This window comes from Embleya sp. NBC_00896 (genome assembly GCF_045207785.1).
Lineage (GTDB): Bacteria > Actinomycetota > Actinomycetes > Streptomycetales > Streptomycetaceae > Embleya.
Window position 1 is genome coordinate 5,613,140 of sequence record NZ_CP108776.1, and the last position, 115,343, is coordinate 5,728,482.

Consider the following 115,343-nt stretch of genomic DNA (forward strand, 5'->3'; position numbering starts at 1 on the left):
ATCGTCGCCTACCTGGTGTGGCAGCAGGTGCGAGTCTGGGGCTGGCCGTTGTGGGCCGCCGTGCTGCTGGACGTGGGCGTGGTCGCGCCGGCACTCGGGTTGCTCCTGGAACGGTTCGTCTTTCGCGGGCTGCATCGCGAAGGGGCCGGGCCGGCCCGGATGTTGGTCGCGTCGCTGGGCGTGTTCGTGCTGTTGGTGGGGATCGCGACCCTCACGTGGGGGACCCAGGCCCGACTCGACCCGCCGTCGATCGTGCCGGCCGGGACGGTCGGGCTGCCGGGCGACACGTCGGTGCCGACCGGCACCCTCGTCGAGCTGGGCGTGGTGATCGCGGTCGCGGTCCTGGTCGCGGTGGTCACCCGGTACACGCGGTTCGGGGTACGCCTGCGGGCGGTCGTGGACCGGCGCCCACTGGCCGAGTTGGCGGGCGTACCGGCGGATCGGGTCTCGGCGGTGGGCTGGGCGTTCGGGTCGATGCTGGCCGGGCTCACCGGCGTGTTGCTCGCGCCGCACCTGCGGCTCGATCCGTACGGGCTCACGCTGCTGGTGCTGGAGACGATCGGGGTCGTGGTGGTGGCCAGGCTGGCGAGTCTGCCGGTGGCGATCCTCGCGGCGCTCGCGATCGGGGTGGGGCAGAGCGAGCTGACCCGGCTCGAACTCGACTCGTGGGGGCTCGTGCAGGCCCTCCAGGCGAATCTGTTCGTGGTCGTGATGCTGGTCGCGCTGCTGGCGCTGCCCCGGATGGTCGAGGTGGGCGGTACGGACTTCGCGCGGGCGTCGGCGGTCCGGATGGGGACGGGCCGCGGGGAGAGCACGCCGGCCGGGTGGTGGCTGCCGTTCGCCGTGGTCGCGGTGGCGCCGCTCGCGTTCGGGGCCGAGCATCTGCGGGTCGCGCAGCAGGTGCCGGCGCTGGCGATCGTGTTCGTGTCACTGGTGATGCTGACCGGGTACGCCGGGCAGATCTCGCTCGGCCAGGCCGCGTTCGCGGGCCTCGGCGCGCTCTTCGCGGCGCAGTTGATGAGCCGTCAGGTCCCGGGCCTGGTCGCGCTGTTCCTGGCCGCGGCGCTGGTGGTGCCGGTCGGCCTGCTGACCGGGTGGCCGGCGATCCGGCGGCGCGGGTTGACGCTCGCGCTGACCACGTTCGCGGTGGCCGCGGTGGTGAGCCGGTTCGTGTTCGCGCAACCGCGCTTCACCACCGACCTGACGCTCGACCACCCGTGGCCGTTCGAGGACGAACGCGCCTTCTACGCACTGGAGTTGGTCTGCCTGGGGCTGGCCCTCCTGGTGGTCCGCCGGCTGCGCGTGAGCCGGCTCGGGCGGATGCTGGTCGCGGTCCGCGACAACGAGGACGGCGCGGCGGCGGCCGGCGTGGACGTGTCCTCGGCCAAGGTCTTCGTCTTCGCGGTCGGCGCGGGCGTCGCGGCCCTGGGCGGCGCGCTGCTGGGCATGGGCGGCCGGGCGTTCGACGCGGCGGCGTTCGACCCGGTGCTCGGCCTGGTGTGGTTCGCCGCGGTGGTCGTCTTCGGCGTCGACAGCGCGGCGGGCGCGGTGCTGGCGGCGGGCCTGGTGGTCGCCCTGGACGCGGCGACCACGGCGGGCATGTCGACGCTCGTGATCGGCGGCCTGGCGGTGCTGCTGTCCCGGATGCCGGGCGGCGTGCCGGCGACGGTGCTGCGCCTGGTGGCGGGTCGGCCCGCGGCCTCGCCGGTGCCCGAGGCGGTCCGGCTGACGCCGTGGGGGCGGGCATTGCGCGAACGGGTGCGGCCTTGAGACGGGCGGGGCGAGGTGTGGACGGATGAGCGCGTTGCGGGCCCAGGGGCTGGTGCGGCGGTTCGGCGGGCTGCGCGCCGTGGACGGGGTGGACCTGGTGGTGCCGGCGGGTGCGGTGACGGCGGTGATCGGGCCGAACGGGGCCGGGAAGAGCACCCTGTTCGACTGCCTCGCGGGCGGGCGGGTCGACGCCGGGCGGGTGTACCTGGGTGCCCGCGACGTCACGCGGTTGCCGGCGCACCGGCGGGCGCGGCTCGGGCTGGCCCGGACGTTCCAGGTGGTGTCGGTGTTCCCCAGCCTGACCGTGCTGGACAACCTCCGGGTGGGCGCGGAGAACCGGTCGGGATCGTCGGCCCTCGCGCGGCTGCTGGGCCTGCCGGAGCCGTCGCACGGGCGGACCGGGTTCGCGGTCGAGGCCGCGCTGCGCGGGCTCGCGCTGACCGAGCACGCGCACACGCCGGCGGGCGAACTCCCGGCCGGGATCCTGCGGATGGTCGAACTGGCCCGCGCCCTGGCCGCGTCCCCGTCCGTGCTCCTGCTGGACGAGCCGGCCAGCGGCCTCGACGACGCGCAGACCGACCGGCTGCGCCACGAACTGCGCGCGCTGGCCGCCGACGGCCTGGCGATCCTGCTGGTCGAACACGACATGGACCTGGTCTTCGGCGTCGCCGACACGGTGCACGTGATGGCGGCGGGCCGGATCGTCGCGTCGGGCACCCCCACCGAGATCCGACGCGACCCCCAGGCCAGGCAGGTGTACCTCTGATGCCCATCGCCCTCGCGGTCAAGGGACTCCGCGTCCGGCACGGCCCGATCGAGGCCCTGCACGGCGTCGACCTGGACTTCCCCGCCGGCGCCGTCACCGCCCTGGTCGGCCGCAACGGCTCGGGCCGCACCACGCTGCTCGACACGCTGGCGGGCCTGGTCCGCCCGACGGCCGGCCTGGTCACCTGGAACGGCGCCGACATGACCACGTGGCCGGCGGACCGGCGGGCCCGAGCCGGCCTGACGCTGATCCCGGAACGCGGCGGCGTCTTCGCGGGCCTGACGGTGGCCGACAACCTGCACCTGTTCGCCGACGGCGGGGACTTCGCGGCCGCCCTGACGGCCTTCCCGATCCTGGGATCGCGGCTCGGGCAACGGGCCGGCACCCTCTCCGGCGGCGAACAGCAGATGCTCGCCGTCAGCCGCGCCCTGCTGACCCCCTCGAAGCTGCTCCTCCTCGACGAGCTCAGCCAGGGCCTGGCCCCACGGGTCGTCGCCCAGTTGTACGAGGTCGTCACGAGCCTGGCCGGCACCGACCGCACGGTCGTCCTGGTCGAACAGCACACCGGCGAGGCCCTGCGCCGCGCCGAGGTCGTCTACGCCCTGAGCCGCGGCACGGTCACCTTCCGAGGCGACCCGACGGAGTTCCTCGCCCACCCGGACACGTCCCACCGCGGCTGACGCCGGAGGTCGGCTCGGGCGGGCGGGCGCTCGGGTGTCACGCCGCGCTCCCGGCGGGGGCGGGAACCGGCAGCGGGCCCGCGTCGTGACCACCCCCGATGGCGAACACGATCGCCGCCGCCCAGTCTCGGGGCCGGCCGTCCCCGAGGGCCGAGGACAGCCGGGCCATCCGGGCGCGTCGTTCCCCGGGCTTCATGGCCAGCGCGCGCCGCAGGGTGTCCGCGAGGTTCGCGGGCGACCTCGGATCGGTGAGCAGCGCGTCCGCGCCGAGTTCCACGGCGGCCCCGGTGTACCGGGACAGCACCAGGACCCCCGAGCGGCCGGCCGCGGACTGTACCGCGACGAACTCCTTCGCGGTCAGGTTCATCCCGTCCTGCAACGACGTCACCCAGAACACGTCCGCGGCGAGGTAGTGGTCCAGCACGTCGGCGAACGACAGGTTGTGCGGGAAGTAGTCGACGGGCTGCCAAGTCGCCGTGCCGAAGCGCCTGTTCACGTCGTCGATACGGCGTTCGAGGGCGGCGCGGGTCGAGTCGTAGGCGGTGATGCCCGGTTCCGGCGGCGGGCACACCAGTCGGAACCGGAGACGACCGCGCAGTTCCGGGCCGGCGGCGAGGAGGGCGGCGATGGTGTCCACCTTGCGGACGGGGGCCTTCGCGTAGTCCAGACGCTCGACGGACAGGACCAGGGGGCCGCCCGTGGAGGGCGGGTGGAGCTCGCGTGCCCGGGTCATCCGTTCGATCGCCTCGCGGTCGACGCCCAGCGGGTGCACGCCGACGCTCGGCCGTCCGCTCTCGCCCAGCGTCGCCCGGAAGTTCGCGGCGAATTCCTCGGTCTGGAAGCCGGCCCAGTCCAACGCGGCCAAGGAGGTGCGTACTTCGGCCGCCACCGGAAGGGCCTCGAACACCTCGGCGGGGGGAAACGGCGTGTGGTGGAACAACCCCACCCGCAGGTCGGGCCGTGCGGCCCGGAGCAGCCCCGGGACGAGCCACAGGTTGTAATCGTGGAGCCAGACCGTCGCCCGCAAGGCGGCGCGGTCGGCGATGTGTTCGGCGAACCTGCGGTTCACCGTCCGGTACTGAGCCCAGGCCGCCGTATCGAAGCGCATGCGTTCGGGCTCCGACATCAGCGCCGGCCACAGCGTCTCCTTGCAGGCGCGATGGAAGTACCCCGACCATTCGCCGGGACTGAACCGCTCCAGGGACAGGGGCAGTCCGGTCTCCTGCCCGCGCATCTCCGAGGACGCCACGTCCTCGTCGAACACCGCCCCCGCGACCCACAGCGCGGCCGCGTCGGTGCCGCCGACCGCCTGGCCGGCGCCGAACAGACCGCGCAGCGTCGGCAGGATCCCGTTCGGGCTTGTCGGAGCACGCCATCCCGCCGGCGTCCATACCGTCGGCGCGCGGTGATATCCCACGACGAACGCGTACTCCGACTCGACCCAGCCCAGCTTCTGCAGCGCCGCCAGGATCCCCGCCGCGCCGGCGCCTCCGGGCCGGTGCACCTTCTCGTCCGCGGCCACCGCGCGGAGCAGCGCGGGCTCGGCGTCGCCCACGACGACGCCATGCGCACCGATCCCGTACATCGACAGGTCGTTCAGCGAGTCGCCGGCCACCAACAGATCCGACGGCGCCCAGCCCTGGGCGCGGGCCAGGGCTTCCACCGCGGCGCCCTTGCTCGCCGACGGTGGCAGGACATCGAAGTACCGCCCGGCCGAGTACGACCAAGAGCACCCCAGCGCGGCGACCGCGGCGGTGAGTTCCTCGGTCAGGTCCCCCGGGCGCAGGTGAAAGGAACACCTCCCGTCCTGCGCCACACCGTCCTGATACGTCAGCGCGGGGAACCGCGACAGCGCCCGACGCACCCTGGTCGCCCCGGGCCAGCCGTCGCGCAGGCACGCCTGTAGATCCGCGACGGGGCTCAGGTCCGTTCCGTCGGCGACGGTCGCCCCCACGTCGGCGACGATCCACCGCGGCCTGGGCACCAGTGGGTCGCGGAGCACTTGACGCACGGAAGGCAGCCCCCGACCCGTCGAGAACACCACGGTGATCTCCGGATGGCGTGCCAGAACCCGGCGGAGCCGCCGGCGTTCGGCGTCCGTACCGCCCAGCAGAGTCCCATCCAAGTCGGTGACCAAGACCTTCACTGCCCGCCCCCGTCCGACCGCGCGGCGCGGACGCCAAGGGCGCCGTCGCGCCCGTGTCCCCCCGCGGTCAGCACATGAAAATGCCCTCCGCCCGGCGAGCAGGAGAGCATGATCGACCAAACGACACGGAACGCTAGCACGCGGGAATCACTGTAAGAAGTGCGACGGCAACCAATGGTGACGGTGCGAGCTCACGTCGAGGACGCGGGCGGCGGAACCCTCGCGAGCCAGGCGGACAACCCGGAGGCGCCCAACGCCGCGGTGGACCCGGGCGCCGTGGTCGCCGCCGCGCCGCAGGCCACAGCCGCCGCCAGGCATCCGGCCACGTCCCAACCGGCGAGAACGCCGTGCACGAATCCGGCGTTGAAGCAGTCGCCGGCGCCCGTGGTGTCCACGACGCGCACGGGCACCGCGGGCGCGACGAACCGCGTCCCGTCCCGGACGGCGAGCGCGCCGTCGCCACCACGCTTGACCAGGACCGTGCCCACCAGCCCGCCCAACACCGCCACGGCGCCGTCCAGTGTGGACGCACCCGTCAGCCGCAGCGCCTCGGCGGCGTTGGGCGCGAAGACGTCCACGTGCGCGAGGACCTCGCGCACGGTCGGCGTATCCAGCGTGACCGGCACGTCCTGGCAGTCCATGAACACCAGCGCACCCAGCTCCCGAACGGCGCGCAGCACCTCCGCCACCCCCGGTCCGTACCGCAGTTCCGGCAGCACCAGTACACGCGGCCGGTGCGCGCGCACCAGATCGTCCAACGGGCAGGGTTCCACCGGGTCCTGGAAACTGACCATCGCCCGGTCGGCGGGATACGACAGCGCGACGGTGACGCTGCGCACGGCCCTGGCGTGGTGGCGGAAGCCGGATTCGTCCAACCCCTCCGCGCGGGCGCCGGCCAAGACCTGCCGGCTGAACGCGTCGTCGCCGAAGTCGGTGGCCCACACCACGTCGTGCCCGAGCCGGTGCAGCGCCATCGCCGGGTTGAAGGCACCGCCGGGCATCATCTCGAACCCGCCGGCGAACGTCTCGCTTCCCGCGGACACCCGACGGGGCAGGTCGTGGAAGATCAGATCGGCGAAGTACGCCCCGGCGACCAGGACTTCCCGACCACCCGGCATGCCCACCGTCCGCACCGTCACCAATTCTTCTCCGCAGGGATCCCGGCCCGGGTCGCCGCGCCGCCCGGCAGAGATGGTCTGCCGGGCGGCGCGTCCACCAGCGGTCGCTCGGGTCAGGTCACATGGCCTGGCTCTGGGACGACATGTTGAAGTCCGCGATCCGCAGCGGCGGCATGGCCGCGCGGGTGAACCAGTCGCCCCACTCGCGCGGGTAGGTGCGTTCGGTGCGGCCCGCCTCGATCGCGCGGCCCAGGACGTCCACGGGCGACTCGTTGAAGCGGTAGTTGTTCACCGCGCCGACCACCTCGCCGCCCTCGACCAGGTACACGCCGTCCCGGGTCAGGCCGGTGAGCAGCAGCGTCTGCGGGTCCACCTCGCGGATGTACCACAGGCAGGTCAGCAGCAGGCCGCGCTCGGTCGAGGCGACCATGTCCCGCAGGCTCGGACCGTCGTCCGGCGCGGCCATGATCAGGTTGTCGATCTCCGGCGCGACCGGGAGCCCGGTCAGCTCGGCGGTGTGCCGGTTCGTCATCAGGGACGTGAGCACGCCGTCGGTGATCCAGTTCGTGCGCTTCAGCGGGAGCCCGTTGTCGAACACCGAGGACGCGTCGCTGGAGGCGTGCGCGATGGTGAACGGCGCGCTCTCCAGGCCCGCGTAGCCCGGGTCGCCGTACAGGGTCAACGGCAGGTCGGTGAGCCGCTCGCCGACCCGGGTGCCGCCGCCGTGCTTGCTGAAGACCGTGCGGCCCTCGTGCGCGTCCCGGGCGCCGCCCTGCCAGTACATGTAGACCATCAGGTCCGCGACTGCCGTGGGCGGCAGCAGGGTCTCGTAGCGGCCCGCCGGGAGGTCGATCGTGCGGGACGCCCAGGACAGCCGCTGTCCGAGGTCGGCGTCGACCGCGGCCAGGTCCACGTCGCGGAAGTCGCGGGTGGGCATGCCGGCCCACGCGGAGCGGGTCAGGTCGGTCGACTTCGCGTTCAACTCGACGTGCCCGGTGGGCTGGTCGTGCCGCAGGCGGAGGCCCGCGGACGTGCCCAGGTAGGTCGAGGTGAGCTCGTGCGAGGCGAACCCGTACAGCAGCCGGTCGCCCTCGCGGGCCCGCCCGAACGCGGCGCCGAGCGCGGGCGCGAAGTCCTCGAACACGCCGATCGAGGTCTGCGCCGGCACGTCCTCGAACCCGCCGTCGGGGCCGCCGGAGGGCCCGATCAGCGGCCGCGCGTCCTCGGCCGGACCGGCGTCGCGCGCGGCCGCCTCGGCGGCCCGTACCAGGCCCTCCAGCTGATCCACGGTCACGCCGGTGCGCGAGATCGTCCCCGACGCGGTGCCCTCGGTGCCCGCGACGGTCGCCACCACCGTGACCCGGCGCCCGCGCGTCTCGCCGTTGGTGGTCAGCGCGTTGCCGGCCCAGCGCAGGTTCGCGGCCGAGGTCTCCTCGGCGATCACCACGCAGCCGTCGGCCTTAGACAGCGCGAGCGCCCGCTCGACCGTCTCGTTCGGCCGCGTCACCACGGTCTGCCCGCTCATCGACCCGCCTCCTGAACCGTGTTGAGGACCTTCACGCCGCGGAACAGCGCCGACGGGCAGCCGTGGCTGACCGCCGCGACCTGCCCCGGCTGCGCCTTGCCGCAGTTGAAGGCGCCGCCCAGGACGTAGGTGCCCGGGCCGCCGACCGCCTCCATCGACCCCCAGAAGTCGGTCGTGGTGGCCTGGTAGGCGAAGTCCTTGACCTGGCCGACGATCCGACCGTCCTCGATCAGGTACGCGCGCTGGCCGGTGAACTGGAAGTTGTACCGCTGCATGTCGATCGACCACGACTTGTCGCCGACGATGTACAGGCCCCGGTGCACCCGGCCGATCAGCTCGGCCGTGGACAGGTCGTCGCCGCCCGGTTGCAGCGAGACGTTGGCCATCCGCTGCACCGGCACGTGCCCGGGGGAGTCCGCGTGCGCGCAGCCGTTGGACCGGCCCAGGCCCTGCATGAGCGCCATCCGCCGGTCCAGCTGGTAGCCCGTCAGGACGCCGTCCGTGACCAGGTCCCAGCTCTGCGTCGCGACACCCTCGTCGTCGAAGCCGATCGTGGCGAGCCCGTGCCGCACGGTGCGGTCGCCGGTGACGTGCATCACGGGCGAGCCGTACTGGAGCTTGTTCAGCTTGTCGAACGTCGCGAACGAGGTGCCCGCGTAGGCGGCCTCGTAGCCGAGCGCGCGGTCCAGCTCGGTCGCGTGCCCGATCGACTCGTGGATGGTCAGCCACAGGTTGCTCGGGTCGATCACCAGGTCGTACTCGCCGGGCTCGACGCTCGGCGCGGCCAGCCGCTCGCGGAGCAGCTCCGGCAGCGAGGCCAGCTCCGCGTCCCAGTCCCAGCCCTCGCCCTTGACGTACTCCCAGCCGCGGCCGACCGGCGGCGCTATGGTGCGCATCGTCTCGTACGCGCCGGACTCGCGGTCCACCGCCGTCACGGTCAGTGCCGGGTGGATGCGCACGCGCTGCTGCGTGGTGGTGGTGCCCGCGGAGTCCGCGTAGAACTTGTTCTCCTGGACCACCATGCAGGTCGCGTCCACGTGGTCGACGCCGTCGGCGGCGAGCAGCTCGCGGCTCCAGCGGGTCAGCAGGCCGATCCGCTCGGCCTCGGGGACGTCGAACGGGTTGATCTTGTACGCCGAGATCCACGTCTCGTCGGCGTGCACCGGCTCGTCGGCCAGTGCGACGGTCTCGCCCGCGCCGGCGGCCTCGCTCACCGAGCGGGACACCCGGGCGACCGCGACGGCCTGCTCGGCGACGTACGCGGCGGCCTCGGGGGTCAGGTCGACGCCGGCCGCGAATCCCCACGCGCCCTCGTGCACGACGCGGACCGCGAAGCCCACGTCGGTGGTGTCGACGGACGAATCGGTGCGCCCGTCGCGCAGCCGGAAGGACGCGTCTCGGACGCGCTCGAAGCGGAAGTCCGCGTGTTCGGCGCCCAATTCCCCGGCTCGGGACAGGGCCGCGGCGGCCAACTCCCGAAGCGGGTAGGCGAGGAACGTCGGATCGATCTCGTTGGGCACCCATTCCTCCATACGTTCGGCCTGTCGGCTCGCGGCGTTCAGTCAACCAGAGGCATGCCGACGGCATTCCGATCGGACGGGTCTTGCGCGCGGGCGGGCGGGCCGAAACCTGCGCCGAGGAGGCCGGCCGGTTTTCGTGGGTGGGCGGCGCGACGGGATCTCGACGCCGGCCCTTCGGGCGGTCTTGTCGGGTTCCCACAACGATCGATCCACGGACGCTGTCCCGGACCGGATTCCCCTTACCCCGGGGTAGCCCGATAGCGTCATCGTGACGCGAGCCGACGGCACGCACGGCATGCGCGAGCGCATCCGAGGACAACGAGGACACGAGGACAGAGGAGTGATCCGTTGAGCCGGTCCGTACTGGTCACGGGAGGAAACCGGGGCATCGGCCTGGCCATCGCGCGGGCCTTCGCCGCCGACGGCGACAAGGTCGCGATCACGTACCGCTCGGGTGAGCCCCCGGAGGGGCTGCTCGGAGTGCGGTGCGACATCACCGACGGCGAGCAGGTCGAGCAGGCGTTCAAGGAGGTCGAGGCCGCGCACGGCCCGGTCGAGGTGCTGATCGCCAACGCCGGCATCACCCGCGACACGCTCCTGCTGCGGATGAGCGAAGAGGACTTCACCAGCGTCCTCGACACCAACCTCACGGGCACGTTCCGGGTGGTCAAGCGCGCGAGCAAGGGCATGCTGCGGGCCCGCAAGGGTCGTATCGTGCTGATCTCGTCGGTGGTGGGGCTGCTCGGCTCGGCGGGCCAGGCCAACTACGCGGCCTCCAAGGCCGGCCTGGTCGGCTTCGCCCGCTCGATCGCGCGTGAGCTCGGCTCGCGCAACATCACCACGAACGTGGTCGCGCCCGGCTTCGTCGACACCGCGATGACCGAGGTGCTCGGCGAGGAGCGCAAGGCGCAGATCCTCAAGGAGATCCCGCTGGCTCGCTACGCGGACGTGGACGAGGTCGCCGGGGTCGTCAAGTTCCTGACCTCGGACGCCGCGTCGTACATCACCGGAGCCGTCATCCCTGTCGACGGCGGACTTGGAATGGGGCACTGAACTCATGGGCGACCTGCTTGCGGGCAAGCGCATTCTCGTCACCGGCGTCATCACCGACGCCTCGATCGGCTTCCACGTCGCGAAGCGGGCCCAGGAGGAGGGCGCCGAGGTCGTACTGACCGGATTCGGCCGGCTCTCCCTGGTCAACCGGATCGCGAACCGGCTGCCGAAGCCGGCCCCGGTGATCGAGCTCGACGTGCAGAACCCCGAACACCTCGCGTCGCTCGCCGGCAACGTGCTCAATCACGTCCCGGCGCTGGACGGCGTCGTGCACTCGATCGCGTTCGGCCCCAAGGACGCGCTCGGCGGCAACTTCCTGAACACCGAATGGGACGACGTGGCCACGGCCGTGCACGTCTCCGCCTACTCGCTGAAGTCGCTGACCATGGCGTGCCTGCCGATCATCGAGGAGTCCGGCGGCTCGGTCGTCGGCCTCGACTTCGACGCGCAGGTGGCGTGGCCGGGCTACGACTGGATGGGTGTCGCGAAGGGCGCCCTGGAGTCGACCTCGCGCTACCTGGCCAAGTACCTGGGCGAGAAGAACATCAGGGTCAACCTGATCTCCTCGGGCCCGGTCAAGACGATCGCCGCGAACAGCATCCCGGGCTTCGAGAAGTTCGAGGGCGTCTGGAACGAGAAGGCCCCCCTGGGCTGGGACCTCCGCGACGCCGACCCCGCCGCCCGCGGTGTCTGCGCGCTCCTGTCCGACTGGTTCCCCAAGACCACGGGCGAGGTCATCCACGTGGACGGCGGCCTGCACGCGATCGGCGCATAGCACCCCCACTCGCGCGCGCGGGCCTGCCCGCCCCGCGCCGTCGACGGCGTGGCCACCCGATTCCGGGTGGCCACGCCGTCGTTTTCGGGGCCGTGTCGGTGCCGAGCCGGTGCCGAGCCAGTGCCGTGTCGGGCCGTGTCGAGGCCCTGTCCACGGCCGGCCGAGGGTCTGCGAGACTCGTTGGCATGGCCGGTACATCAAGCGAGACCTCCAAGGAGCGGTACGAGCGGGCCAGGGCCGCTCGCAGGGCCCGGGAGGAGCGCACGCACGCGGAGGAAGTCGCGCGATCGAACGCGCGCAACGAGATCCTGGCCCGAAAGGCCGCCGAGTCGGGGGGCGCCGACGACGTGATCCGGCAGGCCGTGCTCGCGCCGCCGGATCCGACCAAGTCCTCCGCCAGGCAGCTCGGCAGGATCCTCGGCCTCATGCTGCTGATCACCGTCGTGATCGGCATCATCGCGACGATCGCGGCCGCCACGGGCTAGGGCTAGGCCCTCGGGGCAGGCCGGCCCCGAGGACACGCCCCGCCCCTCCCGGCTCCGCTTGCCCTCCCGCGCCCGACCGGCATCCTTTTCCGCCCCGGGCGCCCGTAGCCGGCCTCGGTGTTCGGCCGGACACGAGCGCCCGGGACATTTCGTGCGCACCGGGAACGTCCTTGCCGCGGTCGGTCGTTGGGCCGGTGTACGGAAACGCTTCGCGACCCACAGTGCACAGTCGGCCGCCCCGGCGCCTCCCCCGAGCGATCGAATCCACGTCGGCGCAGGTCAGCCCGAGGTGGCAGCAAGGTTCCCCTTACACGTATTCCGTCATGCCCTGACCCGAGTTCGTCGATCTCCTACGCAGGGGTGGGGCCAGCCCTACTACGCAGGGGTGCCTGCCCCCCTCAGAACACACCAGTTCGCAGGATGTGACCCCCCGCTGCCCGCGAATACCTTCGTGTCTGTCGAAGAAACACCTTCGATACGCGGAGAACATAGGAGCGGGGACCAATGGCATCCAGGCGTAATCTCGCCGCCTCGATCGGTGGCTGGAGTGCACAGCATCGCAAGACGGCGGTATTCGGGTGGCTGCTGTTCGTCGTCCTTGCCGTCGTCATCGGCAGCATGACCGGATCGAAAGAGATCAGCGACGGCGAGCGTGGTGTCGGGGAGTCCGGTCGCGCCGCGAAGATCATCGAGGACGCGGGCATCAAGGAACCCGCCGGCGAGATGGTGCTCGTGCGCAGCGACAAGCTCGTCTCGACGGACGCGAAGTTCCGGGCCGCGGTGGACGACGTGATCGCTCGGGTCAACGCCGCACAACTCAAGGGCGGCAAGGGCCCGGCGGCCACCAACATGCGCTCGCCGTACGCGGTCGAGGGCCAGGGCATCTCGTCGGACAAGCACTCGGCGCTGATCCAGTTCGACGTCGTCGGTGAAGAGGACGACGTCGTCGACAATGTCGAGCCCGTTCTCGACGCGGTCGGCGCGGCACGCAAGGCCAACCCCGACGTGGCCGTCGAGCAATTCGGCGACGCCAGCGGCGACAAGTGGTTCAACGACACGATCGCCAAGGACTTCGTGCGGGCCGAGTGGACCGCGGTCCCGCTGGCCCTCGGCATCCTGCTCGTCGCGTTCGGCGCCGTGGTCGCCGCGCTGCTCCCGGTGGCGCTGGCCATGACCGCGTTCATCGCCGCGGGCGGTCTGCTCGCGTTGAGCAGCCACCTGATGCCGGTCGGCGAAAACTCGCAGTCGATCATGCTGCTCATCGGCCTCGCCGTGGGCGTCGACTACTGCATGTTCTACCTGCGCCGCGAGCGTGAGGAGCGGGCCAAGGGACGCGACCCCGAGACGGCGCTGCGGATCGCCGCCGCCACGTCCGGCCGGTCCGTCCTGATCTCCGGCATCACCGTCATCGTCGCCATGGCAGGCATGCTCCTGTCCGGGCTCAGCGAGTTCAAGTCGATGGCGTCCGCGACCATCCTGGTCGTGCTGACCGCCGTCCTGGGGTCGCTCACCGTCCTGCCCGCGATCTTGTCGATGCTGGGCGACCGGGTGGACTTCGGCAAGATTCCGGGTCTGGCCAAGATGCGCCGGCCCACCGAGGGCAGCCGGGCCTGGGGCAAGATCCTGGGCGTCGTGCTGAACCGGCCCCGGGCCGCGGCGGTGCTCTCCGGTGGTCTGCTGATCGCGCTGACCATCCCCGCGCTCGGCATGAAGACCTCCGAGCTGCCGATCGACAAGGAACTGCCGACCGACCTGTCGATCGTGCAGACCTACCAGCACATCGAGAAGGCGTTCCCCGGTGGCCCGGCGCCCGCCGAGATCGTGGTGAAGGCGAAGAACCCCGACGACCCGAAGCTCACCGCGGCCTTCGATCAGCTGCGCAAGGACGCGATCGCCAGCGGCCGGATGCACGAACCCATCGAGGTCGAGCGGCAAGGCACCACCAACGTCTTCAAGATCGCGGTCCCGCTGGCCGGCAGCGGCAACGACAAGACCAGCGAGAAGGCGCTGAGCACGCTTCGGAACGACATCATCCCGAACACGCTCGGCAAGCTCGACGGGGTCGACGCCCCCGTCACCGGCAACACCGCCGGATCGAAGGACTTCAACGACAAGCTCGCCGACACCCGGCTGCCGATCTTCGCCTTCGTCCTCGGCTTCGCGTTCCTGCTCATGCTGGTGTCGTTCCGGTCGATCGCCATCGCGATCACCGCGATCCTGCTCAACCTGCTGTCGGTCGGCGCCGCATACGGCGTGATGACGCTGATCTTCCAGCACGGCTTCGGCGACGCGCTGGTGGGCACCGAGGCGCCGGGGGCGATCGTCTCCTGGATCCCGATGTTCCTGTTCGTGATCCTGTTCGGCCTCTCGATGGACTACCACGTGTTCGTGGTCTCGCGAATCCGTGAGGCGTACGACAAGGGCATGGACACCAAGTCGGCCGTGTCGCACGGCATCCGCACCACCGCCGGTGTGGTCACCAGCGCGGCGACGATCATGGTCGCGGTGTTCGCGGTCTTCGGCACCCTGTCGATGCAGTCGATGAAGCAGTTCGGTGTCGGCCTGGCCGTCGCGGTCCTGATCGACGCGACGATCATCCGCGGCCTGCTGCTGCCGGCCGTGATGAGCCTGCTCGGCGACCGCAACTGGTACCTGCCCCGCTGGCTCGGGTGGCTGCCGCAGATGGACCACGGCGACGAGGCGGCCCTCGCCCCGGTCGCGGAGCCGGTCCCGGCGTACGCCTCGGCGAACGGCTACCAGGACTCGGCGTACGAGCCGGCCCACTCCGGGACGGGCTACGGCGAGAACGGATACGGCGAGAGCGGATACGGCGAGAACGTGTCCGGTTCGCGCCGGATCCCGCGCCCGCCGGTCGGCTGACCCGACCGTAGGGCGACCGCACCACCGATGAACGAGCACCTCCGATAAAAGAGCGGGTCGGGACCGGATACTCGGTCCCGACCCGCCGTGCGTGTCGGCCGACCGCGCCCGATTCGGCCGGCGCGGGAAACCCACGACGCCGACCCGCAGTGCACAACGGCCGATGTCTGAGAGGCTGAACCCATGGCATCCCACCGACAGCGCAATCTCGTGGTGATGAGGCACGCGAAGGCCGAATGGCCCGACGGGCCGGACCACGAGCGACCCCTCGCCGAACGCGGACGCAAGGACGCCGCCGAATCCGGGCACCGGCTGCTCGATCAGGGCATCACCCCCGATCTGGTGGTGTGCTCACCGGCGGTACGCACCCGCGAGACCTGGCGCCTGGTAGGCAAGGTCTTCGACCACAAGCCGCACACGATCTACGACGAGCGGGTGTACGAGGCGAGTGCGCAGGCGCTCCTGTACCTCGTCCAGGAGACCCCCGACGAGGTCGACACACTGCTGCTCATCGGGCACAACCCGGGGGTGGCCACGCTCGTGAACGCGTTGGCGGGCAGCGGCGAGGACGGCACGCTGGTGCGGTTGCGGGAGAAGTACCCGACCTCGGCGGTGTCGGTGCTGAGTCTGCATACCGCGTGGGGGGAGCTGCGGGAGCGGTCGGCGCATTTGACCCGGTTCGACACGCCGGCCGGGTGAGAGCGGTCGCGAGGCCCGACGGGCCCACCCGTTGCCTGTGGCGCCGCGGCCATCGAGGCGAACGCAACGGGTGGAGCGGGTGGCCGCCCTCCCGCGCCGCGGGCGCTACGCGTCCCCGGCGTCCGCGCCTTCGATCTCGTCTCGGGTGATGCCGAGGAGGAAGAGCACGGTGTCCAGGAAGGGGACGTTGACCGCGGTGTCGGCGGCCTCGCGGACCACCGGCTTGGCGTTGAAGGCCACGCCCAGACCCGCGGCGTTGAGCATGTCCAGGTCGTTGGCGCCGTCGCCGATGGCGACCGTGGCGGTCAGCGGGACGCCCGCGTCCCGGGCGAAGCCGCGGAGCAGTCGGGCCTTGCCGGCCCGGTCCACGATCTCGCCGACCACGCGACCGGTGAGCTTGCCGTCGACGACCTCGAGGGTGTTGGCCGCGCTGTAGTCGAGCCCCAGGAGTTCCACGAGCGAGTCGGTGACCTGGGTGAAGCCGCCGGAGACGATGCCGACCTTGTAGCCGAGCCGCTTGAGGGTGCGCACCAGGGTGCGTGCCCCCGGGGTCAGCGCGACCTGCTCGCGGACCTTGTCGATCGCGTCCTCGTCGAGGCCCTCCAGCAGCGCCACGCGGGCCCGCAGCGACTCGGCGAAGTCCAGCTCGCCGCGCATCGCGGCCGCGGTGACCTCGGCCACCTCGTCGAGGCAGCCCGCGTGCTCGGCGAGCAGCTCGATCACCTCGCCCTGGATCAGGGTCGAGTCGACGTCCATCACGATCAGCCGCTTGGCACGGCGGCGCAGGCCGGACGGCTGGACCGCGACGTCCACGCGCCGCTCGGCGGCCTCGACGGCCAGCTCCAGGCGCAGCTTGTCCGTCTCCACACCGGAGACCTGGAGCTCGATCGCGGTCACGGGGTACTTGGCGAGGCGGAAGATCCGGTCGATGTTGGCGCCGGTGGCCGCGATCCGGTGCGCTATCCCCGCGAACGCCGCGGCGTCCAGCGGGTGGCCCAGGACCGTCACGTGCGAGCGGCCCTCGCCGCGCGGGCGGTTGTCGCCGACGCCGGAGAGGATCTCGGCCTCCAGGCGCTCGCCGTCCGCCCAGCGGTGTACGTCGGCCCGCAGGGGCCCGTCGTGGACGGGCGAGGTGATCAGGACGCACAGCGTGAGCCGGCCCCGGGTGACGGTCTGCTCGACGTCCACGACCTCGACGGAGTGGCCGGCCAGGATCGCGAAGAGGCTCGACGTCACCCCCGGCCGGTCCTTGCCGAAGATCTTGACGAGAAGAGTGCGCGGCGCATTCATGATGTGCCACGGTACCGGCCGTTCGAGTCCGTACGCGTCACCGGTCCACGGTACGAACACGGGACGAATCGGCGCGCGCGACCGATCTACCCAGGCCAGGGGCCTGCCTGGGTCGGGCCCCGCGGGTCGTGCGGCGGTGGCGGGCGGTGGGTGGGCCCCGGCCTGTTCGAGTGCGGAGGTGGGGCAGGTGGGCCGGGCGGGGCGGGTGGTGCCGGACGCGCGGGCGGGGCGTACGGCGCGTGCCGGGTCGGCGGGGGCGACGGTGGCGATGGTGGCGACGAGGTCATGTGGGTCGGGCGTGGCGGGCCGGCGCCGGCGGGGGTCGGCGGCAGGGCGCCGGTCTTGCGGTAGCGCACCCAGTCGGCGACGGCACCGCCGATGAAGCCCGCGCACGCGCCCCACAGCAGGCCGAGCAGCACGGTCCACAGGTAGTCCGCGTGCAGCGACAGGGACGCGCCCGGCGACATCACGCCGCCCAGCACGGTCACCGCGACCTTGAGCTGGAGCTGCATCAGATAGGCGACCACGAGCAGGCCGCCCGCGAGGGTGACCGCGAACCGCCACGCGTGTTGGTGCGGGCGCACCGACGGCGGCGCGCGCAGTGCCATCACGGTCGCGCCGAGCAGCAGGAGCAGGGCCGAGAACAGCGGGACGAACCACGCCCGCGAGTCGAGGTCGGCCAGCTTGTCGATCCGGATCGGCAGGCCCCGGCCACCCGACGCCTTGATCAGCTCGCCCAGCGGACCCGGCAGACCGAACGAGAAGTCGCCCCCTCCGGTGGTCTTCCACGGGATGCCCAGGCCCAGCGACGCGAGCAGCCACACCGCGTTCGGCAGCGCGAACAGCATGCCGCCGATCATCCGCTTGGGGGCGGGCGCGGAGGCGGCCACGAACGGCGTGCCCACCACCCCCACGACCACGGCCGCGATCAGCACCGCGAGCAGGCCCGCGACCGGCGCCCGCAGCACGGCGCGATGCCGCAGCCAGGCGAGCGGGAGCGGCCCGCGCGCCGACACCGCCACGGCGGCGACCAGCGTGATCAGCAGCCACAGCGCGCCGAACACCAACGTGCCGGTCACGTCGGTCTCGAACCTGGCCGCCGCGCCCAGGTTGAAGATGCCCATCAGGTCCTGCGCGCCGCCGATGTCCTTCACGAACCGCTCGATCGGCAGCGAGTGCTTGCCCATCGACACCACCACGCCGAGCGCGGCCATCGTGAACACCAGGACCCGCACCCCGTGCACGACCAGGTCGAGCGCGCCGATCACGACCCGGTGCCGCAGCGGGCGCAGGAACAGCCAGCCCAGGATCAGCGCGCCGATCAGGCCGATCCCGAGCAGCATGACGTCGACCTTGCCGCTGCCCTCGGCGAGCGAGATGTCGCCGGTGATCGCGCTCAGGATGTCGTTGTTCGCGCCGCCCTGTTCGGCGCCCTCGAGGTCGACCGTGCCGCCGACGGCGAGCGCGACCACGGCCGCCACGAGCGCGGGCATCGTGCCGCCGCCGAGGTCGTCCGCACCCAGCAGCCACAGCGCGACCCACGCGGCGACGGCCATCGCGACGAACGCGGCGAGGACCGCGCCGAGCGCGTGCAGCCATGGCGCCGCGCCGCCCCACGGGGCGGGTCCGGCCGGTGGTCGGGCTGCGGGCGGATCGTGTTGCGGTGTGTGGTGTTGCGGTTGGTTCCAGGACACGACCGCTCCTGTCACGTGCGACCCGGCTGACGGTTGTGCGGGACAAACTCGACTATCGAGTGCGCCGGCTCGCGCGTCAACGGATTCGGACCCGCTGCCACCCTTGTGAGGGGCGGAAGTTCGGGCGCGGGTGGGCGGCGTGCGGGCTGACGGTTCGTCATGATCCAAGCGGATATCCGGATCGACGCTATGAAAGCAAAGATCCGATCGACGGATGATCAGAGAGGATCGGGGAGGATCACGCATGATACGGACGATTCGGAGAAGTTGATGTCGTAATCGCCCTTCGGAGTGGTTCACGGCGCTTCCGTACGAGAAAAGCTGCCGGTGGGGCCCCCGCGTCCCTACACTCTCGAAGAGTGGGGGACAGCTATACGCCAGAAGGACCGGCAGTGCCGCACCTGACGGTCGGCACCAGCACCGGTGCGCCCGTGATCCTGGATCCCGGGCGCGATCACATCGTCGGTCGCGACCCGTCCTGTGCGATCGTCCTCGACGATCGTCGCGTGTCACGCCGGCACGCCGTCCTGCGCGTCGGTCCCGACGGCTGGGAATACGTCGACACCGACAGCGTCAACGGCTCGTGGGTGCGCGGCAATCGCGTGCACCGCGTGGTCGTCGGGCGCGGCTGCGAGGTGTTGCTCGGCGACCCGGACGACGGCGATCCGCTCAGGCTCGCGCCCGAGCTCACGGTCACCGAGGTGGTACCGCCGCGAGTGGCGCGCCACGACCACGTGCAGATCCCCGAGCCGCCGCGTCGGAGCGAGCCGCCGCCGCGCCGGGCGGAACCGCCACCCGGCCGCGCCGAGCCGCCACCGGGCCGCGCCGAGCCGCCGTACGTGCCCGAGCCGCCCCGCCAAGTCCCGGAGCCGGCCCGCCCGTTGGGCCGCGCGCACATCGGCGCCGGCCCGCCCGCCGACCCGCGCCCGAGCGTCGACCGGCAACCGAGCATGGTCATCCCGCTCCCGGTTCGGACCCTGCGGATCGGCCGCGCGCTCGACAACGACCTGGTGCTGACCGACCTGATGGTCTCGCGCCACCACGCCGAGCTGCGCACCACGCCCGGCGGCCGGCGCGAGATCGTCGACCTCGGCAGCCACAACGGCACGTTCCTCAACGGCCGGCCGATCGACCGCGCGATGCTCGGCGAGGACGACCTCGTCGGCATCGGGCACGCCACGTTCCGGCTCGACGGGCAGGAACTGCGCGAGTTCATCGACACCGGCGAGGTGTCCCTGGAGGTGCAGAACCTCACCGTCACGGCCGGCAAGCGGGTCCTGCTCGACAACGTGTCCTTCCCGCTCGCCGAGCGCAACCTGCTCGCCATCGTCGGTGGTTCCGGCGCGGGCAAGTCCACCCTGCTCGGCGCGCTCACCGGCAGCCGCCGCGCCGCCAGCGGCAAGATCCTGTACGACGGCCGCGACCTGTACGCGAACAACGCCGAACTGCGGCAACGGATCGGCCTGGTGCCGCAGGACGACATCCTGCACGCCCAGCTCACCGCGCGCACGGCGCTGCGCTACGCCGCGCAGCTGCGCTTCCCGGAGGACACCGAGGCGGCCGAGCGCGAGCGGCGCGTCGAGGAGGTCATCGGCGAGCTGAGCCTGGACAAGATGCCGCGCGGGGCCACCGCGCCGTACGCCGACACCAAGGTCAGCAGCCTCTCCGGCGGCCAGCGCAAACGCGTGAGCGTGGCGGTCGAGCTGTTGACCAAGCCGTCCGTGCTGTTCCTGGACGAGCCGACCTCGGGCCTGGACGAGGGCCTGGAACGCTCGGTGATGGAGAAGCTGCGCGAGCTGGCCGACGACGGCCGTACGGTCATCGTGGTCACCCACAGCACCCGCAGCCTCAACGTGTGCGACCGCGTCCTGGTGCTCGCCCCCGGCGGCCGGATCGCGTTCTTCGGGCCGCCCGACGAGGCGCTGCCGTTCTTCGGCAAGGGCGACTGGCCCGAAGTCTTCAAGATGTTCGACGACGAGCCCGACCGCGACTACGAGGGCCCGTTCCGGCGATCCGAGCTGTACGGCAGGTACATCGAGGTCGGCCGCGACCGCGCGCACGCCGTGCAGGGCGAGCGGCCGCGCGCGAAGCCGCCCAAGAGCCAGGGCTGGTTCGCGCAGCTGGCCACGCTGTCCCGCCGCTATCTCGCGGTGATCGCCTCCGACCGCAAATACCTGGCGCTGCTCGCGATAGCGCCGTTGTTCCTGGGGGTGCTGTGCCGGGTGATCCCCGGTCAGCTGGTGATGCCGGCCGGCGCGCAGCCGGGGTCGAACCCGGAGGCGTCCACCAAGCTGCTCGTGCTGTTCGTGATCAGCGGCCTGATGGGCACCGCCACCGCCGTCAACGAGCTGATCAAGGAACGCGCGATCTACCGCCGCGAGCGCAGCGCCGGGCTCTCGGCGTCCGCCTACCTGGGCTCGAAGATCATCGTGCTCGGGCTGATCTGCTGCGTCCAGGGCGTCGTGCTGACCGCGGTCGCCCTGGTCGGCCAGAAGCTGCCCGCCAAGGGCGTCGTGCTCGGTCCGCCGATCGTCGAGATCGGCATCGCGGTGGTGCTGTCCGCGATAGCGGCCATGGCGGTGGGCCTGGTGGTGTCCGCGTCGATCGGCAGCGCGGAACTGGCGATGCCGCTGCTCGTGGTGATCGCGATCGTCCAAGTCGTGCTCTGCGGCGGCCTGTTCCCGCTCAACGGCAAGGCCGGCATCGAGCAGGTCGCGTGGCTGGCCCCGGCCCGCTGGGCCTTCGCCGCGTCGGCGAGCACGATCGACCTGGCCACCCAACTACCGCGCAAGGAAGGCGAGTCCCCGGACCCGCTGTGGAAGCACGACCCGGCGACCTGGTACCGCAACATCGGCATCCTGATCGGCCAGATCGCGGTGTACGGCACGATCGCGTTGATCATGCTCCGCCGCCTCGACCCGAAGACGAAGCGGCGGCGGGGAGAGGGCTGACGGGTCCCGAGGCCCGGCTCCCGGGGCCGGGGCCCGCGGCGCCCCGGCCCGGTGCCCTCACGCCCGATCCGGCTCCAGGGCCGCGCTGTACGCCGCCACCATCGCCCGCCGGCAGGCCCGCTCCAACGGCGCCAGCGCGCTCAGCCGGGCCGAGATCTCGGCCGCGCTGACCGCCGCCCCGTCCTCGCCGGTCGCGACCGTCAGCACGGCGTGGATCCGCCGCGCCTGATCCAGCACCCGTCCGGCCCGCCCCGGGTGGCCCGGCGCGACCCGGGTGTCGGAGTCCTTGCGGTACAGACCGGCCAGGGCCCGCTGCGCGCCCGGCCCGCTGCCCGCGACGTCGAGCCGGGTCAGGTCGTCGATCGCGTCGCGCATCGCCTCGGCCAGCTCGCGCTCCGCCTCGGCCAGGAACGGCCCGGGGGCGGGCCGGTCCACCACCTCGGTCATCGTCCACGCGACCCGCACCGTCGCGTCCCCGGCGGGGCCGTGCGTGGTCACCGCGGGCACCAGGCCGTAGGCCGTCCCCGGTGCCCCGACGGTGATCACCGCCTCGCCCGCGACGAGCGCGAGGTCGTTGAAGGTCGGCGGTCCGGGCAGCGCGAGCGGATCGCCCGCGACCGGCAGCGCCAGCCGCAGGCCGGTCACGCCCAGTGCCCGCAGCCGACCGAGCGCGAGCGAGAGGCCGACGGGGATGCTCTCCCCGGGCACGCCGGTCACCCGGTGCGGCTCGTCCGCGCCGACGATCTCGGAGACCGCGTCGTCCGGCGGAACGCGTCCGGCCAACAGGGCATTGCCCCATGCGACGAGAAGTCCGGAGCGGGGTTCGACATGCATGCGGACAAGCGTAAGGGGCGTCACAGCGCTCCCGGACACGACCGATGGCCGCTCGGTGTCATAGGTTTCTCCCGGACCGGGTGCAACAACGCGGACCACTGAGCGAGGCGGCGATCCCACACAAAGGGGTGCCGCCCGGCGGCGTAGCGCACGATGGGGAGCTGGCAGGCGATGAGCGACGTACTCGAACTGGTTGACGTATCGGTGGTGCGAGACGGACGCGCCCTGGTGGACCAGGTCACCTGGTCCGTCGCGGAAGGCGAGCGCTGGATCGTCGTCGGACCCAACGGCGCGGGCAAGACCACCATGCTCCAACTGGCGTCGACGTACATGTTCCCCACGACCGGCGCGGTCGCCGTGCTCGGCGAGAAGCTCGGCACGGTGGACGTGTTCGAGCTGCGCCCGCGGGTGGGGATGGCCTCGGCCGCGCTGACCGACAAGCTGCCGCGCCGTGAGCGGGTCCTGGACATCGTGCTCACCGCCGCGTACGGCATGACCGCCAAGTGGCACGAGCGCTACGACACCGAGGACGAGGGCCGCGCCCGCCGACTGCTCGACCAGCTCGGCATGGCCGAATACATCGACCGCCGCTTCGGCACGCTGTCCGAGGGCGAGCGCAAGCGCGTCCAGATCGCCCGCGCCCTGATGACCGACCCCGAGCTGCTGCTGCTCGACGAGCCGGCCGCCGGGCTCGACCTGGGTGGGCGCGAGGACCTGGTGCGCCGGCTCGGCACGCTGGCCGCCGACCCGTACGCGCCGTCGATGATCCTGGTGAGCCACCACGTCGAGGAGATCCCGCCGGGCTTCACGCACATCCTGATGATCCGTCAGGGCCGGGTGCTCGCGGCGGGTCCGATCGCGGACACGCTCAACTCGCGCAACCTCTCCAAGTGCTTCGGCCTGCCGCTCATCGTCGAGCAGCAGTACGGCCGTTGGTCCGCGCGCGGGCTGCCGATGCCCGACACGCACGACACGCAGGACTGAGCCGAGGCCCGATCTCGGGCTGATCATTCGTCCGAGAACACCCTCCTGATCCGTGCGTCCACGATCTACGATGAGCACGTGGACGCATGGATGTGGTGGCTCATCGCGCTCGGGGCGTTCGGCATCTTCGGAGTGCTCACCTCCTTCGTGGAGATGGGCATGTTCGCGGTGGGCGCCGCGGCGGCCGCCGGCGCCGCCGGATTCGGCGGCAATTTCCTGATCCAGTGCATCGTCTTCGCGGTCGTGTCGATCGCGCTGCTCGTGTTCGTCCGGCCGATCGTCGTACGGCACGACAACTCGCCCGGAACGCGCACCGGCATCGAGGCCCTCAAGGGTTCGAGCGCGGTGGTCCTGGAGCGCGTCGACGAGCACGGCGGCCGGATCAAGCTGGCCGGCGAGGTGTGGTCGGCCCGCAGCCTCGACGTCACGGCCGTGTTCGAGCCCGGCCAGCGCGTGGACGTCGCCGACATCGTGGGTGCCACCGCGGTCGTGATGTGACGATCCGTTCGTTGACCCAACCGTGTTGACGTCCCACCCGGGGCCGCGAACCTCTAGTGTCGGAGAAGCCCTGGTTTTCAGAGGCAGCCTCAGGCAAGCAGGACCTCGGGAGAGATCGTGATGGACGCCGCCGTCATCGTCCTGGTCGTACTCGTACTGCTGGTGGTCGTCGCCCTGGTCAAGACGGTCAAGGTGATCCCCCAGGCGAGTGCCGCCATCGTCGAGCGTTTCGGGCGCTACACCCGCACACTGCACGCGGGACTCAACATCCTCGTGCCGTTCATCGACCGCATCCGGCAGATGATCGACCTGCGGGAACAGGTCGTCCCGTTCCCGCCGCAACCGGTCATCACGGAGGACAACCTCGTCGTCCAGATCGACACGGTCATCTACTTCCAGGTCACCGACCCGCGCGCGGCCACCTACGAGATCGCCAACTACATCCAGGCGATCGAGCAGCTGACCATCACCACGCTGCGCAACATCATCGGCGGGATGGACCTCGAACAGACGCTGACCTCGCGCGAGGAGATCAACGCGGGGCTGCGCGGCGTGCTCGACGAGGCCACCGGCCGCTGGGGCATCCGCGTCAACCGGGTCGAGCTCAAGGCGATCGAGCCGCCGCCCTCCATCCAGGACTCGATGGAGAAGCAGATGCGCGCCGAGCGGGACAAGCGCGCGGCGATCCTGACCGCCGAGGGCCACCAGCGCTCGCAGGTGCTCACCGCCGAAGGCGACAAGGAAGCCGCGGTGCTGCGCGCCGAGGGTGAGCGGCAGGCAGCGGTGATCCGCGCCGAGGGTGAGGCGCGCGCGATCGCGACCGTCTTCGAGGCGATCCACGCGGGCGAGGTCGACAACAAGCTGCTCGCCTACCAATACCTGCAGATGCTGCCGAAGATCGCCGAGGGCAGCTCGAACAAGCTGTGGATCCTGCCGAGCGAGGTCACCCGGGCCCTGGAGGGCATCGGCGACGCGGTCGGCAACCTGTCCCCGAACGGCCCCGGCCCCGCTCAGCGGGTACCGCGGGTGCCGATCGAGGAGGAGCCGGCCTGGCCCGGTTCGGGCACCACGCCGCCGCCCGCCCGCCGGTCGCCGGCCGGAAACGGTGTCTCGACGCCGACACGCCCGCCCCTGTCGCCCGGCGAGCCGCCGGTGGTCCCCGTGCCGCCGCCGGCCGCGCCCAGCGATCCCCCGCGCCGCGGCGCCCCGCCGGCCGGCGACGTCGAGCCCCCGCACGTCGAGCGCGGGCACCGACCACAGCGTTGATCGGTTCCGCCCTGCTGCGATGATCTTGCGGTCGCGGGCGCCTCCGGCGTCCGGGGCTCCGGGATCATCGCGGCGAAGCGGGTGGGCATGGGCTGGTTGGAAGCTTTGGCGATCTTCGCCGCGGGGATCGCGGCCGGCGGCATCAACGCCGTGGTCGGGTCCGGCACGCTGATCACGTTCCCGGTCCTGCTCGCCTTCGGATACTCACCGGTGACCGCGAACGTGTCGAACACGATCGGCCTGGTCCCGGGATCGATCAGCGGCGCGATCGGATATCGCCGCGAACTCGTGGGCCAGAAGGACCGGTTGCTGCGCCTGGGCCTGGCATCGCTGCTCGGCGGCATCACCGGCGCGATCCTGCTGCTCACCCTCCCGGCCGGCGCCTTCAACGCGATCGTGCCGGTGCTGATCGTGATCGCGCTCGTACTCGTGGTGCTCCAGCCGCGGTTGGCCCGGACGCTCGCGGCCCGCCGGGCCGAGAGCGGCTCGGTCGAGGGCGGCCCGCGCCACGGCGGCCCGCTGTTGTGGGTCGCGGTGTTCGGGACCGGTATCTACGGCGGCTACTTCGGCGCGGCCCAAGGCGTCCTGCTGCTCGCCCTGTTCGGCGTGTTCATCGCCGAAAACCTCCAGCGGATGAACGCGGTCAAGAACGTGCTCGCGGCGATCGTCAACGGCGTCGCGGCGATCCTGTTCATGATCGTGGCCGACGTCGCGTGGTGGGTCGTCCTGCTGATCGCCGTCGGCTCGGTGATCGGCGGCCAGATCGGCGCCAAGGTCGGCCGCAAGCTCTCGCCCACGGTCCTGCGCGCGGTGATCGTCGTGGTGGGCCTGATCGCTGTCGTTCGCCTGCTGCTGTGAGCGCGAATCCGGTTACGCTGATCTTCCCGATCGGCACTACCGGGGAGGTGGCCTGATGGCCCTGGAGATGCGCGAGCAGTGCGAACGCTGCGAGGTGGCGCTGAGCGCCCGGGGCCCGGCCCGGATCTGCTCGTACGAGTGCACCTTCTGCGAGCCGTGCAGCGCGACGATGGACGACACCTGCCCCAACTGCGGCGGCGAACTGGTGCCCAGGCCCAGGCGGGCGGAACCGGCGCTGGGCTGAGGACACGCCCCGGCGCGGGTCCTTCGAACCGCCGCAGGGGGTGCCGGGGGGCTGTGAAACGATGCCGGGGACCCCGACCGTCGGCTCCGGCAGGAGAATCGTGGCTGCGCGTACCACCGCCCTCGGCATGGCCGCCGGGGTAGCTCTCGACGCCGTGTTCGGGGACCCCCGCAGGGGCCACCCCGTGGCCGGGTTCGGCCGTGCCGCCGGCCGGCTGGAACAGGCGATGTACGCCGACGGCAGAGGGCGCGGCATCGCCTACACCGCGCTGTGCGTGGGGGCCACGACCGCGCTCGGTGTCGGCATCCGCCGGGCGGTCGCCGATCGGCCGACGGCCGACTTCGCGGCGACGGCCGTCTGTACCTGGGCCGTCCTCGGCGGCACCACGCTGCGCCGCGAGGCCCGCGCGATCGCCGCGCCGCTGGTCGCCGGCGACCTGGCCGCGGCGCGCACGGCCCTTCCGCGCCTGGTCGGACGCGACCCCTCCCGCCTCGACGACAAGGGCATCGCGCGCGCCGTCGTCGAATCGGTCGCCGAGAACACCTCCGACGCGGTCGTGGCCCCGCTGTTCTGGGGCGCGGTGGCCGGTATCCCGGGCCTGCTCGGCTACCGCGCGATCAACACCCTCGACGCGATGGTGGGCCACCACAACCCGCGCCACGAGAACTTCGGCTGGGCCTCCGCCCGGCTCGACGACGCCGCCAACTGGATCCCGGCCCGGCTCACCGGCCTGCTCACGGTCGCCGCGGCCCCGGTCGTCGGCGGCGACCCGGCCCGCGCCCTGGCCATCCTGCGCCGCGACGGGGCCAGTCATCCCAGCCCGAACGCCGGCCGCTGCGAGGCCTCCGCCGCCGGCGCCCTGGACATCACCCTCGGCGGCCGCAACAACTACGCCGGCCGCACCGAGGACCGCCCCCGGCTCGGCGACGGCCCACCGCCGGGCCCGAGCGACATCGAACGCGCGAACCGGCTCTCCAAGACCGTCGGCCTGGCCGCGGCGGCCCTCGCCGTCGCGGCGGTCGCCACCCGAGCCGCCCGAGCCACCGGAGCCGCCCGGCCCGCCGACTCGTCCCGCGCCTCCCGTACCGCCCGGCCCGCGCGCCGCAACCGAAGGGCATCTCGATGAACGGCGCCATCCTCGTCGCCGGCACCACCTCCGACGCCGGCAAGAGCGTCGTGGTCGCCGGACTGTGCCGCCGGCTCGCGCGCGACGGTGTCAAGGTGGCGCCGTTCAAGGCGCAGAACATGTCGCTCAACTCGATGGTGACCAACGACGGCGCCGAGATCGGCCGTGCGCAGGCCATGCAGGCCGCCGCCGCGCGGATCGAGCCCGAGGCCGTGATGAACCCCGTGCTGCTCAAGCCCGGGGGCCTGATGAGCAGTCAGGTCGTGCTGCTCGGCAAGCCGATCGCCGAGGTCGGCGCGCTGAACTACCGCGACCTCAAGCCGCGCCTGTTCGAGGCCGTCCTGGACTCGCTCGCCGACCTGCGCTCGCGCTACGACGTCGTGGTGTGCGAGGGAGCCGGCAGCCCGACCGAGATCAACCTGCGCGACCGCGACATCACCAACATGGGCCTGGCCCGCGCGGCGAACCTGCCCGTCCTGGTCGTCGGCGACATCGACCGCGGCGGCATCTTCGCGTCCTTCTTCGGCACCCTCGCCCTGCTCTCGCGCGCGGACCAGGAACTGGTCTGCGGCTTCGTGATCAACAAGTTCCGCGGCGACGCGCGCCTGCTCGACCCGGCGCTGACCCGGATGCGCGAACTCACCGGCCGCCCCGTCATGGGCGTGCTGCCGTTCCTCGGCGGCCTGTGGCTGGACGTCGAGGACTCGCTCGCGCTCGACGCCGACCGCGGCACCCCCGAACCGCCGCTGGGCGCGGACATCCTGCGGGTCGCGGTGGTCCGGTTGCCGAGGATCAGCAACTTCACCGACATCGACGCCCTGTCCGTCGAACCCGGCGTGGTGCTGCGCTTCGTGAGCACGCCCGGCGAGATCGCCGACGCCGACCTGGTGGTGCTGCCCGGTACCCGGGCGACCGTCGCCGACCTCGCGTGGTTGCGCGAACGCGGCCTGGACACCGCGCTCGCCAGGCGCGCCGCCGAGGGCCGGCCCGTACTCGGCATCTGCGGCGGCTACCAGATGCTCGGACACGAGATCCACGACGACGTGGAGAGCCGCGAGGGCACCGTGCCGGGTCTGGGCCTGCTCCCGATCCGGATACGCTTCGCCGCCGACAAGACGCTCGCCCGCCCCCGAGGCTGGGCCGGCGGCGAGCCGGTCGGCGCCTACGAGATCCACCACGGCGTCGTCGACGTCGAGGCCGGCGAGCCGATGTTCACCGCCGCGGACGGCAGCGCGCTCGACGGCTGCCGGGTGGGCGCGGTGGCGGGCACGCTGTGGCACGGCGCGCTGGAGAACGACGGCTTCCGGCGCGCGTTCCTGGCCCGTACCGCCGAACTGACGGGTCGTCGATTCGTCGTCTCGCCCGACACCTCCTTCGAGGCGGCCCGCCAGCGCCGGCTCGACGCGCTGGGCGATCTGGTCGCCGACCACCTCGACAACGAGGCCGTCGACCGGCTCATCACACGGGGCGCGCCCCCCGGCATGCCGTTCGTGCCCCCGGGCGCCTGAAGTCCTGGGGAAATACCCCAACCCGCGAACCCCGCGATCGCGGATGATGGGTCCGGGGGCGTACGCGAACGCGAACGACGGGGTACAGGGGCGGGGGCTCACGATGCGGATCCTGCTGGCCGGAGACACACACGGGAACACCGGACACGTCCGACGACTGCTGGACGCCGCCGCCGCGGCGGACGTCGATGCGATCTTCCAACTCGGCGACTTCGGCTACTGGGAGCACGAGGCCTCGGGCATCCGCTATCTGGACGCGGTCAACCGCTCCGCCCGCTCGCGCGGCGTCGACGTGTACTTCCTGGACGGGAACCACGACAAGACCTCGCTGCTGACCGAGTGCTACGGCGACAGCCGCGACGAACAGGGCTTCCTGATCGTGCGACCCCGCGTGCGGTACGCGCCGCGCGGGCACCGCTGGTCGTGGCGCGGCATCCGCTTCCTCGCGTTCGGCGGCGCGCTGTCGCTCGACCGCGACCAGCGGCTGGCCGAGGAGCGCCGGCGCTACGAGAAGGCGCTGCGCAAGGAGGGCTTCCGGCTCGGCGCGGGGCGTCCGCCCGGCGAGGTGCCGGACTTCGCGGGGAGCTTGTGGTTCCCCGAGGAGCAGGCCGACGACGCCGACGTGGACGCGATCCTGACCGATCGGGCGCCGGTCGACGTGTTGCTCACGCACGACAAGCCGCTGCGCACCGCGCCCGCGTTCAACCGCAAGGGCGACCCGCGCTGCCTGCCGAACCAGGAGCGTGTGCAGCGCCTCGTGGACGCCTACCGCCCGACCCTGGCCGCGCACGGGCACCTGCATTTTCGCTACACCGAGGAACTCGCCCACCCGGACGGCTCGTCGACGCGCGTCGAGGGCCTGGCCGCCGACCCGATGGCGTCGTACGACGTGCCCGGCTACCACGTGCCCGAATCCTGGCTCGTGGTCGACCTCGCGGACCTCGTACCGGCTCTCGGTGCGGGGCCGGTCGAGGCGGAGACCGGTTCCTGACGAACTGTCAGGACGATCGGCGGCCTCTGTATCCCACCCGGCGCGTCCGGACCGAACCCGGCGGCTGACCAGCGGCCGGTACGGGGCGTAACGCTCGTGACACCCCCGTGCCGGCGGCCTTCGGGCACGTGGATAACCTCGGCGAACACATGATCGGATCGTCGATCCGGGGCCGGGGGCGGAATCACCGGATCGGTGGTCCAGGGGAGGGATGGCATGTCCGACATGCCCACTGCCGCCGACGGCGCCACAGCGCCCGACGGCGCATCGACCACCGGGCCGGCGAAGCCCGAAACCGAGCAACGGGCCGAGGCCGACCGGCGATCCGAGGGCGAGTCGACGGAGGCAGCCGAGCCGGCCTCCGCGCCCCTCGTGAAGCCCGAGCCGGCCGGGCCGGTCGAGCCGGCCGAGCCCGAGCCGGTTACGAGCGCCGCCGCGACCGACACCGACACGACGCCGCCCGCTGCGCCTGCGGAGCCCGCCGCGCCCGCTGCGCCTGCCGAGCCCACCGAGTCGGCGGAGTCCCCGGAACCCGCCGAGCCCGCCGATCACCCGGAACTCGGCCCCGAGGCCCCCGACTTGCCCCGGACGCCGGAGATGCCCGCGACCCCACCGTGGTTCCCGCCGCCGCCCACCGCCGCGATACCCACAGGGGTCGGCGCGTACGGCCCCCTTCCGTACTTCCCCTCGCCCGACGGGCAGCGCCGCGCCGAGCGCCGCCGGATCCGGGCCGTGGTCGGCGGCATCATCGCGATCGTCGCGCTGCTGGCCGCCCTCGGCGGCGCCGGCGTCTTCGACGGATCCTCCGCCCGAGATCTGGCCGGCTCGGAGGCCGGCCGGGACGAACCGGACCCCGGCGAGAAGACCGCGGACAAGCCGCCGGTCACCCGGATCGCGGTGGCCGACGTGGCCTTCATGACGGACAACCGCACCCAGGCCCTCAAGTCCGGCGACGCCGACGCGTTCGTCGCCGGGATCGATCCGGCGGCCGAGGAACTCGTCGCCGCGCAGCGCCGCCTGTTCGCGAACCTGCGGCTCTTCCCGTTCACCAGCGCCGAGTTCCGGCCCCCGACCACGTTCATCGACCCCGCCGAGGACGGCGGCCCGCTCACCCGCGACGTGAACGTCGTCTTCGCGCACCAGGTGGCCGGCGTCGACAGCGAACCGGTCTCCGAGCGGTACACGTGGACCCTCTCCCGCGCGTCCGTCGACGCCCCGCTGCTGATCACCAAGATCGTCGGCGGCTCGACCCGCGGCGGCGGCAACGCCTACCCCGCCTCCTGGGACGAGGGCGAACTGGCCCTGATCGAGCGCCCGCACGTACTCCTGGCCGTCCCGGTCAAGAACAAGGCCAAGGCCGCCGCGTGGGCCGACCGCGCCGAGTCCGCGCTCAAGAAGAACCTCGCGGTCTGGAAGGGCCCGGCCATCACGCCACAGCGCTACGTCATCTATGTGACGCCCGACCGCGAGACGTTCACGCGCGCGCTGTCCGGCAGCGACCTGCCCAACGTCACCGGCGTCTGCCGCACACTGCCGCCCGCCCGACCGAGCGGCCCCGACCAGCCGATGGCCGGCAGCCGGATCACCCTGGACGGCTCGGACACCATGTTCACCCGGGGCGACAGCGAGCAGCAGACGCACCTGATCCGGCACGAACTCGGCCACGCCATGGTCGCCGAGTTCGAGCGCGGCAACGACGGCGCGCCACTGTGGGTCTCGGAGGGCTTCGCCGAATACCTCGCGTGGACCGACTTCTCGCTGGCCCAGTGGTACCAGCCCGACGCCCGCAAGCAGGTCAACGCCGGCAAGTTCGGCGGCAAGCTGCCCACCGACGCGGACATCAACTCCGCCGACGGCAAGACATCGAGCATCAACTACCACTACAGCATGCTGACGATCCGCTACATCGCGGAGAAGTACAGCGTCGCCAAGGCCGACAACTTCGTGGTCGCGGTGTACAAGGACTCCAGCCCCACCGCGGTCGACGCGGCCATCAAGGAGGCGACCGGCCTGGACCGGGACACCTTCGAGGCGAACTGGGCCAAGTACGTCAAGGCCAAGGTGGGCGGCTGAGGTGCGCGCCGACGACCCGTACGGCCTGTGGCCGGACGCCGTCGAGCCCGCGAACGGCCCGGCGCGCGCGGTCCTGGTGTCGATCCTGTCCGGACTGCTCGCGCTCGCGCTCCTGGTGGCCGGGCTCGCCGCCACGAACGGGTTCGGGGGCGGGGCCACGGCCGACCGGTTGCTCGGCGACCGCACCCCCATCGGGGGCGCCGGAACCGACCGCGACCCGGCCGCGAGGCCGGGACCGAACACCTCGCCCGAGGGCCTGCCCGGGGGATCGACCGACCCGCGATCGATTCGGAACACCGTCTTCGCGCGGGTGAACGCGATCCTCCCGACCCAGACCGCCGCCCTGGAACAGAACGACGAGGCGGCCTTCGCCCGCCGGTTCGAGCACAGCGACACAACCCTCGTCGACGAGCACCGCCGACTCTTTCGGAACCTGCGCAGGATCCCCTTCGACGTCGCCCGCTGGAGCTACTCGGGCAACCTCGAGGTCGTCACCGCGGACGGCTCCAGCCCCGACCGGGCCGGCACCGCCGCGTCGTGGCCGGTGACCGTGTCCATGGACGTCGCATTCGAGCACGCGATCAAGGGCATAGACGTGGACACCGTCCTCGAGAAGTACACGTGGAAGGCCCGCTGTGCCGACCCCGTCGACCCGTGCGCGATCACCGCCGTGAGCGGCGCGGCCGACAAGGACACCGAGTTGGGGATGGCCGGCTATCCCGCCGCGTGGGACCTGTGGGAGCTGCACGTCGAACGGCGCCCGCACGTCGTCCTGATGGGACCCGAACGGGACGCGGCGCTGATCCGCGCCCAGGCGGACACCGCCGAGCGGGCCGCCGAGTACACGATCGGCACCTGGAAGGGCGGCCCCGGTACGTCACCCGGGTTCGCGCTGGTGCTGACCTCCTCGCGGACGTCCTTCGGCAAGCTGTACCGGAGCGAGTCCGTCCAGGAATGGGTGGCGGGCTACGCGCTCGCCCTGGCGGGCCGGGACCGGCCGGTCGGCGGTGTGCGGATGGTCGTGGACAACGACGAACTGGTTGCCGACCCCACCTTCGCGCCGATCCTGCTCCGGCACGAGATGACCCACGCGCTGGTCGCCCCGCTGTACACGTACGGCTTCGGCCTGGAGGTGCCGACTTGGTTCCACGAGGGGTTCGCCGACTGGCAGGCCGGCGCCGACGCCCGGATCGCGCCCGAGGTCGCGGGCAACATCCGGGCGTTGATCACCGCCCGGCGGTTCACCGGCGAGCTGCCCGCGGACGCCGACTTCGACACCGCCGACGAGGCCCGCGTCGAGCACGCCTACAACCTGGCCCACCTGGTGTTCCGCTACCTCGGCGAGACCTACGGCACGGAGCGGGTCTGCGCGTTCTACGCGAACACCTACGCCGGGAAGTACCGCACCATGGACGCCGCCCTGAGGGCCGACTTCGGCGTCGGCCTCGACGAGGTGCGGACCGGCTGGGCCGCCTGGGTCCGCAAGGCCGTCTGACCGACCGCACCTGCCCGACCCGGCACGAAGCCGCCGGGGGATCGCATCCCCCGGCGGCTTCGCCGGTGCCGTCGTACATCTCGGCGCACCTGTGACGGCCCGTCAGGCCCCGATCGCGAGCTCCTGCGACCGCACCTGCGGCCGGAGCGGCTCGGCGAGCCACTGCGCACCCTCGACGCCCGCCACGCCGAACGCGAGCACGAGCGCCCGGGTCGCCGACGGCTCGTACGGCTGGAACAGCAACCGCATCCCGGCCTCCGCGGGCGTCCGCGCCGCCTTGCGCTGGTTGTCGCTCCCACACGCCGCGACCGTGTTCAGCCACGAGTCCGCACCACCGCGCGAACGCGGCAGCACGTGGTCCACCGTGGTCGCCCGCCCACCGCAGTAGGCACAGCGCCGATTGTCCCGGAGCAGTACGCCTCGGCGCGACCAAGCCGCCTGTTGTCGGAACGGCACCCGGACGAACTTGAGCAACCGGATCACCCTCGGCAGCGGAAACTCCAGCGTCGCCGCCCGCACCACTCGGCCGGGATCGACGTGCTCGACGACCGCCTTCTCCTGCAACACCAACACGAGCGCGCGCTTGAACGACACCGTCGCCAGCGGCTGATACGTCGCGTTCAGCACCAACGTCTCCCGCATGCGACCTCCCCTCACCTGGTCGACGAGGGGACGAGCGAGCACCCGGACGCGCACCGACCCGACCGGGCGCGTGTCACGCGCTCAGCTGTGCGGCGGTACTGCGACGCTCATGCGCACCCTTCGACTCGACGATCCGTCAGTACGGACAACCCGACCACTGTGCCTTCGGATCGATCACCGGGACAACGCAATTACCGGCCGGGAATCAGCCGCGCGCCGGCCGATTGTGATCATCGCGCGGCCGAGCGTCGGTGCCCACCACGCGCGCGAGGCCGCTCAGCGCGCGTACGACGACACCACGACCGCGCGCGCGAGCGTGTGGAAGAACAGGTTGAACCCGACATACGCCGGCGTCGCGGTGTCGTCCACGCCGAGCTTCTCGACGTCCAGCGCGTGCACGGTGAACGTGTACCGGTGCGGGTAGTGCCCCTCCGGCGGCGCCGCGCCCACGTAGCCCGGGCCACCGGTGTCGTTGCGGACGTGGAACGCGCCCGCCGGCAGCCCCTTGCCGTCGGTCGCGCCCGCACCGCTCGCGAGCTCCGTCACATCCGCCGGGATGTCGACCACGAGCCAGTGCCAGAAACCGCTGTGCGTGGGCGCGTCCGGGTCGAAGCAGGTCACCACGAAACTCTTGGTCCCGGCCGGGAACCCGGACCACGACAGCTGCGGTGAGAGGTCCTCGCCGCCCGCGCCCATGACTCCGCTGACCTGGGCGGTGGGCAGCGTCCCACCATCCGTCAGATCCCGGCTGGTGACCGTGAAGGAGGGCTTCTCGGGCAGGTAGTCGTACGGCATCGAGGGCTTGTTGGGCTCGGTCACGCGACGCTCCGATCGTGCTCGCGGGCATCCGGCCGCGTGCCGGGCGCCTCCGTCCGACGAGCCTATTCTCACCGTCCCCCGAACCGGCGAAGATCACGTAGGTATCCTCGCGCCAACAAGGGGGAGGCATCCGGGGTGACCGAGCCGACACACGATCCGGGCGATGCCGACGGCGACGCCTCGTCCGGCATACCCGGCGAGCTCGCCGCCGGGGACGACGCCGGCGCCGCGATACCCGAGGAGATCCCGTCGGCGGCACGACCGGGGTCCACCGTCCGTCGACTCGCCGCGCCCGTCGCGGCGCTGCTCCTGGCCCTCGCCGCGCTGATCGCCTTCGGCGTCACGCTCAGCGGCCCCGGCAGCGCCAAGCCCCGGACCCCCGAGAGCGCGTTCGGCGGACCGTACCCCGGCACCGCGACCCCCGTGCCCCCCGCGCACGGCCCGGCCATCACCAACGCCGACCTCCAGGCACTGGCCGACCGGCGCACGCTCGCCCTCACCGCGCGCGACGTGCAGGGGTTCACCGCCGACCTGGATCCCGACTCCCACGACCTGATCGCGGGACAGCTCAGGCTGTTCCGCAACCTCATGCTCGTACCGTTCGACCAGGTCGACTACCGGGTCGAGACGATCCAGACGATGCCCACGGCCGACGACCGGATCACCGCCTACGTGGACGTGTCCTTCGACCACCGGATCACCGGCGCCGACACCGCGACGGTCGGCGAGGGCTATCGCTGGACGGTGGTCCGCGCCGGGCCCGGCGCACCGCTCGTGGTCACCGCCGTCGACGGCACCCCCTACGACGGCGCCGGCTACGCGTACGCCCGCGACTATCCCGCGCCGTGGGACCACGCCGACCTGACCGTCGTCCGCCGCGACCACGTCGTCGTGCTCGCCGACCCGAGCACCGCCGCCGGCGCCGAGCGGCTCGCCGACGCCGCCGAGGACGCGGCCATCGCCGACATCGAGACCTGGGCCGACGGCGGCCCGTCCGGCACGGCTCCCGGATTCGTGATCGTCCCGGTCGCCGACCGCGAGACGTTCTACCGCCTGTACGGCGGACGCACCGGCGAGCACGGCGAGGAATCCGGCCTCACCTACGCGCTGCGCACCATCGGCCCGGCCGGCAAGGGCCGCTTCGGCGGCGCGCGGATCGTGCTCGACACCACATCCGGCTGGTTCACCTCGCCCAACCCGCGCCGGATCGGCGAACTGTTGCGCCACGAGATGGCGCACGCCCTGGTCACCCCGCTGCGCAACGAGGTGCCCAACCAGGACCAACCGGTGTGGGTCGTCGAGGGCTTCGCCGACTGGCTCGCGCTGCACGGGCGAACCCTGCTCGGCACCGACGAGCTGTACGAGGCCCGGACCTACCTCGCCACGAACCGCTTCACCGGCCGGTTGCCCACGGACGACGAGCTGTATCAGGCCGACACCGTGGGCAACGCGGCCGCGTACGAGTTCGCGCACCTGGCGATGCGCCGGATCGAGGAGATCGGCGGCAGCACCGCCGTGTACGACTTCGTCACCGCCGTCTACGCCGACCCCGCACCCGCGGCCGTGGACGCCGCGCTCCGGCAGGCGACCGGCCGCTCACGCGAGGAATTCGAGAAGGATTGGGCCCGCCGCGTCCATGAGCTGTTGGCCGCATAGCGCACAGCGGACGGGCCGCCCTTGTTCGTCCCGCTCGGCTCCTAGAACCAGCCGCGGCGCTGCCCCAGTTCCTGGAACCAGCCGTGCAGGTAGGCGTTCCAGTCGGTCTGCGGCGCCGAGGCGTGGTCGACGGTGAACTGCCGAATCGAGTCGCTGCCCCCGGAGAACGCGCCACCCTTCTTGTCGATCTCCAGGATCACCTCGGTCGAGTGCTCACCGGACACGAAGGTCAGTTCGACCTCGTTGATGCCGCGCGCGTACGCCTGCGGCGGGGTGAACTCGATCTCCTGGTAGAACGGCAGCCGCTGGCTCGTCCCGCGAATGTGCCCCTGCTCCAGGTCGGCGCCCTTGAAGTGGAAGCCCAGGTTCCCGAACGCGTCGAGGATCAGCGCCTGCGCGGGGAACGCGCTCACCTGGATCGGGTCGAGGTCGCCCTTGTCGATCGCGCGGTCGATCGCGAGCTCGGTCCGCACCCCGATCGTCGTCCCACGCAGCTGCACGCCGCGGAACGTGGTCAACGGCGTTTCCCACGGCACCGGCAGTTGGAACGGCACATCGTGCGTCGAACCCTCGCGCAACGCGAACGCGCCACCGACCTGCTGCCGCCCGAACTCCACGTTCGTACGGCGCTCGCCGTCCTGCGTCTCGACCTCCACGACGGCCTGGAACTCGACGAACAGCCCCTCGATGTTCTGGTCGACCTTGCCGCCCTGAACCCGGATCCGCCCCTCGACCACACCGCCCGGCGTCGTCTCGGGCCGGAACAGCTCCGTCTCGACCGAGGCGCTGCCCGCACCCATGCTCGCCATGAACTTCTTGAAAACCATGATGTCCTCCCCGCCGATCGTCCGTTCCGCCACATTCCATCACGCGCGCCTAAGCTGGCTCGTCATGCGTGCATTTCCCGGGGCCCCGACCGATCCGCTGCCGCGCTCGTTCTTCGACCGCCCGGTCCTGACCGTCGCCGCCGACCTGCTCGGCCGAACCCTCGTCCACGACACCGAGGCCGGCCCGGTCGAACTGCGGCTGACCGAGGTCGAGGCATACGACGGCGCCAACGACCCCGGCTCGCACGCCTTCCGAGGCAGGACCGCCCGTAACGCGACGATGTTCGGCCCGCCCGGACACCTGTACGTCTACTTCACCTACGGCATGCACTACTGCGCGAACCTGGTCTGCGGCCCGGAGGGCACCGCGTCCGGCTGCCTGCTCCGCGCCGGCGAGATCACCGGCGGCACGGCCCTGGCCCGAGCCCGCCGCCCGACCACCCGCAAGGACACCGACCTCGCGAGCGGCCCCGCCCGGCTCGCGATGGCCCTGGGCCTGGAACGCGCCCACGACGGCCTCGACGCATGCGACCCGACCGGCCCGATCCGGATCCTGCACGGCGCCCCTCCCGCCCGGACCGCGATCCGCTCCGGCCCGCGCACCGGCGTCGGCGGCGGGGGCGCGACCCAGCCCTGGCGCTTCCACGTCGAGGGCGATCCGACGGTCAGCCCGTACCGGCCCCACCAGCCGCGCAAGCGCACGGTGAAAGCGGTTCGCGCCGAGGGCGGAGTGTCGGGCACCCTGTAACCGCTGCAATCGCTGTAACCCCCACTTCGTGTACGCGGTCGCCGACGCGGTCGTCGGACATATAGGTATCGATCTAGGAGACCAGGCACTGTGACGGACATCGTCGACGAGTTGCGGTGGCGGGGCCTGCTGGCCCAGACCACCGACGAGGACGCGCTCAAGAAGGCGTTCACGGACGGTCCCGTCACGGCCTATTGCGGCTTCGACCCGACAGCGGCCAGCCTGCACGTCGGCCACCTCATGCAGGTCCTGACGCTGCGCCGGCTCCAGCTCTTCGGCAACCGCCCGATCGCCCTGGTCGGCGGCGCCACCGGACTGATCGGCGACCCGAAGCCCTCGGCCGAGCGCTCGATGAACGAGGTCTCGACGGTCCAGGGCTGGACCGACCGGATCCGCGGCCAGCTGTCGGCGTTCCTCGACTTCGAGGGCGACGCCCCGACCACGGCGGTCATGGCGAACAACCACGACTGGATCGCGCAGCTGAGCATCGTCGACTACCTGCGCGACGTCGGCAAGCACTTCAGCGTCAACCAGATGCTCGCGCGCGAGACGGTGAAGTCGCGGCTCGCCGGCGAGGGCATGAGCTACACCGAGTTCAGCTACGTCCTGCTCCAGTCGTACGACTTCGTCGAGCTGTACAAGCGCCACGGCTGCACGCTGCAGATCGGCGGCAGCGACCAATGGGGCAACATCACCGCCGGTCTCGACCTGATCCGACGGATCACCGCCAACGAGCCGCACGGTTCGGCGCACGCGCTGACCACGCATCTCCTGACGAAGGCCGACGGCACCAAGTTCGGCAAGACGGAGGGCGGCACGGTCTGGCTCGACCCCGAGCTGACCACGCCCTACGCCTTCTACCAGTTCTGGCTCGGCGCGGACGACCGTGACGTGCCCCGCTACCTGCGTACGTTCAGCTTCCGATCGCGCGAGGAGATCGAGACGCTGGAGCGGGACAGCGAGGAGCGCCCGGCCGCGCGCATCGGCCAGCGCGCCCTGGCCGAGGAACTGACCACGCTGGTGCACGGCGCCGAACAGTGCGCCGCGGTCGTCGAGGCGAGCAAGGCGTTGTTCGGCCAGGGCGACCTGACCGCACTCGACAACGCGACGCTCCTCGCCGCGGTGGCGGAACTCCCGAGCGCACAGCTCGCCGAGGGCCCGACGGTGGTCGACGCCCTGGTCGCGACGGGCCTCGCACCCAGCAAGAGCGGAGCGCGCCGCACGATCAAGGAGGGCGGCGCCTACCTCAACAACGCCAAGGTGACCGACGAGGACGCGGTGATCACGGCGGCAGACCTGCTGCACGGCCGCTGGGCGCTGCTCCGACGCGGCAAGCGCAACCTCGCGGCGGCGGAGATTGCCGTGTGAGGCAAGGCAGTTGATGGATCGTCAAGCCGGTTCCCGACCCGTTTCACTGGGTATAGGGGATCGGCTTGACCCGTCCAAGAGGGTGGTTTAAGCTCGGGAGAGTCGCAACTTCGGGAGATCCGGACAGGCGCGCCCTCAACACCGGCGCGATGGCCGATCCCACCGCGACTCACACCCCAAGATCCATCCTGAACCGGACGGCCGTCGGCCGCTCCGGGCTCGTGGTGTCTTCGTGGGTGCGACCCAGTGATCACACAGCCCTTGTGAACGCGCGGAATTTGATCATTCAAATTCCGGGGGTTTTATTTGTGCTGCCATTTTATTACTGGGAATCGTTTTCCTGGAAAGCGATTCGGCATTATCGCAGAAACCTGCTAAGGTTGAAGCATCGAGCACCGGAGTGATCCGGGGCAGGACGCGCGGCTCGCAGGCCGCCGGCACCGCACGAGTGATCATGTGGAGTCGGGGGAGGCGGGAAAACGGGTCTGCTAGGCTCGGCCAGCCGAAAGTCGGAAGTCGGAGAAACGAGAGTTTCGAGGACCGAAGATAGAAAGCAAAGGGCGAAAAGCGGGTCGCAAGATCTGCTAGAGTCTGAAAGGCGGAAAGCGCGGAAACGCGCCGGACGCCGAAAGCGAGGAAAGCGAAGCGGCCGAAACGGTGTGCTAAGCTGGAGACGCGAAAGAGAAACAAAAGCAACACAAACTGAAACAAACTGAACGTTAAACGCCCGGAGGGCGCGGTTGATTCCGCACCGAAGGAAGCGTCCGTTCCTTGAGAACTCAACAGCGTGCCAAAAGTCAACGCCAAAGATACACCCCCGGCGCTGGAAGCCTCATCACAAGGTGGGTCGGACAGTGTTGGTGGTTCCTTTGAAGAAAATCCTGGGTTCCGTCAGTGGGCCCAGGTCACAGCAAGGACGCCGGCGACATACCCGGACTATTCCTCTGGGAGAGTCGCCGCTCACTTATTGTGTTCCACCGGATTACCGGTGAACATCAATGGAGAGTTTGATCCTGGCTCAGGACGAACGCTGGCGGCGTGCTTAACACATGCAAGTCGAACGCTGAAGCCCTTCGGGGTGGATGAGTGGCGAACGGGTGAGTAACACGTGGGCAACCTGCCCTGCACTCTGGGATAACTTCGGGAAACCGGAGCTAATACCGGATAACATCCTCCTCCGCATGGTGGGGGGTTGAAAGTTCCGGCGGTGCAGGATGGGCCCGCGGCCTATCAGCTTGTTGGTGGGGTAGTGGCCTACCAAGGCGACGACGGGTAGCCGGCCTGAGAGGGCGACCGGCCACACTGGGACTGAGACACGGCCCAGACTCCTACGGGAGGCAGCAGTGGGGAATATTGCGCAATGGGCGAAAGCCTGACGCAGCGACGCCGCGTGAGGGATGACGGCCTTCGGGTTGTAAACCTCTTTCAGCAGGGAAGAAGCGAAAGTGACGGTACCTGCAGAAGAAGCACCGGCTAACTACGTGCCAGCAGCCGCGGTAATACGTAGGGTGCGAGCGTTGTCCGGAATTATTGGGCGTAAAGAGCTCGTAGGCGGCCTGTCGCGTCGGATGTGAAAACTCGGGGCTTAACCCCGAGCCTGCATTCGATACGGGCAGGCTAGAGTTCGGCAGGGGAGACTGGAATTCCTGGTGTAGCGGTGAAATGCGCAGATATCAGGAGGAACACCGGTGGCGAAGGCGGGTCTCTGGGCCGATACTGACGCTGAGGAGCGAAAGCGTGGGGAGCGAACAGGATTAGATACCCTGGTAGTCCACGCCGTAAACGTTGGGAACTAGGTGTGGGCGACATTCCACGTCGTCCGTGCCGCAGCTAACGCATTAAGTTCCCCGCCTGGGGAGTACGGCCGCAAGGCTAAAACTCAAAGGAATTGACGGGGGCCCGCACAAGAGGCGGAGCATGTGGCTTAATTCGACGCAACGCGAAGAACCTTACCAAGGCTTGACATACACCGGAAACACCTGGAGACAGGTGCCCCTTTTGGTCGGTGTACAGGTGGTGCATGGCTGTCGTCAGCTCGTGTCGTGAGATGTTGGGTTAAGTCCCGCAACGAGCGCAACCCTCGTTCTGTGTTGCCAGCATGCCCTTCGGGGTGATGGGGACTCACAGGAGACTGCCGGGGTCAACTCGGAGGAAGGTGGGGACGACGTCAAGTCATCATGCCCCTTATGTCTTGGGCTGCACACGTGCTACAATGGCCGGTACAATGAGCTGCGATACCGCGAGGTGGAGCGAATCTCAAAAAGCCGGTCTCAGTTCGGATCGGGGTCTGCAACTCGACCCCGTGAAGTCGGAGTCTCTAGTAATCGCAGATCAGCATTGCTGCGGTGAATACGTTCCCGGGCCTTGTACACACCGCCCGTCACGTCACGAAAGTCGGTAACACCCGAAGCCGGTGGCCCAACTCGCAAGAGGGGGAGCCGTCGAAGGTGGGACCAGCGATTGGGACGAAGTCGTAACAAGGTAGCCGTACCGGAAGGTGCGGCTGGATCACCTCCTTTCTAAGGAGCACATAGCCGAATGTGACCATCTGTGTCACACGGTTGCTCATGGGTGGAACGTTGACTATTCGGTCCGTGACTGGACTCGAACCTGCAAGTACTGCTCTTCGGAGCGTGGAAACACAGGGTCGGGAAAGGGAGCGGGTCGGGCACGTTGTTGGGTCCTGAGGGAACGGGCCCGGCCCCACAGTCGTATGGCTGTTGGGGCTGGTCTGTTGTCTCGGGAAGGTTCCGATCCTCGGATGAATGGTGAACCACCGGACGGTTTGTTCCGGTAGGCCTGTTCGGATATTCGGTGGAATCGGTTGTTGTTTGAGAACTGCACAGTGGACGCGAGCATCTGTGGCCAAGTTGTTAAGGGCGCACGGTGGATGCCTAGGTACCAGGAACCGATGAAGGACGTGGGAGGCCGCGATAGGCCCCGGGGAGCTGTCAACCGAGCTGTGATCCGGGGGTGTCCGAATGGGGAAACCCGGCAGTCGTCATGGGCTGTCACCCGCACCTGAATATATAGGGTGTGTGGAGGGAACGCGGGGAAGTGAAACATCTCAGTACCCGCAGGAAGAGAAAACAACCGTGATTCCGAGAGTAGTGGCGAGCGAAATCGGATGAGGCTAAACCAGTCACGTGTGATACCCGGCAGGGGTTGCGTGGTTGGGGTCGTGGGAGTGTGCTTGATCGGTCTGCCGGCCGGTCGGCGAGTCAGAAACCGTATGTGTAGTCGAAGGACATGCGAAAGGTCCGGCGTAGAGGGTAAGACCCCCGTAGACGAAACATGTACGGCTTGCTTGCGCATTTCCCAAGTAGCACGGGGCCCGAGAAATCCCGTGTGAATCTGGCGGGACCACCCGCTAAGCCTAAATATTCCCTGGTGACCGATAGCGGACTAGTACCGTGAGGGAAAGGTGAAAAGTACCCCGGGAGGGGAGTGAAATAGTACCTGAAACCGTGTGCCTACAAGCCGTGGGAGCGTCGTCATCCGTGTTTACACGGGTGGCCGTGACTGCGTGCCTTTTGAAGAATGAGCCTGCGAGTTTGCGGTGTGTGGCGAGGTTAACCCGTGTGGGGAAGCCGTAGCGAAAGCGAGTCCGAACAGGGCGATTGAGTCGCGCGCCCAAGACCCGAAGCGGAGTGATCTAGCCATGGGCAGGGTGAAGCGCGGGTAAGACCGTGTGGAGGCCCGAACCCACCAGGGTTGAAAACCTGGGGGATGACCTGTGGTTAGGGGTGAAAGGCCAATCAAACTCCGTGATAGCTGGTTCTCCCCGAAATGCATTTAGGTGCAGCGTCGTGTGTTTCTTGCCGGAGGTAGAGCACTGGATTGTTGATGGGCCTCACCAGGTTACTGAGATAAGCCAAACTCCGAATGCCGGTAAGTGAGAGCGCGGCAGTGAGACTGCGGGGGATAAGCTCCGTGGTCGAGAGGGAAACAGCCCAGAGCACCGACTAAGGCCCCCAAGCGTGCGCTAAGTGGGAAAGGATGTGGAGTCGCACAGACAACCAGGAGGTTGGCTTAGAAGCAGCCACCCTTGAAAGAGTGCGTAATAGCTCACTGGTCAAGTGATTCCGCGCCGATAATGTAGCGGGGCTCAAGCGCACCGCCGAAGTCGTGTCATTCGTGCATACAGCCAAGCCTTCGTGGTTCAGGCGTACGGATGGGTAGGGGAGCGTCGTGCAGCGAGTGAAGTCGCGGTGGAAACCAGCGGTGGACGCTGCACGAGTGAGAATGCAGGCATGAGTAGCGAATCACACGTGAGAAACGTGTGCGCCGGATGACCAAGGGTTCCTGGGGCAGGCTAATCCGCCCAGGGTAAGTCGGGACCTAAGGCGAGGCCGACAGGCGTAGTCGATGGACAACGGGTTGATATTCCCGTACCCGCTACGATGCGCCAGCGCTGAACCTCGTGATGTTAAGGCCGTGAAGCCGCAGGGATCCTTCGGGTGAACTGTTTTGGTGGAGCCGCCGAACCAATCGGGTAGTAGGTGAGCGATGGGGTGACGCAGGAAGGTAGTCCAGCCCGGGCGGTGGTAGTCCCGGGGTAAGGGTGTAGGGCGAGAGATAGGCAAATCCGTCTCTCACATAGCCTGAGACCTGATGCCGACCCGATTGTGGGGAAGTGGATGATCCTATGCTGCCGAGAAAAGCCTCTAGCGAGTGTCGTGGCGGCCCGTACCCCAAACCGACTCAGGTGGTCAGGTAGAGAATACTAAGGCGTTCGGGTGAACTGTGGTTAAGGAACTCGGCAAAATGCCCCCGTAACTTCGGGAGAAGGGGGCCATTGTTGGTGAGGAGACTTGCTCTCCGAGCTGGTGGTGGCCGCAGAGACCAGCGAGAAGCGACTGTTTACTAAAAACACAGGTCCGTGCGAAGTCGTAAGACGATGTATACGGACTGACGCCTGCCCGGTGCTGGAACGTTAAGGGGACCGGTTAGCTCTTCGGGGCGAGGCTGAGAACTTAAGCGCCAGTAAACGGCGGTGGTAACTATAACCATCCTAAGGTAGCGAAATTCCTTGTCGGGTAAGTTCCGACCTGCACGAATGGCGTAACGACTTCTCGACTGTCTCAACCACAGGCCCGGTGAAATTGCACTACGAGTAAAGATGCTCGTTTCGCGCAGCAGGACGGAAAGACCCCGGGACCTTTACTATAGTTTGATATTGGTGTTCGGTTCGGCTTGTGTAGGATAGGTGGGAGACTGTGAAGCGGACACGCCAGTGTCTGTGGAGTCGTCGTTGAAATACCACTCTGGTCGTGCTGGATGTCTAACCTGGGTCCGTGATCCGGATCAGGGACAGTGTCTGATGGGTAGTTTAACTGGGGCGGTTGCCTCCTAAAGGGTAACGGAGGCGCCCAAAGGTTCCCTCATCCTGGTTGGCAATCAGGTGTCGAGTGTAAGTGCACAAGGGAGCTTGACTGTGAGACCGACAGGTCGAGCAGGTGCGAAAGCAGGGACTAGTGATCCGGCGGTGGCTTGTGGAAGCGCCGTCGCTCAACGGATAAAAGGTACCCCGGGGATAACAGGCTGATCTTCCCCAAGAGTCCATATCGACGGGATGGTTTGGCACCTCGATGTCGGCTCGTCGCATCCTGGGGCTGGAGTAGGTCCCAAGGGTTGGGCTGTTCGCCCATTAAAGCGGTACGCGAGCTGGGTTTAGAACGTCGTGAGACAGTTCGGTCCCTATCCGCTGTGCGCGTAGGAGTCTTGAGAAGGGCTGTCCCTAGTACGAGAGGACCGGGACGGACGAACCTCTGGTGTGCCAGTTGTTCTGCCAAGGGCATGGCTGGTTGGCTACGTTCGGGAGGGATAACCGCTGAAAGCATCTAAGCGGGAAGCTTGCTTCGAGATGAGGACTCCCACCAACTTCGGTTGGGTAAGGCCCCCGAGAGACGATCGGGTTGATAGGCCGGGTGTGGAAGCCCTGTAAGGGGTGGAGCTGACCGGTACTAATAGGCCGAGGACTTGTCCTCAGTTGCTACGCGTCCACTGTGTGGTTCCCGAACCGCAATCGGTTTCGGGGAACCCGTTTGATAATTGAATCACCGCTTTTTGATTCATCTGGTTCACCGTAACGACCCGTTGCAATGGGTTCGATGGTTTTCCGGTGGTCTTGGCGGAGAGGAAACGCCCGGTCTCATTCCGAACCCGGAAGCTAAGCTCTCCAGCGCCGATGGTACTGCACTCGAAGGGGTGTGGGAGAGTAGGACGCCGCCGGAATCAACGTGAGTAAGGGGCCCCACCCCGGTGGGGCCCCTTATTTTTTTATCCGATTCTTTTAACCGTGGCGACCCCTCTCAGCAGGGGTTCATGGCCACTGTCGGGTGCGCCGACTTCGTTCGTCATACGGGACAATGGTGGTCGCGCCACAGGCGACTGCGTACCCGTACGACGATCACGAGGAGCAAACCCCATGTCCAATCCCCCCTCCGAGGGACGGCCGAGTCGCCGTCCCAGTGGATCGCAGTACTCGGGGGGCGGTGCCGGCGGTGACCGCCGACCGTTCAACCGTGACGATCGTGGTGGCCGCCCGGCTTCCGGCGATCGTGACCGGGGCGGTCGTGACGACCGCGGTGGTTCGCGTCCGCCGTTCAACCGTGACGATCGCGGTGGCAGCGGTGGCGGCAACCGTGGCGCGGGACGCCCGCAGTCCGGTGGTGCTGGCGGTTCCACCGGTCGTCCGCAGTCCGGTGGCCGGGACAACCGTGGTGGCGCTTCGCGCCCCTCCTTCAATCGCGACGACCGCAGCGGTGGCGCCTCGCGTCCGCCGTACCGGTCGGACCGTCCGGAGCGCTCGGACCGCCCGGCTCGTGACGACCGTGGTGGCGGTGCCTCGCGTCCGGCGTTCAACCGTGACGACCGCGGTGGTTCGCGTTCCTCGTTCAGTCGTGACGACCGTGGTGGTAGCCGCCCGTCGTTCGGCAACCGTGACGACCGTGGCGGTTCGCGTCCCCCCTATAACCGTGACGACCGTGGCGCCGGGCGCCCGCAGTCCGGTGGCCGCGACGACCGCGGCGGCGCTTCGCGCCCCTCGTTCAACCGTGACGACCGCAGCGGCGGCGGCGCGCGTCCGCCGTACCGGTCGGACCGTCCGGAGCGCTCGGACCGCCCGGCCCGTGACGACCGACCCGCCCGCGACGACCGCGGCGGCTCGCGTCCCCCCTTCCGGTCGGACGCTCCCGAGCGTGACCGCGGTGGTTCGCGGACCTCTTACGGTGCCCGTGGGGACCACGCGATCGCGCGGCCCAACCGCGAGGACCGCGAGGGTGGTTCGCGTCCGCCGTTCAACCGTGACGACCGTGGTGGCAGCCGTCCGTCGTTCGGCAACCGTGACGACCGTGGTGGCTCGCGCCCCTCGTTCAACCGCGACGACCGCGGCGGGGACCGTCGGCCCCCGGCCGGCCGTGACGACCGTCCCGGGTTCCGTGAGGAGCGTGGCGGGGACCGTCGTCCCTCGTTCAACCGTGACGACCGCGGCGGCAGCGGCGCGCGTCCGCCGTACCGGTCGGACCGTCCCGAGCGCTCGGACCGTCCGGCCCGTGACGATCGTGGTGGCTCGCGCCCCTCGTTCGGCGACCGCGGTGGCGCCGGTGGGCGTCTGCCGTACCGCTCGGAGCGTCCGGCTCGGGACGACCGTCCCGCCCGTGACGACCGTGGTGGCAGCCGTCCGTCGTTCGGCAACCGCGACGACCGCGGCGGCGACCGTCGTCCCTCCTTCAACCGTGACGACCGCGGCGGCAGCGGCGCGCGTCCGCCGTACCGGTCGGACCGTCCCGAGCGTTCGGACCGCCCGGCTCGTGAGGAGCGGGAGTTCGGCGACCGCGACCACAAGGACGGCGCGAGCAGCCGGCCGACCTACAACGGTCAGCCCGGTGCGCGTCAGCCGTTCCACGAGCGTCGTCCGGCCCAGCGTCGGGACGACCGGGGTGCCGGCCGTCCGCAGTCCGGTGGCCGTGACGACCGTGGTGGTTCGTCGCGTCCTTCGTTCAACCGTGACGACCGTAGCGGTGGCGCTTCGCGTCCGCCGTACCGTTCCGACCGCCCCGAGCGTTCGGACCGCCCGGCCCGCGACGACCGCGGCGGCTCGCGTCCTCCCTTCCGGTCGGACCGGCCGGAGCGTTCGGACCGTCCCGCGCGGGACGATCGTGGTGGCAGCCGTCCGTCGTTCGGCAACCGTGACGACCGTGGTGGCTCGCGCCCCTCGTTCAACCGCGACGACCGCGGCGGGGACCGTCGTCCCCCGGCCGGCCGTGACGACCGTGGCGGGCGTCCCTCCTTCGGGGACCGCGACCGTGGCAGCCGTCCGTCCTATGGCAACCGTGACGACCGTGGCGGCAGCCGTCCGTCGTTCGACCGTCGGGACGAGCCGGGCTATGTGCCCGTCGAGCGGATGTTCATCCCCGAGGACGTGCAGGCCGAGGAGCTCGGTGCGGAAGCGCGCCAGGAGCTGCGTGGGCTGCCCAAGACCCTCGCGGACGAGGTTGCCCGCAACCTGGTGATGATCGGCCGTACGGTCGACGAGGACCCCGAGCTGGCGTACAAGTACGCGAAGGTCGCGCTGCGGCTCGCCTCGCGGGTCGCCGCCGTGCGGGAGGCCGCCGGCATCGCCGCGTACATGGCCGGTGCGTACGCCGAGGCGCTGTCCGAGCTGCGTGCGGCTCGTCGGATGACCGGTTCGAGCGAGCACTGGGCCGTCATGGCCGACTGCGAGCGCGGCCTGGGCCGTCCGGAGCGTGCGCTGCAGATGGCGGGCGCGGACGAGGTCAAGGAGTTGGACAAGGCCGCGCAGATCGAGCTGCGGATCGTCGCCGCCGGTGCGCGTCGCGACCTGGACCAGCTCGACGCGGCCGTGGTCACGCTTCAGGTGCCGGAGCTCAACTCGGCTTCGACCAATCCGTGGGTGGCGCGGCTTCGGTTCGCGTACGCCGACGCGTTGGCGGCCGTGGGTCGGGACGACGAGGCGCGCGACTGGTTCGGTCGGGCCGCCGAGGCGGACACGACCGGCGAGACCGGTGCGGCCGAGCGGGTCGCGGAGATCGACGGGCTCGACTTCACGGACGCGCTCGACCCCGACGCGGACGACGATGACGACGCCTACATCGAGGACTCGGCCTCCGACGCGGTCGAGGAGGACGAGGACGACGCGGTCGACATCGACGAGTCGGACGACGAGTTCGACGACGAAGACGACGACGAAGACGACGAAGACCACGACGCCGACGACCTCGACGAGGGCGACGATGTCGAGGCGGCCGACGCGGACGAGGCTCAGGCTTCCGACGCGGACGCGGTCGAGGACGACGAGCCCGTCGCGGACAAGCAGGACTGATTCGGTACCGCCTCCGGCGGTGGCATGGCAATGAATGGCCATGAGAAGGGCCCGGCACACTCGTGCCGGGCCCTTCTCGCGTTGGGGCATGGTCGATGGGCCTAGTCGATGTCGAGGCTGCGCAGAACCAGGCCGGTGGCGGGCTTGGGGCCGAAGGACGTGGACTTGCGGGGCATGCGGATGTCCTGCTCGGCCAGGCTTCGGACCACGCGTTCGTTGGTGGGGCGCATCAGGATCGCGGTGCCGCCGGTGTGGGCGGCCTGGCGGACGGCGGCGGTCGCGTCGTGGACGTACGTGATGTTGTCCCAGTTGTCCGGGACATGCCATACGTGTTCGAGCAGGGCCGCGTGCAGGACCGTGGCGTCGAGGCCGCGCCACACCGCCGGGCGGTCGGGGCGGATCGTGGTTTCGAGCAGGTCCGGGTCGGGGCCGGTGAGCAGGTGGAAGTGGCGGTCGCCGGCGAGCAGGAAGGCCGGACCCGTGGCCTGGTCGAGCGCCCACAGGGCGGCGGGGAGGGTGCCGTCGAGCGGGCGGGCCAGGAACGCGCCCGCGCCGGCGTCGCCGTAGGTGGCCAGCGCGTTCAGGGCGTCGGCCGGGCGCAGGTTCGGCAGGACGCGATGGATCGCGCCGACCCGCAGCGGGTGCCGGATGGTGTCCACGAGCAGTACCAGGCCGCGGTCCCACGGGCCGGGGCCGCGGCCGTCCGCGTGCGCGCGCTCGCGCATCCTGGCGTAGGCGGCCCAGCGGTGGTGGCCGTCGGCGATCAGCGCGCGGCGGTGGGCGAGGTCCTCGCGAATCGTGGTGAGCGCGTTCCTGTCGGTGACCGCCCACAGGCGGTGCCGGATGCCGTCGGGGGTGCGCAGGCCGAGGAGCGGCGGCTGGTGCGTGGTTTGCTCGACCACGTCGGAGGCGCGGCCGCCGCCGGTGTACACGAGCAGGATCGGCTCGGGGTTGGCCGAGAGTTCGGTCATGATCGCGGCGCGGTCGGCGACCGGGCCGGGCATCACGTCCTCGTGCGGCAGGACCGCGGAGTCGAGGGACAGCGCGCCTATGAGGCCGCGCTGGATCGAGTTGTGGTCGCGCTGCTCGTACACGTACAGCCCGGGCGTCGGATCGGGGCGCAGCGCGCCCTCGGCCAGCCACGTGCGCAGCGTGCTGCCCGCGTGGCTGGCGCTGCGGGGGAGGACGAGCCGCACGATGTTGTGCGGATCGGCGCCCTCCAGCGCGGGCACGCCGCCGGGCTCGACCACGTCGTACGGTGGCGAGGTCACCGATGCGACGTCCCCCACGTGTTCCGGGTCGTAGCGGAGCCCACGGAAAGGGGCCAGGTCGAGGCCGCTCGGCACTGCGTCGTCCATGGCCGAATGTTACGGGCCCGGACCCGGGCAAGATCAGGACATCCGATGTCGGGGGATGCCGGGTTGTCGAGTTGCGGGAGGGCATCATGGCGATGGCACAGGGAGCGGATGGGGCGAACGGGGCGAATGGTGTGCCCGCGGGTGACGTGTACGACTGGTATCGGCGCGGGGTGGAGTTGCTCGCCTCGGGGAATCCCGCCGCTGCGGCGCAGTTGCTGGCGCGGGCGGCGGATGTGGCGCCGGAGTCGCGCAGTGTCCGGGAGGCGTTGGCGCGGGCCTGGTTCGACTCGGGCAGACACGGTGAGGCGCTGCGGCATTTTCGTGCGGTGGCCGAGTCGGATCCGGCGGACGACTACGCCCAGTTCGGCTGGGGGTTGTCCGCCGCGCGGATCGGGGACTTCGAGACGGCCGTCGAGCACTTGGCGCTCGCGGTCGCGATGCGGCCCGACACGAAGCACTATCGGACCGCCCTCGCCCAGGCGCGGGCGACGTTGCGCGCGCGGGCCGGCGCGTACGGGAAGATCGGGCAGGACGGCGGGGACGGGAACGACGGGAGCGACGACGCGTGAGCGGCAAGGACACCTCGGCAGATTCGGGTGACTCGACGGGATTCGGCGGGGGCGGGGCGGCGGTGGAGTTGGCGCGGGCGTACGACGTCGCGCTGCTCGATCTCGACGGCGTCGTGTACACGGGGGCGCGGGCGGTTCCGCACGCGGTGGAGGCGCTGACCGAGGCGCGGAAGCGGGGGATGGGGCTCGCGTTCGTGACGAACAACGCGGCCCGCACTCCCAAGACGGTGGCCGGGCACCTGGTCGAGTTGGGCGTCCCGGCCGAGCCCGAGGACGTGGTGACGTCGGCTCAGGCGGCGGCGCGGGTGGTCGCGGAGCGAGTCCCCGCGGGGGCGTCGGTGCTCGTCGTCGGCGGCGAGGGCCTCGAGGTGGCGCTGCTGGAGCGCGGGCTTGTGCCGGTGCGGTCGGCGGACGACGAGCCGGCGGCGGTGGTCCAGGGGTTCGCGCCGGACGTGGACTGGAAGGTGCTCGCGGAGGCGTCGTACGCGGTCGGGCGCGGGGTGTTCTGGGTGGCCTCCAACGCGGACCTGACGATTCCGACCGAGCGCGGGATCGCTCCGGGCAACGGGGCACTGGTGGGCGTGGTGCGCGCGGCGACCGGCGCGGAGCCGGTGGTCGCGGGCAAGCCGGAGTTGCCGCTGCACCGGGAGACGATCCTGCGCACCGGCGCGAAGCGGCCCCTGGTGGTCGGCGACCGCCTCGACACCGACATCGAGGGCGCGCGCAACGCGGGCGTGGACAGCCTCCTGGTACTCACCGGTGTCACCACGCCGGAGGGCCTGCTGGCGGCCGAGGAGGGCCGTCGTCCCACCTTCGTCGCCGAGGATCTGAGGGCCCTGCTGACCGCCCCGGTGACGGCGACCCGTGACGGCGACACCTGGACCTGCGGCGGCTGGTCGGCGCGGGTCGCGGACGAGACCCTGACCATCGAGGGCGCGGGCTCGCGCGTCGACGGCCTGCGCGCGGCGTGCGCGGCGACTTGGGCCGCGGACTCGCCGGTGGACACCACCGGCGTCACAACCCGCTTGGGTTTTCCGGCCACGGCACTGGCGCCCGGGCTCACACCAGCTTCCGCAACACCAACAAATCCCTGAACGAAGCCTCCAACTTCACCCGCCCCTTCGCCCAGGCCGCCGCGAAGTTCAGGTCTCCCGCGACCAAAGCGACCAGGTCGTCACCCGACATGGTGAGCCGGATCTGGGCCTTCTCGGCCCGCGGTTCGGTGTCGATGTCGTGCAGTGCGCCGTCGCGCAGCTGTCCGGCGAAGGTGACCCGCAGGTCCGTCACGTGGCAGCTCAGGCTGCGGTTGAGCTGGGTGGCCTTGCGGGTGTCGCCCTCCGCTCGGCCCATCTTGGCGGACAGTTCCTCGAGGGCCGTGCGGCACTCTTCGACGGTGGCCATGCGGGCGTGTCCCTTCCTTCGGATCCGGTTGGCGACCGTACCCCACGCGGAGTGACGGAATTCGGTGGCGGGTCGGGGCCGGGTGCGGATCGCGTGGCCGGTGGGGGTTCGGTTGATCCGTCCGGCGCTTCGTTGTGCGGGGATGTCGTTGCTTCCGGTCCCGCGCCGGTCGAGACGGTAGCGTCGGGGCAGACCGATCATCGCCGTTCGTACCGCCGCGCAGGCACGGTACGGCGGCCGGAGCAGGAAGGCAGGCGCCGGTTCATGCGAGACGTCGTTCGCAGTTACCTTCAGATCGCCAGTGGCTTGACCGAGATGACGAAGCAGCGCGTCACGGAGGTCGCCAAGGTCCTTGTGGAGCGCAGCGGGATCGACCTGGACCAGGTCCCCAATCAGGCGCAGGAGCTGCCGCAGTACGTGCAGCAGGTCGCCGAGGAGCTGTACGAGACCGGCAAGGCCAACCGTGACCTGCTCGTCGGCATCGTGCGCGGCGAGGTGGACAAGGCGCTGTCGCGGTCGAAGCCGTGGACCAAGGACCTGATCCGGGCCGAGGAGGAGATCACCCGGCTCAAGGGGCGGGTGACCGACCTGGAGCACCGGCTCGCCCGGGCGTCCACGCCGCGCGTGCCGCGTACGCCGGTTCCCGTCGCCGCCGAGGAGGCGCCGGCGCCCGTCGCCAAGCCCGCTGCCAAGCCCGTCGCCAAGAAGGCCGCGGCGAAGAAGACCGCGGCGAAGAAGACCGCCGACAAGCCGCCGGTCCCGAGCGCGACCGTGGCCGACAACGCCGCGGCGCCGCCGGCCGGGCCGCGCAAGCCGGCGCGCAAGACGAACGGCACCGCCGCGAAGAAGTCCACGCCGGCGAAGAAGGCCACCCACAAGCCGGCTGCCGAGCCGGACGACGCGTCGTGAGCGAGTACGCGGACCTGGTGGCATCGGTCACGGGACCCGTCGCCGCCGAGCCCACGGCCGCCGTGATCGAGCCGTTGGACGTCGACCCGCCGCGGCCCACCGGGGACGCGCGGGTGGACGGCGCGTTGTCCATCCTGAGCCGTGTGGGTGACCTGCCCACCGACGCGCACGGACCGGTGTACGAGGATGTCCACCGAGGACTCCGGGACACCCTGGCGGAACTGGACCGATAGGTCCCGAAGCGAGCGAGCCGACCGAATCGGCCGCGCGGGGTCCGGGCAGTCCTTGATGGAGCTTTGATCCACGCGTGTAGTACGCCAGTTGTACACACCCGGTACTCGTCGACGACCGACGACTTCGGGCAACCCTTCGGCACAACCCAGGAACGGCAGGCACGACCGGTGGCACGACGCAGGCTCGACGCCGAGCTGGTGCGCAGGGGACTCGCGCGGTCCCGCGACCACGCGAGCGAACTGATCGCGGCGGGGCGGGTGACGGTGGGCGGCCAGGCCGCGACGAAGGCCGCCACCCAGGTCGACGCGGGGGCGGCCGTCGTGGTCGCCGCCGACGACGGCGATCCCGACTACGTCTCGCGCGGCGGGCACAAACTCGCGGGCGCGCTCGCCGCGTTCACGCCGCTCGGCCTGGTGGTCGAGGGGCGGCGCTGCATCGACGCGGGCGCGTCCACGGGCGGGTTCACCGATGTGCTCCTTCGGGCGGGCGCGGCGCACGTGGTCGCGGTCGACGTCGGGTACGGGCAGCTCGCGTGGGTGCTGCGCAGCGACGATCGGGTGACCGTGCGGGACCGCACCAACGTGCGCGAGCTGACGCCCGATCAGGTGGGTCCGGCGGCCGATCTGGTGGTGGGCGACCTGTCGTTCATCTCGCTCGGGCTGGTGCTGCCCGCCCTGGTGCGCTGCTCCGCGCCGGACGCGGACCTGGTCATGATGGTGAAGCCGCAGTTCGAGGTGGGTCGCGAACGGCTCGGCGCGGGCGGGGTGGTGCGCGATCCGGCGTTGCGGGCCGAGGCGGTGCGCACGGTCGCGGACCAGGCCGCGAAGACCGGCCTCGGGGTGCTCGGGGTGACCGCGTCGCCGCTGCCGGGGCCGTCGGGGAACGTCGAGTACTTCTTGTGGATGCGGGCCGGTGCGCCCGAGTTGGACCCGGCGGACGTCGATCGGGCGGTTGCCGAGGGTCCGCGGTGAACGGCGCGCACGATAACGTCACGGCGTACGGGTACGGCTGCGGTCGATTCGATGCGGACGAGGGGATACGGGCATGAACGATCGCACGGTGTTGGTGGTGACGCACACCGGCCGACCTGCGGCGCTGCGGAGCGCGCGACTGGTCGTGGAACGGTTGGTCGCGGCGGGTCTGGACGTGCGGGTGCTCGAACCGGAGGCGGACGACCTGGCCCTGCCGGGTGCGATCGTCGTGCCCGTCGAGCCGGACGCCGCGAAGGGTTGTGAGCTCGCGATCGTGCTCGGCGGCGACGGCACGCTGCTGCGCGGGGCGGAGCTGGTGCGGGACGCCCAGGTGCCGATGCTCGGGGTCAACCTGGGCCGGGTCGGCTTCCTGGCCGAGGCCGAGCGCGAGGACCTGAACGACGTCGTGGAGCGGGTCGTGGCGCGCGACTACGACGTCGAGGAGCGGATGACGCTCGACGTGGTGGTGCGGGTCAACGGCGAGATCGTGCACACGAACTGGGCGCTGAACGAGGCCGCGATCGAGAAGGCCTCGCGCGAGCGGATGCTGGAGCTGGTCGCCGAGGTCGACGGCCGGCCGCTGTCGCGCTGGGGCTGTGACGGGGTCGTGTGCGCGACGCCGACGGGTTCGACCGCGTACGCGTTCTCCGGTGGCGGGCCGATCGTGTGGCCCGAGGTCGAGGCGTTGATCATGGTGCCGATCAGCGCGCACGCGTTGTTCGCGCGACCGGTGGTCGTCTCGCCGAATTCGGTGCTCGCGCTCGAGCTCGCGGCGGAGACGCCGCCCGGCGCGTTGTGGTGCGACGGCAGGCGCACGGTACACCTGCCGGCGGGGGCGCGGGTGGAGGTGCGTCGGGGTACGCAGCCGATTCGGCTCGCGCGCCTGCATCGGGCGCCGTTCACGGATCGCCTGGTGGCCAAGTTCGCGCTGCCGGTGAAGGGCTGGCGCGGGCGGGCGTGAGGCGGTTGTCGCGGCGGAGCGCGGCTTGTCGCGCCGGGGCTGATCCGATGTGGCTGCCGTAGGGCGTCGCCGGCTCGTGTGGTGGTCGGTTCGTGGGATGAACGCACGCCGATGAACCGCAGTCGTCGCGTGTAGTCCCCGCGACCTCGTAGTGTCGTCTCGTGCTCGAAGAGATGCGGATACAGGGTCTGGGCGTCATCGAAGACGCCGTCGTCGAGCTCGCGCCGGGCTTCACCGTGGTCACGGGCGAGACCGGCGCCGGCAAGACCATGGTGGTCACCGGCCTCGGGTTGTTGTTCGGCGGGCGGGCCGATCCCGGGTTGGTGCGCAACGGCACCGGCAAAGCCCTCGTGGAGGGGCGACTGAGCGTGCCGGCGGACTCGCCGGCGGGCCGGCGGGCGGCCGATGCCGGTGCCGAGGTGGAGGACGGCGAGTTGTTGCTCGCGCGTACCGTCTCGGCCGAGGGGCGTTCACGCGCGCACGTCGGCGGCCGGGCCGCGCCGATCGGATTGTTGACGGATCTCGCCGACGATCTGATCGCCGTGCACGGCCAGACCGACCAGCAGCGGCTGCTGCGTCCGGCTCGGCAGCGCGGCGCGCTCGACCGCTACGCCGGCGAGGCGGTGTCGGTCCCGCTGAAGGCGTACGGCGGCGTGTATCGGCGGTTGCGCGAGGTGAGCGCCGAGCTGGAGGAGATCACCACACTGGCGCGGGAGCGCGCGCAGGAGGCCGACCTCTTGCGGTTCGGCCTGACCGAGATCGAACAGGTGGCGCCGCAACCCGGCGAGGACACCGCCCTGGCTGCGGAGACCGAGCGGCTCGGCCACGCCGACGCGTTGCGGACGGCGGCGACGACGGCGCACGAGGCGCTGCTCGGCGACCCGGAGACCGGCTCCGACGCCGTGGACGCCTCGACGCTGCTGGGCGCCGCGCAGCGGGTCGTGGAGGCCGTGCGCACGCACGACGCGACGCTCGGGGCGTTGGCCGATCGGCTCGGCGAGGTCGGGTATCTGGTGTCGGACGTCGCGACGGAGCTGGCCTCGTACGCGGCCGGCGTGGACGCGGATCCGGTCCGGCTCGAGGTGGCGGAGGAGCGGCGGGCGGCGCTGACCGGGCTGACCCGCAAGTACGGCGCGAGCATCGACGAGGTGTTGGCCTGGGCCGAGCGCTCGGCCGCGCGGCTCGCCGAGCTGGACGGCGACGACGACCGCACCGAGGAGCTGACCGCCGAACGCGACGCGTTGCGGGCGGAGTTGGCGGTGCTGGCCGGCGAGGTGTCGGCGGGGCGGCACGACGCGGCGGAGCGGTTCGCGGGCGCGGTCACGGGCGAGTTGACGGCGTTGGCGATGCCGTACGCGCGGGTGAGCGTGGCCATCGGCGGGGTCGACGCGCCGGACGGGCTGGAGGTCGGCGGACGGACGCTGGCCTATGGCCCGATGGGCGTCGACGAGGTCGAGTTGCAGCTGTCCCCGCATCCGGGTGCGCCGCCGCGGGCGTTGGCCAAGGGCGCGTCGGGCGGTGAGCTGTCCCGGGTGATGCTCGCGGTCGAGGTGGTGTTCGCGGGCGCCGACCCGGTGCCGACGTTCGTCTTCGACGAGGTAGACCAGGGCGTCGGCGGCAAGGCCGCGGTCGAGGTGGGCCGGCGACTGGCCCGGTTGGCGCGGGTGGCCCAGGTGATCGTGGTGACGCACCTGCCCCAGGTGGCGGCGTTCGCCGATCGACACCTGGTGGTGGAGAAGTCGAGCGACGGCACGGTCACCCGGTCGGGCGTGGTGACCTTGGACGACGCGGCCCGGGTGCGGGAACTGTCCCGGATGCTGGCCGGGTTGGAGGACTCGGAACTGGGCCGCGCGCACGCGGAGGAGCTGCTGGCCACCGCGGCGGGGGCCAAGCGGGAGGACTGAGAACCGGCGTCGGCCGGCGGGACGGGTGTTCGGGGCCGCCGCCACCCCTCCCGCGTTCTACCGCTGCGCGCCGCGCGGCGCTGCTCGTCCTCGCGCTGGCGGCGGCAACTCCCCTCCTGCCACGACGCTTTCGCACCGAGGACGAATTGGTCTCGGAGTTCGGAACGGGGGAGACCGTCGACGAGCCGGAGTCGGCGGGGTACCCGGAGTCGGCGGGGTACTGAACAGGGTGGGCCGTGGCCCTCGGTGGGGTCGACCGTCGCGACGGCCGACCCCACCGGCGGCCTCACCGCCGACCCGCGAGGTCGCGGCTACGCCGTGCTGATCCGCCAGTCGGCGACGTGGTCGGCGCGGTTGTAGTAGGCGTTGGTGCACACGTCGTACTTGTCACCGGCCGGGCCGACGTTGTTGGTCTCCAGGAAGCCGCCGTTGTCGCCGTACGTGTTCCACAGGTGGACCACGTCACCCGCGCGGACGTAGCGGTCCTGCGGGGAGGACGTCTGGGCGAAGATCCGCCACCGTCCGGTCCCCGGGGCGCGGTCCTTGGTCTGCGAGGTGGACACGTCGTACTTGGCGCCGGCCGACTGCTGGAGGGTGCTCGCGTGGTTGTTGGTGTCGAGGTACCCGCCGTCGCCGCCGTAGAGGTTGCGCAGGTAGATCAGGTCGCCGCTCTCCACCGGCTGGCCGACGGCCTTGCCCGACGCGGACTGGACCTCCCACGTGCCGGTGCCGATCCCGCGGTCGGGGGAGTCGGAGGTGGCCACGCCGTACTTGGCGCCGACCAGGGGGCTGGGGTTGATGCTGTCGAGGTATCCGCCGTTGAAGCTCTTGTAGCCGTTCAGCAGATGGATCCGGGTGCCGTACGTGATCTCGTTCGCCATCGGGCTTCCCCTTTGTTGATGACATCGACGTTGTGGTTGCCGTGCTCCTCGCGCCGAACGAACGCCCTTTGTTGCCGCTGCGCCCTGTTGCCGCTGCGTCTTGTCGGCACCGCGTCTTGTCGGCACTGCGTTCCGCCCGGCGGACCCGTCCCGGACGCACCCCTCATCGCGACGTGACTTTCCGCGATCGAGAAAGTGCGGAACGTGACGACTCTCTGCGAACGTAGCCCACTCACCGCGACCCTCCGAGGGGTCACGGGAAGGTTGGCCGGATCGGTTCGCCGTGGCCGAAAGTCGCGTTACGGGCTTGGCAGCAGCGTGGTGAGGGGGAACGCGGTGGTGTCCGCCGCGGGGCGGGAGAGATGCAGGGCGGTGTGGAAGTGGCCGTCGGTCTCCTTGCCGGTCGGGTCGTCGCCGGCCGCGGTGACCGCGTCGATGGCGTATCGCTGCTCCTGGACGCTGGTGAAGCGGCGTTGCCGGAAGGTGCGCGGAGTGTCCTTCTCGGTGACCAGACCGTGGGCGGTGAGGCCGTCGGCGATGGTGCGGTAGGAGCCGGTGCGCAGGACGAACGCGGCCACCCACACGCCGTCTCGGGCGCCGTCCAGGAGCGGGCGGAAGCTGCGGGGGGACAGGAAGCTGGCTCCGCCGGTGATGGTGATCAGGCGGGTGTGTCGGGCGGCACGGAGCAGCTCCGCACTGGCCGGGGCGGTCTCCAGGTTCTCGCCGAAGCCCTCGTCCAGCAGGCCGACGGCGCGCGCGTAGGCGACGGCGTTGCCGGCCACGTCGAGGCCGATGGTTCGGACCGCGTCGGGGCGGCGGTGGGCCGCGTACCAGGCGCGATCCCATGCGATCAGCTCGGCGGTGGTGAGGGCGGCCGCGTGGGCGGAGGTGTAGTGGGCGTAGAGGTCGTCCAGCGTCAGGTCGTGGTTGAGCAGCGCGGCGTTGACGCCGTACGAGCAGCAGATGTCGAGCACGGTGATCGGCGGCGCGTCGGGTCGGGCGTCGGGCGGCCGGGCCGCGACCAGGCGCCGGAAGATCTCCTGGGCGTGGTGCGGCGTTTGGTAGTCCCACGCCCCCAACGCTCGGAAGAAGGCCCGCGGATCCGGCTGGTCGTAGATGTCGTCGAACCGGGTCATCGCCTCCTGGCGGGGGCCGGGGGTCGATTCGCCATCCGTGCTCTCCGAACGAGCCATCACACGCACCTCTCCTGCTTGAAGTGTTGCCGTCTGTGGTCTTTCGACCGAACGCCATCGAGCAAACCAGCAGCGGCCGCCGCATGCGATGGGAACGGCCGGAGCGAATCGACCGCGGTCACCGTGCGTCGAGGCTTTCGTAGACCCTCAGGATCTGGTCGACGGTGTCGGATTCGTCGGGCCAGGCCTGTGCCCGGGCTCGGCCGGCCTCGCCGAGGGCCGCGCGGCGGCCGTCGTCGGCGAGCAGTGCGGAGACCGCGTCGGCGAGGGCGTCCGCGTCGCCGTGGGGCACGAGCACCGCGGCGTCGCCCAGGAGTTCGGGCAGACCGCCGACCGCGGTCGCGACGAGCGGTACGCCCGCCCGCAGTGCCTCCTGCGCGGCCAGTGAGCGGGCTTCCCATTGGGAGGGGAGTACCGCGACGTCCGCCGCGGACAGCAGGTCGGCGATGTCGTCGCGGTGCCCGAGCAGCCGCACCGGCAGGTGCTCGGCGTCGATGCGGGCCTGTAGGTCCTCGCGCAGCGGACCGTCGCCGGCGATGGCGACCAGCGGCACCGGATCGAGCGCGGTCCACCGCCGGGCGGCGTCCAGCAGCAGCGGGTACGACTTCTGCGGCGCTAGGCGACCGACGGCCACGAGAATCGGGCGTTCGGTGCCGCCCAGTTCGGCGCGGACCGCGGCTCGGTCGCGACGGGGCGCGGGCAACAGCGGTGCGCCGACGGGGCCGAGTCGGGCGTCACCGGCGCCCAGGTGCCGCGCCCGGTCGACCAGGTCGTCGGACGCGCCCAGCACGACGTCGGCCGCGCGCACCGCGCGTTTCTCCATCAGATGCGCGGGTATCGCCCGCAGCCCGGTGGCCAGCACCGCGTTGTGCAGGGTCAGCACCAGCGGCGTACGGCCCGGACGGCGGCGCCCCAACGCCCCGGCGGCGGCGAGAGCGGCGCGCAGATTGTGGGCGTGCACGACGTGCGCGCCCGTGGCTGCCTCGCGCAGCGCCCGCGCGGTCGCCTCATCGAAGGGGTGGGGCGAGGACCCGATCTCGACCGGCACGAACCGCGCCCCGGCCGCGCCGAAGGCGAACTGTGCCTTGGTCTCGGCGGGCGCGGCGACGGTCACCGCGACGCCGTGCGCGGACAGCCCGCGAACGAGGGAGGCTACGTGGACACCGACTCCGCCGGCGGCGCTGCCGAGCAGCAGGACCACACGCAGCCGGGCCGACCCGGCGGACAACGCGGTTCCTCCCGGTTCCGGGCTGGTTCCACCGCGCGTCCGCTTCGGTGCGTGGGCGGACGGCGCCCCGGGCCCGGCAGGGCCGATCGGATCCGCGTCGGCCGTCAATCCGTCGATCTCGCTCATGCCGAAACCCTCGCGGATGACCAGCGTCCCCGCTATCCACTCTGGGCATGCGTTTGGCGAGTCGGCACGGCCGGACACCCGGCGCGGTGGAGCCGCGGTGGCGTCGTGAGACGCCGTTGGAGTGGGCGGTGGTCAGCCGATGTAGCCCAGGGCGCCGAGGGCGCCCACGCCGCCGGCGCCCATGAAGAGGGGCATCAGGAACTTGATCTCGACGCGGCTGCCGGCTCGGAAGCGCATGGCCTTGGGCGGGCCCAGCGGGTACCAGCGCTTGCGGCCTATCGGGATGGGCCACAGGATCGGGCAGCCCGAGATGGTGAGGGCGTCGCCCACGCAGTGGGTGAGCGCGCCGAGGGCGATGGGGAGGCCGACCCACCAATACTCCTGGCCGGGTTCGGTGAAGAACCAATTCGAGCCGTTGCCGGGCTTGTTCAGGACCTCGACGAGCATCCAGGCGCTGGTGGCGCCGAGGAGCCAGACCAGTACGTCACTGGACAGCCGGGCCTGCCGCCACAACAGGCCCTCGATCGCGAGCACCATGTGCACGAACAGGACGCCGAGGACACCCCAGCGCCCGCCGAACGCGCAGATCGCGGACGCGCCGGCGCCGCAGAGCAGGGCCCAGACCCACGTGTGGGTGAGCGTGCGGTGGCCGCCGTTGCGGCGGGGATCGCCCTTCTTGCGGGTGGCCTTGTAGGTGGCGCTGGAGAGGGCGTCGACGATGCCGCAGAGCACCATCGATATCGGGCCGAACGCGCGGGAGACGGTCGCGGCCTTGTGGTCCAGGTCCGGCGCGAGGGCCGCACCCGCGCAGATCAGCGCGCCGACGACGAGGACCGGCCAGGGCATCGGCCGGTCGTAGGCGTACGCGGCCGCGCCGGCCCCCATCCACGCGCTCGCTCCGGACAGTGAATGGGCCGGTCCCATCATGCGGTCGCACTCCTTTGCCGCCCGGGCGAACCCCGAGCCCGCACAGTGGGTGCAGCCTAGCGGTGGCGATCTTGCCGACGGCCGGCGTTGCGCGTGTACACGCAAGCCGGGACGAACTTGCGGACGATGACGAGGCGTTCCGAGCACGCGCCCAAGCCCACCGCACAGCCGCGGACTGGTGGCCTAGGGAAGTGTGGTCCTCCTGGTGGTGTCGCGGTGGATGTACATGGCGACGGTCAGGGCCGCCGTCAGGTCACGCGCGAAGGGCCACACCTGGGCGAACCACTCATCTCGTCACCCGAGAACGCAGCGGCCTGGACCGCTACGCGCCCGGCGCCCGGTACCGGACTTGTTCGGCTTTGCGCAGGGCATCCATGGTTTCATCGACGGTCAGGAGAACTGTCGTCTCGAACGAGCCGAGCGCGCCGCCGCCACTGATCGCCAGCGCAACCGCGGCCATGGACACGTTGTCGGGGGCCTCCCACAGGTTGTAGCCGTCGTGCGTGCCGAACGCGTACCAGAAGCCATGGAGCTTCCCACCGACGGACTCGATGTACGCCTGAGCGGCCTTTGCGCGGTCCTCGGGGTGGACGATCAGCCTCGCCCAAGTCTCCGGTGTGTAGCTGAACCTCGATAGATAGAGCGGCATCATGTCTCCCTTTCGTTCCGCCAAGGGATGCCCCGGCGGGGCGGGAAACGCACCGGATGCGGCCGCGTATCCCCCGAACGGCTCCGGCCCTGCACTGCCCACGCGTGCGAGCTACTCCATCCCACAACCCGAGAACGCATCAGCCCTGGTCTGCGGCGCGAACGCTTCCACCTCCACGACTCGCGAACGCCCAGCGGACACGACAGTGGCCCACCTCGAACCGAAGGCGGGCCACGTGCGTTGGCGATGGGTGTCAGACCTGCTTGAGGGATCGGATGAAGGTTTCCCAGGTGTTGGCGGCGAAGTGGAAGGCACCTCGGGCAGGGTCCTTCGAGTCACGTATCGCCATCGAGGTGCCCTCGAAGTAGGCGCCCTCAACGCATTGTCCGCCCGAGTTGTTGCTGTAGCTGGACTTGAACCAGGTGGTGCCGGGCGTGGAGGTCATCGATCAAAGCTCCTTGATTGCCGTGTGGATCAGGCTCAGAGACTCCTGGGGGCCCGGAGCGAGCGCTTGGAGATCACTGAACGCCTCCTCATACTTGTCGACATCGGTCTCCCGGCGGGTGACCCATGCGTCAGCCAGATTCTCCAGGTAGACGATCGGCTTCAGCGCAGCTCCCTTGGCGAACTTGAGGATGACAAACGGGCCTCCCATTCCGGGATGGACGCCCAGCCGGTAGGGGACCACCTGCACTCGCACGTTCGGGAGCGTGGAAATCTCTGCAATGTGGCTGAGTTGGCCACGGATTAGAGCCGCGCTGCCTACTTGACGACGAAGCACAGCCTCGTTGACGACGGCGATGAACTTGAGGGGTGTCTGAGTCCGGAGCAGTACCTCTTGGCGTGTCATGCGGATCGAGACGAGCCGATCGACCTCGTCGGGGGTGAGCGCCGCGTGGGAGATTTGGTGGATCGCTCGTACGTACGCTTCGGTCTGCAGCAGTCCTGGTACGAACTCCGACTCGTAGTTGTGCAAGGCACTCGCGGTTGCTTCCAATCCGAGAAATGCCTTGAGGCCGGGACGGATGATCTGCCGGTACTGCTGTGATTGCCACCAGTCGCGCTTTGTCTTGGTCACTGCGGCGTATTCGTTCAGGAGCGCACGCGTTTCCGGATCCGCGCCGTAGATTTCACACAGGGCCATGACGTCGGACGGCTCGACGACGTAGTTCTCGCCTGCCTCCAGCCGCGTGAGCTTGGATGGGCTCCACAGCAATCTCTTGACGACCTGGGCAGACTTCAGGCCTGCCTTGAGTCGTAGACGACGCAGCTCGCCGCCGAGTTGAAGGCGGCACAGGGCCGGTGATGCAGACTCGCTGTCGCCGATCATCTGCAGTCCTCCCCGTATGCGAATCCAGTGTGTTGGCGAAGGCTCCGCCGAAGCAAGAAACGTTCTGCGCCACAGCGGGAGACTTCGCGCCTGCGCGGACCTGCCTCTTGGCGCAGGAAAGCTCTCGCGGAATTTGAGAAGCGGAATTCTGCCCTGTCCATACTCTTTGTCGGGCTCATGCCGGCATGCTAATCCCAGATGCTCACACGTTGCATTCGTTTCCATGCAATCCGTGACGGCGAACGTGCGCGTGCGTGCCCACCGTTCGCGCGGCGACAGCTCCTCACGGGATCGAAGGCAAGGACCCGCGATGTCTCCAACTCCGCATAGGTCGTCATCGAACGACCCGCTCTGGTATCTCCGTCCGGCCGACTACGGGCCCGACCCGTACCCCGAACCACCGGGCAGTTGCATCACATTGGCCGTCTATCGGGTCGGGCCGGCCGGCTCGCGCGTCGTCGTGCCGCTCGAGCGGCACAAGCGGTTCGCCAAGGATCCCTGGTGGCACCAACGCGAGCCGCCTTGCCAATGCCCGCTCGCCGGCTGCCCGTTGAAGCAAGGCGGGTAAAACTCCTCCCCGCGTTCCGGCGGTCTCACCCGGACCGGCCGTGTGGGGTGCCCCGTGATGGTCGTTCTACGTGAGACGCGAGGTAGGAAGCCGCATGGAGCAGGACTGGACTCTTCGATTCACTGCCCCCGCCGATGGACCGGCCGGGCAGACCGTTGCACCGGCCACCCCGCACGAACAAGTCTCCTCAGCCCCGGTGTTCGCGGTCGGTGACTGTGTGCGCCGTGAGCAGACGCGGTGGCGCGACGGCGGCAAGGTCATCGGCATGCGGATCACCGAGGTGGGCCACCTGTACACGATCCGCCGCTGGTCCGACAAAGCCCTCTACGACGCGACCACGGCAGAACTGGTCCCGGACCCGATCATGTACCCCATCCGACCGGTCTGACCGACGGGCGCGGACCCGGCACTGCCGCACCGTCCGGTGGAATTCGGCCGGCAGGGTTCGGGCCAGGTGCGTCGGGGGAGTTCCCGGGCCCGTGCGGCGTCGTGTCCCTGACAGGCGCGGTGCGCGAGAGTCCGGCTTTGTGGCACAGGTCGAGGGGATTCGCCTGGGGGGATGGCGAGTTCGGCTACCTCCTCAGGCAGCCATGCATCTTGATATCGGCAGTAGCCTGCTTCACCACGCTAGTTGACCAACCCAGGCGGGAGCACTTCGACCGGCGCCCGTCGATCCACACCATCAGTGCGGGGGCAGCATGGCAGAGACCGGACCCGAGCCGAGTGCGTCAGCGTCAGCGCTGGCTGCCGAACGGGGTTTGGGTAGTTGGGCGCAGGCGACATACCTCCCGAAGAAGGCCGTGTTCTCCAGGCGGTGGGAAGACGCGAGGCTGTACCTCTTCCACGGGGGCGTGATAGTCACAGGCCCCAAGGGCTTTCAGGCCGCCTACGACTGGGACTCTTCGAGCGTTCTGCAGAGCCTGCGCACAGTCAACGGAACGGTGACGGACGCGAGGTACACCCTGTTCGACCGGAGCGGCGACGCGGTGGCGATAGGGCGCGGCATCGACAGTCTCTTCGGGCGCCAGCGCGAGCGGCTTGGCATCAAGTCCCTGGTGAACGGCGCCCCGTTCGTCCATGAGGGCAACTGGGGCCCGTTCATACAGCAGAGCATCGCCAGTGCGCAGATGCCGGGAGCGCTCGCGCGCATCGAGCGGGGCGAGACCCTGGAGTTCGGTGCCATCAGGGTCGGCCGCGAGGGTGTGTCGATCAAGGATCGTTCAGCTGCCTGGGGCGATATCGGTAACATCCACGCCGGCAACGGCCTGATCAACTTCCCCGATGCCCATCGCCATCGGCAAGCCCTGTCTTCGGTGCCGGCCCATGAAGTCGTCAACCTGGATCTGTTCTTCGGCCTCTGCCGACACCTCGACAACTGAACGAGTGTTCTGGGCGATCGACAAGGACACGGATCGCCGGGAGGCGGCGGTGGCCGGCGACGTGAGTCGCGGAGATGAGCCCGGTGACGGCGGCGCCGGCGGTCAGGGGCCTTGGGTTCTCCCGGCGAGACCGGGGTGTTGCTCGGCGGAAAAGCGGCGTAGGTGAAAGTGTTTGCCGATCTGGATGTCGCGTGGGTAGCGTCGCCGGCTATGACTCCGACTCTGCGCACCGAGCGGCTGCTCCTGGAGCCGTACATTCCCGAGGACGAAGAGGGCTTCGTTGCTCTGTTCCAGGACGCCAAAGTGTCGCAGTGGATGGGTGACGGCCCTGCTTCCGAAGCAGCGGACCGGGCTCTGTTCGGGCGGATCTTCTCGAAGGTCTATGCCCAGGGCCTGTTCGACGTCTGGGCCGTTCGTCGCAATGGACTCCTGATCGGGCACGCGGAGATCAAGCCGACCGACGTCGTCGGAGGCCACGAGATCATCTACGCTCTGGCGCCGACGGCATGGGGGTCCGGCCTGGGGACCGAGCTGGCGGAGGCGATCGTCGCCTATGGCTTCGACACCCTCGGGTTGACCAAGGTGCATGCCACTGTTGCTGCGTCAAACGAGGCATCACTGGCCCTGCTGGACAGAATCGGTTTCGAGCACGTCCGGGACATCAAGGAGGAAGACGGCAGCATCACCCGCGTGTTGGCCCGCCGTCCGACTGCGCCCGACGAGTCGCCCCTCGACCGATAGGGGCGAGCAAACCGCTCTTCCCGGGCTTCCGGGTGGCCGTCGGGCAGCGAGGGTGGGCCGATCGTGGACTTCGGTTCGGCGCGAAGCAGGGCGGCGAACTCCGGTTCGACCGGGTGCGCCACCGCGCTACGGACGCTGCACGAGAGCCGAACTCGGGTGCGGTTACTCGTTTCTGGCGGTTTCGGGGCCGGTGACGTGTTTGAGGAAGGGGAGGGTGCAGGCGATGACGCCGAGGGAGGCGGCGAGGCCGGCGAGGACCGTGATGTAGTACTGGGCTCCCGGGGCCCTGAGCGTGTAGTCCAGCTGTGATTCCAGGAACAGTTCGGCGGCCAGGAAGCCGCTTCCCGTCGCCACCACCGCGATGACCAGGAGCGGGACCGCGCTCTCCAGGATCACGACCCGGCGCAGCGTGCCGAGCTGTACGCCGGCCAGCCGCAACAGGCTGAACGGACGCTTGCGGTCGTTCAGGCCGGCGACCACGCTCACCGCCAGGCTGCAGCCGGCGATGCACAGGCTGACCACGATCACCACGTCCACCAGCTGCCGGTATCCGGTGAGCAGCCTCGCGGTCTCCGAGAACCCGTCCTGTTCCACGGGGGTGACGGCCGGCTTCCGGTCGGGGAAGGCGAGCGCGATGGCCGTTCGCGCCCGCTCGATCGCCGCCTTCGACCCGTCGGTGTCGATGACGAGCAACTGAACGGGCAGGCCCCGGAGTTGCTCGGAGGAGATGGCGGCGGCGGGCCAGTCGGAGGTGTCCCGGAAGGACTCGCTCGTCGAGTTGTAGACGTGGAACGGTGTAATCGACGCGACATCCGCACCGGCGGCGCAGCGGCCGAGCGCCGGCACGCCCGCTGTCTGTCGGCACGACATCAGTCCGGCCACGATCGGCCTGCGACCGCCGTTCGAGACCTCGGTACCGAGCGGATTCGTGTGGATCGTCGCCACGCCCTCGACGCCCGGGATCGCCCGCAGCCCGGCCAGGACCACGTCCGGGATCGGGGCGACGGACGCCTTCGGCACGCCCAGGACGCTCGTCCAGCCCTCGGAGAAGTCGGCCACCAGCGTCTCCTTGGCGATCGCCGGGGCATTCGGAGCATCGCGTTCGGCGACGAACGTGGTGATCACCCCGACCGCCGTGCTGGTGACGAAGAGGGCCAGGACGAGCCCGCTGATGGCGCGGAAGCCGGCTTGCGGATTGTCCGAGAGCCGCCGCCCGGCGATCAGCGTCGCGGGCCGGTCGGTGTACCGGGCCATGATCCGGGAGCCGACCATGGTCAGCCACGGGCCGGCGATCAGCAGGCCGATCATCATCAGGAGGATGCCGCCGAGATACGCCTGGATCTGCCCGTTGGTGGATTCGGGGCGCCGGCCGAGGAAGTAGGAGAGTTCGCCGATGCCGACGGCGAGCGGGATCGCCCGGTAGGCCCGGGGAGCACGCGGGGTCACCCGCCGGCTCACCCCCAGCGGGGAGATCCGGACCCGCCGCAGCGCGATCCGGGCCGCGACCGCCGCCGCCAGGGGGACGCCGAAGGCGACCGACAGGGCTTCGCGCGGCCCGAGCGACAGGTCGCTCGCATAGAACGGTTCGACGGTGAAGGGCAGCGCCGCCAGCGGTACGCGCAGGGCGAAGAACAGCGCGAAGCCGACGGCCGTGCCCGCGACGGCCGCCACCGTCGACTCGACGGCGGAGACCACCGAGACCTGCCGGGGCGTCGCGCCGACCAGCCGCATCGCGGCGAAGCGCTGCTCCCGGCGCGCGGCGGAGAGCCGGGTCGCGGTGCCGATGAAGATGAGTACCGGGAAGAGCAGCGCGGCCGAGGTGACGGAGAGGACGAGCTTGATGCCGTCGGTGTTGGTGCCGACCCGGCAGTCGGAGCAACTGCCGGGCGACTTGGTCGCGATGGTGGTGAGCGGTACGGCGCCGGGCGCGCGCGAGAGTTCGTCGGCGGTGTGGCCGACGATGACGACCAGGGAGTTCGGGGCCGGGAGCGCCGACGCGCCGATCGTGCCGATCCGGGTTCCCGGGAAGCGGGCGCCGAGTTCGGCGACCGGGGCCGAGCGGAGCAGCTTGTCGAGCGCGGGTGAGGCGTAGTACTGCCCGGGGCCCGGCAGTCCAGGGATGCCCGGCGGTACCGGTGATCGGGGTCCGGTGCCGGCGACGTCGACTCGGACGATCTCCCTGGTGCCGTAGAGGTCGGTGTGCAGCATTGCCCACAACGGGTCCGGCGAGGGCACGACGCCGGCCGAGGTGGCCCCGGGTTGTCCCGAGTTGAGCCAGGCGTAGCGGGCGTTCTGCGCGTTGACCCCGTTGACGGCCGCGAGCGTGACCAGCAGCAGGCCGACTCCCAGCGCCACGGAGCAGGCGGTGACGATCAGGCGGATGGCGGCCTCCCTGCCACCGCGCAGGGTCAGCCGCAGACCGAAGCCGATCATGAACGCGCCCGAGCGGCCGCGAACGAACTCACCTTGCCGTCGCGGACGATGACCTCGCGGTCTGCGTACACGGCCACCCGAGGCTCGTGGGTGACCACGATGACGGTGGTGCCCTGTTCACGGGCGGCGGTGGTCAGCAGGTCCATGACGTGCTCACCGGTGAGCGAGTCGAGCGACCCGGTCGGCTCGTCCGCGAACAGGATCTCCGGGCGCGCCACCAGGCCGCGGGCGAGCGCGACCCGCTGGGCCTGGCCGCCGGACAGTTCGCCGGATCGGCGCCGCTCCAGCCCGTCCAGGCCGAGCCGCTCGAACCAGGTGCCGGCTTCCTTGAGCGCGGCGGCCCGGCGCGTACCGCCCAGCAGCAGCGGCAGCGCGACGTTCTCCTCGGCGGTCAATTCGGGGACGAGCTGACCGAATTGGAAGACGAACCCGAAGCGGTCCCGCCGCAGGACGCTGCGCTGGGTCTCGTTCATGGTGTCGACCCGGCGGCCGGCGAAGTGGATCTCCCCGGTCTCGGGGGTGAGGATGCCGGCCAGGCAGTGCAGCAGGGTGGTCTTGCCGGATCCGCTGGGACCCATGATGGCCAGGACCTCGCCGGCGGCTGCCGTGAGACTGGCACCCCGGAGTGCGGGGGTGTGGCCGAAGGACAGGACGACGTCGCGCGCTTCGATGATGTGGTCGGGCGCGACGGCGGGTTCGGTGCGCGGGCCGGCGACGCTCATGAGCGCACCGCCTCCGCGAGGGCGTCGAGACGGGCGGCCGTCAGGTCGATCCACCGCAGGTCGGATTCGAGGTGGAACAGGCCGTGGTCGGCCAGGAGCGCGTCGACCAGGCCGCCGGCCCGCTTGATCTCCAGCAGCTCGCGCATCCGCCGCATGTGCGCGGCGCGCTGGGCGTCGAGGTAGCCCTCCGCGTCGCGGCCCAGCATCAGCGCCAGCACGACCTTGGCGAACAGCACCGTCTGCAGGTGCGGTTCGGCCTCGACCGGCTCGGCGAGCCAGTCCTCGAACTCGGTCGCCCCTTCGTCGGTGATCACGTAGCGCTTGCGGTCGGGTCCGGCGCCGGCCTCCGACTCGCCCACCACGACCTTGCCGTCGCGGGCCAGTCGACCGAGGGTCGCGTAGACCTGGCCGAACGAGAGCGGCTTGCCGCGCCCGAAGAAGGCGTCGTAGTCACGCTTGAGGTCGTAGCCGTGGCTGGGCTCGCGTTCGAGCAGGCCGAGGAGGGTGAGGGGAACGCTCATGGGGCGAATATACTCTCAGCGTATACGCGGAGGCTATACATGCGGAGGATGCAAGAATTCGCCGGTGCGCGGTGCGCGGACCTTTGGGTTTCGGTTCTTGCCTACGGGGCTTCGGGGCGCCCGGCCGTCGCGAATCCGCTTTCGTAGGCGGCGATCACGGCCTGTGTGCGGTCGCGGACGCCCAGCTTGGTGAGGATGCGGGCGACGTGGGTCTTCACGGTTTCCTGGCCCAGGGCGATGCGTTCGGCGATCTCGGTGTTGGACAGGCCCGTCGTCATCAGGCGCAGTACGTCCTGCTCGCGCGCGGTCAGCCGGGTGATCCGCGCGCGCAGGTCCCGGTCGTGGCCCCGAACCGACGCCTGGCTCAGCGCCAGGTCGCGGATGCCGGCCGGGAACAGCAGTGAATCGCCGCGAGCCACCGTGCGGATCGCGTGGATCATCTCGTCGGCGCGGGCGCGCTTGAGCAGGAAACCGTGGGCCCCGGCGCGCAGCGCGTCGTACACGTACTCGTCGTTCTCGAACGTGGTCACCACGAGCACCTTGGGCGGGTTCGGCACCTCGCGCAGCAGTCGCGCGGTCGCGTCGATGCCGTTGAGGCCCGGCATCCGGACGTCCATGAGCACGATGTCCGGCCGGAGTTCGGGCACGGCCGCGACCGCCTCGGCGCCGGTCGCGGCCTCGCCGACCACCACCAGGTCGGGCTCGGCGGCGATGATCGCGTGCAGGCCGGTGCGGACCAGGCGCTCGTCGTCGGCGATCAGGACCCGGATCGGCTCGCTCATGGGTGTCCCTCCAAGGGGATTCGGGCCGTCAACCGCCAACAACCCTCGTGTGGACCGGCGGTGAAGGTGCCGCGCAGTACCGCCACGCGTTCGGCGGCGCCGCGCAGGCCGCGGCCGCCGCCCTGGCGCGGTGCGCGGGGCGCGGTGGCCGCGTTGCTCATGTGGATCGCCAACTCCCGGTCGGCGACCGCGATGTGCAGGCGGATCGGGACCGCGCCCGCGTGCTTCAGCGCGTTCGCGAAGCCCTCCTGGACGATGCGGTACGCCTCGCGCGACACCAGGCTCGGCAGCGCGTCGTCGGGGGATGTCGGGTCGAGGTCGAGGTCCACCTCGGCGCCGGCCGCTCGGGTGCGGGCGACCAGGTCGGAGAGATTGGCCAGCGAGGGTATGGGGGCGGTCGTCGCGTCCGACTCCTCGCGCAACAGGCCCAGTACGTGGTCGAGTTCGGCCACCGCGTCGCGCGCGGTGTCCTCGATGGCGACGAGTGCGCAGGCGGCGAACTCCGGGTCGCGCTCCAGCAGGCGGCCCGCCGCGGCGGCCTGGATGCCGACGGCGCTCAGCGCGTGGCCGACCGAGTCGTGCAGGTCGCGGGCGATCCGGGCGCGTTCGGCGAGGCGTTCGGCGCGGTGTTCGGCCAGTGCGAGGCGGTCGGCCGGGGTCGGCCCGAGCAGGATCGGGGCGAGTCGGGCGAGCCGGGCGCCGGCGACGGCGGACACCGGGAGCGGGAGGGCGATCAGGGCGAGGCCGACGAACGTCCCCACGATCGGGCGGGTCTGGGCCGGGCCGAGCCAGGCGAGGCTGTCGGCGGCGTCCGGGAGGAGCGGCAGCGCCAGCAGGGCGACGCCCCCGGGTGGCGCGGCGAGCGAGACGCCGCTGACGATGCCGCCCAGTACCGCGTGCAGGGTGAACCACATGGATGCCCGGCGCCGGGCCGCCGCACTGGTCGCCGGGGCGCTGAGGACCTCGCCGTCCGGGGCGCACAGGACGCGCGCGGCGCTGCCCTCGAGGGTGCGCACCAGTGGGACCAGCCCGGCCACGGCGACGAACGGCATGGCCAGGAGCAGGCCGAGGAACTGCGTGGTGACGATCGAGCCGGGGGTGCCGCGCAGGATCCCGCCGGTCTCGATCGCGGTGGTCGCGACGAACTGGAACGGCATCAGCAGGGCACCGCCGAGGACGAGGTGCACCCAGCGCAGCCGGGCCCGGCGGCCGAGCAGGAGGCGGGCGGTACGCCGGATCATCCGACAGTCGACCGCGTCGGGTGGTCGCGACCTGCGGTACGGGTCAGAGATTTGCCGAACTCGGACAGGACGAACCATCCCACGGTCAAGGCCAGTACCCCGGCGATCAGTTCCGCATTGTAGACAAGGCGCAGAAGCTCGGATGTGCGCCGGCCCGCAGTGGTGTCGGGCCCCGAGGTCGTGATGGACACGCCGATCAGGCCGCTCCAGGCGAACGCGGTGCCGGTGCCGAACCAGGCCATCACGAGGGGCGTGCGGACGAGGGTGCGGGGGCCGCCGACCCGGTGGACGAGCATGAGCAGGCCCGCCGCGCCGGCCAGGGAGAGGCCGCCCAGGCTGCCGTCGAGCCACTGTCCGATCGCGTCGCGGTCGGCGATCCACTGCCGGCTCATCCCGAAGTCGGCACCGAGCGCCCACGCGAGGCGCAGCGCGCCCGTGACGGCCAGGAGCACGGCGGCGGCGGTACCGAGGAAGCGCTGGACGTCGCGGGTGCCGGCGGGGTCGGGGAGGGCGCGGACCCGGGTACGGAGGAGGGTGGCCCAGCGCTCGTGGGCGTACAGGCCGAACGCGCCGAGCAGGACGGCGCCCTCGGCGATGAAGCCGCCGTAGACCACGGCGAACACCCATGGGCGCAGGAACTCGTCGCCCGCGAACGGGTTGCCGGTACCGGTGAAGGCCACGCCCATCAGGCTGAGCGGTACGGCGAGCATGATCACCGCGAGCAGCCCCGACGCGACCCAGAGCGGCACCGTGATCAACCAGGCCCGGGCCCGAACCTCGCGCGGCCGGGTGAGGGCGTGCGCGATCAGCGCGGCGACGGCGTCCATGCCGAAGGTGAGCACGTTCGCCGTGACCCACTGGGCCCGGTCGAGCTCACCGGGGTCGACGACGCCCACGTCGATGCCGACGATCCAGAGCAGCTTGAGGGTGAGGTAGGGCGAGCACGCGATGACGGCGAGCCAGGCCAGGCGGCGGCGAAGGGTGGGGTCGGAAGGCCGGCTGGACTCGGTGGACTCGGGGAGGTCGGGGAGGTCGGGGAGGTCGGGGAGGGGGCGGTGCCTGGGGTGCGTGGGGTCGAGCGCGTCGGTGTGTGCGTCGAGCGTGTTCGTCGTGGGGTCCGACGGTGCTGGTGGGGTGTGCGGGGTCTGCATGGGGATCAGCTTTTCGCCGAGCCCCCTTGGCGCGCGTCGGGCCGGCTGCCGATCCCGATCCCTCGGACGGGGGACGGGCGATCATCCGGGCTGACGAGTCCCCCGGTGATCCGGGGTCGACGGCGGCCCGTCACCGGTCGCGCGCCGCGCCGAACCCGGCCCGACCCCGCCTTCCGTCCCCACCACACCTCTTTGCATGTAACAGCCATGCATCGGTTTCGCCGTGGTGTCGGATCCACGATCGGCCCGGAGCGCGGCACGGTGGCCGTCCGTCGACCACCCCGATGCGCCGCACCGCCCGGCCACCGGCGTTCGGCCCCCGATCGACGCCTGCCGTCGGGGCAGGGGTCGGCCGATCGTATTGGGTGGCCGCGGATCCGCCGGAGAATACGGCCCATGGCAGGATTGCGCTGGTGAGGATTCCCGCGCTTCGTCGTCGACGGCACACCGAGGTCACCGGTTCGTTTGCCCGGGTCGATCGGCGTACCAAGGACCTCACCAAGCGGCTTCGGCCCGGGGACGTCGCCATCATCAACCACGGCGACCTCGACCGGGTCGCCGCCGAGGCGCTGGTCAAGTGTCGGCCGGCCGCCGTGGTCAACGCCGCCGAGAGCATCAGCGGGCGCTACCCCAACATCGGGCCGCAACTGCTCGTCGAGGCCGGCGTACCGCTCCTCGACGCCGTCGGCGGGAGCGTGCTCGACCGGATCCGCGAGGGTGAGCTGGTCCGGGTCGAGGACAACGTCCTCTACCGCGGCGACGACCCGATCGCCGTCGGCACGCTGCTGGACGCGGAATCGGTCGCCGCCGCCATGGAGAAGGCCCGCGCGGGGCTCTCCGAGCAGATCGAGGCGTTCGCCGAGAATACCCTCAAGTACATCCGCGAGGAGCGCGAACTGCTCCTCGACGGCGTCGGCGTACCCGAGATCCGCACCCGGATCGACGGCCGACAGGTGCTCATCGTCGTCCGCGGCTACCACTACCGCGAGGACATCGCCGCGCTCCGGCCCTACATCCGCGAATACCGCCCGGTGATGATCGGCGTCGACGGCGGCGCGGACGCGCTGCTTCAGGCCGGCTACAAGCCGGACATGATCGTCGGCGACATGGACTCGGTCTCCGACCAGGCGCTGCGCTGCGGCGCGGAGATCATCGTGCACGCGTACCGCGACGGCCGCGCGCCCGGCATGGAACGCCTCGACGAACTCGGGGTCGACGGCATCGCGTTTCCCGCCACCGGCACCAGCGAGGACATCGCGATGCTGCTCGCCGACGACGGCGGCGCGAGTCTGATCGTCGCGGTCGGCACGCACCTCACGCTCGTCGAGTTCCTGGACAAGGGCCGGGCCGGCATGGCGAGTACATTCCTCACGCGGTTGCGGGTCGGCGGCAAGCTCGTGGACGCCAAGGGCGTCAGCCGCCTGTACCGCAGCCGCATCTCCACGACTTCGCTGCTCATGCTGTGCCTCGCCGCGCTGGTCACCATCGCGGTCACCGTGCGGGTCACCCCGCTCGGGCGCGCGTACTTCCACGTGTTCGGGGCACAGTGGGACGCCTTCGTCTACTGGCTCCAGGGACTGTTCAGTTGATCGACTTCAGATATCACGTCGTCTCCATCATCGCGGTCTTCCTGGCCCTTTCGGTCGGGCTCGTGCTCGGCGCGTCCTTCCTCAAGGAGGCGGCCGTGTCGGGGCTCGACACACAGGTCCAGGACCTGGCGCGGAACAACGAGGGGCTGCGGCGCGAACTCGACCGGGCAAACGCCGGCCAGAAGTACCTGAACGGCGTCATAAACACGGTCTCCCCCGCGCTGGTCGACCGCCGGCTCGCGGGCCACAAGGCCGTCGTGGTCGCGCTGCCCGGCGCCGACACCAAGCTGACCGACAGCATGGTCAAGCTGCTCGACTCCGCCGACGCCACGGTCACCGGACAGGTCACGATCAAGGGCGCGTGGACCGACCCCAAGCGCGACGCGGAGCTGGTCACCGCGCTCGGCCCCACGGGTGCGGCCGGCACGAGTGGCTCCGCCACCGATCGGGCCGCGCGCGTGCTCGCGGGCGCGATCACCGAGAAGACCCCGCCGCCCGGCACGCCCGGCACCCCCGGCACCGGCACGTCGGGTACGCCAGGCACGCCCGCCACGCAGCCGCCCGCGAGTGGCGCGCCCGCCACGGGGACGTCCGGCGCGTCCACGCCGAGCACGCCCCAGAACGGCGGCGGATCCTCCACCCCGCCCGGCGGACAGACCCCCGGCGGGCAGAACACCACCGGCACGAACACGTCGTCCACGCACAACACGCAGGCCGCGGCCGAGGCGCTGACCAGGCTCAAGGAAGCCGGGTTCATCGACGTCAAGGACAATCCCGCGACCGGCGCCGACCTGGTCCTGATCGTCGCGCCGTCGGGGGCCCCCAGCGGCGACGACCCCGGGCGGATCAACAACATCCACCTGTCGCTCGTGCGCGCCCTCGACAGCGGCGGCGACGGTACGGTCATGGTCGGCACCGCGTCCGCCGCGCAGGAGAACGGCGTGATCTGGGCGCTGCGCCGTAACGATCAGACCGCCAAGAGCGTTTCCACCGTGGACACCGCCGACAGCCCCACCGGTACGGTCGCGATCGTGTGGGCGCTGGTCATCGAGGACCGACAGGGCAGTTCGGGCCAGTACGGCCTCACGGGCAGCACGAGCGGCCCGCTGCCGGAGGAACCGCCGCTGAAGGAGACGCCGTGACGAAGGCCGCCGCCGTATCCCGTCGAGGCCGGGCCGGCCGGCTCGTGACCGCACTGGCCGCGACCGGCGCGGCGCGGGCCGCGTACGCCGCGTTGACCCGCCGGCCGCCGGGCGAGGCCGCGCTGTGGGAGCGGCGCAACCACCGCGGCGACGTGCTGACCCTGCTCGAGGGTCCGGCGGCGGCGGTCGGTGCGGCCGTCGCGGTCGCGTGCGCGCCGGGGGTGCCGGGCCGGTGGCGGGCCGCGGGCGTGTTGGCCGCCACCGCGGGAGCCTCGGTCGGGACGTACGACGACATGGCCGGGTCGGCCGACCGACGCGGGTTCAAGGGCCACCTGGGCGCGCTCGCCAAGGGCGAGGTGACCAGCGGCGGCGTCAAGATCGTCGGGATGGGCGTGGCGGGCCTCGCGGCAGGCGCGCTCGTGCAGCGGCGGCCGGCGGACAAGCTGCTCGCGGGCCTGGTGATCGCGGGTACGGCCAACCTGATCAACCTGTTCGACCTGCGGCCGGGCCGCGCCGCCAAGGCGGTCCTGATCGCGGGCACGCCCGGGCTGCTCCGCGGCGGCCCCGCGGGGGCACTCGCGGCGGCGCCGATGGGCGCGGCGGCGGCGCTGCTGCCCGAGGACCTGGGCGAGCAGGCGATGCTCGGCGACGCGGGCGCCAACGCGCTGGGCGCGGCCCTGGGGGTGGCCTTCGCGGCGCGCTCCTCGCGGAAGGGCCTGGTGGCCAAGGCGCTGCTGATCGCCGGCCTGACGGCGGCCAGCGAGAAGGTCAGCTTCACGAAGGTCATCGCCGGCAACCGGGCCCTGAACGCGGTCGACATGTTCGGCCGCCGCCCGGCGCCGACACCCCCGCCGAAGCAGTCGGCCGCCACGGCCGAGGGTGCCGAGGGGGCCGTCGCGCCGGCATGACCAGGGACGGAGCGCATCGGGCGCATCGGTCGCGCGGCGCGCGGGACGGGGACCCGCGAGAAGGGGACCCGCGAGACGGGGCGGCCGAGGTGTCGGGCGCTCGGGATTCGGATCTGGATTCGGATCCGGTGGCCGGGGTCGCCGGGACGGCCGACGCGGATTCGCCGGTGGGCGGTAGGTACCTCGGCGGGTCCGGTGGTGGACGCGCACGCGCACGGCTTGCGGCGGGCGGGGACGGCGAGTCCGGTGGCGTGAGCGCGGACGACGTGGCCGCCGCGTCCGACGCGGCTTCGGGGCCGCTCGCCGACGGCGCCCCGGGCGCGGGCGCCACGCGCTCCCGTCACGTCATGCGCGGTCTCGCCGGCGCCGCCGTGCTGATGGGGATCGTCACCGTGTTCGCCCGCCTGGCCGGGTTCGGTCGGCAGATGGTGTTCTCCGGGACCATCGGCGACACCGTCCTGGGCACCGCGTACAGCACGGTCAACTCCGTGCCCAACATCGTCTTCGAGATCGTCGCCGGTGGGGCGCTGGCGAGCGTGGTCGTGCCGGTCCTGGCCGGGCCGGTGGCCAAGGGCGCCCGTGCGGACGCCGACCGGATCGCGTCGGCGCTGCTGACCTGGGTGGTCCTGGTGCTCACCCCGATCGTGCTGCTCGGCGCGGTGCTCGCGCGGCCGATCACCGAACTGCTGCTCGCCGGCAAGGCGGACGGGCCCGGGGTCGCGGACGTCGCGACGCGGATGCTGCTCGTGTTCCTGCCGCAGATCCTCCTGTACGGGATCGCGGTGGTCGCCGGCGGCATCCTCCAAGCGCATCACCGCTTCCTGGCCGGGACGCTCGCGCCGCTCGTCTCCAGCCTGGTCGTGGCCGGGACGTACCTGCTGTTCGCCAACCTGTACGACGTCGACCTCGACAACCTCGCCGACATCCCGCGCGGGGCCGAGCTGACGTTGTCGCTCGGCACCACGGCGGGCGTGCTCGCGCTCGCGCTGGTCACCGTCGTACCGCTGCGCGCGACCGGTCTGCGACTTCGGCCCACGCTGCGGTTCCCGGACGGGGTCGCCCGGCGGGCACGCACCCTCGCGCTGGCCGGCGTCGCGACACTGATCGCGCAGCAGGCGGCGGCGATCGCGGTCATCCTGTTGGCCAACGGGCGCGGCGCGCACGGGTCGTTGGTGGTCTACCAGACCACGTGGATGGTCTACCTGCTGCCGTACGCGGTGCTGGCCGTGCCGATCGCCACGGCCGCGTTCCCACGGCTCAGCGCGCACGCGCACGACGGTGACCGGGACGGGTTCGCGGACGCGGTGGCCGCGACCACGCGTACGGTCCTGCTGGTCGGCGCGGCCGGCACCGCGCTCGTGCTCGCGACCGCCGCGCCGCTCGGGCGCTTCTTCGCGCTGTTCATGACGGGCGCCACGGAGCCGGCGCAGATGGCCTGGGCGCTGGCGGCGTTCGCCCCGGGGCTGATCGGCTACGCGCTGATCGCCCACCTCGGGCGCGCCCTCAACGCCTCCGGCAACGGCCGCGCCGCCGCGGGCTGCGTGGTCACCGGCTGGTGTGTGGTCGTCCTCGCGGACGTGGCCCTCGCCTACGCCCTCCCCGCCCGCTGGACGGTGGCCGCGTTGGGCCTGGGCAACTCGATCGGCATGACGGTGGCGGGCCTGCTCCTGCTCTTCGCGATCGGGAGAACGGCCGGCCCCCGAGCACTGGGCTCGCGGCCACATGGCCCGGCGCCGCGGAAGGCGAGCGGGGCGGGACGGGGCCCCGATGGGGGCGCGGGCGCGGCGGCGGCCGAGCCGGTCGGCGGTGGGGGCCGTGGCCGGGTTGTTGCCGTCGGGTCGGTTGGGCTGCCTCGGGTGGCGGGCGGCGCGGTCGTGGCGGCGGGGGTCGGCGGGGCGGTCGGATTCGTGGTGTCGCGGGCATTTGGTACGGGCGGCATCGTCTTCACATTGATCATCGCGGCGGTTGCCGCCATCGTGGGCACCCTGGTGTTCGCGGGAGTCGTATTCGCGACCGTCGGCGAGGCCGCCAAGGCCGTGCTGCGCGGGCGGCGTGCGGCCGATACGGAAGGGGAGCAGCGACGTGGACACGACGACTGAGTCGCGAGAGCGCGCCGAACCGGCCCGGCTGCGGGCGGTCCTGGTGCTGGCCACGTCCACCGGCGGGATCGGCGCCCACGTGCGTTCGCTCGCGGCCGGGCTGGTGCGGAGCGGGGTCGCGGTGACCGTGTGCGGACCGGCGGCGACCGAGGAGCACTTCGACTTCGCCGGCACCGGGGCCCGGTTCCGGGCGGTCGAGATCGGCGTGGCGCCGCGGCCGGCGGATCGGGCGGCGGCGCGCGAACTCCGCGAGGCGTGCGCGCACGCGCACGTGGTGCACGCGCACGGGCTGCGGGCGGGCCTGGTCGCGGGCTCCGCGCTCGGCCGGCACCGGGTGCGCCGTACGCCGCTGGTGCTGACGCTGCACAACGCCGTGTTGGCCGGCGGGGCCAAGGGCATGTTGACCCGGGCCATGGAAGGCCGGGCGGTCCGGGCCGCGGACGTCGTGCTGGGCGCGTCGGCCGACCTCGTCGATCGGGCCAGGGCGCTCGGCGCCAGGGACGCGCGGCTCGGTCCGGTGTCGGCGCCGCCGCTGCCGCCGGCCGGGCGGGATCGGGCGGCCGTACGCACCGAGTTCGCGGCGGGCGACCGGCCGCTGCTCGTGGCCGTCGGCAGGTTGGCCCCGCAGAAGGCGTACCCGGTGCTCCTGGACGCCGTGGGGCGGTGGAAGGACCGGGAACCCGTGCCGCTGCTCGTCGTCGCCGGAGACGGCCCCCTGCGTGACGAGCTCCAGGCCCGGATCGACGCCGAGTCGCTCCCGGTCCGGCTGCTCGGCCATCGCACGGACGTCGCCGACCTGCTGGGTGCGGCCGACGTGGTCGTGCTGCCGAGCCGCTGGGAGGCCCGCGCACTGGTGGCCCAGGAGGCGTTGCGGACGGGCGTCCCGTTGGTGGCCACCGCGGTCGGCGGAGTCCCCGAGCTCGTCGGCGACGCGGCCGTGCTGGTCTCGTACGACGACGCCGAGGCCTTTGCGGGGGCCGTCACGGACCTGCTCGGGGACGCGGACCGCCGCACGTTCCTGTCCGAAGCGGGGCCGGCCCAGGCCGGCACATGGCCGGACGAGAACGAAACCATCGCCCAAGTCCTGAGCATCTACGAAGAACTCGGCCCGGTGTAGTTCGGCGCCGTCCCGCGTGTCCTCAAGCGCCGGACGGGCTGGGGTTGGTCGGCTCGGGTGGGTTGGCCTGGCCGGGCGCCTTACCCGCTGCCCGGGCGGTCGCGGCGCCGGCCTGCGGCCTGCTTGTCCTCAATCGCCGGACGGGCTGGGGGTAGGTCGGCTCGGCGGGTGCCTGGTCCGATGTACGCGGCAGGAACGGCCGGAACCCGTACGCACTCCCGGCCGCTCCGCGGTCGGCCCCGCTAGTCCTCCGCCCGCATTGTCGCCGTCAGCCGCAGCGCGGTGTCGATCAGGGGCACGTGGCTGAACGCCTGTGGGAAGTTGCCCACCTGGCGTTGCAGGCGCGGGTCCCACTCCTCGGCGAGCAGGCCGAGGTCGTTGCGCAGTGCGAGCAGGCGCTCGAAGAGTTCGCGCGCCTCCTCGACGCGGCCGATCATCGCGAGGTCGTCGGCGAGCCAGAAGGAGCAGGCCAGGAACGCGCCCTCGTCGCCCGGGAGGCCGTCCAGGCCCACGCTCGTCCCGTTGGTCGGGTAGCGCCGGACGAAGCCGTCCTCGGTCAGTTCGCGCTGGATCGCCTCTATCGTGCCGATCACCCGCTTGTCCTCCGGCGGCAGGAAGCCCACCTGCGGGATCAGCAGCAGCGACGCGTCCAGCTCGGTGGAGCCGTAGTACTGGGTGAACGTGTTGCGGTCCGCGTCGTACCCGTACGCGCACACCTCGCGGTGGATCTCCTCGCGCACGCCCCTGAGGTGCTCCAGCATCTTCTCGGTGTCGGACTCCATCGCGTCGTCCACGAGCATCCGGATCGTGCGGTCGACCGCGACCCACGCCATGACCTTCGAGTGCACGAAGTGCCGGCGCGGCCCGCGGACCTCCCAGATGCCCTCGTCCGGGTCGCGCCAGTGCTGCTCCATGTAGTCCATCAGCTTGAGCTGGAGCGCGTGCGCGTGGTCGTTGCCCTCCATGCCGGAGACCCGGCCCAGGTGCAGCGCGTCGACGACCTCGCCGTACACGTCGAGCTGGAATTGCTCGGCGGCGGCGTTGCCGATCCGGACCGGATGCGAGCCCTCGTAGCCCGGCAGCCAGGTCGCCTCGTACTCGGTGAGCCGACGTTCACCCGCGATTCCGTACATGATCTGGAGGTTTTCCGGATCGCCCGCGACCGCCCGGAGCAGCCAGTCCCGCCACGCCTTGGCCTCGTCCACGAAGCCGGTCTTCAGCAGCGCGCCCAGCGTCATCGCCGCGTCGCGCAGCCATGTGTAGCGGTAGTCCCAGTTGCGCACGCCGCCGATGTCCTCGGGCAGCGACGTGGTCGGGGCCGCGACGATCCCGCCGGTCGGCGCGTACGTGAGCGCCTTGAGCGTGATCAGCGAGCGCACCACCGCCTCGCGCCACGGGCCGGTGTACGAGCACCGCGTCACCCAGTCGGCCCAGAACGCCTCGGTGTCCACAAGCGCCGCGAGCGCGTCCGTGCGCAGCGGCGGTTCCACGTGCGAGGGGTGCCAGGTGAGGCTGAACGTGACCCGGTCGCCCTCGCCGAGGGTGATGTCGGAGTACGTGGTCAGGCCGCGGCCGTAGGTCTCCGCGTCGCTGTCGAACCAGACCGCGTCCGGCCCGGCGATCGCGACCGTGCGCCCGTCCTCCTCACGGCGCACCCACGGCACGACCTTGCCGTAGTGGAAGCGCATCCGCAGTTCCGAGCGGACCGGGACCCGCCCCGACACGCCCTCCACGACACGCACCACCACCGGCGCGCCGACCAGCGCGTCGGCGGGCGGCATGAAGTCGATCACCCGAATGGTGCCGCGCGGGGTCTCCCATTCCGATTCGAGGATGAGCGAATCGTCGCGATACCGGCGCCGGGTCGCGGGCCCGCCGGAGAGCGGCGCGACCCGCCACGAACCGTGTTCCTCGGTGCCGAGCAGGCCGGCGAACACGGCGGGGGAATCGAAGCGGGGGAGGCAGAGCCAATCCATGGAGCCGTCGCGGCCCACGAGAGCGGCGGTCTGCATGTCCCCGATGAGGGCGTAGTCCTCGATGCGGCTGGTCACGGGCAACGCTTTCCGTTCCTGGTCGTCCTGATGGTGCCGGTCGTCCTGGTTGTGCGTACTGCTGGGAGGTGCGTGCTTGGGGCGGTGCGTCCTGCGGATCGTGCGATGTGCGGATTCGTACGTCCTGCGGACTCGTGCGTACTGCGGGCGCGGACCGCCATGGTGTGATCAGCGGTTGATCGGTTCATTCCAGAGTGCACCAAGCGCGCGTGAACGACCGCCGGGAGCGATACCCGGTTCGGCCGGTTCTGCTGGAATTGCTCCTGCTGTGTCGCCCCGTCGGGTGTGTCGTCTCGTCGGGGACGCGCGCCCGTCGCGGGCGTGTGGTTCCGCTGTGCGAAGGCGGCGACGAACGGAGACCATGGCTCGCGCGTCGCATGCGTAGCATAGTGCGCCGTCGGCGCTGAAACGTGCCTGCGATGGTCGATCGGTTCGTTGACTCTGCGTGGAATCCGACTCGGCCGATCCGTCGACAAGTGCCCGGAATCTCCCGTGCGTTGTCACTCTGGGCAATCGCCGTATGGTGTCGCAGTTGTTCCGCACCGGGTGCGAGACCTCGAACCCGGACGCTGTTAGGCTGGTATCCCGTGGACTTGGTGGGACTGTTCCGGGCCCGCATCGGCCCAGCAGCGTCCCCTTCGAAATCCCCTCGATCGCAACCACGGGAGCCCCTCCTTGGCAGTGCCTCAGACGCCCAGTCGCACCCGGCAGGCGAAGCACCTCTTCGTCACCGGAGGCGTCGCCTCCTCGCTCGGCAAGGGGCTCACCGCGTCGAGCCTCGGAGCGCTCCTCAAGGCGCGCGGCCTGCGGGTCACGATGCAAAAGCTCGACCCGTACCTCAACGTCGACCCCGGGACGATGAACCCGTTCCAGCACGGCGAGGTGTTCGTCACCAACGACGGCGCCGAGACCGACCTGGATGTCGGCCACTACGAGCGCTTCCTCGACGTCGACCTGCACGGTTCGGCCAACGTGACGACCGGACAGGTCTACTCGACGGTCATCGCCAAGGAGCGGCGCGGCGAGTACCTCGGTGACACCGTGCAGGTCATCCCGCACATCACCAACGAGATCAAGTCGCGGATCCGGGCCATGGCCGTGGAAGACGTGGACATCGTCATCACCGAGGTCGGCGGGACCGTCGGCGACATCGAGTCGCTGCCGTTCCTCGAGTCGATCCGCCAGGTCCGCCACGAGGTCGGCCGCGACAACGTCTTCTTCCTGCACGTCTCCCTGCTGCCGTACATCGGCCCGTCGGGCGAGCTGAAGACCAAGCCGACCCAGCACTCGGTCGCGGCCCTGCGCAGCATCGGCATCCAGCCGGACGCGATCGTGCTGCGCGCCGACCGCGCGGTGCCGCAGGACATCAAACGCAAGATCTCGCTCATGTGCGACGTGGACGAGGAGGCCGTGGTCGCGGCCATCGACGCCCCGTCGATCTACGACATCCCCAAGGTCCTGCACTCCGAGGGCCTGGACGCGTACGTGGTGCGCCGGCTCGGCCTGAACTTCCGGGACGTGGACTGGACCCAGTGGGACGACCTGCTGCGCCGGGTGCATCAGCCCGAGCGCGAGGTCACGGTCGCCCTGGTCGGCAAGTACATCGACCTGCCGGACGCGTACCTGTCGGTCACCGAGGCCATCCGCGCGGGCGGCTTCGCGAACAACGTGCGCACCAAGATCAAGTGGGTGACCTCGGACAACACCGCCACGCCCGAGGGCGCGGCGCGCGAGCTCGCCGACTGCGACGCGGTGCTGATTCCCGGTGGGTTCGGCGATCGCGGGGTCGAGGGCAAGGTGCAGGCGATCGCGTACGCCCGCGAGCACCGGATCCCGACCCTGGGCATCTGTCTGGGCCTGCAGTGCATGGTGATCGAGGCGGCGCGCAACCTGGCCGGGCTCGACGGCGCGAACTCGCTGGAGTTCGACCCCGAGGCCGCGCACCCGGTGGTGGCGACCATGGCCGACCAGCTCGACATCGTCGCGGGGCAGGGCGACCTGGGCGGCACGATGCGGCTGGGCCTGTACACGGCCGAGCTGGCCGAGGGTTCGATCGCGCGCGAGGTGTACGGCGCGGCGCAGTCCGAGGAGCGGCACCGGCATCGCTACGAGGTCAACAACGCCTACCGGGGCAAGCTCGAGGAGACCGGGCTGGTCTTCTCGGGCCTGTCGCCCGACGGGCGGCTGGTGGAGTACGTGGAGCTGCCGCGTGAGCAGCACCCGTACTTCATCGCGACTCAGGCACACCCGGAGCTGAAGTCGCGTCCGACGCGGCCGCATCCGCTCTTCGCGGGCCTGGTCGCGGCAGCGGTACGGCGGATCAAGGGCGAGGACCGCGTCGCGGAGACCAGGTCCTGACCACCCGCTAGCGCCCGACCAACGACACAAGGAAGCCACCCGCCCGGATGCTCGGGCGGGTGGCTTTCTTGCCGCAGGCGGCCGGCCAACCGCGACCGACCCTCACCCGCACACGGCGGTGTCCAGGAGGCTGCGAGGTGGGCGGGACCCGTTGCGACGGGCGGCATGTCGGTGGTGACGGCGATCGCGGCGGCGCGGCCGTCGTCGGTGGCGCCGGTGCGGGTGGTATGGCCGAGCGTGTCACCGCCGTGGCCCACATCAGGCCGCCGCAGCTCAGCGGCATGCTGGGTGCGCTCCGAGCCGAAGTCGGCCACCCGCTCGAACGTCGGGCGGGTGGCTTCTCGGCGTCGGAACGGCTGCTACTTCAGCGCACTCACAAAGCGCGCCCACGGCATCTTGCCGAACCCCAGGACGGGGCTCGAAGCCACCTTGGAGTCGCGCGCTTGAACGGCTTCCCGGTTGGGCGCGATTTCGACGCAGTCGGTGTCCTGCGTGCTGTAGCGGCTCTTCCTCCACCTCAGGCGAGCTTCAGAACTCACGGTTCACCCCGCCATCTCCATGGGACCGGTTTCACCTTCACTCGGTCAGGCAATCCACCATGGCAGCCCAGGACTTCTCGGGAAAGACAAGTTCCGGACTCATCGGTACTCGCGAGTCACGTGCCATCACCGCATACGCCGCCAGCGCTACCGCGACGCAGCCGCCGTCATTTTGGCTGTACGACGAAGTACGCCACGCGAGCTTCTCGATCTTGTTAGTCACGTTCTCCCCAAAAAGATTCGTACTGCTGGATGACTTCGACGGACTGGTCCGGGTCGAGCCCTGCTTGCCGCAGGTGATTGATCACGTTCCTCGCGCGCTCCACGTACGTGCGGTCCCAGGTGATCGCCCGCATCAGAATGGCGCCTTCTTCGGAAAGAGCGGTCTTGGTGGGCTGGTCGTCCGATTGCCACCTGCCTACCTCTTCGAAGAGCGTGAAGGTCGAGGCGAGTCCTGCTCCCGCCGCACTCGCAAACGGGATGACGATGATTTCGACGTTCTCTCGACGAGCGAGTTCCACCAGGTGTTTCATCTGGTCCCGCATCAAGTATGGGCCGCCGACCTCCGTCCTCAGACAAGCCTCGGTGATGATTCCGGTGAAGCTGAGAGGCGGATCGTCCGTCAGGCGTTTCTGTCGCTCCAGTCTCGCGAAGATCACTTCCTGCGCAGACGGTCCGACGTACGTGCGATTCGTGATCTCTCGCGCGTACTTCTCGGTCTGTAGAAGCCCGGGAAGTACGGTCGTCTGCGCCTCGGTCGAACGCTTCGCGAAGTTCTCCAACCTGATGTACTCCAGGTATCCCGCCGGGAGAACGTCCGCGAACCGCATCCACCAGACCCCCTCTGCTGTGGCGCTACCCGCCTTGGCCGCTTCCAACAGCCGCAGAACCTGTGCCCGCTGATCGGCCGACGCCTGGTAGGTGGCCAAAAGGTTCTCGATCTCGTCGTCGGAGCAGGGGCGTTGCCCGTTCTCGATGCGACTGATCGACGCACCCGACACTCCGACCAGCGGTGCCGCGCTCCGGACCGTGTGCCCTGCACCCGTGCGCAGCCGTCGGAGTTCCACTCCGAGATTGAACTGGTCTTCCGTCGTGATGGTCATGGTCCTCCTCGGCGAACAGTGTCCTACGCGGGCACGTTCGCGCGCGAGCAACAGGCGCTTTGTTTCAGAGACTTGACGTGTTTCATGAATCGGAGGATGGTGATTCATGCCACATAATGCATGCGTGTGGATGCGGTGGGTGATGCCCGAATACTCCTCTTTGGCGTCATGTCTCGGGAGCTGCCATGCAGCCGTGTGCCCAGAAGTTCGATCTTCCGTTGTCTACTCGCTCCGTCGGGACGGCTCGTCGTCTCGCCGGGGAGTTCTGCATACGGCACGGCTTCTCGGAGCAGGTCAGGGAGGTTGCGTTCCTGATCGTGTCCGAGCTCGTCACCAACTCGGTCGTGCATGTGAAGCCGCAGGCGGGCGCACCGCAGGAGTGTCGGCTGATTCTCACGTGGCAGCGGCGGGAGTTCGAGATGGCGGTCTGGGACGACGACCCGCTGCCGTGTCCGGTGATTCGGCCGGCCGACCCCGATGTCGAGTGTGGGCGGGGGCTGGCGATCGTGCTCGGTCTTGCCGAGGGGTTCACGTGGATGCGGGCCGCCGGTGGAAAGTTGGTCGCGGCGCGGCTTCGGGTGCAGTCGGCTGCGGAAGGCGTGGGCGTGGGTGGGTTGTTCGGTGGCGGGTTCGACTCTCGGTCGGTGGTGCTTGATCGGCCTTCGGAGGCGTCATGACGATCACTGATGGCGCCGGGGAGTGTTCGGCTCGTCGGTGGTGATCCCACGCGACTTCGGTGCTTGCTTCATGTCGGGGTGTCGGTCGAGGTGTGCACGGACTACGGGGTGGTTCGGGAGAGCCAGGCGTCGAAGGAGCAGGCCGAGGTGCCGACCTTCTTGACGGTGAAGTGGAGCTCGCGCTCACCGGGTCGCCAAGGTCGAACAGGTCGGTGTTCCAGACTCGGGTGACGTCGTACTGGCGGAGCACGCCGGGGGACGTGGCCACCGGGGTGACGTCGACCGCGCAGAGGGTGTCCTTGAGCGCGTTGTTCCAGGTCCAGCTGCCCAACGCGCCCGGGTTCAGCGTGCCGGTGACGACGTTGAAGGCGTTCACCGTGTTACGACAGCGGCGTGCGCGAGGACTTGCTTTTCCTGGTCATGGAGAAGGTGGAGGGTGGCCCCCCTCCCGAACACATCCGCAGCGAGGGTCCGATGGGGCGACTGATGTCGATGGCGTCCGGGTCACGCAGCGGGCGCATCCCGCCGGGCAGCTTCGGAGGCTGGAAGGAGTACCGGCCCAGCATGTCCTTATCTGGACACATTCGGGTGACTGAGGCGGCTACCTCGTGGACCCACGGTTTGGGCTTACCGTCCGAACCGGCTGTCGTGTGTCGGTCGTCGGTGTGGCGTGGTCGGTTCGGGGCGCAGGCGGATGTCGAAGGTGGTTTCCACGTCGGTCACCAGGTCGGCCAGTGCGCCGGCGAATGCGGTCGCGGTGGCGTGCTCGCGGGCGACGAGGGTCAGTGCGCGGTGGGTCGAGCACCAGATGCCGGGGCGCAGGGGCGAGTCGGGTTGGTGGCGGAGTTGTTGGATCAGCCGGCCCGCGCTGGCGCGTTGGGTTCCGTCCGAGGTGCGGTGGACGGGTCCTCCGGCCGCGCGTACCGCTGCGGCTTGGCTCGCGGTGACGGGTGGGTTGAGGAAGACGGAGCCGACCTGGCGGGCGTCGGGGCCGTCGGCGGGCAGCAGGAGTCCGCGCGCTCCGCGGTCGGCCGATACGCCGGCGGCGGCTTCGGCCAGGGGTGGGGTGGTCCCGAGGGCGACGTCGAGGGCTTGGGCCAGGTGTCGGTAGGTGATCGGTGCGGCGTGGGTGCTCGGGGTCAGCCGCAGGGTGGTGTCGAGGATGGTGAATCGGCCGGGTTGGGTCTTGAATCGGCTGGTGCGGTAGCCGAATCGGCATTGCTCGCGGGTCAGGCGCACGGTTCGGCCGGTGTGGTGGTCGTGGGCGGTGAGCATGGTGAGGGTGTCGGCGATCTCTTGTCCGTAGGCGCCGGCGTTCTGGACGGGTGCGGCGCCTGTGGTACCGGGGATGCCGGTCAGGTATTCGATCCCGGAGAGGCCGTGGGCGACGGAGTGAGCGACGAGGTCCGCCAAGGGTTCACCGGCTTGGGCGGTCACCTCGACGGTGCCGTGGGGGCCGTGGGTGGTGGTGATGCCGCGGGTGGCCATGACCACGACGGTGCCCCGGTGGCCGGTGTCGGGTGCCAGGACGTTGCTGCCGCCGCCCAACACCCACGGGCGGGAGGGCAGTTCCGCGACGAGGTCGGGCCAGGTGGTGGAGTCGGTGTGGGTCAGGAGTCGGTCGCCGGGTCCGCCGAGGCGCAGGGTGGTGTGGTCGGCGAGAAGGTCACCCATGGTGAGCCTCCGAGGTGGTGGGGTGTCAGGTGGCGGTGAGGGTCTTGCGGGCGAGGGTGCGCAGCGGGAAGAGGCGGGGGCCGGGTGGGCCGTGATAGACGGCGTTGGTGCAGATGGCGATGTAGCGGCCGGTGGTGGGGGCGAGGTACAGGCTGGTGCCGGTCCAGCCGTGGTGGTATACGGCTTGGCCGTCGTCGGCGACCAGCCAGGCGAGTCCTCGATCGAGGCCGGGTTCGATGGGGGCCTGTGCTGTGTGGGAGGCGGTGAGCCAGGTGTGCAGGGGTTGTTGGGGGGCGAGGAGGTGTTCGGCGTAGGTGGCGAGGTCGGCCGCTGTGGTGAAGGTGCCGGCGTGGCCGGCGATGCCGCCGAGGAGGGCGGCGTTGTCGTCGTGGACGGCGCCCCAGATCCGGGGCGCTCCGGTGAGGCGTTGTTCGGTGGGGGCTACGTGCGGGCTCCGGGTGACAGGGCCGTAGGTGGTTTCGGTCATCCCGAGGTCGGTCCACAGTTCGGCGGCGAGTTCGTGCAGGGATCGTTGGTGAACGTGGGCCAGGGCCAGGCCGAGGAGGATGAAGCCCCGATTGAGGTAGCGGTGCCGGCCCGGGGGCTCTTCGAGGGGTTCGCGGCATAGGAGTTCGGCCAGCGGGGTGGGGTTGCCGCGGTAGCGGTCCAGGCGGGTTTCGGCGCGCAGTCCGCTGGTGTGGGTGAGGAGTTGACGGATGGTGGCGTCGGTTCCGGGCGCGTCGCCGGCGATCGGGGCTAGGTAAGCGCCGACGGGGGTGTCGAGGTCGAGGAGCCCAGTGTCGAGGGCGCGGCCGATCAGCGGCCAGGTGGCGATCACCTTGGTCAGGGACGCGGCGTCGTAGACGGTGTGTTCGGTGGGCGGGGCGTCGCCGCACTCGGGTGCGACGACGCCCGCCGAGATCACGTGCCGCTCCCCCGCCTGTGTGCCGCAGATGACGATGCCGCCGGGGCTGCCCCCACTGGTGACGAGGGTGTCGAGGGCTTCGTCCAGGGCTTGAACGTCGGTGCGGGTGAACGGTGTGGGGCTCATGGGGGCTGGTTCTCCGGGGCGGTGAGGGCGGCGTGGGCTCCGAGGGCGGCAAGGGTCGGGAGAAGCCGTTGGTAGCCGCGTCGGAGGTGGTACATGCCGCGGATCGTAGACGTCCCGTCCGCCGCGAGGGCGGCGATGACGTAGGCAGTGGCGGCGCGGATGTCGTTGCCGCGCACGTCGGCGGGGTTGAGTCGAACGGGTCCGCGAACGCGGATGTGGGGGCCGTCGGTGGTGACGTCGGCGCCGAACGCGCGCAGCCCGGTCACGTGGCTGTCGCGCCGGGGGTAGATCGCCTCGGTGATCGTGGAGGTGCCGTGGGCTTGGGTGAGCATGGTGGTGAGTTGAGGTTGGGTGTCGGTGGGCAGGCCCGGGTGCGGGCCGGTGCTCGCGGTGACCGGGAGGAGTCGGTCGGGGGCCAGGACAACGACGGCGTGGTCCAGGGCGGTGAGGGTCACGCCGGCCTCGACAAGGGGTGTGATCAGTCCAGTTGGCAGGTCGGTCAGGGTGATGCCGTCGAGGAGAACGTGGCCGCCGGTTGCGGCGCAGGCCATTGCCCAGGTCGCGGCCTCGATCCGGTCGCCGGGGATCGTGTGGACTCCGCTGGTGAGACGATCGGTGCCGGTGACGTGGAGGCCGTCGTCGGCCCAGTCGATGCGCGCGCCCGCCCCGGCGAGGAACGCGGCGCTGTGGACGACTTCGGGTTCGACGCTCGGGTGGGTGATCAGGCTGCTTCCGGGCGCGCGTGCGGCGAGCAGCAGGGCGGTGACGGTCGCGCCCATGCTCGGGCCGTAGGCGGTGTTCACATCCACGCGGAACGGGCGCGGCCCGTGCGGGTCGAGGAAGGCCCGGATGGTGTGGCCGTCGTCGGTGACGGTGGCGCCGGCCTCGGTCATCGCCGCGAGATGGCGGTCGATCAGGCGCGGGCAGAACGCGTCCCCACCCGGCCGGGGCATGCTCACTCGGCCGGCGCGGGCCAGGACGGCGGCGCCCAGGATGGTGGTGATGCGCACCCGTCCGCCCAGCTCCGGGTGGATCTCGGGGATCGGGCGGCCGGTCGGGACGACGCGGAACTCGCCTTCGGTGTAGGCGGCTTCGGCGCCGGTGTGGCGCAGGATCGCGGCGCACACGTCGGTGTCGATGATGCCCGGGGCGTTGTGCAGCAGGACCGGGCCGTCGCAGGCGAGGGCTGCGGCGTACAGGTGGAGGGCGATGTTCTTGCTGCCCTGGATGGCGGCGGTGCCGGTGAGTGGGGTTCCGCCGGTGATCCGCAGGACGTCCGGCGTCTCGGTCGTCGTGGTGGCGGGGTGGGCTGTGGTCATGGGGGTCACCTGATTCGGGTGCCGCGTGGCAGGACGCCGCCGATGTGGTTGCGGGGGAAGATCACCGTGCCGGGGCCGATGAGGGTGGCGGGGCTGAGGACGGTGCCGGCGGGGAGGGCGACGTCGTCGCCGATCACCGCGCCGAACTTCGTCTGGCCGGTGGTGATGCGCTCGTCGTCGAGGACGAGGGTGATCTCGGTGGTGGCGGGTTCGGTGACCGGGCCGGTGACGCGCATGCCGGTGGTGGTGCAGAACGCGCCGACGTTGATGCCGTGGCCCAGGATCGAGTCGCCGACGAATGCCTGGTGCACCATGAGCACTCGGCCGGCCAGGAGGCTGCGGGTGATCTCCGCGCCGCCGGCGATGCGGCAGTCGGGGCCGATGACGGTGTGGTCGCGGATCACCGCGCCGGCCCCGATCACGGCACCGGCGCAGATCAGCACGGGTCCCGCGATCGTGGCGCCGGCCTCGACCCTTGCCCCGTTCTCGACGCGGACGGCTCCGGTCAGCCGCGCGTCGGGGTGGACGTCGGCGGTGTCGGCGATGTCGGTGGTGAGGTGGTCCAGGTCGGCGGCGATGGCCGGCTTGACGTCGAACACACGGGCGCAGCGGGCCAGGACGTCGGTGACGTAGCGGTGCGTGGCCCGGTTGGGGTCGATGTAGTAGGTGGTGGTGAGGCGTTCGTCGGGGGGCGGGGGCGTGGAAAGGGTGCGCACGGTCGCTCCTCGTGCGGTGGGGCCGGGCGGCTGTGACCGCCTCGGGCGCGGATCAAAAAGTGCGGTACCGCGCGGTCCCATCACGCCTCGAACCGGGCCCCGGCGTCCCGGTCGGGAACGCATGCCGCAAACCATTTGCATGTTGTGCAAAGCGGTTCATCGTGGGGGTGTGCGGGTGCTATCACTGGGAGTTCCTGTACCGGCAGGCGAGGAGGTCGTCGTGGCTACAGCCAGGCAACAGCGGCAGCGTCCGGGTTCGGGCACGCGGGTGCGCCAGGCCCGCCTGGCGCGGGCGTGGACGCTCGCCGAACTCGGTCGGCGTGCCGGATACTCCGCCGCGCAGGTCTCCCGGTACGAACGGGGCCTGGCCCCCTTGACGGACGTCACGGTCATCCGGCGGTTCGCCCACGCGCTGGAGTTGTCCGTCGAGGACTTCGGGCTCGCGCCGATGCCGGCGTTACCGGGACCGCATGCGGCAACGACGGGATCGTTTCCGGGATTGCCGGGTCCTACTGTGGTGCGCGAGGAACCACGAGAGGGTGAGAACGTGCGCAGACGACGCCTGTTGGCGAACCTGGCGGCCACCGCCTCCCTCCCGCTCGTCGGCGCCGGCTCCGCCGGAGCGCGGACACCCGCCTCGGGGGAACTCCTGGTCGCGCGGGTGCGTGACGCGATGCTCGGCCTGGACGACGTACCGGCAGCAACCACCACCGCGCGGGTGCGCGCCGCGTTGGCGGTGGCCATGGGCGACTACCACGCCGGCCGCTACAACGCGCTCACGGAACGCCTGCCGCGCCTGCTCGCGGCAGGCCACGCCCTGGCCGACGACACCGCCGGCGCCGAGCACCAGGCGCTGCTGGCCGAGGTCTACGTGCTGACCACCCGCATGCTGATCAAACTCGACGACACACAACTCGGCTGGATGGCCGCCGACCGTGCCCGCACCACAGCCCACGCCGGCAACAGCCCCCTCGTCGCGGCCGAGGCGGCCCGCAACCTCGCCGTCCTGGCGCGCAGGGCCGGATGGCACGAACAGGCCATGCGCATCGCCCTCGACGCCGCCGACCACCCCACCCTCCGAGGCCCCTCCCCGCGCTTCGCCGCCGAACGCGGACTGCTCCTGCAGTCCGCCGCGTACACCGCCGCACGGGCCGGCGACCGCGACGGGATGCGCGAACTCACCGACGAGGCCGCCGCCATCGCCGCCCGCCTGGGCGGGGTGATGCTCCGCGACCACGGCGGCGGCTTCGGAACCGCCACCGTAACCCTCCACCGGATCTCCGCCGAGAACGCCGCCGGCGACCCCGGCGCGGCCGTCACCGCAGCCCGCACCATCGCACCGGCGACCCTGCCCACCGTCGAGCGCCGCTGCCGCTACTTCACCGACGTCGCCACCGCCTACGCCCACTGGGGGCGCCGCGACCAGAGCCTGCACGCACTCCTGAACGCCGAACGCTGCTCCCCCGAGGAAACCCACACCCGCCCCGCCGTCCGCGCCCTCGTCACCGGACTCCTCGTCGGCGCACGCACCACGCCCGAACTCCGCGCACTCGCCGCACGCTGCGCCATCGCCTGACCGAGGCCACCGACCCAGTGGGTGGGGCGCCCCGAGCCTCCGGGTGCGCCCGAGCGCGGTTGTCGCCTGCGCAGGCCTCGGCGGAATCGGGTGTGGCGGCCTCGGCCGGCCGCGTGGAAGTGGCGGTTGCGGCGTCCCCCTTCGAGGCGAACGTCGCGCCGCCGAACCAGTAGGACACGGCGATCGCGATCGCGACGAGCGGCCAGTTGGGTACGGGCAGGGGAATCCCGGAGCATTAGGCTGACCGGTCGGACGGCGGTATTCGGCCGGCGGCTGCTGAAGGGGAGCGCATCGTGAACGACCCGGGCACTCGGGCGAGGATCGTCGACACCGCCGAGGCGTGGCCCGTCGCGGAGAGCGAGACGCCGTTCAAGGGGCGGGTCTGGTCGATGCGCAGTGAAGTGGTCGAGATGCCGGACGGCAGCAGTGCGCGTCGCGACTATCTGGCGCACCCCGGGGCCGTGGGGATCGTCGCGTTGGACGAGCAGGGGCGGCTGCTGGTGTTGCGCCAGTATCGGCATCCGGTGCGGCACAAGCTGTGGGAGATTCCGGCGGGGTTGCTCGACGTGCCCGGCGAGAATCCGTTGCACGCCGCGCAGCGCGAGCTGTTCGAGGAGGCCCACTACGAGGCCCGTGTGTGGAACGTGCTCCTCGACATCTACACGACACCCGGCTCCTCCGACGAGGCGATCCGGGTGTTTCTCGCCCGGGGGCTGTCCGAATCGCGGGCGGAGCGGTTCGCGGTGGAGCACGAGGAGGTCGGTATGGAACTGGCCTGGCTGCCGCTGGCCGAAGCGGTCGAACTGGTCCTCGCGGGCGAACTGCACAACCCGATACTGACCTCCGGCGCGTTGGCCCTGGCGGCGGCACAGGCGTCGGCCGAGGGGCTCGACGGTCTGCGCGACGCCCAGGCGCCGTGGCCCGCGCGACCGTACAGCTGATCCTTCGCACCACCTCCTTTCACACTTCTTTCGACCCCCCTTTCTGCCGCCGCCGGCGTTGCTCCGCACGAATCGGGTGAGCCTGCGGCGGAGCCGGCCGCGCGTTCGTTAGCCTGCGGGCTGTGTGCGGCTGAGACAGGGGGCGTCTGGGGTGGGTGTGGCCGGGGAGTCCGGGGCCGTATGCGATACGGCCGAGGGGCGTGTTCCCGGTATGCGCACGCCGGTCGATGCGCTGCCCGCGATCGTGGACCAACTGCCGCCCGGCGGGCTCGACTTCGTCGGACGCGCGGACGAGCTCGACACCCTGTACACCTGGGTGACCGGCCCCGGGGCGGCGATTCCCGCCCAGCTCGCGCCGAACGATCCCGAACATCCGGGCACCACCCGGACCGTGTGGCTGCCGCGCGACCGGGTCGTCGCGATCACCGGACCCGTGGGCGTGGGGCGGACCGAGTTCGCCGTGCGGCTCGCGCACCGGCTCGCGCCGCACTTTCCGGACGGTCGGCTGTACGCGCGGCTGACCGGGCCGCGCGGTGAACTGATCCCGCCCGGCGACGTGCTCGAGTCCCTGTTGTACGCGCTCGGCACCGCGACCATCCCGTCCGCGCACGAGGAGCGGATCCGGCTCTTTCGCGAGCACCTCGACGGCAAGCGGTTCCTGTTGCTCCTGGAGGACGTGACCGGGACCGCGCAGCTGCGGCCGCTGCTGCCGCAGAGTCCGACCGCGCTGGTGGTGATCACCTCCGTGTCGCCGCTGACCGGGCTGGGCCGGGCCGCCGCGGTGCGGACCTGCGCGCTCGACATGCTCGACGTGCGGGCGTCCGCCGAGCTGCTCGGCAATCTGGCCGGGCACACCCGGGTCGCGTGCGATCCGCGCGCCGCGGACGAGCTCGCCGCGCTGTGCGACTTCCACCCGGCCGCGCTGCGGATGGCCGGCGCGTGGTTGCGGGCCCGGCCGCGCTACGCGATGGCCGATGTCGGGCGGCGGCTGCGGGCCGAGCGGTTGCGGCTGCACGAGCAGGCCGGCGACGACCTCGCGGTGCGCGCGTGCTTCTCGCTGATCCACCGCGAACTGGTGCCCTCCGCCGCGCGGCTGCTGCGGCTGCTCGCGCTGGTGCCCGGGCGCGAGTTCGGCGCGGACGCCGCCGCGGCGCTCGCCGACTGCGGGCCGGACGCGGCGACCCGGTCGTTGACCGAGCTGCGTGAGCTGCACCTGTTGGAGCAGGGGTCGGTGCCCGGGCGGTTCCGCTTCCACGACCTGGTCCGCGGCTATGTCCAGGAGCGGCTCGACGCCGAGGAGCGGCCCGGCGAGCGGCGCAACGCGCGGGTTCGGCTGCTCGACCGGTACGTCCGGCTCGCCCGCTCGGCCGAGCGGATCATCGTCGGCACGGACGGTCCGGACCCCGGCGCCGACGTGCGCTTCGAGTCCGCCGACGAGGCCCGCGCGTGGCTGCGCGACGAGCGGCCCGAATTGCTCGCCGCGGCCCGGGTCGCCGCCGCGGCCGGGCTCGACGCCGCGACCCGCCGGCTGGTGGCGGTGCTCACCCGCCTCCTGGATCGCCGCGCGCACTGGAGCGACGTGCGCGAGCTGCACGAACTCGCGCTGACCACCGCGCGCCGCGCGGGATCGGGCCGGCAGGAGGCCGTCGCCCTGCTCAACCTGGGCAACCTGCACGTCGCGCGGGACGAACTGGAGGAGGCGCTGTCCTGCTACCGGGCGGCCCTGGAGGTCTCGCGCGGGCTCGGCGACCCGGCGGGGGAGGGCCGGGCGATGGTCAACCTCGGCAACGCCTACGCCGACCTCGGCGACCTGCAGCGGGCCGCCGACTGGTACGACCGCTCACTCCTGCTGCGTCGCACGATCGGTGACGCCGCCGGGCAGGCCCGCGTGCTGTCGCACCTCGGCCGGCTGCACGCGCGGATGGGCCGGTTCGAACAATCCGTCCGCGACCACCGCGCGGCCCTGGGCGTACGCCGCCGGATCGGCGACCCCGCCGACATCGGCCGAGTGCTGACCGACATCGCCGCCGTGCTCGGCGAGGCGGGCCGCACCCACGAGGCGCTCGCCGTGTACCGGGACGCGATGGAGGCGTTCCGGGCCGCCGGCGACGAGCGCCTGGAGGCACTCGCGCTGTTGCAGAGCGCCGAACTGGTGCTCGACGCGGGCGACGTCCGGGACGCGCGATCGCGTCGCCGGGAGGCATTGGCCCTGCTCGTGGACGCGGGCGCGCCCGAAGCCGCCGAGGTTCGTCGATACCTGGGTGACGAATAGTCCCCCGGGGTACCGGCTCTCATCGGTCGTCACGGGTGCAACCTACGAAATAGACAAGCGGTCGACCCATCACTGCCACTTTGTAAGGTTGGCGGGGCGTTCCAACCGCACTAAGCTAGGGACACCGCGAGGTACGGCGTGCATTCGCATGCCGGGGCTCGTCGGTGCCCAACCCTCTGTCGACAGGACTTGATAGCCGTGAAGGTCGGTATCCCCCGCGAGGTCAAGAACCACGAGTACCGCGTGGCGATCACGCCCGCCGGCGTGCACGAGCTCGTGCGCAACGGTCACGAGGTCTACATCGAGAACGATGCGGGCGTCGGTTCCTCCATCCCGAACGAGGAGTACGTGGCCGCGGGGGCGACCATCCTCGCCACCGCAGACGACGTCTGGGCGACCGGCGACCTGATCCTCAAGGTCAAGGAGCCCATCGCGTCCGAGTTCGGGCGCCTGCGCAAGGACCAGACGCTGTTCACGTACCTGCACCTCGCCGCGGGTCGTGAGTGCACGGAGGCGCTGCTCAACGCCGGGACCACGTCCATCGCGTACGAGACGGTGCAGACGCCCAACGGCGCGCTGCCCCTGCTCGCCCCGATGTCCGAGGTGGCCGGTCGGCTCGCCCCGCAGGTCGGCTCGTACCACCTGATGGCGCAGGGCGGCGGCCGCGGCACCCTCATGGGTGGCGTGTCCGGCGTCTACGCCGCGAAGGTCGTCGTCATCGGCGCCGGTGTCTCCGGCATGAACGCCGCGGTGATCGCCCTCGGCATGCAGGCCGAGGTGCTGCTCCTGGACCGCAACATCCAGGCGCTGCGCGACGCCGACCGGATCTACCAGGGTCACCTCCAGACCGTCGCCTCGAACTCGTACGAGATCGAGAAGGCCGTCCTGGACGCCGACCTGGTCATCGGCGCGGTGCTGATCCCGGGCGCCAAGGCCCCGAAGCTGATCACCAACGAGCTCGTGTCGCGGATGAAGCCGGGCTCCGTGCTCGTCGACATCGCGATCGACCAGGGTGGCTGCTTCGAGGACTCGCACGCGACCACGCACGACGACCCGGTGTACAAGGTCCACAACTCGATCTTCTACTGCGTCGCCAACATGCCGGGTGCGGTGCCGCACACGTCGACGTACGCGCTGACGAACGCGACGCTTCCCTACATCGTGCAGCTTGCGAACCGTGGGTGGCGGGATGCGGCCAAGGCTGATCGGGCGCTTGCGCTTGGTCTGTCGACGCATGAGGGGCAGCTCACGAATGTTGCCGTTGGCGAGGCGCTTGGCCTTCCGGCGGTTTCGCTGGAGGACATCCTCGGTTAGTCGGCGGGCTCGGGCGGCCTCAAGCGCCGGCCGGGCTCTTTGGCCTCAAGCGCCGGCCGGGCTGGTTTTACCCAGCCTTCGGCCGAGGTGGCCTCAAGCGCCGGCCGGGCTGGAGTTGGCTCGGTCGGGGTTGAAGGTGGCCTTGGGCGTTGGTCGACTGAGGTGGCCTCAAACGCCGGCCGGGCTGGAGTTGGCTTGGTCGGGCTGGTTGTTGCATTGCGTGCCGTACATCCCCAATGGCGTGGGTGTGCGGCATGTGGTGTTTTTCGGGTCGGAATGGGCTTGTGGATGCGTTGATCCGTGCCTATGTGGCGTACCTGGGCGGCGAGTGTGGGGTGGCTCGGAACACGTTGCTTGGGTATCGGCGGGATCTTCGGCGGTACCTCTCTTATTTGGAGGGGCTCGGGCGGCATGTGCCGGGGGATGTGACCGTTGGCGATGTGTCGGCTTTTCCGGGCGTGTTGCGTGTGTCCGGGTTGGCGGAGGCGTCGGTCGCGCGGGCCGTGGTCGCGGTGCGGGGGGTGCATCGGTTCGCGGTGCGCGAGGGCTTGGTCGCGGTCGACGTCGCGCGCGATGTCGCGCCGCCCGCGCCGCCGTTGCCGCCGTCTTCCTCAACGCGCGAGGCGGGAGATTGTCACGGCAGAGCAGGTGGACCGTCCTCAAGGCCGCGGCCGCGCGAGCCGAACTGCCGGGCGACATCTCGCCGCACTCGCTGCGACATTCGTTCGCCACGCATTTGCTCGACAGTGGTGCGGATGTCCGGGTCGTCCGGGAACTTCTGGGTCATGCCTCGGTGACCGCGACGCAGGTCTACACGTTGATAACCATCGACGGAGTCCGTCAGGTGTACGCAGGATCCCACCCTCGGGCGCTTGACTAGATCGCCTCACATGTTGCATACGTCGGGCGGTTCGCCTTGCTGCGACCGTCCGGAACGCCATAGAGTCGCGATCCGTCGGCAAGGATTCAGGCTGACGAAGCAAGAAATGACCTGGTCGGCAAGGAGGTAAGACGACTTGTGAACGAGTCGACATTTGCTCCCGGGGGTGCCCAGCCAGGGGCGGCGCCGGGCCGTGCAGCGCCGACTACCTCTTCCTACGGGCCCGCCGACGGCTCGCAGGACCAGCAGGTGACGCGCACGGACAGCGCCGTTCAGGCGGGCCCCACCGCCCAGGCCGGCAAGGCCGGGCAGGACGGGCTCGATGGTCCGGACGCGCACGAGTACGCCTACGATATGTACTACTACGACGACGAGTTGCGCTACGCCGAGGAACTGCGTGGCGGACCGTTCGACCCCGACGCGGACTACGAACCGGATCCGGAGTACGCCGCGACCCTCGCCCCCGACGCCGCCACGCAGCGGCGCGAGCGCGTCGGCCCCACGGGCCGCGCCCTCCCGTACTTCCCCATTCCGGCGCCGGTGAGCGAACACGGCCCGGCGAAGATCATCGCGATGTGCAACCAGAAGGGCGGCGTCGGCAAGACCACGTCGACCATCAACCTGGGAGCCGCGCTCGCCGAGTACGGCCGCAGGGTCCTGCTCGTGGACTTCGACCCGCAGGGCGCCCTTTCGGTGGGCCTGGGTGTCAACCCCATGGAGCTCGAACTCACGGTCTACAACCTGCTGATGGAGAGCCATCTCAGCGCGGACGACGTCCTGCTGAAGACGATCATCCCCGGCATGGACCTGTTGCCCAGCAACATCGACTTGTCGGCGGCGGAGGTCCAGCTCGTCACCGAGGTGGCACGTGAGACCACGCTCTCGCGGGCGATCCGGCCGCTGGTCAACGACTACGACTACATCATCATCGACTGCCAGCCCTCGCTCGGTCTGCTCACGGTCAACGCCCTCACCGCGGCGAACAGCGTCATCGTGCCGCTGGAATGCGAGTTCTTCGCACTGCGCGGGGTGGCGCTGCTCACCGAGACGATCGAGAAGGTGCACGAGCGGCTCAACCCCGACCTCGTGCTGGACGGCATCCTCGCCACGATGTACGACGTGCGCACCGTGCACGGTCGTGAGGTGCTGGCACGAGTCACCGAGGCGTTCGGCGATCAGGTCTTCCACACCGTGATCGGACGGACCGTCAGGTTCCCCGAGACCACGGTCGCGGGCGAGCCGATCACCACCTACGCGTCCAACTCGGTCGGCGCGGCCGCCTATCGTCAGCTCGCCAGGGAGGTGCTCGCCCGGTGTCGCGCCGAGTGAGTCTCCCGGGTGCCGACGAGTTGTTCCGGACCACCGGTGGCGCGATGCTGCGACAGCAGCAGCAGCAGAGCGCCGGCGGGGACTCGGGAGAGCCGCACCGCACCGTGCCCGCGCAGGTTCCGCCGGTCGGGGCCACCCCCGACAGCACCGAGCGGCACGAGCCGTCCGGTGACGGCGGCTCCGGCGAGGCCGAGCAGCATCCCGTACCCGGACGCCGCGAGGCGCCCACGCCGTCGGGGACGTCGTCGATGTCCGCCGCCGCCGCGGGTGTCGACCCGAACGCGCGTCCGGCGCACCGTCGCACCCGTGCGCAGCGCCGCCCGAGCGGACGCGAGCGACACGACGAGAAGATCACGGTCTACGTGTCGGCCGAGGAACTGATGGACCTCGAGCACGCCCGCCTCAGCCTGCGCGGCGACTACGGCCTGGCCGTGGACCGCGGTCGGATAGTGCGTGAGGCGGTCGCCGTGGTCCTGGCCGACCTGGAGGCGCGCGGCGAGGCGAGCATTCTCGTCCGTCGGCTGCGCGGTTCCTAGAAAAGCCCTGGCGGTAGCCCCGTACCGCGAAAATCTCGACGGACCCGCCGGTCCCCTGAGTGGCCCAATTCGGACCACGGACCGGCGGGTCCGTGCCGTTTCCCGCAGCCGCGGCCAGCACCATTGAGCACGATGTCCAACAGCAACGGCCCCGTTCCCGCCCGCCGCGCCCTCGGGCGCGGCCCGAACGCGCCCGCCGGCCGGGTCGCACCGGGCCCGTCGACCTCCCCGGACGAGCCCGCCGCGCGGCCCGTCCCCGGAGCCGCCCCGGAGCCCGTCCCCGGCCCGGGCGCGGCGGACGACGACACCGGCTTCCGGGTCAACCTGCACAACTTCGAGGGCCCGTTCGACCTGCTCCTGGGCCTGATCTCGAAGCACAAGCTCGACGTCACCGAGGTCGCGCTGTCCAAGGTCACCGACGAGTTCATCGCCCACATCCGGACCCAGGGCCCGGACTGGGACCTGGGACAGGCCACCGAGTTCCTGCTGATCGCGGCGACCCTGCTCGACCTCAAGGCCGCGCGGTTGCTCCCGGCCGCCGAGGTGGAGGACGAGGAGGACCTGGCCCTCCTGGAGGCCCGCGACCTGTTGTTCGCGCGCCTGCTGCAATATCGGGCGTACAAGCAGATCGCCGGAATCCTGGAGGACCGCTGGGCCGAGGAGTCCCGCCGCTACCCGCGCGACGTCGCCCTGGAGCCGCGCTACCAGGGCCTGCTCCCCGAGGTGGTGATCACCACCGGTCTGGAGCGGTTCGCCAGGCTCGCGGCGAAGGCGATGACGCCCAAGGCGCCGCGGATCGTGTCGATCGACCACATCCACGTCCAACGGGTGAGCGTGCGCGAGCAGGCGGCGGTGGTGGTGGAGCGGCTCAAGCGGCTCGGTACCGCGACCTTCGCCGACCTGGCCGACGACGCGCCGGACACCCTGCACGTGATCGCGCGGTTCCTGGTCCTGCTCGAACTCTTCCGCGAGCTCGCGGTCGCGTTCGACCAGACCGAGGCGCTCGGCGAGCTGAGCGTGAAGTGGACCGCGGGCGAGGGCGAGGAGCCCGTGGTCGGCGACGAATTCGACGAGTTCGACACGGTGGTGCGCGAGAGCGACGAGGAGGGCGCGTGAACGACGACGGATTCTGGGTCGAGCCGGAGGACGAGGACCGGGACGAGGACCGGGCCGAGGCCGTACCGGAGTCCCGACACGTCGCCGACCCGGCCGTGCCCGCCCCCCGGGCCGCGCGCGGCAAGACCCCGCCCCCCGCCGCGCCGATCTCCGCCAGCCCGCTCCCGGCCGCCCTGGAGGCCATCCTGATGGTCGTCCAGGAACCGGTGGACGAACACCTGCTCGCCCACGTGCTCGAACGCCCGGTCGTCGAGGTCGCCGCCACGCTGCGCACGCTGTCCCTGGAGTACACGGCCCAGGGGCGCGGCTTCGACCTGCGCGAGGTCGCCGGCGGCTGGCGCTTCTACACCCGGCCCGAGCACGCCGCGGCCGTCGAGCGCTTCGTCCTGGACGGACAGCAGTCCAGGCTCACCCAGGCCGCCCTGGAGACGCTCGCGGTGGTCGCCTACCGCCAGCCGGTCAGCCGCGGCCGGATCTCCTCGGTACGCGGGGTCAACTGCGACGGCGTGATGCGCACGCTGCTCGCGCGCGGTCTGGTCGAGGAGTACGGCGTCGAGTACGAGACCCAGGCCACGCTGTACCGCACGACCGAGTTCTTCCTGGAGCGGATGGGTCTGCGCTCGCTCGACGAGTTGCCCGAGTTGGCCCCTTTCCTGCCCGAGATCGAGGCTCTGGAGGCGGAGACGGAGGGGGGTCTGGAGGGCTTCCCCCTACGCGCGGCGTCAGGGCTTGCGCGGAGCGGGGATACTGGGAGGGATACCGGGGCGGTGCACGCCGACCCCGACGACGGCGAGACGACTACGGAAGTTTGATGGCACCCACCAACAGGCAAGGCTCCGGCGGCAACGACCGAGGCAACGAACGCTCGGTGAACAAGCGCGGGGGCACCGGGCGCGGCAGCAACACGCCGCAGCCCCGGCGCGTCGCCGACGACAACCGTCGGGGCGGAGCGGGTGGGCAGCCGAAGTCGGGAGCCGCCAACGGCAAGGACCGTCGCCCGTCCGCGAGCACGGGTCGTCCGGACCGCCGCCCGACGACCATGCGCTCGACCGAGCGCAACGAGCGCGAGCAGCAGGAGGGCGTCCGCCTCCAGAAGGTGATGGCGGACGCGGGCATCGGCAGCCGCCGGCACTGCGAGAACCTGATCGAGGCCGGCCGGGTCCAGGTCGACGGCGAGCGCGTGAGCGAGCAGGGCAAGCGGGTGAACCCGGAGACCGTCGAGATCAAGGTCGACGGGATGCGCATCCCGACCCGCCCCGCCGAGACGTACATCGCGTTCAACAAGCCGACCGGTGTCGTGTCGACCATGTTCGACCCGGACGGCCGCTTCACGATCGCCGACTACATCACCGAGTTCGAGCAGCGCCTGTTCCACGTCGGCCGGCTCGACACGGAGACCGAGGGCCTGATCCTGCTCACCAACCACGGTGAGCTGTCGAACCGGCTGACGCATCCGCGGTACGAGGTGCGCAAGACCTACCTCGCCTCGATCCAGGGCCCGATCCCGCGCGACCTGGGCAAGAAGCTCAAGGCCGGCGTCGAACTGGAGGACGGTGTCGCGCGCGCGGACAGCTTCCGCATCGTCGACAGCGTCGGGCACAACTACCTCGTCGAGGTCGTGCTGCACGAGGGCCGCAAGCACATCGTCCGGCGGATGCTCGCCGAGCTGGGCTTCCCCGTCGAGCGGCTGGTGCGCACCCAGTTCGGACCGATCCAGCTGGGCGACCAGAAGCCGGGCCGCACCCGTCGACTGTCCAACGACGAGATCGGGCTGCTGTTCCGTCAGGTCGACCTGTAGACGACTGTTTTCGGTGTGACGGCGTAGGCGGTTCAACTGCCTTGACGGCCGCAGCAGTTCCACTTGCGAGTGGAACTGCTGCGGCCGTTGTTCGTATCTGGCCGATTCGGTTCCACCAGACTCCGACATGGTGCATCGTGGAAGCCCGCACGGGGGTGCAGCGGAACCTGGCCGAATAACGGTTGGGAACCGAGCGTGTTGCAGTGATCGCGAACGGTGCCCGCGACCCCCCACGCGACTGCTAGAACGTTGCCGGATACCCGAGGGGTGCCCCGTACCCGCGGGGCCGACAGCAGGGGGAACGCCACATTGGTGCTGCCTGTCCGCCGGGGAGCGCCGAGGCCGGCGCCCTCCACACGGCGTCCACACCGGCTGGCCACCGGATTATTGGCCGCTGTCCTGGGCCTGGCACTGGCCCCCGGTTCGGCCCGCGCGGCGGATCCGCCGGTCGGTGATCCGAGCCTGAAGGTCGCGCCGATCTCGTACGCGGTCCTGGTCGACGAGTCGGGCAGCCTCCAGGGGCCCGACCTGGACCGGGAGAAGGACGCCGCAGCGCTGGCCGCGATCGGCGAGCTCTCGCCCGAGTCGCGGGTCGGCGTGGTCGGCTTCGGCAGCGGCGCCGGCGCGAAGTCGCCCGTCGACGTGGTGTGCCCGATGACCGTCGTGTCCGACCCGGCCGTGACCACCTGCGCGGGCAAGTTGCACGCGCGCACCGACCAGGAGGGCAACAACACCGACATCCCCGCCGCGATCAAGCAGGGCGTGAGCATGCTGCGGTCGGCCCCGGCCGGGCAGCCCAAGGTGCTCTTCGTGCTGACCGACGGCGCGATGGCGGTGGGGCCCGACGAGGGCTACGGCAACGACCAGGCGCGGATCCAGGGCGAGCTGGACAAGGGACTCACCGCCGCGCTGGCCGAGGCCAAGGGCGCGGGGGTACAGATCTGGCCGCTCGGCTTCGGCACCGGGATCGACGCCGCCCAGCTGACCAGGATGGCCGACGGCGGCGCGCCGTCGATTTGCTCGGAACGGCCCGAGGACAAGCCGAAGGCCAAGACCGTCAAGGACTCCGGCGAAGTCGTCGACACGCTGCGCAAGGCCTTCGCGACCGCGCGCTGCGCCGGGGTGACCCAGACCGACGCCACCAACGTCGACGGCGAGGCCGACCTGCACGTGACCATCCCGGCGATCGCCACCGACGTGGTCATCCAGGTGCAGAAGGCCAACGAACAGATCGAGACGACCTTCTTCGACCCGGAGGGCAAGCAGGTCGCGAACGGGCCGGGCTTCGAGCGGCGCGGGCAGGGCTCGCGGACCGAGACGCTGCGGATCTCCGATCCCGCGGCCGGCCGCTGGCGGATCCACCTCAAGGCACCGTCGGGCGTGTCCGGCCCGGTCAGCGCGGCCGCGCTGTGGCAGGGCGTGGTCAAGTCCTACGTCCAGCTCAACCCGCCGCAGCCCGCCGTGGGCGAACCGGTCCGGTTCAGCGTCTTCCTCCAGACCCGCGAGGGCAATCTCACCACCAAGGACGCCCTGGAGGGCGTCAAGGTGGCCGGGCACATCGAGGGCGCCGGCATCAAGGCCGACATCCCGCTCAAGGCCGGCGACAAGGGCGAGTTCTTCAGCGAGTACAAGATCCCCGGCGGGACGTCGGGGCAGGTCAGCTTCACCGGCACGATCACCGCGCCGGGGGTCGCCGGCAACCGCGACGTCAAGACGGTCAGCGTCGGCGGGGCCCCGAGCCCGGTCGGGGTCGAGGTGAACTGGGGCGACAGCACGATCGAGCCCGGCGGCGGCGTCACCGGCACGGTCGCCTGGAAGGTCAACGACGGCAAGTCGCACACCCTGCGCGTGCTCGCCGACTTCGACCCCGCCCTCGGCCTGCGGATCACCGGCGCCGAGAAGCAGGTCTCGGCCGGCGCCGACGAGTTCGACTTCAAGCTCGTCTTCCGCGACGACATCGCCAAGGGCGACCACACCGGCCGGATCCGGGTCGTGGACACCACCGACGGCGACCGGGTGCTCTACGACAGCCCGCGCACCGTCACGGTCGAACCGCCGCCCGGGTTCTGGGACCGCTACCTGTGGCTCGTGATCGGGGCTGTCGTGCTGCTCGCACTGCTCGCCGCACTGTTCGACTTCCTGAGGAGGCGGCGCAGGCGCAGCCGGCTGATCGGGCCGATCGCGCTGAGCCTGTACCGCGACGGGCAGCCGATAGGGGTCGAGACCCGGCCGCTGGACGACCGCGCCGAGGCGATGTGGTTCCGCCTCGACACGACCGGCTACCCACCCCAGCTGGTCCCGCTCTACCAGCAGGAACCCGGCAACTCGTGGACCGTCCGGCGGATCGCCGCGACCGGGAACCTGGACGTGGAGACGCCGCTCGGGTCGCACCTCCAACTGGACATGGGTCGCCCGATCGAAATCGAACCGGGGCTCGCGCTGGGCTTCCGGGACGACCGGGTGGCGCCGGGCGGGCCGAGCGGTCCCCCGAGCTCCGGGGATTCGTACGGTCCCTACGGCAACACCGCGACCGCGACCCCGACGGCGCGGCCGTACGCCGAGAGCGCGTACGGACCGGAACAGCCCTACAACCCCTACGGCCCGTACGGCTCGGGCCCCGGGGCGGATCCCGGGCCCGGCTCGGGTCCCGACGACACCACGTTCGGCTACGGGCCGCCGCGCACCTAGTTCCGAGGAGACCCCTCCCGACCCGGTGGTTCACGGCACGACCGCACTCGCACGGCACGTACTTTTTCGAGGAGGGCCCGTGGCAAGGGGCATGTCCATCCACCAGTCCATGCTTTTCGTGGGCCTGGGCGGCACCGGATGTCTGATCGGAGCCGAACTCGAGCGCCGGCTGCGCGAGGAACTGTGCGGCGCCGACGGGACCGGGCTGATGCAGCTGCTCGGTGGCCAGTTGGCCCCGTACCAGCTGCCCAACTGCGTCCAGTTCGTCTACGCCGATCTCAACGAGGCCGAGTTGCAGCGCCAGCGGCTGCGCGCGGCGCCGCCCGCGCACCGGGCCGCCGCCGACCGCAACGCGCACCTGACGACGCAGCTGGTGCCGCCGCTGAACACCTACCCCGAGGTGGCCCGCTCGCTGCGGATCAACGCCGCGGCGGAGATCAAACCGTGGCTGCCCTCGCGCGAGGGCGAGCCGCGGGTGACGCCGCTGCGGCTCGGCGCGGGCCAACTGCCCACCGTCGGGCGCGCGGCCCTGTTCGAGACCTTCCGGCACGGGCTCAGCCCCGCGATGGACCCGCTGCGCCGCGCGGTGGGCCTGATCAGCAACGGCAACGACCACCTGATGGCGCTCAGCGGCAGCCAGAACAACCGCAACACGTGCGACGTGTTCGTCGCGTTCTCGATCGCCGGCGGCACCGGATGCGGGATCTACTACGACTACCTGCACCTGATCGGCGAGGCGTTTTCCCAGGGCTACGACGGGATCAAGATCTACCCGCTCGTGCTGATGCCCTCCGCGTTCGACGAGGATCGCGGTGGCGGCCGACCGGCCGTGCTCAACGCGGGTCGCGCGCTGCTGGACCTGTTCCAGCTCGTCGACGACCAGAACGGTCAGTTCGCGCAGGAGGAACTCGACACCGGGCTCGGCGTGCCTGTCGGAAACCTGGCGGTGCGCTATCCCGGCCTGGAGCCGATCCGGCTCCAGGCCGGCACCGTGCAGACCGGCTTCCTGTTCAGCCGCACCAGCGGGATCGAACGCGAGGACCTGCACCGCTCGGTGGTGTCGCTGGTGATGTCGCTGATCGGGACCGGGCTCAACCCGGGCGGCGCGGAGCTGGACAACGCGGTCATCCAGGGCGACCTGTACCAGTCCTTCGCGGACAGCTTCATCAACGAGGGGGTCCGCCGCGAGATCCCCGCGCCCAGCGGCATCGGCGCGTGCGGGGTGTCCACCAGCCTGGTCGCGTCGATGACCGTGCCGGTGGACGAGCTGGCCGACATCGTCGCGGGCCGACTGCTCGCACAGGCCGTGCGCGACCTGACCTCGGACGCGCGGGTGGCCTCCGAGGCCAACCTCGAGCAGGTCAAGTCGTTCATGTCGGTGTCCGGACTCGGCGAACTGTGGCTGTGCGCACCGCCGCACGTCGCCGACCCCTCGCCCGCCAAGGGCGCGGCGGGCATCATGCAGGCGCTCAACGCCCGGACCCGCGCGATGGAACAGGCGCTGCAGCAGCAGGAGGCGCGGCTGCGCGCACACACCGCGCAGCTCGCCGAGGACTTCAATCACGTCCGCGGCATCCGCCAACTGCTCACCGACGGCGACCTGTTCCGGGCCGCCCGGGTGCTGTTCGGCGACCGGCGGCTGTACAGCGAGGTCGACCGGCCGGGCGTGGCGGGACTGCTCGCGCACTGCAGCACCGAGCCCACGCCGCCGCCGGGGATCACCGTCAACGCGCCGCACATCCCGGCGATCAAGGACCGCGCCGGCGGGGTGGTCAAGGCCAAGTGGGGCGACCCCGAGGTGCAGCGCGCGCTCGGCGCGCAGCAGCAGTGGTTCGAGTGGCGCTCACGGCGCAACTGGCATGCCCAGTGGGGCGGTCAGGCCGAGGTGTGGGACCGCAAGATGACCTACCTGCGGCACGTCGTGGACAGCCTCGGCCAGGCCTTCAACGACCACCGCGACCAGGAGGAGGCGAACTTCGGGCGGGCCACCCGGGAGCTGTACCGGCAGCGCTCCGGGGTGTCCTACCTGCTGCCGCCGCAGGGCAACCTGGAGTCGTTCTACCGCCAGGTCGTCCGCCGCTTCGTGGACCGCGAGCGACTGCCCGAGACGGCCGGGGCCGCGCAGGTGGTCGGCAAGCTGCTCGGCTCGGGGATCTGGCAGAAGGCGTACGAGATGGGCGAGGAGCGCGAGGGCGTGCCGGCCGCCGTCACCTACGTCAGGGACCAGATCAAGCAGCAGGTCAAGACCCTGTTCGTACAGGCCGGCGAGCTCAACGCGCAGCCGCTGCTGCCGCCGGTGCGCGATCTGCTCACCCGCGCGGCGACCCGGCGCGGCGCCGCGGTGGGCGAGGAGGACCTCGAACAGTTCGTGCAAAAGCTCGCGGGCATGCTGCCCAACGGCTTCTCGCCCGAGGGCAGCGGCGAGCTCAAGGTGCTGATCGCGCACCCCGGCACGGCCGCCGACTCCGATGTGCGGCAGTACCTCGAACGCATGCTGAACATCCCCAACGAGCCGTCCCGCAAGATCGAGTTCCGCGCGGTGGAGCAGGAGTCGATCGTCGTCGTGCTGTTCCGCAGCGCGATGAGCCTGACCGAGGTCCCCGAGGTCCGCCGGGTGCTCGCGCACTGGTCGCGCTCGCTCGACCGGCAGGACCCGGTGGACTTCCTGAAGTGGCGGCAGCGGCTCGGCTTCACCTACGACTGGCTCGCGACCACCGAGGGGCACCGGGCGTACATCCTGCACCGGCTGCTGTGCGCGATGTGGAACGGCCAGGTCGGGGTCGTGCGCGGGGAGCGGTCCTCGCCCGAGGTGATCAGCATCCGGCTGCCGGACGGGCCGACCGTGATGAAGCTGCCGCTGCGTCCGTTCGACCGGGCCTCGTCGTGGGGCAGCCTGCTGCGCGCGTACGAGGAGTGGACGCTGACCGACGACGCGTCCGTGCGGCGGGAGTTCGCCAAGCAGCTGATGCTCACCTATCCCGAGGGACTGGGCTCGCGGGTCAGGGAACCGTCGTCGCTGTACCGGCACTTCGTGCACGAGGTCGCGCCCCGCCAGATCAAGGTGCTGAAGGAGCTGCGGGATCGGCTGCCCGAGCGGAGCCGAGGGTGGGCCGAGGAACTGCTGCGGCTGTGGGAGGTCACCCTGCCGACCGCGCTCGACCTGTCGTTCCCGCACCAGGGCGGCACTCGGGACTCGCTGCGGGAGCTGGAACTCGACGACGTGTCCGGGGACATGGACGGGTTCGGGCCTCGGGGCGAGGAGGCGGGGGACTGGGAACGGGATCGGGATCGAGACCGGGATTGGGAGAGCCACCGGGATCGCGACCGAGGGCGCGACCGGGACCGGGATTCGGATCGGGACCGGGAGCAGGACCGGGATCGTGGGGAGCGCGGGTGGCCGGACTCGCGGGAGCGGCGTGACGCGCGGGATCCGGTCCGGCCGGGGTCGGAGCGGGTGGACCGGGACCGGCGGGACCCGGAGGACGTGCGCGGGCGGGACGAGTGGCGTGATCAGCGCGACGCCCGTGAGCCCCGGGGCTCCCGTGATGCGCGGGACTCTCATGAACCCCGGGACTCTCATGAACCCCGGGACTCCCGTGACGCGCGGGATCCCCGCGAACCCCGTGCCCCCCGCGACCCCCGTGACCGCCGCGATGGGCGGCCGAACCTCGACAAGCCCGATCACGACCGGCCGGCCGTGGAGCGGCGGGTGCGGCGGGAGCCGTACGACCCCTACGACCCGTACGCCCCGGACGACGCGGACGACCCGCGTGAGCCGAAGGATCCGCGCGATCCCCGCGATCCCCGGGACCGGTTCGACCCCCGCGACCCCGATCGCGCCGACCGCACCCTGCGGCTCGACGGCACCGATCGCACGCTTCGCCTCGACAATCCCGACGACTACGACGAGCCCGAGACGCCCGGGGGTGGCTGGTGACCGACACCACCGACCAGGGCGCGCCGCGCCCGCTCGTGATCGTGGTGGACCTGCGCACCGAGTACGACACCGTGATGGCGGCTCGGCAGTTCGCCGACGTGCAGACCGCGTACGCGCGAACGCGAGTGCCGGCCGGGACCCGGAACGTGGACGCCGACCGGATCCTTGTGGTCGACGCCGTCGACGATCTGGTCGCGCACCGGCAGGCGTACGAGCGGATCTTCGCCGGCATGTACAGCAAGGTCGTGTGCGTCGCGGTCGGTTCGCCCGTGGACGGCTCGATCGTGCTGCGCCGCCCCGGCCAACTCGTCGGGAGCGACGCGGCGACGCTGTGGGTCGGCGACGTGCGCGGCACCGAGTGGGCCCCGGGGCGGGCCCCCGGTGTCACCCTCACCCCGGACGACGCCGACGCGCTCGGGCCGCTGCTCGACGTGCTCACCCAGCCCGAGGTGTTCGACCAGGTGTTGGTCGGGGTCACCGAGTTGCCGCGCTCGATCGCGGCTCCCGGGATGAGCGTGTTCGTGCACCGGATCCGCGACGACGCCGTCCAGCGGGCCAGGATCCGTGCCGCGCAGAAGTTGGCCGGGGCCGACGGCGGGATGAACGAGCCGTGGCCCGAGCCGCTCGCCGCGCTCGCCGACGGCACCGGCACGGCGCTCGCCGCGACGGCCGGCGGAAGCGGCGAGTGCGTGCGCCCGGACGGGATGCTCGGCGGCATGTGGGGACACGCCAACCACGGCTTCACCCGGGCCAGGGAGCGTCTCGCGCTGTTCGCGAGCCCGCTCGCGCTGTACGGCTCGGCGGGTCGGGCCGGGCGGCCGATCGGTGACGAGATCGCCGACGCGGCCAGGGTGTTGCGGGACTATCGCGACCAGGTCCGGGAGACCGTGGGGCGCGGCGCGGGCGGCTTCGACGCGGACGGGAAGGCGTGGCGCGAGCATGTCGGCGTGGTGATCCCGGAGCCGCAGGGGCTGGCCACGGCGTCCGTCGCCGGCGCGCTGTACGAGCGCACCACCGCCGCGTTCGAACGGCCCGAGGGGCTGCGCGGGTTCGCCGAGCGGCTGCGCGAACTCGCCGAACGGATCGCGCCGGGCGCGGGTACCTCGCGTGCCGACGAGGTCGACCGGACCTGCTCGGACGGCTTCCTCGCGCGCTACACGCGGCCGGCCGACTTTCCGCTCGGGCCGGTCGACATCAAGATCGCGGGCAGCCTGCTGCTCGGGTCCTTCCTGGCCGCGCTGTGGCCCGCGTTCGGGGTGGTCGGCGCGGGGCTCGCGGTACTGCTCGCGATCCTGGGACCGACCCTGATCACGCTGCGCCGACCCGACCGCAAGGGCCGTGCCGCGCTGCCCGCCGAGGCGCTGCCGATGATCGTGGTGGCCGGCCTGATCGCGGTCGTCGGCGTGGTGGGCGGATGGCTCACCGGCCGGGCCTGGGATCCGCCCGTCGGGGTGGGTCCGCTCGCGCTCGTGCTCGGCTTGGCCGTGCTCCTGCTGCTGCCCGGCGTGGACTGGATGCTGCGGGTGCGGCACTGGGAGCACACACTCGCCCTCGGCGGGGCGCTCCAGGCCCTGGTCGCGCTGCACGCTGTGCTCGTGCGGACGATCTGGAACGACTGGGCGCTCGCCGGGCCGCGCCGTGAGGCCGTGGACCGGGCGACCGTGCTCGCCGCCCTCCTGGAGGAGACCGCGAAGACCCTGACGGAGGACGCGGCGGGGATCGAGAACCGGTTCGCCGGCGACGTGTCCGAGCCCGATCCGGTGACCGCCACGTTCGGGACCGGCGGCTACTCGACCCCGGGCCGGCCCGCGCCGCCGTCGACGCCGCCGCCGCAGGGCGCGGGCGCGAGCCTGTACGACACCGTCCTGAGCGACGTCGTGGACGGGCTGCACGCCGCGTTCGAACCACTGTGGCCGCTCCTGGAGCGCGACCCCGCGGAAGCCTCCCGGCACGGCGTGGAGTCGGAGCTGCGGCCGATCCTGCACGCGTACGCCGACCACCTCGCGCACAACGGCGTCCAGGCCGCGCCGCCGTTCGCGCGCCGGCGTCAGGACCGCCCGCACGTCGGGGACGCGGTCGGCGGCGACGCCGAGCGGATCGCCGAGCTGCTCGCACACCCCCCCGACCGGCCGATGCTCCAGCTGTGCGCGGCCGACCAGTTGATCCTGCTCGACCACGCGCCGACGAACGCGCGCAGCGTCCGATTCGCCCCGCGCGGGGTGCGCCCGGCCGTGCGCGAGGCGCTGCGCGAGCGCCGCGCGGACCACGTGATCGACCACGAACTCGTGTGGACCGGCGGCGGTCGGCTGGCCGGCGTGCTGCGCCTGATGCCGCTGCTGCCGGGCTCCGTGGACGACGCGCGGATGTGGGAGGAGAGCGCCGGCGGCGAGGCCGCGGAGCCGGACCGGTTCGGCGGTTTCGGCGGATACGAGGACGGTGGCAGGGCGTCATGAGCGAGACGGGGGAGAAGCCGGTGGAGGACACGATCCTCTACACCGACCCCGAGGGCACCCCGATCGAGCGCCGCGTCGAGTTCGGCCCGGACCGACCGGCCGCCGCGGGGCAGCCCTTCCGGGTCCGCGACGTGCGCGACCGCGAGGACGGCACCACGTTCGTACAAAAGCGTCTGGGCACGCTCGACGGGCGCCGCCGGGTCGGCGCCGAGGCGAGCCTGGAGACCGAGATCCGGGTGCTGCTCCGGCTGGTCCGCACCTTCGGCCCGGACGGCTATCCGCCGGAGCTGGCGCGCGTCGTGGGCCACGACTTCGACGGCGACGAGCCGTTCCTGCTGCTCGAATCCGCGCCCTGCCCGCCCGCCGAGGACGTCGTGGGCAAGCTCGTGACCGAGGAACAGGAGGACTTCCGGCGGGCCATCTTCCGCGCCACCCGCTACCTGGAGGTGGCCGGCGTCGTGCACGGCGACCTCACCCCGACCAGCGTGTGCTGGCAGCGCGAGCAACGCCGGATGTACATCACCGACTTCGGGCACGCCGCGCTCGCCGGCGAACCCAGGAGCAGCCTGGGTGCCGCCCAGTGGGCCGCGCCGGGGCCGCTGAGGGGGCCGGGGGCCGCCGACCCGCGCGACGACGTGTGGTCGGCCGCGCAGGTCGCCTACCACGTCTCCACCGGCCGCGCCGTTCGCCAGGGCCGGGTTCCGGTCGGCGTGGAGACCCAGGGCGTGCTGCTCGACCTGCTCCAGGGCGTGTTCGAGGCGGACGCGCGGCGCCGGCCCGGACCCGCCGAGATGTTGCGCCGACTCGGCGAACCGGACCCGTGGGTGGGCGGCCGAGCCCAGTACGACCCGCTCGCCGACGGCCGCCGCCGCTACGAACTCGTGCTCGCCCAGAAGCGGCAGCGGATGCCGCTCGCGGCCCAACCGCTGCCGCCGCCCGCCGCGCCGCTCGACCCGCCGCGCGCGACCCCGGCCCCGCCCCCGGACCTGCCGCCACGCGGGCCGGTCGAGGCCCCGGATCGTCGGCGCCGGCTCTGGGGAAGGAGCCAATCGAGTTGAACGCGACGGCAGGGAAGGCCGGCTGATGCTGCATCAGATCGTGTATCGCTGGGACCCCGACGGCTTGCTCGGACGCCGCGGCGTCGTGCCGGTCGCGACATCGCTGGGCCGGGACGAGCTCTTCGGCTGGCACACGCGCACCCGGTTGTCCGAAGCCGTCACGATGGACCACGGCGACCCCGCCTGCCCGGGCTCCAGCGTGTGCCTGCTCGACACCCCGTTGGGCGTCGCGCTGATCCGCCGCGAGGTCACCGCGGACGCGCGCCGGCCGTGGCTCAACAACTCCGCGCACGTCCTGGTCGGCCCGCGCGACAGCGTCGCGCCGTTCGACGCGATCGCCTGGGGCGCGCTCGGCCGACGCGCGCCCGGGGCCGTGCGGCTGGACCGGGTCGAGCCCGGCTACGGCCTCAAGCCGCTCGCCGACGAGCGCCTCGCCGAGGCGTTCGAACTCGCCGCCAACGACCTGCACGACCGGGCCCACCGGCTCGGCGACCCGCTGGAGGTGCTCACCGCCGCCGTGCTGCGCCACCCGAGCGCGCGGATGTCGATCCTGCCGATGACGGCCGAGGACGGCACGGCCCTGCTGTGGGGCCTGCAACATCTGCTCAGCGCGCTGCTCCCGGGGCCGTGGACGTTCTCCACGTTCGAGATCGACGACGAGGACGGCGACCCGAAGTCGGCCCCGTGCTTCGTCGTCCTGCCGCGCCGGCCGACCACCGGGCCCGGGGGGCGGGTGCGGGTGGACGTGACCGGGCGCGGCGAGCCGTACGACGCGCATCGCGAGCTGGCCCGGCGGCTGGTGAAGCACTACGTGAGCGGCGGCTGGGCCGGCTATCACCAACTGCTCAACGTGCCCATCGAGTTGCACACGCTGCCCGAGCCCACGCGCGTGGACGCGATGCGGGATCGGCTGGACGCGCTCGGCACGAACCAGGCCGGGGGCCGGACCAGGCCGAAGCCGACCCGTGAGCCGGCCGCCGAGCCCACCCAGCCGCTCCCGCCACGCGAACCGTCACCCGCCCACGGGGCAACGCCGGAACCCGCCCACGAAGCACCGTCCGAGCCGATCCACGTGGTGGGCAAGCCGCGTCCGGCCCCCGGCACGGGCGGGGCGCCGCGGAAGGTCCCGGCCCAATCGACCCCGACTCCGACTCCGGGGCCCGGCCCCGCCGACCCGAATCGACCCGAGGTGCGCTGCCCCTACTGCCTGGACCTTGTGCGCTGGAACGCGAACGAACTCTACGAACGCGACGCCCGCCTGCGCTTCGAACACGTCGACCTGGGCCGGATCACCGACCCGGTCAAGCTCCACGACCGGCGGCGCGGCACGTTCATGCGCTGTCCGAACCCCACCGGCGACGAGCAGCGCGAACACTACCTGCCGACGAACTACATGATCCACGAGCCACCCCTGGTGATCGGCCTGATCGGCGACGGCCTGTCCGGCAAGACGCACCTGCTCGCCGCGATGATCGCCGAGATCGACGCCGGCGGCCTGCGCGCGTACGGGGTGACCCACTCGCCGGTGGACCCCGACCAGCACCAGGACTACCGGCGCAACCGGGTCGATCCGCTCCAGCAGGGCCAGATGCTCGCGACCACGGTCAACAACCAGGGCAACCTGGTCCAGTTCGCGGACGCGCTGCTGCTGCGGGCGGGCGGGCGGACCCGGCCGATCGCGTTCTTCGACGTCAGTGGCGAGGACCTGGCCAGGGGCGGGCGCGAGATGCAGTTCCTGGCCGCCGCGGACGCGTTCGTGTTCGTGGTGGACCCGGTCGTCGCGGTCGACCTGCCCGAGCTGCGCCGGCTGACCGAGGACGGCGACGAGGCGTCGGGGGCGCGGCGCGGCGACCGGACGTTCTCCGCCGTGATGGACCGGCTGCCGCGTGCGGGCGAGCTGCTCGAGCAGCCGGTCGCGGTCGCGGTCACCAAGGCCGACCTGATCCGGTTCGAGCCGCCGGTGGACGCGTGGCTGGGCTCGCGGCCGCAGGTGGCCGGCGTGGTGGACCCCGCGCGTGTGGACGCGGAGAGTCGGGACGTGTACTCGTTCCTGCACGCCCACGACGCGGCCGCGTGGCTCGGCCCGTTCGAGGAGTTCCGGCGCTGCACGATGCACTTCGTGTCGGCCACCGGCGCGCGCGATCGCGACGGCCGGTTCCCCGGCGGGATCCGGCCGCGACGGGTTCTCGAACCCATCGTGTCGATCCTCGCGATGTGCGACATGCTCGATCAGGCCGGCATCGAGCGGGTGGGGGTGTGACATGGCGTCGGACACCGGGGTGGATCGG

Annotated in this window: 90 protein-coding genes, 3 rRNA genes and 2 pseudogenes (2 of these 95 running past the window's edge); 60 read left to right on the forward strand and 35 right to left on the reverse strand. The window is 71.1% G+C overall.

The window, feature by feature from the left end; all coding sequences use genetic code 11:
* The 3 genes in view from OG928_RS25505 to OG928_RS25515 are tightly spaced (at most 25 nt apart) and all read left to right on the forward strand, a layout consistent with a single transcriptional unit that may run on beyond the window.
* On the forward strand, positions 1 to 1,770 hold the 3' portion of the coding sequence (locus tag OG928_RS25505) for an ABC transporter permease subunit (RefSeq protein ID WP_406287759.1). 129 nt of this gene lie to the left of the window's left edge; the window shows 1,770 of its 1,899 coding nt (coding positions 130-1,899); its start codon lies off the left edge, out of view; it ends in the stop codon at positions 1,768 to 1,770.
* Positions 1,771 to 1,795: 25 nt separating this feature from the next.
* On the forward strand, positions 1,796 to 2,536 hold the full coding sequence (locus tag OG928_RS25510; RefSeq protein WP_406287761.1) for an ABC transporter ATP-binding protein: 741 nt from the start codon (positions 1,796 to 1,798) through the stop codon (positions 2,534 to 2,536).
* Positions 2,536 to 3,216 (forward strand): ABC transporter ATP-binding protein, encoded by a 681-nt coding sequence (locus tag OG928_RS25515; RefSeq protein WP_406287763.1) that lies wholly within the window; start codon positions 2,536 to 2,538, stop codon positions 3,214 to 3,216. The genes OG928_RS25510 and OG928_RS25515 overlap by 1 nt, the downstream gene beginning before the upstream one ends.
* A gap of 37 nt (positions 3,217 to 3,253) precedes the next feature.
* Here OG928_RS25515 and OG928_RS25520 read toward each other — a convergent pair whose 3' ends face one another.
* The 4 genes from OG928_RS25520 to OG928_RS25535 form a co-directional block, all read right to left on the reverse strand.
* The gene (locus OG928_RS25520) at positions 3,254 to 5,362 is read right to left on the reverse strand and encodes a trehalose-6-phosphate synthase (RefSeq protein WP_406287765.1); all 2,109 of its coding nucleotides are present in this window, start codon (positions 5,360 to 5,362) and stop codon (positions 3,254 to 3,256) included.
* Positions 5,363 to 5,553: 191 nt separating this feature from the next.
* Positions 5,554 to 6,501 carry a carbohydrate kinase family protein gene (locus OG928_RS25525; protein ID WP_406287767.1) on the reverse strand — a complete coding sequence of 316 codons (948 nt, stop codon included), beginning with the start codon at positions 6,499 to 6,501 and terminating at the stop codon, positions 5,554 to 5,556.
* Between the two features lie 97 nt (positions 6,502 to 6,598).
* Positions 6,599 to 8,005 carry a metallopeptidase TldD-related protein gene (locus OG928_RS25530; RefSeq protein WP_406287769.1) on the reverse strand — a complete coding sequence of 469 codons (1,407 nt, stop codon included), beginning with the start codon at positions 8,003 to 8,005 and terminating at the stop codon, positions 6,599 to 6,601.
* Positions 8,002 to 9,525 (reverse strand): TldD/PmbA family protein, encoded by a 1,524-nt coding sequence (locus tag OG928_RS25535; protein WP_406287771.1) that lies wholly within the window; start codon positions 9,523 to 9,525, stop codon positions 8,002 to 8,004. Before OG928_RS25535 ends, OG928_RS25530 begins: the two co-directional genes overlap by 4 nt.
* A 348-nt stretch (positions 9,526 to 9,873) precedes the next feature.
* On the opposite strand from OG928_RS25535, the gene fabG reads away from it, so the two are divergent.
* The 5 genes from fabG (at position 9,874) to OG928_RS25560 (ending at position 15,417) form a co-directional block, all read left to right on the forward strand.
* On the forward strand, positions 9,874 to 10,578 hold the full coding sequence (gene fabG / locus OG928_RS25540; protein ID WP_406287773.1) for a 3-oxoacyl-[acyl-carrier-protein] reductase: 705 nt from the start codon (positions 9,874 to 9,876) through the stop codon (positions 10,576 to 10,578).
* A 4-nt stretch (positions 10,579 to 10,582) separates the two neighbouring features.
* Complete coding sequence (gene fabI / locus OG928_RS25545) at positions 10,583 to 11,353, forward strand: enoyl-ACP reductase FabI (RefSeq protein WP_406287775.1); 771 nt, start codon at positions 10,583 to 10,585, stop codon at positions 11,351 to 11,353.
* A 185-nt stretch (positions 11,354 to 11,538) separates the two neighbouring features.
* Positions 11,539 to 11,838, forward strand: a complete 300-nt coding sequence (locus OG928_RS25550; protein WP_406287776.1) for a hypothetical protein — start codon at positions 11,539 to 11,541, stop codon at positions 11,836 to 11,838.
* A 504-nt stretch (positions 11,839 to 12,342) separates the two neighbouring features.
* Complete coding sequence (locus OG928_RS25555) at positions 12,343 to 14,718, forward strand: MMPL family transporter (protein ID WP_406287778.1); 2,376 nt, start codon at positions 12,343 to 12,345, stop codon at positions 14,716 to 14,718.
* A 183-nt stretch (positions 14,719 to 14,901) separates the two neighbouring features.
* On the forward strand, positions 14,902 to 15,417 hold the full coding sequence (locus tag OG928_RS25560; RefSeq protein ID WP_406287780.1) for a SixA phosphatase family protein: 516 nt from the start codon (positions 14,902 to 14,904) through the stop codon (positions 15,415 to 15,417).
* Between the two features lie 105 nt (positions 15,418 to 15,522).
* Here the strand turns inward: OG928_RS25560 and serB are convergent, their stop codons facing one another.
* Positions 15,523 to 16,707, reverse strand: coding sequence for a phosphoserine phosphatase SerB (gene serB / locus OG928_RS25565; protein ID WP_406287782.1), 1,185 nt, complete (start codon positions 16,705 to 16,707; stop codon positions 15,523 to 15,525).
* 86 nt (positions 16,708 to 16,793) lie between these two features.
* Positions 16,794 to 18,401, reverse strand: a complete 1,608-nt coding sequence (locus tag OG928_RS25570) for a streptophobe family protein (RefSeq protein ID WP_406287784.1) — start codon at positions 18,399 to 18,401, stop codon at positions 16,794 to 16,796.
* Between the two features lie 392 nt (positions 18,402 to 18,793).
* Between OG928_RS25570 and OG928_RS25575 the strand changes: the two genes are divergently transcribed.
* Positions 18,794 to 21,352: an FHA domain-containing protein gene (locus OG928_RS25575; protein WP_406287786.1), complete on the forward strand. Its 2,559-nt coding sequence runs from the start codon at positions 18,794 to 18,796 to the stop codon at positions 21,350 to 21,352.
* Between the two features lie 57 nt (positions 21,353 to 21,409).
* Here the strand turns inward: OG928_RS25575 and OG928_RS25580 are convergent, their stop codons facing one another.
* Entirely contained in the window at positions 21,410 to 22,186 is a 777-nt protein-coding gene (locus OG928_RS25580) for a hypothetical protein (RefSeq protein WP_406287788.1), read from the reverse strand.
* A gap of 171 nt (positions 22,187 to 22,357) precedes the next feature.
* On the opposite strand from OG928_RS25580, the gene OG928_RS25585 reads away from it, so the two are divergent.
* From OG928_RS25585 to OG928_RS25630, 10 genes and pseudogenes are all read left to right on the forward strand, one after another.
* Positions 22,358 to 23,170 (forward strand): ABC transporter ATP-binding protein, encoded by an 813-nt coding sequence (locus OG928_RS25585; protein ID WP_406287790.1) that lies wholly within the window; start codon positions 22,358 to 22,360, stop codon positions 23,168 to 23,170.
* A gap of 90 nt (positions 23,171 to 23,260) precedes the next feature.
* Entirely contained in the window at positions 23,261 to 23,668 is a 408-nt protein-coding gene (locus tag OG928_RS25590) for an NfeD family protein (protein WP_406291202.1), read from the forward strand.
* A 120-nt stretch (positions 23,669 to 23,788) separates the two neighbouring features.
* Positions 23,789 to 24,700 (forward strand): annotated as a pseudogene (locus OG928_RS25595) (SPFH domain-containing protein); the annotation flags it as partial.
* Between the two features lie 321 nt (positions 24,701 to 25,021).
* Positions 25,022 to 25,792: a sulfite exporter TauE/SafE family protein gene (locus OG928_RS25600; protein WP_406287792.1), complete on the forward strand. Its 771-nt coding sequence runs from the start codon at positions 25,022 to 25,024 to the stop codon at positions 25,790 to 25,792.
* Between the two features lie 55 nt (positions 25,793 to 25,847).
* Complete coding sequence (locus OG928_RS25605; RefSeq protein WP_406287793.1) at positions 25,848 to 26,036, forward strand: DUF1272 domain-containing protein; 189 nt, start codon at positions 25,848 to 25,850, stop codon at positions 26,034 to 26,036.
* A 97-nt stretch (positions 26,037 to 26,133) separates the two neighbouring features.
* Positions 26,134 to 27,162 carry a cobalamin biosynthesis protein gene (locus OG928_RS25610; protein WP_406291203.1) on the forward strand — a complete coding sequence of 343 codons (1,029 nt, stop codon included), beginning with the start codon at positions 26,134 to 26,136 and terminating at the stop codon, positions 27,160 to 27,162.
* Positions 27,159 to 28,670: a cobyric acid synthase gene (locus OG928_RS25615; protein WP_406287795.1), complete on the forward strand. Its 1,512-nt coding sequence runs from the start codon at positions 27,159 to 27,161 to the stop codon at positions 28,668 to 28,670. Before OG928_RS25610 ends, OG928_RS25615 begins: the two co-directional genes overlap by 4 nt.
* A gap of 43 nt (positions 28,671 to 28,713) precedes the next feature.
* The gene (locus OG928_RS25620; RefSeq protein WP_406287797.1) at positions 28,714 to 29,661 is read left to right on the forward strand and encodes a metallophosphoesterase; all 948 of its coding nucleotides are present in this window, start codon (positions 28,714 to 28,716) and stop codon (positions 29,659 to 29,661) included.
* A gap of 216 nt (positions 29,662 to 29,877) precedes the next feature.
* Positions 29,878 to 31,734, forward strand: coding sequence for a hypothetical protein (locus OG928_RS25625; protein ID WP_406287798.1), 1,857 nt, complete (start codon positions 29,878 to 29,880; stop codon positions 31,732 to 31,734).
* A 1-nt stretch (position 31,735) separates the two neighbouring features.
* Positions 31,736 to 33,229 carry a peptidase MA family metallohydrolase gene (locus OG928_RS25630; protein WP_406287800.1) on the forward strand — a complete coding sequence of 498 codons (1,494 nt, stop codon included), beginning with the start codon at positions 31,736 to 31,738 and terminating at the stop codon, positions 33,227 to 33,229.
* 102 nt (positions 33,230 to 33,331) lie between these two features.
* Here OG928_RS25630 and OG928_RS25635 read toward each other — a convergent pair whose 3' ends face one another.
* Together OG928_RS25635 and OG928_RS25640 are read right to left on the reverse strand one after the other, a co-directional pair.
* The gene (locus OG928_RS25635) at positions 33,332 to 33,871 is read right to left on the reverse strand and encodes an HNH endonuclease (protein ID WP_406287802.1); all 540 of its coding nucleotides are present in this window, start codon (positions 33,869 to 33,871) and stop codon (positions 33,332 to 33,334) included.
* 276 nt (positions 33,872 to 34,147) lie between these two features.
* Positions 34,148 to 34,690 carry a YbhB/YbcL family Raf kinase inhibitor-like protein gene (locus OG928_RS25640; protein ID WP_406287804.1) on the reverse strand — a complete coding sequence of 181 codons (543 nt, stop codon included), beginning with the start codon at positions 34,688 to 34,690 and terminating at the stop codon, positions 34,148 to 34,150.
* Positions 34,691 to 34,825: 135 nt separating this feature from the next.
* Here OG928_RS25640 and OG928_RS25645 point away from each other — a divergent pair, with 135 nt between their 5' ends.
* The gene (locus OG928_RS25645; protein WP_406287805.1) at positions 34,826 to 36,346 is read left to right on the forward strand and encodes a hypothetical protein; all 1,521 of its coding nucleotides are present in this window, start codon (positions 34,826 to 34,828) and stop codon (positions 36,344 to 36,346) included.
* A gap of 41 nt (positions 36,347 to 36,387) precedes the next feature.
* Here the strand turns inward: OG928_RS25645 and OG928_RS25650 are convergent, their stop codons facing one another.
* On the reverse strand, positions 36,388 to 37,173 hold the full coding sequence (locus tag OG928_RS25650) for a sporulation protein (protein ID WP_406287807.1): 786 nt from the start codon (positions 37,171 to 37,173) through the stop codon (positions 36,388 to 36,390).
* A 64-nt stretch (positions 37,174 to 37,237) separates the two neighbouring features.
* On the opposite strand from OG928_RS25650, the gene OG928_RS25655 reads away from it, so the two are divergent.
* Entirely contained in the window at positions 37,238 to 37,921 is a 684-nt protein-coding gene (locus OG928_RS25655) for a DNA-3-methyladenine glycosylase (protein WP_406287809.1), read from the forward strand.
* Between the two features lie 90 nt (positions 37,922 to 38,011).
* Positions 38,012 to 39,289, forward strand: a complete 1,278-nt coding sequence (gene tyrS / locus OG928_RS25660; protein WP_406287811.1) for a tyrosine--tRNA ligase — start codon at positions 38,012 to 38,014, stop codon at positions 39,287 to 39,289.
* Positions 39,290 to 39,571: 282 nt separating this feature from the next.
* Here the strand turns inward: tyrS and OG928_RS25665 are convergent, their stop codons facing one another.
* Complete coding sequence (locus OG928_RS25665; RefSeq protein ID WP_406287813.1) at positions 39,572 to 40,096, reverse strand: hypothetical protein; 525 nt, start codon at positions 40,094 to 40,096, stop codon at positions 39,572 to 39,574.
* 188 nt (positions 40,097 to 40,284) lie between these two features.
* Here OG928_RS25665 and OG928_RS25670 point away from each other — a divergent pair.
* From OG928_RS25670 to rrf, 3 genes are all read left to right on the forward strand, one after another.
* Positions 40,285 to 41,808 (forward strand): 16S ribosomal RNA (locus OG928_RS25670).
* Between the two features lie 344 nt (positions 41,809 to 42,152).
* Positions 42,153 to 45,279: ribosomal RNA gene (locus OG928_RS25675) — 23S ribosomal RNA — on the forward strand.
* 130 nt (positions 45,280 to 45,409) lie between these two features.
* A 5S ribosomal RNA gene (gene rrf, locus OG928_RS25680) occupies positions 45,410 to 45,526 on the forward strand.
* Together the 16S, 23S and 5S rRNA genes form the textbook arrangement of a ribosomal RNA operon.
* 175 nt (positions 45,527 to 45,701) lie before the next feature.
* Here the strand turns inward: rrf and OG928_RS25685 are convergent.
* The gene (locus OG928_RS25685) at positions 45,702 to 47,198 is read right to left on the reverse strand and encodes a hypothetical protein (protein WP_406287814.1); all 1,497 of its coding nucleotides are present in this window, start codon (positions 47,196 to 47,198) and stop codon (positions 45,702 to 45,704) included.
* Between the two features lie 498 nt (positions 47,199 to 47,696).
* Between OG928_RS25685 and OG928_RS25690 the strand changes: the two genes are divergently transcribed.
* On the forward strand, positions 47,697 to 48,635 hold the full coding sequence (locus tag OG928_RS25690) for a hypothetical protein (protein ID WP_406291205.1): 939 nt from the start codon (positions 47,697 to 47,699) through the stop codon (positions 48,633 to 48,635).
* Between the two features lie 101 nt (positions 48,636 to 48,736).
* On the opposite strand, the gene OG928_RS25695 is transcribed toward OG928_RS25690, so the two are convergent.
* Entirely contained in the window at positions 48,737 to 49,993 is a 1,257-nt protein-coding gene (locus OG928_RS25695) for a DUF1015 family protein (protein ID WP_406287816.1), read from the reverse strand.
* An 86-nt stretch (positions 49,994 to 50,079) separates the two neighbouring features.
* Between OG928_RS25695 and OG928_RS25700 the strand changes: the two genes are divergently transcribed.
* Both OG928_RS25700 and OG928_RS25705 read left to right on the forward strand, forming a co-directional pair.
* Complete coding sequence (locus OG928_RS25700) at positions 50,080 to 50,562, forward strand: tetratricopeptide repeat protein (protein ID WP_406287818.1); 483 nt, start codon at positions 50,080 to 50,082, stop codon at positions 50,560 to 50,562.
* Entirely contained in the window at positions 50,559 to 51,656 is a 1,098-nt protein-coding gene (locus OG928_RS25705; protein WP_406287820.1) for an HAD-IIA family hydrolase, read from the forward strand. The genes OG928_RS25700 and OG928_RS25705 overlap by 4 nt, the downstream gene beginning before the upstream one ends.
* Here the strand turns inward: OG928_RS25705 and OG928_RS25710 are convergent.
* Positions 51,622 to 51,963, reverse strand: coding sequence for an alkyl sulfatase C-terminal domain-containing protein (locus OG928_RS25710; protein ID WP_406287822.1), 342 nt, complete (start codon positions 51,961 to 51,963; stop codon positions 51,622 to 51,624). The genes OG928_RS25705 and OG928_RS25710 overlap by 35 nt on opposite strands.
* Positions 51,964 to 52,269: 306 nt before the next feature.
* On the opposite strand from OG928_RS25710, the gene OG928_RS25715 reads away from it, so the two are divergent.
* The 5 genes from OG928_RS25715 (at position 52,270) to recN (ending at position 56,942) form a co-directional block, all read left to right on the forward strand.
* Positions 52,270 to 52,872, forward strand: a complete 603-nt coding sequence (locus tag OG928_RS25715; RefSeq protein WP_406287824.1) for a hypothetical protein — start codon at positions 52,270 to 52,272, stop codon at positions 52,870 to 52,872.
* Positions 52,869 to 53,105 (forward strand): hypothetical protein, encoded by a 237-nt coding sequence (locus OG928_RS25720; protein WP_406287825.1) that lies wholly within the window; start codon positions 52,869 to 52,871, stop codon positions 53,103 to 53,105. Before OG928_RS25715 ends, OG928_RS25720 begins: the two co-directional genes overlap by 4 nt.
* 168 nt (positions 53,106 to 53,273) lie before the next feature.
* Positions 53,274 to 54,077, forward strand: coding sequence for a TlyA family RNA methyltransferase (locus OG928_RS25725; RefSeq protein WP_406287827.1), 804 nt, complete (start codon positions 53,274 to 53,276; stop codon positions 54,075 to 54,077).
* A 73-nt stretch (positions 54,078 to 54,150) separates the two neighbouring features.
* On the forward strand, positions 54,151 to 55,038 hold the full coding sequence (locus OG928_RS25730; protein WP_406287828.1) for an NAD kinase: 888 nt from the start codon (positions 54,151 to 54,153) through the stop codon (positions 55,036 to 55,038).
* A gap of 173 nt (positions 55,039 to 55,211) precedes the next feature.
* Complete coding sequence (recN, locus tag OG928_RS25735; RefSeq protein ID WP_406291206.1) at positions 55,212 to 56,942, forward strand: DNA repair protein RecN; 1,731 nt, start codon at positions 55,212 to 55,214, stop codon at positions 56,940 to 56,942.
* 311 nt (positions 56,943 to 57,253) lie between these two features.
* On the opposite strand, the gene OG928_RS25740 is transcribed toward recN, so the two are convergent.
* The 7 genes from OG928_RS25740 to OG928_RS25770 form a co-directional block, all read right to left on the reverse strand.
* The gene (locus tag OG928_RS25740; protein ID WP_406287830.1) at positions 57,254 to 57,823 is read right to left on the reverse strand and encodes a hypothetical protein; all 570 of its coding nucleotides are present in this window, start codon (positions 57,821 to 57,823) and stop codon (positions 57,254 to 57,256) included.
* 299 nt (positions 57,824 to 58,122) lie between these two features.
* Positions 58,123 to 59,016 carry a hypothetical protein gene (locus OG928_RS25745; protein ID WP_406287832.1) on the reverse strand — a complete coding sequence of 298 codons (894 nt, stop codon included), beginning with the start codon at positions 59,014 to 59,016 and terminating at the stop codon, positions 58,123 to 58,125.
* Between the two features lie 118 nt (positions 59,017 to 59,134).
* Positions 59,135 to 60,370, reverse strand: a complete 1,236-nt coding sequence (locus tag OG928_RS25750) for a glycosyltransferase family 4 protein (protein WP_406287833.1) — start codon at positions 60,368 to 60,370, stop codon at positions 59,135 to 59,137.
* A 132-nt stretch (positions 60,371 to 60,502) separates the two neighbouring features.
* A complete protein-coding gene (locus OG928_RS25755) occupies positions 60,503 to 61,297 on the reverse strand; it encodes a metal-dependent hydrolase (protein ID WP_406287835.1) in 795 nt (264 codons plus the stop codon).
* A 322-nt stretch (positions 61,298 to 61,619) separates the two neighbouring features.
* Positions 61,620 to 61,946 (reverse strand): GYD domain-containing protein, encoded by a 327-nt coding sequence (locus OG928_RS25760; protein ID WP_406291208.1) that lies wholly within the window; start codon positions 61,944 to 61,946, stop codon positions 61,620 to 61,622.
* Positions 61,947 to 62,199: 253 nt separating this feature from the next.
* Entirely contained in the window at positions 62,200 to 62,391 is a 192-nt protein-coding gene (locus OG928_RS25765; RefSeq protein ID WP_406287837.1) for a DUF397 domain-containing protein, read from the reverse strand.
* 3 nt (positions 62,392 to 62,394) lie between these two features.
* On the reverse strand, positions 62,395 to 63,276 hold the full coding sequence (locus tag OG928_RS25770) for a helix-turn-helix domain-containing protein (RefSeq protein ID WP_406287839.1): 882 nt from the start codon (positions 63,274 to 63,276) through the stop codon (positions 62,395 to 62,397).
* A 662-nt stretch (positions 63,277 to 63,938) separates the two neighbouring features.
* Between OG928_RS25770 and OG928_RS25775 the strand changes: the two genes are divergently transcribed.
* From OG928_RS25775 to OG928_RS25785, 3 genes are all read left to right on the forward strand, one after another.
* The gene (locus tag OG928_RS25775; RefSeq protein WP_406287841.1) at positions 63,939 to 64,232 is read left to right on the forward strand and encodes a hypothetical protein; all 294 of its coding nucleotides are present in this window, start codon (positions 63,939 to 63,941) and stop codon (positions 64,230 to 64,232) included.
* 310 nt (positions 64,233 to 64,542) lie between these two features.
* Positions 64,543 to 65,223, forward strand: coding sequence for a DUF6585 family protein (locus OG928_RS25780; RefSeq protein WP_406287842.1), 681 nt, complete (start codon positions 64,543 to 64,545; stop codon positions 65,221 to 65,223).
* Positions 65,224 to 65,433: 210 nt separating this feature from the next.
* Positions 65,434 to 65,964, forward strand: coding sequence for a GNAT family N-acetyltransferase (locus OG928_RS25785; RefSeq protein WP_406287844.1), 531 nt, complete (start codon positions 65,434 to 65,436; stop codon positions 65,962 to 65,964).
* A gap of 162 nt (positions 65,965 to 66,126) precedes the next feature.
* On the opposite strand, the gene OG928_RS25790 is transcribed toward OG928_RS25785, so the two are convergent.
* The 6 genes from OG928_RS25790 to OG928_RS25815 all read right to left on the reverse strand — a co-directional run bounded on the left by OG928_RS25790 (position 66,127) and on the right by OG928_RS25815 (position 72,814).
* Positions 66,127 to 68,397 (reverse strand): FtsX-like permease family protein, encoded by a 2,271-nt coding sequence (locus tag OG928_RS25790; protein ID WP_406287846.1) that lies wholly within the window; start codon positions 68,395 to 68,397, stop codon positions 66,127 to 66,129.
* Positions 68,394 to 69,119 (reverse strand): ABC transporter ATP-binding protein, encoded by a 726-nt coding sequence (locus tag OG928_RS25795; RefSeq protein WP_406287848.1) that lies wholly within the window; start codon positions 69,117 to 69,119, stop codon positions 68,394 to 68,396. Before OG928_RS25795 ends, OG928_RS25790 begins: the two co-directional genes overlap by 4 nt.
* The gene (locus OG928_RS25800) at positions 69,116 to 69,640 is read right to left on the reverse strand and encodes a PadR family transcriptional regulator (protein WP_406287850.1); all 525 of its coding nucleotides are present in this window, start codon (positions 69,638 to 69,640) and stop codon (positions 69,116 to 69,118) included. Before OG928_RS25800 ends, OG928_RS25795 begins: the two co-directional genes overlap by 4 nt.
* Before the next feature lie 101 nt (positions 69,641 to 69,741).
* A complete protein-coding gene (locus OG928_RS25805) occupies positions 69,742 to 70,422 on the reverse strand; it encodes a response regulator (RefSeq protein WP_406287852.1) in 681 nt (226 codons plus the stop codon).
* Positions 70,419 to 71,663, reverse strand: a complete 1,245-nt coding sequence (locus OG928_RS25810) for a sensor histidine kinase (protein WP_406287854.1) — start codon at positions 71,661 to 71,663, stop codon at positions 70,419 to 70,421. The genes OG928_RS25805 and OG928_RS25810 overlap by 4 nt, the downstream gene beginning before the upstream one ends.
* A complete protein-coding gene (locus tag OG928_RS25815; protein WP_406287856.1) occupies positions 71,660 to 72,814 on the reverse strand; it encodes a hypothetical protein in 1,155 nt (384 codons plus the stop codon). Before OG928_RS25815 ends, OG928_RS25810 begins: the two co-directional genes overlap by 4 nt.
* Before the next feature lie 413 nt (positions 72,815 to 73,227).
* Here OG928_RS25815 and steA point away from each other — a divergent pair, with 413 nt between their 5' ends.
* From steA to OG928_RS25840, 5 genes are all read left to right on the forward strand, one after another.
* Positions 73,228 to 74,403, forward strand: coding sequence for a putative cytokinetic ring protein SteA (gene steA, locus OG928_RS25820; protein WP_406287858.1), 1,176 nt, complete (start codon positions 73,228 to 73,230; stop codon positions 74,401 to 74,403).
* On the forward strand, positions 74,400 to 75,545 hold the full coding sequence (locus OG928_RS25825; protein WP_406287859.1) for a copper transporter: 1,146 nt from the start codon (positions 74,400 to 74,402) through the stop codon (positions 75,543 to 75,545). Before steA ends, OG928_RS25825 begins: the two co-directional genes overlap by 4 nt.
* Positions 75,542 to 76,453, forward strand: a complete 912-nt coding sequence (locus OG928_RS25830) for a hypothetical protein (RefSeq protein WP_406287861.1) — start codon at positions 75,542 to 75,544, stop codon at positions 76,451 to 76,453. Before OG928_RS25825 ends, OG928_RS25830 begins: the two co-directional genes overlap by 4 nt.
* 251 nt (positions 76,454 to 76,704) lie before the next feature.
* Entirely contained in the window at positions 76,705 to 78,552 is a 1,848-nt protein-coding gene (gene murJ / locus OG928_RS25835; RefSeq protein WP_406287862.1) for a murein biosynthesis integral membrane protein MurJ, read from the forward strand.
* The gene (locus OG928_RS25840) at positions 78,536 to 79,669 is read left to right on the forward strand and encodes a glycosyltransferase family 4 protein (protein ID WP_406287864.1); all 1,134 of its coding nucleotides are present in this window, start codon (positions 78,536 to 78,538) and stop codon (positions 79,667 to 79,669) included. Before murJ ends, OG928_RS25840 begins: the two co-directional genes overlap by 17 nt.
* 242 nt (positions 79,670 to 79,911) lie before the next feature.
* On the opposite strand, the gene OG928_RS25845 is transcribed toward OG928_RS25840, so the two are convergent.
* Complete coding sequence (locus OG928_RS25845; RefSeq protein WP_406287866.1) at positions 79,912 to 81,720, reverse strand: glycoside hydrolase family 15 protein; 1,809 nt, start codon at positions 81,718 to 81,720, stop codon at positions 79,912 to 79,914.
* Between the two features lie 681 nt (positions 81,721 to 82,401).
* Here OG928_RS25845 and OG928_RS25850 point away from each other — a divergent pair.
* Positions 82,402 to 84,078: a CTP synthase gene (locus OG928_RS25850; RefSeq protein WP_406291210.1), complete on the forward strand. Its 1,677-nt coding sequence runs from the start codon at positions 82,402 to 82,404 to the stop codon at positions 84,076 to 84,078.
* A gap of 359 nt (positions 84,079 to 84,437) precedes the next feature.
* Here the strand turns inward: OG928_RS25850 and OG928_RS25855 are convergent, their stop codons facing one another.
* Genes OG928_RS25855 through OG928_RS25865 form a run of 3 tightly spaced genes read right to left on the reverse strand, consistent with a single transcriptional unit; the run spans position 84,438 to position 85,720 of the window.
* Positions 84,438 to 84,617, reverse strand: coding sequence for a DUF397 domain-containing protein (locus OG928_RS25855; RefSeq protein ID WP_406287868.1), 180 nt, complete (start codon positions 84,615 to 84,617; stop codon positions 84,438 to 84,440).
* Positions 84,618 to 84,654: 37 nt separating this feature from the next.
* Positions 84,655 to 84,840 carry a DUF397 domain-containing protein gene (locus tag OG928_RS25860; protein ID WP_406287869.1) on the reverse strand — a complete coding sequence of 62 codons (186 nt, stop codon included), beginning with the start codon at positions 84,838 to 84,840 and terminating at the stop codon, positions 84,655 to 84,657.
* Positions 84,833 to 85,720, reverse strand: coding sequence for a helix-turn-helix domain-containing protein (locus OG928_RS25865; protein WP_406287871.1), 888 nt, complete (start codon positions 85,718 to 85,720; stop codon positions 84,833 to 84,835). Before OG928_RS25865 ends, OG928_RS25860 begins: the two co-directional genes overlap by 8 nt.
* 218 nt (positions 85,721 to 85,938) lie before the next feature.
* On the opposite strand from OG928_RS25865, the gene OG928_RS25870 reads away from it, so the two are divergent.
* A complete protein-coding gene (locus tag OG928_RS25870; RefSeq protein WP_406287872.1) occupies positions 85,939 to 86,397 on the forward strand; it encodes an ATP-binding protein in 459 nt (152 codons plus the stop codon).
* 627 nt (positions 86,398 to 87,024) lie between these two features.
* On the opposite strand, the gene OG928_RS25875 is transcribed toward OG928_RS25870, so the two are convergent.
* From OG928_RS25875 to OG928_RS25890, 4 genes are read right to left on the reverse strand one after another with little or no spacing between them, the layout of a single operon-like run.
* Entirely contained in the window at positions 87,025 to 88,071 is a 1,047-nt protein-coding gene (locus tag OG928_RS25875; protein WP_406287874.1) for a UDP-N-acetylmuramate dehydrogenase, read from the reverse strand.
* Positions 88,072 to 88,096: 25 nt separating this feature from the next.
* The gene (locus OG928_RS25880) at positions 88,097 to 89,122 is read right to left on the reverse strand and encodes a serine hydrolase domain-containing protein (protein ID WP_406287875.1); all 1,026 of its coding nucleotides are present in this window, start codon (positions 89,120 to 89,122) and stop codon (positions 88,097 to 88,099) included.
* The gene (locus OG928_RS25885; protein ID WP_406287877.1) at positions 89,119 to 90,441 is read right to left on the reverse strand and encodes a UDP-N-acetylglucosamine 1-carboxyvinyltransferase; all 1,323 of its coding nucleotides are present in this window, start codon (positions 90,439 to 90,441) and stop codon (positions 89,119 to 89,121) included. The genes OG928_RS25880 and OG928_RS25885 overlap by 4 nt, the downstream gene beginning before the upstream one ends.
* A gap of 5 nt (positions 90,442 to 90,446) precedes the next feature.
* The gene (locus OG928_RS25890) at positions 90,447 to 91,157 is read right to left on the reverse strand and encodes a hypothetical protein (protein ID WP_406287879.1); all 711 of its coding nucleotides are present in this window, start codon (positions 91,155 to 91,157) and stop codon (positions 90,447 to 90,449) included.
* A gap of 220 nt (positions 91,158 to 91,377) precedes the next feature.
* On the opposite strand from OG928_RS25890, the gene OG928_RS25895 reads away from it, so the two are divergent.
* From OG928_RS25895 to OG928_RS25975, 17 genes and pseudogenes are all read left to right on the forward strand, one after another.
* Positions 91,378 to 92,733 carry a helix-turn-helix domain-containing protein gene (locus OG928_RS25895; RefSeq protein WP_406287881.1) on the forward strand — a complete coding sequence of 452 codons (1,356 nt, stop codon included), beginning with the start codon at positions 91,378 to 91,380 and terminating at the stop codon, positions 92,731 to 92,733.
* A 293-nt stretch (positions 92,734 to 93,026) separates the two neighbouring features.
* Positions 93,027 to 93,674 carry an NUDIX domain-containing protein gene (locus OG928_RS25900; protein ID WP_406287883.1) on the forward strand — a complete coding sequence of 216 codons (648 nt, stop codon included), beginning with the start codon at positions 93,027 to 93,029 and terminating at the stop codon, positions 93,672 to 93,674.
* A 211-nt stretch (positions 93,675 to 93,885) separates the two neighbouring features.
* Positions 93,886 to 95,946, forward strand: a complete 2,061-nt coding sequence (locus tag OG928_RS25905) for a tetratricopeptide repeat protein (protein WP_406287885.1) — start codon at positions 93,886 to 93,888, stop codon at positions 95,944 to 95,946.
* Between the two features lie 198 nt (positions 95,947 to 96,144).
* Positions 96,145 to 97,260: an alanine dehydrogenase gene (gene ald, locus OG928_RS25910; protein ID WP_406287887.1), complete on the forward strand. Its 1,116-nt coding sequence runs from the start codon at positions 96,145 to 96,147 to the stop codon at positions 97,258 to 97,260.
* Positions 97,261 to 97,514: 254 nt separating this feature from the next.
* Positions 97,515 to 97,748, forward strand: a pseudogene (locus OG928_RS25915) (site-specific integrase); the annotation flags it as partial.
* 143 nt (positions 97,749 to 97,891) lie between these two features.
* Positions 97,892 to 98,140: a tyrosine-type recombinase/integrase gene (locus tag OG928_RS25920; RefSeq protein WP_406287889.1), complete on the forward strand. Its 249-nt coding sequence runs from the start codon at positions 97,892 to 97,894 to the stop codon at positions 98,138 to 98,140.
* A gap of 354 nt (positions 98,141 to 98,494) precedes the next feature.
* Positions 98,495 to 99,469 (forward strand): ParA family protein, encoded by a 975-nt coding sequence (locus tag OG928_RS25925; protein WP_020555592.1) that lies wholly within the window; start codon positions 98,495 to 98,497, stop codon positions 99,467 to 99,469.
* On the forward strand, positions 99,454 to 100,005 hold the full coding sequence (locus OG928_RS25930) for a hypothetical protein (protein WP_406287891.1): 552 nt from the start codon (positions 99,454 to 99,456) through the stop codon (positions 100,003 to 100,005). Before OG928_RS25925 ends, OG928_RS25930 begins: the two co-directional genes overlap by 16 nt.
* 132 nt (positions 100,006 to 100,137) lie before the next feature.
* Positions 100,138 to 101,121 carry a segregation and condensation protein A gene (locus OG928_RS25935; RefSeq protein WP_406287893.1) on the forward strand — a complete coding sequence of 328 codons (984 nt, stop codon included), beginning with the start codon at positions 100,138 to 100,140 and terminating at the stop codon, positions 101,119 to 101,121.
* 188 nt (positions 101,122 to 101,309) lie between these two features.
* Positions 101,310 to 101,933 (forward strand): SMC-Scp complex subunit ScpB, encoded by a 624-nt coding sequence (scpB, locus tag OG928_RS25940; protein ID WP_406291212.1) that lies wholly within the window; start codon positions 101,310 to 101,312, stop codon positions 101,931 to 101,933.
* The gene (locus tag OG928_RS25945) at positions 101,933 to 102,919 is read left to right on the forward strand and encodes a pseudouridine synthase (RefSeq protein ID WP_406287895.1); all 987 of its coding nucleotides are present in this window, start codon (positions 101,933 to 101,935) and stop codon (positions 102,917 to 102,919) included. The genes scpB and OG928_RS25945 overlap by 1 nt, the downstream gene beginning before the upstream one ends.
* Positions 102,920 to 103,306: 387 nt before the next feature.
* A complete protein-coding gene (locus OG928_RS25950; protein ID WP_406287897.1) occupies positions 103,307 to 105,607 on the forward strand; it encodes a VWA domain-containing protein in 2,301 nt (766 codons plus the stop codon).
* A 79-nt stretch (positions 105,608 to 105,686) separates the two neighbouring features.
* Positions 105,687 to 109,544 (forward strand): tubulin-like doman-containing protein, encoded by a 3,858-nt coding sequence (locus OG928_RS25955; protein ID WP_406287899.1) that lies wholly within the window; start codon positions 105,687 to 105,689, stop codon positions 109,542 to 109,544.
* Complete coding sequence (locus tag OG928_RS25960; RefSeq protein ID WP_406287901.1) at positions 109,541 to 111,997, forward strand: hypothetical protein; 2,457 nt, start codon at positions 109,541 to 109,543, stop codon at positions 111,995 to 111,997. Before OG928_RS25955 ends, OG928_RS25960 begins: the two co-directional genes overlap by 4 nt.
* Positions 111,994 to 113,055: a protein kinase domain-containing protein gene (locus OG928_RS25965; RefSeq protein WP_406287903.1), complete on the forward strand. Its 1,062-nt coding sequence runs from the start codon at positions 111,994 to 111,996 to the stop codon at positions 113,053 to 113,055. Before OG928_RS25960 ends, OG928_RS25965 begins: the two co-directional genes overlap by 4 nt.
* A gap of 25 nt (positions 113,056 to 113,080) precedes the next feature.
* Positions 113,081 to 115,315 carry a hypothetical protein gene (locus OG928_RS25970; RefSeq protein ID WP_406287905.1) on the forward strand — a complete coding sequence of 745 codons (2,235 nt, stop codon included), beginning with the start codon at positions 113,081 to 113,083 and terminating at the stop codon, positions 115,313 to 115,315.
* A 1-nt stretch (position 115,316) separates the two neighbouring features.
* Positions 115,317 to 115,343, forward strand: partial view of a hypothetical protein gene (locus OG928_RS25975; RefSeq protein WP_406287907.1) — the beginning only. Its footprint extends 1,830 nt past the window's final position; the window shows 27 of its 1,857 coding nt (coding positions 1-27); its start codon is at positions 115,317 to 115,319; its stop codon lies beyond the right edge, outside the window.

Coding starts and splice junctions, on each gene's coding strand:
- OG928_RS25510 (WP_406287761.1), top strand. CDS start 1,796: ATGAGCGCGTTGCGGGCCCAGGGGCTGGTGCGGCGGTTCGGCGGGCTG.
- OG928_RS25515 (WP_406287763.1), top strand. CDS start 2,536: ATGCCCATCGCCCTCGCGGTCAAGGGACTCCGCGTCCGGCACGGCCCG.
- OG928_RS25530 (WP_406287769.1), bottom strand. CDS start 8,005: ATGAGCGGGCAGACCGTGGTGACGCGGCCGAACGAGACGGTCGAGCGG.
- fabI (WP_406287775.1), top strand. CDS start 10,583: ATGGGCGACCTGCTTGCGGGCAAGCGCATTCTCGTCACCGGCGTCATC.
- OG928_RS25550 (WP_406287776.1), top strand. CDS start 11,539: ATGGCCGGTACATCAAGCGAGACCTCCAAGGAGCGGTACGAGCGGGCC.
- OG928_RS25555 (WP_406287778.1), top strand. CDS start 12,343: ATGGCATCCAGGCGTAATCTCGCCGCCTCGATCGGTGGCTGGAGTGCA.
- OG928_RS25560 (WP_406287780.1), top strand. CDS start 14,902: ATGGCATCCCACCGACAGCGCAATCTCGTGGTGATGAGGCACGCGAAG.
- serB (WP_406287782.1), bottom strand. CDS start 16,707: ATGAATGCGCCGCGCACTCTTCTCGTCAAGATCTTCGGCAAGGACCGG.
- OG928_RS25580 (WP_406287788.1), bottom strand. CDS start 22,186: ATGCATGTCGAACCCCGCTCCGGACTTCTCGTCGCATGGGGCAATGCC.
- OG928_RS25585 (WP_406287790.1), top strand. CDS start 22,358: ATGAGCGACGTACTCGAACTGGTTGACGTATCGGTGGTGCGAGACGGA.
- OG928_RS25590 (WP_406291202.1), top strand. CDS start 23,261: ATGTGGTGGCTCATCGCGCTCGGGGCGTTCGGCATCTTCGGAGTGCTC.
- OG928_RS25600 (WP_406287792.1), top strand. CDS start 25,022: ATGGGCTGGTTGGAAGCTTTGGCGATCTTCGCCGCGGGGATCGCGGCC.
- OG928_RS25605 (WP_406287793.1), top strand. CDS start 25,848: ATGGCCCTGGAGATGCGCGAGCAGTGCGAACGCTGCGAGGTGGCGCTG.
- OG928_RS25615 (WP_406287795.1), top strand. CDS start 27,159: ATGAACGGCGCCATCCTCGTCGCCGGCACCACCTCCGACGCCGGCAAG.
- OG928_RS25620 (WP_406287797.1), top strand. CDS start 28,714: ATGATGGGTCCGGGGGCGTACGCGAACGCGAACGACGGGGTACAGGGG.
- OG928_RS25625 (WP_406287798.1), top strand. CDS start 29,878: ATGTCCGACATGCCCACTGCCGCCGACGGCGCCACAGCGCCCGACGGC.
- OG928_RS25635 (WP_406287802.1), bottom strand. CDS start 33,871: ATGCGGGAGACGTTGGTGCTGAACGCGACGTATCAGCCGCTGGCGACG.
- OG928_RS25650 (WP_406287807.1), bottom strand. CDS start 37,173: ATGGTTTTCAAGAAGTTCATGGCGAGCATGGGTGCGGGCAGCGCCTCG.
- OG928_RS25655 (WP_406287809.1), top strand. CDS start 37,238: ATGCGTGCATTTCCCGGGGCCCCGACCGATCCGCTGCCGCGCTCGTTC.
- OG928_RS25690 (WP_406291205.1), top strand. CDS start 47,697: ATGTTCATCCCCGAGGACGTGCAGGCCGAGGAGCTCGGTGCGGAAGCG.
- OG928_RS25695 (WP_406287816.1), bottom strand. CDS start 49,993: ATGGACGACGCAGTGCCGAGCGGCCTCGACCTGGCCCCTTTCCGTGGG.
- OG928_RS25700 (WP_406287818.1), top strand. CDS start 50,080: ATGGCGATGGCACAGGGAGCGGATGGGGCGAACGGGGCGAATGGTGTG.
- OG928_RS25710 (WP_406287822.1), bottom strand. CDS start 51,963: ATGGCCACCGTCGAAGAGTGCCGCACGGCCCTCGAGGAACTGTCCGCC.
- OG928_RS25730 (WP_406287828.1), top strand. CDS start 54,151: ATGAACGATCGCACGGTGTTGGTGGTGACGCACACCGGCCGACCTGCG.
- recN (WP_406291206.1), top strand. CDS start 55,212: ATGCGGATACAGGGTCTGGGCGTCATCGAAGACGCCGTCGTCGAGCTC.
- OG928_RS25740 (WP_406287830.1), bottom strand. CDS start 57,823: ATGGCGAACGAGATCACGTACGGCACCCGGATCCATCTGCTGAACGGC.
- OG928_RS25745 (WP_406287832.1), bottom strand. CDS start 59,016: ATGGCTCGTTCGGAGAGCACGGATGGCGAATCGACCCCCGGCCCCCGC.
- OG928_RS25750 (WP_406287833.1), bottom strand. CDS start 60,370: ATGAGCGAGATCGACGGATTGACGGCCGACGCGGATCCGATCGGCCCT.
- OG928_RS25755 (WP_406287835.1), bottom strand. CDS start 61,297: ATGATGGGACCGGCCCATTCACTGTCCGGAGCGAGCGCGTGGATGGGG.
- OG928_RS25760 (WP_406291208.1), bottom strand. CDS start 61,946: ATGCCGCTCTATCTATCGAGGTTCAGCTACACACCGGAGACTTGGGCG.
- OG928_RS25765 (WP_406287837.1), bottom strand. CDS start 62,391: ATGACCTCCACGCCCGGCACCACCTGGTTCAAGTCCAGCTACAGCAAC.
- OG928_RS25770 (WP_406287839.1), bottom strand. CDS start 63,276: ATGATCGGCGACAGCGAGTCTGCATCACCGGCCCTGTGCCGCCTTCAA.
- OG928_RS25775 (WP_406287841.1), top strand. CDS start 63,939: ATGGAGCAGGACTGGACTCTTCGATTCACTGCCCCCGCCGATGGACCG.
- OG928_RS25780 (WP_406287842.1), top strand. CDS start 64,543: ATGGCAGAGACCGGACCCGAGCCGAGTGCGTCAGCGTCAGCGCTGGCT.
- OG928_RS25785 (WP_406287844.1), top strand. CDS start 65,434: ATGACTCCGACTCTGCGCACCGAGCGGCTGCTCCTGGAGCCGTACATT.
- OG928_RS25790 (WP_406287846.1), bottom strand. CDS start 68,397: ATGATCGGCTTCGGTCTGCGGCTGACCCTGCGCGGTGGCAGGGAGGCC.
- OG928_RS25795 (WP_406287848.1), bottom strand. CDS start 69,119: ATGAGCGTCGCCGGCCCGCGCACCGAACCCGCCGTCGCGCCCGACCAC.
- OG928_RS25800 (WP_406287850.1), bottom strand. CDS start 69,640: ATGAGCGTTCCCCTCACCCTCCTCGGCCTGCTCGAACGCGAGCCCAGC.
- OG928_RS25805 (WP_406287852.1), bottom strand. CDS start 70,422: ATGAGCGAGCCGATCCGGGTCCTGATCGCCGACGACGAGCGCCTGGTC.
- OG928_RS25810 (WP_406287854.1), bottom strand. CDS start 71,663: ATGATCCGGCGTACCGCCCGCCTCCTGCTCGGCCGCCGGGCCCGGCTG.
- OG928_RS25815 (WP_406287856.1), bottom strand. CDS start 72,814: ATGCAGACCCCGCACACCCCACCAGCACCGTCGGACCCCACGACGAAC.
- OG928_RS25865 (WP_406287871.1), bottom strand. CDS start 85,720: ATGACCATCACGACGGAAGACCAGTTCAATCTCGGAGTGGAACTCCGA.
- OG928_RS25875 (WP_406287874.1), bottom strand. CDS start 88,071: ATGGGTGACCTTCTCGCCGACCACACCACCCTGCGCCTCGGCGGACCC.
- OG928_RS25880 (WP_406287875.1), bottom strand. CDS start 89,122: ATGAGCCCCACACCGTTCACCCGCACCGACGTTCAAGCCCTGGACGAA.
- OG928_RS25885 (WP_406287877.1), bottom strand. CDS start 90,441: ATGACCACAGCCCACCCCGCCACCACGACGACCGAGACGCCGGACGTC.
- OG928_RS25905 (WP_406287885.1), top strand. CDS start 93,886: ATGCGCACGCCGGTCGATGCGCTGCCCGCGATCGTGGACCAACTGCCG.
- OG928_RS25925 (WP_020555592.1), top strand. CDS start 98,495: ATGTACTACTACGACGACGAGTTGCGCTACGCCGAGGAACTGCGTGGC.
- OG928_RS25935 (WP_406287893.1), top strand. CDS start 100,138: ATGTCCAACAGCAACGGCCCCGTTCCCGCCCGCCGCGCCCTCGGGCGC.
- scpB (WP_406291212.1), top strand. CDS start 101,310: ATGGTCGTCCAGGAACCGGTGGACGAACACCTGCTCGCCCACGTGCTC.
- OG928_RS25945 (WP_406287895.1), top strand. CDS start 101,933: ATGGCACCCACCAACAGGCAAGGCTCCGGCGGCAACGACCGAGGCAAC.
- OG928_RS25965 (WP_406287903.1), top strand. CDS start 111,994: ATGAGCGAGACGGGGGAGAAGCCGGTGGAGGACACGATCCTCTACACC.
- OG928_RS25970 (WP_406287905.1), top strand. CDS start 113,081: ATGCTGCATCAGATCGTGTATCGCTGGGACCCCGACGGCTTGCTCGGA.